Origin of the sequence: Flavobacterium oreochromis, assembly GCF_019565455.1 — a bacterium.
Taxonomy (GTDB): domain Bacteria; phylum Bacteroidota; class Bacteroidia; order Flavobacteriales; family Flavobacteriaceae; genus Flavobacterium; species Flavobacterium oreochromis.
Genome location: NZ_CP067377.1, coordinates 2,831,816 through 2,947,158, shown reverse-complemented (window position 1 = coordinate 2,947,158; position 115,343 = coordinate 2,831,816). Strand labels below are relative to the sequence as shown.

Genomic DNA, 115,343 nt, shown 5'->3' with positions numbered 1-115,343 from the left:
TTCCATTACAGCTTCACTCATAGTAGGATGTGGGTGTACTGCTTTTAAGATTTCATGACCTGTCGTTTCTAATTTGCGAGCTACAACTGCCTCTGCTATCATATCTGTTACTCCAGCTCCAATCATATGACAACCTAACCACTCACCATATTTAGCATCAAAAATCACTTTTACAAAACCATCTTTTGTACCTGATGCTGATGCTTTACCTGATGCTGAAAACGGGAATTTACCTACTTTAATTTCATACCCTTTTTCTTTAGCTGCCTTTTCTGTTAAACCAACTGAAGCTATCTCAGGCGTTGCATATGTACAACCTGGTATATTTCCATAATCTAAAGGTTCAACATGTAAACCTGCAATTTTTTCAACACAAATAATTCCTTCAGCAGAAGCAACGTGAGCTAAGGCTTGACCTGGTGTTATATCACCTATTGCATAATAACCTGGAATATTTGTTTGATAATAAGCATTTACTAATACTTTATCACGATCTGTAGCAATTCCAACATCTTCTAATCCTATTCCTTCTATATTTGTTTTAATTCCTACTGCAGAAAGTACAATATCAGCTTCTAAAATTTCTTCTCCTTTAGCAGTTTTAACAGTTGCTTTTACTCCTTCACCTGTTGTATCTACTTTTTCTACTGAAGCATTAGTCATAATATTAATTCCTGCTTTCTTTAAAGAACGTTCAAATTGTTTTGAAACATCCTCATCTTCAACTGGAACAATATTTGGCATAAATTCTACAATGGTAACCTCTGTTCCCATAGTGTTATAAAAATATGCGAACTCAACTCCAATAGCTCCTGAACCTACCACAATCATTTTCTTAGGTTGTTCTGATAATGTCATTGCTTGACGATATCCTATTACCTTTTTACCATCTTGCGGTAAGTTAGGTAACTCACGTGAACGAGCTCCTGTAGCAATAATAATATGATCAGCTATATATTCAGACACCTTACCTTCTTTATCTGTAACATCAACTTTTTTTCCAGGTTTAACCTTTCCAAAACCATCAATTACATCTATTTTATTTTTTTCATTAAGAACTGAACTCCTTTACTCATTCCTTCAGCTACACCTCTAGAACGGGTAACAACAGCACCAAAATCTTTATCTACATTATCCGCTTTTAAACCATAGTCAGAAGCGTGTTTTAGGTAATCAAAAACTTGAGCAGACTTTAACAAGGCTTTTGTTGGGATACATCCCCAGTTTAAACAAATACCTCCCAAGTTTTCTTTTTCAATAATAGCTACTTTAAAGCCTAATTGAGATGCACGAATAGCAGTAACGTAACCACCTGGTCCACTACCTAAAACTATAATATCGTATTTCATTTTATTTTGATTTTTCAAGTTTTTCAGAGCACGAAAATAAATATAATTTATGGTATAATAAAAAAATACATCAATTATGTTTAATGATTAAAAATACATTCATTAATACAATAGAATTTTAAAGAAATATTCCATTAAATTTATATAAGCAAAAAAATGCCCCCAAAATTTCACTTTTAGGAGCATTTTATACTTTGTAAGTATGAATTATTCTACAACTATTTGTTTAACTATAGAATCTTCATTTTGATTAATTTTTACTAAATAAATTCCTTTAGACAAATCATTAACAGAAACTATTCCCGAAGTAATTTCATTAATTTCACGTACTTTTTGACCTAAAGTAGTATATATTTCAATAGTATATTTTTGTGATAAATCTTCAAAAGTGATTTCAAAGTTTCCTTTTGTTGGATTTGGAAATAAATTAATTATTTTTTTATCGTGGCTTGATTTTACTACTCTATTTCCTAAACCAGAACAAGTATCTAAACTATATAAATCCCAATCATTTAACTTATTAAAAGTAACACTAGGAACAACCGCTGTAGATTTTCTTCTTATAGTTTCATCTACAGAAAAATCTGCTGTACCCCCATTAAATGTTCCAATAATATCCACTAATATACCATTTTTAAACAATCCAATAGCATCATTACCATTATATGCCATTTCACCTGCAGCAGTTGCTACATTTGCAGTTGCTGTAGAATAACATGATGATGCAATAGAACTATTAACAATTACATACTTACCATTACTAACTAAAATTCCTGACAAGGTTAAACCTGTACTCCAAGAACCAGCTCCATTCGTTTGTTTTTTTATAACATAAGCAGATAAATTAACAGAAGTCCCTGTTCTATTAGTAATTTCTAGAGCTTTATTATTTGAAGATCCTTCTAAATATTCTGAAAAATATAAATCAGTTACGGCACTTGTACTTCCAGCTGTAGTGATGGTTAAAACATTACTTGAATCTGATATATTTCCAGAAGCATCTTTTGCTTTTACGGTAAATGAATAAGTCGTTGAAGCAGTTAAACCTGTTATAGAAACTGTTGTACCTACTACAGAAGTCTTTAATATTGATCCTTGATATACATCATATCCTGCGACACCTAGATTATCTGTTGATCCTATCCATGATAAAGAACAACTTGTACTAGTTAAATTTGATGAAGTTAAACTAGTAGGTGCGGTAGGTGCGGCAGTATCTACAATAGGATCTGTAATAGAGACTGTATAATCTTCTACTTGTCCATAATCTAAAGTTTCACAAGATGTTGGCACTGCATTATAACGCATAGATACACGCATTTTTGTTGTACCTAGTGTAGCTGTTGCAGGCACTACAAATGTAGCTGTAACGGTTGTTGCAGAAGAAGGACTAATATTTGCCACTTGCTCTCCTGGATCCGTAAATACTCCATTTTTATTATAATCAATCCAAGCTGCATATCCTTCTGCATAAACCGTTGAAGACCATATTGGTTTAACTGATAAAGTATAAGTACTATTTTTAGAAACTAAAGCGGTTAACGTACTAAAATCTTCATAACCATTAGTTCCTATTGAATTATTATTAAGATTTGCTAATGTTACATTTCCAATTTTTTCATCCGTTGTGTTATTACTAGTAGAAACACAATAAATTGTTCCTAAAGGAGCCGGAGTAGTAACATTAACTATAGGACTTGATGAAGAGCTATTTCCTACCGCATCTCTTGCTTTTACTGCAAATGAATAAGTAGAAGATGCTGATAAACCAGTAATTGTAACAGAAGTTCCCGTAACAGAAGTTTTTAATGTAGAACCTTGGTATACATCATATGCTGTAACCCCCACATTATCAGTAGAAACTGCCCATGATAAAGTACAACCTGTAGTAGTAATATTTGAAGCACTTAAAGTATTAGGAGCTGAAGGAGCTGTTGTATCAGTTACGGTAGCTGTTGTAATACTCAAGGCTGAACTTGTAGCTGATAAATTACCTGCTGCATCTTTTGCTTTTACGGTAAATGAATAAGTGGTAGAAGCTATTAAACCAGTAATTGTAGCAGTAGTTCCTGTCACTGAAATTTTTAAAACTCCATCTTGATACACATTATAACTAGTAACTCCAACATTATCAGTAGAGGCTGTCCATGATAATGTAAAACCTGTTGATGTAATTCCTGTAGAAATTAAATTAGAAGGTAATGTAGGAGCTGTTGTATCTGCAACAGAACCTCCCCAGATAATATTTACATAATTAGGATTATCAATAAAAGGGTTTCTATTTCCTTGACGAGCATAAATGGCGTTATTTCTAGCAATTTCTCTAGAGCTAACAGGATCCTGTGCATGCCATTGTAATAACATATCTAAAAAAGGTTTTGTAAAAACCTGATTAGAGGTTCCGTTAAACATCTCATAAGTTGTATACCCTGCTACTGTATTTTCATAACGAGTAGCAAAATAAAAATACATACGAGCAATGTCTCCTTTAAATTCATTAATTGGTTCAAAAACGGTGCCTGTATATCCTGAAACAGCACTTGAACCTAATTTACCTCCATTTTTTGAAGTCCAACTAGCTACTGCTACCATTCCATGTGGATAATTAGATCGCATACCATTTACTTTACCATCAGTAGGTGGTATAAAATGAGCATCTGATACCATAGGTGCTACACTATTAAAAACGGATTGAGGAATCATATGTTCACGATTGTAACATCCTCCTTCTGTCGAATAAGTGCCGCATTGATTTGTTCCATACTGATATACATAGGGATCTACACCTAAAGGATTTTCAGAATAAACATCAATAATAGAATTATCATTTTCGTATTCCTTATCTCTATCAGAAGTTTGATAAGTAGTCCAAAGTCCTGAATAACCATTATCTGTATGACCTTTAATAATGTTATACAATTGAGTCTTTAAGCTATAACCAGAACCTGTAGCGGAACTGTAATAACCTGTGGGTGCTTGTGCATGACCTGCTAGGACACAAAAAGCGCTAATAAGGTAATTTTTGATTTCATTGGTTGTTTTTAAATTGTTTTTGGTATATAATAAATTAATTTATCCTAAAAATATAGATATAAAAAAAGTGGCATATAGCCACTTTTCATTATTGTACAATTATTTTCTTTATCACAGATTGAGCTCCTGTAGTTATTTTTGCTAAATAAAAACCTTTTTCAAGATTTTTTAATTCATATACTTCCCCTACTCTAGTTGGCTGTTCAATTTTTTGAACTAACTGTCCATTTACTGCATACAACTCAATTACATCTAGTTCAAGATTTGAATTAATTTTGATTAATTCTCCATTTGAAGGATTAGGAGACAATGCGATTGCAACTTGTACATCAAAGCTCACAGAAGCTAATTGATTTTCCCAAATCTTTGATACATATTCAGGATGATCTATATAAGGGTTTCTATTATTTTGCGCTTTATAAATAGCATTATTTCTTTCTATTTCAAATGCACTCACTGGGTCATTCTTGTGCCAACTAATAAGCATATCTAAAAAATTCTGCTTAATACCTGGAAACGTATTTCTATCAAAAACATCGAATGAAAAACTCGAAATTTTATCTTCATAACGAGTAACAAAGTAAAAATAAATTCGAGCTATATCACCTTTAAACTCATTAATAGGTTCAAAAACGGTACCTACATAACCTGGAATAGCACTAGATCCTAATTTACCTCCATTCTTTGTGACAGTTGAAGCAACAGATACATTTCCGTGAGGATGATTATCACGTAATCCATTGACTTTACCATCTGTTGGAGTGATATGATGTGCATCAGAAACCATTGGTGGCAATGAATTAAAAAAAGATTGTGGGATCATATGTTCACGATTATAACAAACACCTTCTCCTTTATAATTTCCGCATCTTTGTGCAGAACCTGAACTATAATTATAAGGATCTACTCCTGTCGGATTTTCTGAGTACATATCCATAATAGTACCATCATTCTCATAAAATCTATCAATATCCGATGTTTGATAAATAGTATACAGACCCGCATAACCATTGTCTGTATGATTTTTAATTATATTAAATAATTGAGTTTTTAGAGTTGCCTCTGTTCCTGTAGCAGAATCATAATAGCCTGCTGGAATTTGTGCTAAACCATAAAAAGAACTTATCAATATAATAAACCAGTAATTTTTTTTCATAGCTAGGAGATTAAAAAATTAAGATTTTCGTTCTAATAATGCCATATAAAACCCATCAAAACCTGTTTGATGTGCTAATATTTTATAATCTTCTACAAACGTAAAGTTTTTTCCATTTTCTGTTGCCAAAAATTTTTCAATTTGTTCTTGATTTTCAGATGGTAAAACAGAACAAGTTGCATAAACAAGTTTTCCTCCTGGTTTTACAATTTTTGAATAATTTTCTAAAACTTCTGCTTGTACTTTACGAATATTGTCAATAAACTCGGGCTGTAATTTCCATTTACTATCTGGATTACGTTTTAAAACACCTAAACCACTACAAGGGGCATCAATTAAAACACGATCAGCTGTACCGTGAAGTTTCTTGATTACTTTTGAACTCTCTATAACGCGAGTTTCAATATTATGAACACCATTACGACGTGCTCGTAATTTTAGTTGGTTTAATTTACTCTCATACAGGTCTAATGCAATTAACTGCCCTTTATTTTGCATAATTGATGCTAAATGAAGTGTTTTACCGCCAGCTCCTGCGCAAGTATCTACCACACGCATACCAGGTTTTACATCTAACAATGGGGCTACTAGTTGAGAGGAAGCATCTTGCACTTCAAATAAGCCTTCTTTAAAGGCTTGTGTTAAAAACACATTAGCACGCTCTTTTAAAATTAACGCATCAGACTGATCTTTTAAAAATTCCGTTTCTATATTTAAATCCATCAAAAGAGCACGTAACTTTTCTTTCGTTGTTTTTAAAGTATTTACTCTTAAAATAACTTTTGCTTGTTCATTTTGAGCTTTAATTTCTTTACTCCAAACATCTTCTCCTAATTCTTTAACACAAAGAGCATCCATCCAATCAGGAATAGACTCTTTTATAACACGTCTTTTAGATAATTCGTCAAAACGTCCTTTTATTTTACGTGCGGGCGTATCTTGTAACTGGGTCCAATCAGGTATAGGATAACCTCTTAATACTGCCCATGCAGCAAACATGCGCCATAAATTTTCACGATTATAAGGTTCTCTTACATCTGCAATCTCAGCATATAATCGTTTCCAACGTACAATTTCATAGATAGTTTCCGCCACAAACTTTCTATCAGCACTCCCCCAACGTTTATCTTTTTTAAGGGCTCTAGCTACTACTTTATCAGCATATTCTCCTTCATTAAAAATGGCATTTAAAGAGTCTATAGTGGTGTAAACAAGGTTTCTATGTAATCGCATATCATTATTTTTGAGGGCGCAAATATATAACAAAGTTATAAGCTTCTAAATACTCTATGTCATTTTATTTTTAAAAATTATAAAGAAATCATCTATTCATTGAAGACGGTACAAAATAAAAGATAAAAAGTCATTGCTTTATTTAAAATATATCTATCTCAATAAGCAATCGTGAAAATTATAAATCTCAATTAAACCTAAAAAGATCACATTCTTTTAATTAAAAATTAGAGTAAACTTAAATAATTTATCTTTTTAATCCCTTCTTATTCTAGATATAAAGAGATAAATTAAAGAAATGATTCTAAAAAATTAAGCATAATTTCTAAAAAAGAGTTTGTTAAAAAAAAGTTAAAAAAATTTTAAACATTTGATTAAAATAAACAATCATTTAGTTTTGCTCAAAATTCAATACAATATGGGAACACATCCATTCAATGATAAACAAATTGCCATACTAGAGGTAGTTGAAAAACTCTTTGCAGAGAAAGGCTTTGATGGAACATCTGTAAGAGATATTGCTAAAGCCGCAAATATTAATGTAGCAATGATTTCTTATTATTTTGGCTCTAAAGAAAAACTCTTAGAAGGAATCGTTTTATACCGATCAGCAGACTTAAATATTCAAATGGAAAATATTCGAAATAGTGAAATAAGTCCATTTGAAAAACTAGATAGTTTAGTTGAATTTTATGTTAGACTTATACATAATAACAAATCTATCTATCAAATTATAAATGTAGAATTCAGTAACCAAAAAGAAAAATTGATTTTGAATTAATAAATCAAGCGAAAGAAGGTAACTATATTGAATTAAATAGAGTAATAAGAGAAGGTCAAGAACAAGGGTTATTTAAAGAAGATGTAAATACTTATTTAGTAGCCCCTACTATATTAGGTACCTATTTCCATTTTTATAATAGTCGTTCTTTTTATGAGAAACTAATAGGTATAAAAGATGAAAATCAATGGGAAAGCTATATAAAAAATGAACTTACTCAACATATAAAACAAGTTATTAAATCATTAGTTAAAAAATGAACGCAAATAAATTTCTCCCATTATTAATGCTAGTAAATTATAGTTGGTATGCTCAAGAAAGGACTAACTTAAATTTAAAAGATGCCTTAATCCTTTTAGAAAAAAATAATAATGAAATTTTATTAGCTCAAACGAAAGCTGATACAAAAAAGTTAGAATGGCAACAAGCGAAAGATCATCAATATCCTGATATTAAAATAAGTGGTCAATACTTTTATATTAATGAACCAACAATTGACCTAAAATTAAGATTACCTTTTCATCCTTCAGGAAGTGCTACTAGTGTTAATCAGTTTATGATTGGACAAGCAAATGCTAGTTTGCCTATTTTTGCTGGTGGTAAGATACGTAATAGTATTCAAGCTACAGAAAATTTATATTTAGCAGAAAAAGCCAAGTCCTCTAATATAAAAGAAGATGTTTCATTAAAAGTAATTGAGTATTATGCTCAATTATACAGATCACTAAAATCTGTAGAATTAATAAGTGATAATATTAAAGGTGCCGAGCAACGTGTAAAGGATTTTACCAACATGGAACGAAATGGAATTATTGCTCGAAATGATCTATTAAAAGCACAATTACAGTTAGCTAAAATAAAATTAAGCTTACAAGAAGCTAACAAAAATGTAAACATCACAAATTACGCATTAACTACATTATTAAATTTACCAGAAGGACATCATATAGGTATTGATGAACATCAGTTTGATGGACAATCTCCTATTTCTAAAACCATAGTTGAACAAGATGCTTTGGAAAACAGAAAAGATTTAGAAATTTTAAGTTATTTACAAAAAGCGAATGAAAATAATGTAAAGGTGGCACAAAGTGGTTATTATCCTAAAATAGGTTTATCTGCTGGTTATATAGCTATGAGTTTACAAAATGTAATAGATGTCACAAATGCTATAAATGTAGGTGGTGGAATTTCATATGACTTAAGCTCGCTCTATAAAACATCAAAAGAAGTAAAAACAGCTAAAAATAAAGCAGAAGAAATAAAACTTACTCAGTCCTTATTAAAAGAAGGAATTAAAATTCAAACACAACAAAGTATAGAGAACTTTAACCTTGCTCAAAATCAAAACAAAGTATATCAACAAGCGATAGAACAAGCAACAGAAAATTATAGAATCGTAAAAGATAAGCATGACAATGGCTTAGCTACCGCAACAGAACTTATTGATGCAGATGTTGAGCAATTAAATGCTAAAATAAACTACGCTAATTCTAGAGCTAATGTTCTCTTAAAATATTATGAGATGCTAGCTACATCAGGGCAATTAACTACATCTTTCAATTTAACAAAATAATTTCGTCTTATGGAAACTGAAAAAAAAGCAATCAATAAAAAATTCGCAATCATATTAGGAGCACTAGTAATTGGTGGTGGAAGCTATGGTATTAGCAAATATTTACACGCTCAAACACATGAAGAAACAGACGATGCACAAGTAGAAAAGAAAATGACTCCTATTATCCCTAGAGTTACTGGCTATGTTTCAAAAGTATATGTTAAAGACAATGATATTGTAAAAAAGGAGATACTCTATTTGTTATTGATAATCGAGATTATTTAGTAAAAGTAGAAGAGGCTAAAGCCGCATTAATTGGAGCAGAAAGCACTTTTGAAGTAGCTAAAGCAGATGTAGGAAGTGCCAATGCTAGCGTTGCTGCATCTGATGCTAATGTTGCATCTGCATTAGGAACAATTGAAACAGCTAAAATTCGTTTAGAGCGTGCAACTAGCGATTATGAACGATATAACAATTTATATAAGAACCGTTCTATTACAAAACAACAATACGAGCAAGCATTAGCTACTAAATTAGAAGCTGAAAACCAAGTTAGAATCCTAACAAATCAACAAAAAGCGAGTAGCTATCAAAAAAATGTAGTAGCATCTAAGGCAATTGTTTCTAATAAACAAACACAAGTAGCATCTGCAAATATTAGTAGAGCTAAAGCTTTATTAAATGCTGCTGAATTAAACCTAGAATACACTGTAATAAGAGCTACTATTGATGGACAAGTTTCTAAAGTAAATATTCAACCAGGGCAATTAGTCAATCAAGGACAATCTTTATTTTATATAGTTAATACTGCTGAAACATGGGTAGTAGCTAATTTCAAAGAAACACAATTAGGAAAAATGAAAATTGGACAAGAAGTAATGATTAAAATCGATGCTTTTGGTGATCTTGAATTAAAAGGAAAGATAACTTCTTTTTCCCCTGCTACAGGTTCTCAATTTTCTATTCTTCCTCCAGATAATGCAACAGGAAATTTTGTAAAAACAGTTCAAAGAGTTCCTGTAAAAATTGAATTCACGAATGATAATGAAAAAGAAAAAATTGAATTACTACGTTCAGGAATGAATGCACATGTAGATGTACACTTAAAATAATTCAAAAAATGACGCAAGATACTACAAATGATCTAGTAGAATATGGCTTTAGAAGAGTTATGGTAACTATAGTTGCTATACTCTGTTCACTACTAGAAATAGTAGATACAACCATTGTAAATGTAGCTCTTAACGAAATGAAAGGTAGTTTAGGAGCTACTTTAAGTGATGTCTCATGGGTAATTACTGCTTATGCTATAGCTAACGTAATTATCATTCCTATGACCAATTGGCTCTCTCAACAATTTGGAAGAAAAAATTATTTTACCGCTTCAATCATTATTTTTACTATCACATCTTTTTTATGTGGTAATTCAACAAATATTTGGGAGCTTGTTTTTTTTAGATTTATCCAAGGCTTAGGTGGAGGGGCTTTATTAGTAACTGCTCAAACTATTATAACGGAAAGTTATCCTATCAAAAAAAGAGGTATGGCTCAGGCTATTTACGGATTAGGAGTTATTTTAGGACCTACTTTTGGACCTCCATTAGGAGGATATATAGTAGACCATTTTTCTTGGCCTTTTATTTTTTATATTAATATTCCTCTTGGAATTATTGCTACAGTATTAGCCATAATGTATGTAAAGAGTCCTAAATTTAGTGCAAAATTAAAAGCAAATCAAGTAGACTGGCTGGGAATTATCTATTTGTCCTTATTTGTGGGATCACTTCAGTATGTTTTAGAACACGGACAACAAGACGATTGGTTTAATAGTAATACTATTATTAATTTATGTATTATTTCTTTATTTGGCTTCATATTTTTTATTCATAGAGAATTAACTTACGAATTTCCAATTGTCAATCTAAAAGTATTAAAATATAATTCACTACAAATAGGAATTTTATTTTCTACCATTCTAGGATTTGGAGTATATACTACCATTTTCGTAATACCGGTATATACGCAATCTATTTTAAGATGGAATGCTACTCAATCTGGTTTGTTATTAATTCCTAGTTCATTAATGACGGCATTTGCAATGCCTTTTGTTGGTAAATTATTACAAAAAGAAGTTTCTATTAAATATTTATTAATAATTGGATTCTCTTGTTTTTCTATTTTTGCTTTTTGGCTATATAATATATTAACGCCAAGTACAGGCGAAGAACACTTTTGGTGGCCATTAATTTTAAGAGGTTTAGGTTTAGGTCTACTCTTTGTACCTGTAACGAGCTATTCTTTAAGCGAATTAACAGGAAAAGATATAGGAGATGGAGCTGCATTTACAGGTATGTTAAGACAGTTAGGTGGCTCTTTTGGTATAGCTATTGTTACTACTTTTATTTCTAGATGGGGACAAAAACATCGAGCTAATTTAGTAACACATCTAGACAAGACAAGTTTTCAAACTCAAAATCAAATAGCAATGTTACAAAAGAGTTTCATTGCAAAAGGTTATTCCTATAACGATGCCCTTAATAAAGCATATCAAGTTCTTGAATTAAAAGTTATAAAACAATCTAGCATATTAGCTTTTATGGATATTTTTATGTATTTAGGTATCCTTTTTGTAATTTGTATTCCTATCGTAATAGCCATAAAAACGCAAAAATCTAATATTAGTGCAGCAGACGCTATGCACTAGGAAATTATAAATTGATAAAAAATATAAAACGATAAATTTTCAATATAAATCAAACAGATTTTTTATTGAAGTATAATATCCTCATATATATAAATTATATTTGCAAAAATTAATCTAAAATGAACTTAGAAAATATTCCAAATATTAAACATTTAGAGAGCAACAATTTTTTTGTTCTTTCTGGGCCTTGTGCTATAGAAGGTGAAGAAATGGCTATGAAAATAGCTGAACGCTTAGTAAAGATTACAGATGAGCTTAAAATTCCTTATGTATTTAAAGGTTCATTTAAAAAAGCTAACCGTTCACGTGTAGATAGCTTCACAGGGATTGGAGATGAAAAAGCACTAAAAATTTTAGAAAAAGTAAGTAAAGAATTTAATGTTCCAACAATTACTGATATTCATACTAATGAAGACGCAGCAATGGCTGCAGAATTTGTAGATATTTTACAAATTCCAGCTTTTTTAGTTCGCCAAACAGATTTAGTAGTAGCCGCTGCACAAACACAAAAAACAGTTAATTTAAAAAAGGACAATTTATGAGTCCTGAAAGCATGAAACATGCTGTTCAAAAAGTGTTAGATTCTAATAATGAAAATGTAATGATTACTGATAGAGGAACTATGTTTGGATATCAGGATATGATTGTTGATTTTAGAGGCATACCTACTATGCGTCAAATGGCAACTACTGTATTAGATATTACTCATTCATTACAACAACCTAATCAATTAATGGGTGTTACAGGAGGTAGACCTGATATGATTGAAACCATTGCTAAAGCAGGAATAGCAGTTGGTGTTGATGGTATATTTATTGAAACACATTTCGACCCCGCTAATGCAAAAAGTGATGGAGCAAATATGTTACATCTTGATTATTTTGAAAATCTGATGAAAAAATTAGTAGCAATTAGACAAACAATTAATCAATTCTAGATTTCTATAAAAAGAAATCTACAACATAATTAAAAACTTATAAATTTATTTTTTAAAATTAAGTTTTTTACACAGATAATAAATCCGTTTTTGAATTTCAAACTCAAGAACGGATTTTTACTTTTAAGACAATAAATTAAAATTCTATTTTAGTTTTGAAAAAACAGTAGAATCAAGTGTAGTTTAAAAAGATGAGCCCGATAGCATATCGAGCTCATTAAAATATTTTAATCTGATTAATACCAATCTCTTATCTCACTAATTTTTTGTATTTAATTCTTGTTGGAACTAAATCACCAAGGCGTTTTTTACGGTTTTCTTCATAATCAGAGAAACCACCTTCAAAATAATAAACTTGTGAATCTCCTTCAAAAGCTAAGATGTGTGTACAAACACGGTCTAAAAACCAACGGTCGTGAGAAATAATTACTGCACAACCTGCAAAGTTTTCTAAACCTTCTTCTAAAGCACGAAGTGTGTTAACATCTAAATCATTCGTTGGCTCATCTAATAACAATACGTTTCCTTCTTCACGTAAAGTCATTGCTAAATGCAGACGGTTACGTTCTCCTCCTGATAAAGTAGCGACTTTTTTATTTTGTTCACTACCTGAAAAATTAAATTTAGATAAATATGCTCGTGAATTTACTTGACGACCTCCCATCATAATTAATTCTTGACCATCACAAAAATTTTCCCAAATAGATTTTTCTGGATCAATATTCTTATGTGTTTGATCAACATATGCTATCTTAACTGTATCTCCAATTTCAAATGATCCAGAATCTGCTTCTTGCTCTCCCATTATCATTCTAAAAATAGTTGACTTTCCTGCTCCGTTTGGTCCTATAATCCCTACAATACCTGCTTGTGGTAGTGTAAAATTTAAATTATCATATAACAATTTATCACCAAAAGCTTTAGCAACTCCTTTAGCTTCAATTACATTAGTTCCTAAACGTGGACCATTTGGAATGTATAATTCTAATTTTTCTTCTAATTGTTTAGAATCTTCATTTAGTAAACGATCATAGTTTTGAAGACGTGCTTTTTGTTTTGTTTGACGACCTTTAGCTCCTTGGCGAACCCAATCTAACTCACGTTCTAAAATTTTACGACGTTTAGATTCTGTTTTTTCTTCTTGTTCTAAACGTTTTGCTTTTTGATCTAACCACGAAGAATAGTTCCCTTTCCATGGAATACCTTCTCCTCTATCTAATTCAAGAATCCATCCTGCAACATTATCTAAGAAATAACGGTCGTGGGTTACTGCAATAATAGTTCCTTTATATTGTTGTAAATGTTGTTCTAACCAATGAACTGATTCTGCATCTAAATGGTTAGTAGGCTCATCTAATAATAATACGTCTGGCTCTTGTAATAACAAACGACATAAAGCAACACGACGACGCTCTCCTCCTGACAATACTTTTATTGGCGTATCTGCATCTGGACAACGAAGTGCATCCATTGCTACCTCTAGTTTGTTATCTAATTCCCAAGCACCACAAGCATCTATTTTATCTTGTAATTCTGCTTGGCGATCCATTAGTTTCTGCATTTTGTCTGCATCTTCATAAACTTCTGGCAAACCAAACTGATCATTTATAGTATTAAATTCTTCAAGTAATCTAACAGCTTCTGCTGCTCCTTCTCGAACAATTTCAATTACTGTTTTTTCTTCATCTAATTGAGGTTCTTGCTCTAAATAACCTACTGTATAACCTGGTGCAAAAACTACATCTCCTTGATGATTTTTATCAATCCCAGCTATAATTTTTAATAAAGAGGATTTACCTGAACCATTTAAACCTAAAATCCCAATTTTAGCTCCGTAGAAAAAACTTAAATAAATATCTTTTAATACTTGTTTATTAGTTGAAGAGTAAGTTTTACTTACCTTCGACATCGAAAATATTACTTTCTTATCGTCTGACATAATATAATTTAAAATTTTAGAATCTAGAATTCAAAACCAAAGACTGAAGACTAAAAACGTATGACTAATTACTAATTTAAACTCTCCCTTTTAAAGCATTAAAAACCCACGCATTGGCAAAAAAACCAATTCCTACCGCACTAAATCCCCATCCTGCTACATCTGCATAACGATAAATACCTAACCCTATCAAAATTATTCCCATAACAATCATTATAAATGTTGCCCATGCTAGAACTGTATTTTTATTCATTCCTACACTCATCTTAAACCAAATATTTTAGATTACTTTAAAGCTGCAAATATCGTAAATTTAGTTAAAAATTTTAACTAACATTTCTTTTAATAAATCTTCTTGTGAAAGATTACTTGCTCCTACCCCTTTACTTTTTAAATCTATATCTTTTAATGTTGCTACAATACCACTTACTTTTTTCATAGGATAATTTCGAGCTGCTAACTCATAATCTTTCACAAAAAATGGATTTACTTTTAATGCTGATGCTACATTTTTTGGATTTTTATCTTTTAATCCATGGTATTGAAGTAATTGTGAAAAGAAACTAAATACTAATCCTATCGTTAGAACAATTGGATTATCTTTAGGATTTTGGGCAAAATGATCTGCTATTTTATATGCTTGAAGCTGATTGCGTTCACCTATTGCTTTTCTTAATTCAAATGGATTAAAATCTTTACTAAAGCCTATATTTTCTTCAATAATTGCAGGAGTAATAACTTCTCCTTGTCTTAATATTATAGATAATTTATCTATTTCATTAGCAATTCTACTTAAATCTGTACCTAAAAAATCAACAAACATTTGTACTGCTTTAGGCTCTATTTGTAGTTTTTTACCTTGCAAAACCCTTGTTAACCAAGTCCCTACTTGATTTTCATATAACTTTTTACTTTCAAATACTAATCCTTTCTTCTCTAAAACTTTTGTTATCTTTTTTCGTTTATCCAAAGTTTTATATTTATAACAAAGTACTAAAACGGTAGTATCCTGTGGATTTTCGGCATATGTTTCTAACTTATCAATAGTACGTGATAATTCTTGAGCTTCTTTTACAATAACAACTTGTTTATCTGCCATCATAGGATAACGTTTTGCATTTCCTACAATTTCTTCTATTGTTACATCACGTCCATAAAGTATTGTTTGATTAAAGTCTCTTTCGTGTTCTTCTAAAATATTTTGCTCTATGTATTCTGAAAGCTTATCAATATAATAAGGTTCTTCACCCATTAAAAAATAAATAGGTTTAATTATTCCGGCCTTTATATCTTTTATAATTTTTAGTGCTTCATCCATTTTTTTAAGGTTTAAAGTTTACTGCTTAAAGTTTAGAAATGACTTGAAAGCTGAAACTAAAAAAACTATTTTTGGAAAATGATAAAATTAAATTTTCCTACCTATCAATTTCGGTTCAAAAATAGCGAAAATAAAGTATCTATTTTTGATGAAATCCGTAAAAAGTTTATTATTCTCACACCTGAAGAATGGGTTCGTCAAAATGTAGTACGTTTTTTATTAGAAGAAAAAAAATACCCAAAATCATGTATTAATGTTGAAAAATTAATTAAAATAAACGATTTAAGTAAACGTTATGATATTGCTGTTTTTCAACCTAATGGATCTATTTTTTTATTAATAGAATGCAAAGCTCCAGAAATAGAAATTACACAACAAACATTTGATCAAATAGCTCGTTATAACTTGGTATTAAATGCGCAACATTTAATGGTTACTAATGGTCTAAATCATTATTTTTGTTCAATGGATTTTGTAAATGAAAGATATATTTTTTTAAATAATTTACCTGAATATAGTTTTTAATTATACCGTATTTCATTAAAAAAACAGAAGAAAAAAATTTTTACGTTGTTTTTAATCACAATCAGCAACTTTTTATTTGATGGTATTTATCTGCATACCTCATATAGAATGTAATATTCCAAAATTAAAAATATTTGATGCTCTTTTTTGAGATTACTCTTAATATTGAGACTAAAAATTTACTGTTTGATTTTAATAAAAAAGACCATACTCTTTACTTATTCTAACAAATATCCCTATTGATTTTATTTTCCCTATATTATTTTTTTTGCTTACTTTCTAAAAGGAATAAGTTTATCAGAAATAAAACTGATATATCTGATTATTTCCTATCATTTCAGCTGTATTAGATTATATTGAAAATTTTTACATTATTTCACATGTTAAATATCTATACTTGTGTGTAAAAAATGGTGTAGCTTCTCTAATATTTTTACAATATTTAAGGAAATCTTTTATAGTATAACTTTTATTACACTTATTTTTGTACTCGTAAAATATATGTTTACATATTATAAATTTAAAAGATTTATTTAGTAAGTTCCCTAAATATGAAAAAAATAGCCGTAGTCATACTGAATTGGAATGGACAAAAATTACTACAACAATTTCTACCTTCAATTATTCAATATTCTTCAGAAGCAACTATATATGTTGCAGATAATGCTTCAAATGATAATTCAGTAGCATTCATTAAAAAAGAATTCCCTTCTGTAAAAATCATACAAAACGCAGGTAACTTTGGCTATGCAAAAGGGTATAATGAGGCTTTACAACATGTTGAAGAAGATATTTATGCCTTAGTTAATTCTGACATAGAAGTGACGGAAAATTGGCTAGAACCTATTAGGGTATTATTTGATAAAGAACCTACGGTTGCTATTGCTCAACCTAAAATATTAGATTATAAGAACAAAAAAATGTTTGAATACGCAGGAGCAGCGGGTGGTTTTATAGATCGTTACGGATTTCCTTTTTGTAGAGGTAGAATTTTTGACACTTTAGAGGAAGATAATGGACAATATAATGATATTATTGACATCTTTTGGGCAACAGGAGCTTGTTTTTTTATAAGAAAAGAAGTTTTTAGAGAATTAAATGGATTAGATCCAGATTTTTTTGCACATCAAGAAGAAATTGACTTATGTTGGCGTGCGTTCAACAAAGGATACAAGGCTAAATACTGTGGTTTTTCTGTTGTTTATCATGTTGGAGGTGCTACTTTAAAAACAGGTTCTCCACAAAAAACATTTTTGAATTTTAGAAATTCGCTATGGATGATGACCAAAAACCTCCCTACAGCAGAATTAATCCCCATTTTGTTTGTAAGAATGATATTAGATGGTATAGCAGGTATTAAATTCTTAACTGAATTGAAGCCAAAACATTTTTTAGCTGTCCTAAAATCACATTATTTTTTTACAGCAATTTATCTAAAAACTTAAAAAACAGAGATTTAAATCAAAAAGAAAATTATTACAAAATAAATTCTATTGTTTATCGTTATTTTATTAAAAATGGCAAAATTTTTGCTGATCTATACAAAAAATAAATTAAAATGAATAAAACATTTTTAACATTATCAATTTTAGGTCTTTTAACTACTTCATGTGTTTCAAAAAAGAAATATGCTGAATTAGAAGCTAAAAATAAAGAAACTCAAGACTTGTTAAATACTGCAACTATTAAATTAAATTCTTGTTTAGAAGAGAAATCAGGGCTAAATGCTAGTTTAACTGCTTTACAGAATGAAAATCAAAATTTAAGAAAAAATAATTCTGATTTAATTAATAGTTCAAAAGAAATGACTGTTTTAACTCAAAAAGGAGCTCAAAACATAGAAAAGGCATTAGAAACAATTAAAGAAAAAGATTTAAAAATCAATCGTTTACAAGATGCTCTAACTAAAAAAGATTCTGTAACATTAGCTCTTGTCACCAGTTTAAAACGTGAGGTAGGTATAGACGATCCAGACATCAATATAAATGTTGAAAAAGGTGTTGTCATGATTTCTATAGCTGATAATTTACTTTTCAAATCGGGCAGTTATGATGTAAGTGATAGAGCTAGAGGGGTATTAGCTAAGGTAGCTAAAGTAGTTAATAGCAAACCTGATTTTGAATGTATGGTAGAAGGACATACTGATAATTTACCTATTAAAAATACCGTTTTATTAGATAATTGGGATCTTTCAGTAAAAAGAGCTACTTCTATTGTTCGTGTATTAGAAAAAGATTTAGGAGTAAATCCTAAACAATTAATTCCAGCAGGTAGAAGTTTCCATATTCCTTTAGTTGATAATGATACTCCTGAAAATCGTTCTAAAAATAGAAGAACAAGAATTATTATCATGCCTAAAATTGATCAATTCTATGAAATGATTGAAAAGGAAATGAAAAATTTAAGTAAATAATGTTTAAATAGTAAACAACTATTTAAAAAAATTAAAATCTACAACCTTATGAGAGATCAAACCATAGTAAATTGATTTCTCATAAGGTTTAATACAATATCTACTCTTCATATTAAAGTAATTTTTTTCCTTTTTAGTAAAATATATTTTACTACTAACCTATCCAATTTTTAAATTCATTTACTCTTTCTCGAGCTACCACTATTTCTTCATCTTTATAAGTTGGTAATATTAATTTTAATCTTGAATTACTATATAATTGAATTTCTTTGATTGATTTTAAGGACACGATAAATTTTCTAGATATACGGTAAAAATCTTCTGGGTTAAGCTGTGTTTCTAATTGTTCTAAAGTACCTTCTATCAAATAATTACGGTTATCAAAAGTATGCAGATAAGTTCCTTTATCTTGACTATAAAAACATTCAACTTCTTGAATAGTTATTAATTTTAATTGTTGTCCTATTTTTACTGTAAAACGTTTTCTATATTCTTTTTCAATAGGATTTACTAGCATGCGTTTAATCATATCAAAATCTAATGATAAATTTTGAATAGTAGATGTTTGATATTTAAACTTTTTAACAGCGTTTTCTAAATCATCTTCATCAATAGGTTTTAATAAATAATCTATACTATTTAGTTTAAAGGCACGTAAGGCATATTCATCATAAGCTGTTGTAAAAATAACAGGGCTTTTAATGGGAATTGTTTCAAAAATTTCAAATGACAAACCATCTGATAATTGAATATCTAAAAAAATTAAATCGGGATGTGGATTATTTTGAAACCAGTATATTGCTTCTTCAACTGAATGTAATAAGTGATTTACAGCAAATCCTAGTTTTTCTACCTTACGTTGTAACAATCGTGCTGATGGCTTTTCGTCTTCAATAATAATAACATTCATTTGGATATTTTTTAAAAAGTAAGCTATGCTCATTAGCTCCATTTATTTTGATTTTTTTGTTCTTATTTAATTAATTGTTTAATTTTTTTTTATCTTCTTCCATAAATTGGCGTATTTTACGTTCTTCCCAATTTTTACTAATAAATGAAAAATCATATACTTTTAAACCATGAAAAAGTAAACCTATTCCCCAACCTAATGTTGGATAAAAAAACCATATATGATCTGATGAGTATTTAAAATTTATAAAAATGAAAAGGACATTTACACAGATAAAAGAAACCAGATGTGAATAGAAACCTTTTATTTTCTCAACTTTTATTTTTGCTTTTTGATAACGTTCATAATCATTCTGATTTTCCATTATTCCCAATGATTTTTAAATTGATTTTCTTTTTCTATTATTTCATTTATTTTGTTTCTTTCCCAATTTTCATTGAAAAATATATGAGCAAAGAATATTTTTAATGTTTTTATAAAAATTACAAATGCCCAACAAGAAATGACAAAGTGGTTTAACCATTTCAATGGAAAAAAACTAAAAGATAATCCAAAATAAGTTTTGAAAACATATAAGACTAATACTATTCCAAAAATTGATAAATGTGTATAATAGCTTTTAATCCTTCTTACTTTTTCGCGTATCATTTCAATATTCTCATTTTTTGTATTCGTTCTCATACTAATTCCATTTTTTATTTTCAGGATCTTCTCTTTTTAAAATTTCTTGGATTTTACGTTCTTCCCAATTTTTTCCGTAACCAAAAACTTCTATAGCTTTAAAAAACAATCCCATTCCCCAACCTATTGCAGGAAACCAGAACCAATTGAAATTGGAAGTTTTTGAATTAATGAATATTAAAACGGGGATTATACAGCAATAAGAAATCAAATTTCCATAAAACGATTTTAATTTTTCTACTTTTTCCTTAGCTTTAGTAAAAGCTAAATTTTCATTATAAATATCTTGTGTTTCCATGATTGCAACTTGTTTTGTTAAAATAGGAATATAAACTCTAAAAAAAATACTATTTTGTTGAATTAGAACTTTTCTAGAAGAAATTAATCCGTAACGATTAATAATATTTTGTAATCCTACTCCTTTACGTTCTTGTAATACTTCTTTTTTTTGTAAATTATTTTCAACTACTAAATAGTTATTTTCAATAAAAATTTTTATTTCCAAAGGTTTTTTTTCACTTACAATATTATGCTTGATTGTATTTTCTAAAAGTAACTGAAGTGAAAGCGGAACGACTTTAGCTTCTGCATTATTAAAATCTACTGGTAATTGAAAACTTAAACTATTTTCAAATCGCATTTTAAGCAAATTCATATAAGTTTTTGCAAAAGATAGTTCTTCTTCTACAGATACTAATTCTTTATCTTTTTGTTCTAATACATAACGATAAATTTTAGATAATGAGGTTGTAAATCGTTGTGCTTGCTCTGGATTTTCTTCAATTAAAGAACTTAATACGTTTAAACTATTAAATAAAAAATGAGGATCTATTTGATTTTTTAATGTTTCAAATTTAGCGGAAGCAGTTCCTGCAATTACTTTTTGTTCTGTTAGTTTATGTTCTTGATAATTTTTATAAAAATGAAAGAGATATAAACCTAAAGTAACAATTAAGGTAATAACCATAGATACTACATAATTAGAAGCTTTCTCATTTTTTATAAATTCTAAAAAAGTATCATCATCAATGACTAAACTCTCAAAAATTCTTAAAATAAAAATTACGAATAATGATACTATAAATGAAGCTATACTACCTAGAATAAGTCGTTTGGGAGCAAATCTGTTTTCTGTAAATAAACGATCAAAGAATACAAAGACGATACCATTAGCATAAAATAAAGTTAATCCATAAAGAAAAGCATAAAAGAAACTCCATTTTAAATAAGTCCAAGTTATAATTGCTCCATTAAGATAATTAATAAACAATAATACTAAACCAATAAAAAAACTAATTAGAATTGCACGCGGTGTTGTTGAAATCCATTTATTCATTTATATTCTTTATTTATTGTATCTATTCTATTATTTACAAGTAGCTGCAACTTGTTTAGCTCGTTCAAATCCCCATTTAGGATGAAAAGATGATTCTGGTTTAAAATTAGTAAAAAGTTCTAATGAACGATAAATTTCTGCACACAATGGTTTTGTATCTATCCCTGTCCATTTAGCACTTCCTAATTCAAATTCTGCTTTTCCAAAAACAGCTCTTGGATTATTAGGATTAATAGCTAATGCTTTTTGATATTCTGTCATAACTAAAGGAGAATATTTTATAGAATTATTTATAGGATCCTGAATTAAAGTTACAGTATAAATTAATGCTTGTAAAATATTGATTTCTTCACTTTTATTATTTTTTATTTTAGCAGATTCTAATGCTAATTGTGCCTTATCTATGAGAACTGTTACTTGTTCTTTATTTAGAGGGTTAAATGCTTCTGTACAATTAATGAGAGCTATATAATAATCTGGTAACCATTGTTTTTTTTCAGCTGATGCTATACGCTCAAAAATAGCTGAAGCTTCCATTATTTTTCCTTCTTTCCAATTAGCTAATGCTTTTCCCATACCTTGTTCAAATTTTCCTTCTTGAGCAAAAATTGTTGAACTAATTAGAATTGCTAAAAATGTTAAAAAACGTACCATAGTTGTTAAAGTTTTAAATGTTTCTAAATAATTTTATTTTCTATTTCAAAATTACTTCATCAATTACGCTAAAAAAATTCATGATGACTGAACTGTAATTTTTAATAGATGAATTGTATTTTATTAATAAAAGTCAAAAAATCACTATTTATATTATATAATTAAGTAAATCACAAATTATCCAATTGGTTCTTTTTTTATCCTTACTTAAAGTCCAAAAGAAACCAATAAAGAAAAAACGATCAGCTGGTTGACGAATAGTATCTCTTTGATAAATGCCATTTAAATCAGGATGTGAAGCGTATTGATAACCAAAAATATTGTCACGTCCTAAAACATTGGAAACTGAAAAATAAAGTATTTTTTGAGTGGTTAATAAATAAGCCCAACTAAGACTTAAATTGTTATAAGATTTAGTCCTTCCATTCATAAATTGAATTTCATTTGGATTATTATAAGATCTTCCTGTTGCAAAACTGTTTGTTATACTTACTTGTGATTTCCAATTTTCTATCCAATATTTTCCTACTAATGATAAGGTATGATTAGCTATAAAACTTGGAGTAACAGCATATGAATAATTTTTAAAATCACGTTTACTATCAATATAACTATAAGTCAACCAATATTCTACTTTCTTAAATGTACTATTATCTCTCCAAAAGAGGTCAAATCCTTTAGCATATCCATAGCCATCATTTGTAAAAATTGAATTATACAAAGGTTGTATTGTATTATACTTTATAAGATCCTGGTATTTTTTGAAATAAAATTCAGCTCGTAATGTTCTTTTATTAGCTGTATACAAATAATTTATAATATAATGTTGTGCTTTTTCAAAATTTAATGAGGTATTATATTTTAAATATTCTTGTTTAGGAGTTTGATGAAAATCACCATATGCTAATGAAAACTGACTATTATTAGAAACTTTATATGCTAATGAGACTCTTGGTTCTAATACTTTTTTGTTCAATAAGTCATTATACATAAAACGAGCTCCTAACTTTAGTGCAAAATCATTTGATAAGTATAAATCTGATTCTGCAAATAATGCTCCTATTTGACTTTTATAACCTAATATATATGAGGTTGTATTTTTAACGATATACTGTTCATCAAGATGAGTATAAAGATGATCGCCACCAAAAGATAAACTAAATAGATTCGAAAACTTTTTATCTATTTTTAATTTTAAATGAGTTGCTAATTCTTTCGTATTTAAATTATCTTGATTTAATTCTATTTCTACTTTATTTCTACCTAAGCTACCTCCTGCATTAAATGCCCATCCATTAGCAAATTTTATTTTATAAAAGGAATTAATATATAAATTATTATTTTGATTGTTAATTCTCTTAGAAATTAATGTTCCTGTTTGAATTTGATTTAAATCAAATGAGGAATAGTCTAGAGCTAGGTATAGTTTAAAAATTCCATTATTCATTTTTTGTCTAAAAACACTTTCACCTCCAAAAGTCTGGTAGGCTTTATTCCATTGAATTTTCTGAGGGACTAACCACTGATAGGGGCCTAAATTAATATAAGAGGTATTAAAACTAACTGAAGTTTTACTCCATTTTTTAGTTTGACCTATTGATGCTCCAACTGACATCATGCCTAAGTCTGTTTTTTTCTATTTCTGGTTCATTAATTGTATTCATTAATAAAATACTTGATAAAGCATCACCAAATTCAGCAGAGTAGCCTCCTGTAGAAAATGTCATTCCATTAAATAATAAAGGTGAAAATCGACTTCTAGTAGGTAAATTATTAGGTGTAACACCATAAGGTTGTGCCACTCTAATTCCATCTATATATGTTTGTGTTTCCTCACTTTCTCCTCCTCTGACTAACAAGCGCCCACTTTCTCCATTTATTTGTGCGCCTGGCATTGTTTGAAAAGCCCCCACAACATCACCTAATGCACCTGCTGTAGTTAATATATCTAATGGTTTTAATGCTGATGCTTTACTATTATCGCCTGCTTTTATTGTTCCAGCTGTAATCATAACAGCATCTAAGGCATTTACAGCTGTTTTTAACATGTAGATTTTCGTTTGATTCTTCTCTATTGTTATTAATTCTTTTAGTTGATCAAAACCTAACTGATTTATAATTAAATTATGTAATCCTTTTTCATTTGTTTCAAAATAAAAAGTTCCGTCTGACAAAGTAGTACTCCCATCATAAGTTCCTTCTATAAAAACATTAGCTCCTTTAATAGGATGTTGTTTTTTATCTACTACTTTTCCTTCTATTTTAATTTGAGAAAAGGAAAATATTGAATAAAAAATCATTAAAATCTTTAGTAAATTTTTCATTAGTCTATTTATTTTAATAGCTCAAATATGAAAAACTATAGTTTTGAAAAAAATAAATTAATACTCAACTGTAAATTTTAATACCTGAATTGTTATTATATATTTTGAATGAATGAAAAGAAGTAAAATCTAATTAATAAAATACTTTATTGCTATATATCGAAACCGTATATTTGTAACGCTACAGCGTTACAAACATTCTTATAATGTTTCTAATTAATCGTTTATCTTGGTACTAAATAAATTGAGTTATTTTAGAAATACTCACCTTTTAAATTATAATACTTTTTACTATGCCATTTAATTTTTTAAATAAAAAACTAATTTTAGGAAGGCATCATAAAAAGATAAGCCTCAACAGGATCCTATAAAAAAACGCATACTAAATATCATTTCAATATGGAATAATGACCATCAGGATGATAGTGGTATTGAAAAAATTGTTCGTCTATTATTATCTTCTTCTCAGTTACTTTTTCCAGGAATTTATATAAAACAACTGGCTCACAAGATAAATTTTGAATATGAAGATATTACAATAGATTTTTATGTATTAGCTAAGGTAATTTTTCCTCTTACTATATTAATAAATGGATACCAAAATAATTTTTTTATAATTAGTATAATGGTTTATCTTCTGTTAGAAACATTTTTTTATATCCCAACTTTAATATTTGCTTCTGATTTATTCTCAAGACCTCGTTCGTATAAACGATCTATGCTATTATTATTTTTAAATTATGCCGAAGTTGTTATTGGTTTTGGAGTATTATATGCTATGGGACATCAGATGAATAAACCTTTTAAACATTGGTTTGAACCTATCTATTTTAGTCTTATTACTTCTAATTCTATAGGATATGGTGATTTTCATCCTGTAACTTTGTTAGGAAAAGTATTAGTAAGTATACAATCTATGTTTTTCTTATCTTTTGTGGTCTTGTTTTTAAATTTCTTTTCTACTAAAATAAAAGTTAAAGGCTATTTTGATCACGAGGGAGAATTATAATTATATTTTTTCTTAAAAAAGTAAAACTCCGCTTCATGTTTAAAACGGAGTTTTTTTTTATATAAAATAAATAATCATTAAAAAGAAAGTAAAATAATATTCTATTCTACAATTAATTTATAACCTGATTTACATTATAACTTAACTTCTAAAGTTAAATAATATACTCGAGGTTCTGAGGGAATAATACCTGGTCCTGGATATCCTGTTGCTCTTTTAGTAAAATATTTATTATTTGTCAAGTTGTTAACACTCGCTTCTAATTTAAAACGATTGAATTTATATGAAGCAGATAAATCTAGTACATTATACGAAGGAATTCCTCCAAATATACCTGATAAATCATTTTGATCAGAAACTCTATTAGAAGCATCTGTAAACTGTGATGATACGTAAGTATATTGTGTGCTAATTAATAGATTTTTATACCCTAAGGTTACTCCTGATTTAAGGTTATATAAAGGAACAAATTCAACATGATTCCCTTTTATATTAGGAATATCAGATTTTATGTATTTAGATTTTGTAATAGATATGTTTGAAAATCCATCTATTTTAAAATTTAAGTTATCAGGTAAAATCATTTTTAAAAGATTGATATTAACTAATGATTCAAGACCATAAGTCATACCTGTTCCTATATTATCGCGTAAGCGTACATCTGGCTTTAACCCTTTTGGATCACGAGCACTATATTCACCAATTTTATTGTCATATAATAAACCAAATCCGTTAATATCATAACTTAGTATATTTCCTATTTTTCCTCGAATTCCTATATCTGAGCCATATCCTTTTTCATCTGTTATATCATCTGCTACTACTATACTTGGGCTGGCTGTTCTTATGTCATTAAAAGTTACTGAGCGATAATTTTGTGTTACATTAGCATATAATTCTACACCAAGTTTGGGTTTATAACTAAATCCTAAGCCGAGTAGTGCAAATTTTCTTTCAAAAACTCTATCTTCAAATTCTGTTTTATCAATATTTATATTTCCCGCTAAATCTCTATTAATTACTCTAAAAAAACCTACGGCTTGAGTTTTAATATATTCATATCTAAAACCTGGTGTAATTGAAAAATGATCGGTTAATTTAAAAATATTTTCACCAAATAATGAGATATTTAAATTTGGATAACTATAAGATGATTGATTTTGATAATATGGAAATTGTTCATCAGCAATAGCAAAATCTGCATCTGAAGTAGAACTTCCAGGACCTTGTACGCCTGAATTTTTAGATTGATAATATTTAGCTCCTATTAAAAAAGCATTACGTTTATTCCATAAGGTATATTTATTTAAATATCGTGCCTCAACTCCCCAATTTTTAAACTCTCCTATGATTAAGTCTCTTTCAGTATTAGGGGTATCTGGATTAGAAACTCTATTAGAACGGTATCCTAATGCTTTTCTATATGCGTCTAATCCGAATAATTGTAATGAAAAATCAGCATCATTATGAAATTTGTGTTTTAATCGTAAAGCAAATAGATTCCAATTTACAGAAAACCAGTTACGGGATCTATTACTTTGAAAAGGATCATTAGCAAACATTCCATTTGTAAGACCTCCAGGCTGTTTAGCTAAATAATTAAAATGTGTATAATCTAAATGCAATGACGTTCTATCAGATAACTTATAATTTAAATTACCGAAATAATTTTTTGATTCAAAATTTGAATTTGGTCTAAATCCATCTCCTTTTTTATAATTATAAAATGTATAATAACTCCATTTATCTTTTGTTCCACTTAAGCTAGTAAAATTAGCATATGTATTAAAAGAACCGGCTGTAAAACGAGAAATAGCTTCTAGAGGTTTAGCTGTTGGTTTTTTAATTTTAAAGTTTATCATTCCTCCAAATTGTGTACCATATTGAAGGGATGCAGCTCCTCTAATAACTTGAATTTCTTCTATTGCCTCTGTAGGAGTAGCATAATAACTTTCTGGATAACCTAAAACATCTGCACTAATATCATAATCATTCTGACGTGTATTAAAGTTAGCTGTTCGATTAGGGTCTAAACCACGGCCTCCTATTGAAAGTTGTAAACCACCATCAATACTTTCATTCATAGTAATACCTACAACTTGTGAAAAAATTTGGCGCGCATTATTCACTGCTTTATTAGCAGTTAAATTATTTAGTACGACTACTTCTGTTTTTTTTCCAGCATATATAGCGGTTTCTTCAACATCCTTTAAGGTTCTAATAGCACTTATTTTTTGACGTTGACTAACTATTTTTACCTCCGATAATCTTTTTAATTGTTCTATTTCTATAATCTGTAACTGTGCTGATGGTACTAATTTTTTTTCTATGATTTCGTAACCTTCTTTATAAAAAACTAAGTTTGTTGGATTATTATTTTTTATTATAAAATTTCCATTTAGATCAGAAAGATAGTTTAAACCTAAATTTTTATCTAAAATTTCAACTTGTGAAACTCCCACTCCATTAAAAACAACTTTTCCAATTATGGTATTTTGCGAAAACATTTTAGTTACTAGTAATAATAGTACTATAATTTTAAAATCCTTTAATTTCATCTTTAAATGGTAAAATCCATGTTTTATGTTTGAACGATTCATTTTCTGATCCTAAATCTACTGTAGGATCTATATAAGGTTGACTCAATCTTCCATTAAGAGCTACAAAACTTTCTACGTATATTTTAGGGTTTACAAATCCATTATCTTGGTAGTATTTTTTTAGAATATGTGCATATTCTAATATAAAATCCGGTTGAAATGACATTTGTTTTTCTTGAAAGGGTGTTAAAAAATTGTGATTATCTACTAATGCTACTTTTCCCGTTTGATCTACAATTTTAAATTGTGTATATCCTGCCTTTTCCATTAGCATTACACGCCAAGAAAAACGAAAACCTTCTTCTGTCCAAAATAATTCTTGAGGATATAACAAATATCTAAAAGGAAAAATTAATTGAAACAACATAAAAAGACTCAAAAAAATCACTGAAAATTTTGATGTAGTAGCTTTAGAATAAGATGTTGTTTCAAATCGAGAACGAGGAATATGTAATATTTCAATTGTTTTTTGAAGTATTTTTTTATGGAAATTTTGAGAAAAATAAATTAAAGTACTTATGATCATTACATAAGGAAAAACTCCTATGGGAAATAATATTTTTGTAAAAATATGAAATACTACTACTAATATAAATCCTATTATTCTAGTTCTTTTATTGAGTAACAAAAAGGGTATAGATAGATCGTAAATAGCACCTGCCCAACTCATACCATAATGCACCCAACTTTTAAGTAATAAAGTTCCTATAATTGGCAAACCTGAATTCATAGGAAGCCATGTTTTTAAAGGTTGTGCTTCTAATAACCAGTCTGAATTTAATTTTATTAATCCTGCATAAAAATAGACTATTCCTAACATTAATTTTAGAATATCAATATTCCATTGTGAGACGTGTGACCGTAATTTAAATTTATCTAAGTATACGTCAAGAGAATAATTACAATTTACAGGAAGGAAAATCAGAATAAAACTAATTATAGATATGAAGTAATAATGGTTTAAATATGTTGTTTTATCCATTAATTCTATATAAGTAAAACTAAGAAAGAAGGATATAGCTGCTATTTTATAACGATATCCTAAAGCGACAAAAAAGGCTGATAGTCCACAAATAAAAAAAATCAGATAAGTATAAATTCCTAAGGGTTTAATCCATTCAAAACCAAAATAGGTAAAATGATATTTTGGGGTTATGTATAATTTTTCTATCCATCCATAACTCCAAAAACGAATAATACTAAAAAGCATCATAAAACCAAACGCTATCCTGTAAAAAGCTAGCGTTTCGGAAAATGATGTTTTTTTAAAATATGATTTAATATTAATCCCCATCTGAATCAACATAACCTACTGCAATATTAAGGGCTGTCAACATATCTATCTTAAAATAAGATACATTAAGTTGCATAGCATCATAAGATTCTAACATCTTGTTATTATTTGTATTTATTTGATTCACAAAATTATTATCTAGAGCATTGTTTTTTACTTGTATTGAAGAAAACTGATCATTAATAATAGTACTTAATAATTTATTATTTCTTTGCACATTCAGATGATCTAAATAACTTTTTAATGAGGGACCTGTTTGATCACTAGAAAAATATTTCCCATTAAAGAAATCAGCACTTGCTTGCACAGCTTCATTTAATAAGATTTTAGAGATATCTTTCTTAAAGTATGCTTCTACTTTATTTGGTTGAATGCCATTGGAAAATTTACCCGCTGGATAACCTACTTTTCCTAATCGAATATGTTTTTCAAAATATTCTATATAGGCATTTACAGTTAAATTTACAGAACCTGAAGTAGTGTTGTTTGTATTGGATATATATGTATTTTTATATGTATTCCAATCATTTAATAGTGTATCTGCTGTATTTTTTAAATCAGTCACTAGATCTGTCAAGTAGGTTGTATATTTTTGAGCATCTGGACCTGTATAAAAGATTAAAATAGAATGATCTGTATCAGCTAAACCGTAAAGCATATAATCAAGAGCGGGATATCCTTGTCTATCAAATTGTGTTAATGAAGTAAGATTATATCCTTGTAGATTTATATTTTTATTAATTTCAATACTATTAATAGGATATGTATTAGTATGGCTAATAAAATATAGATCCTCTGCTTTTCCTATCTTAAACATAGCAACATGCTGGTAAGACTTATAAGAATTAAGCCAAGAAGTTCTGATTTTATTTAAATTATCAATTGTAGGGTTTTGTTTAAAAACATTTGCGTCTTCATAAAGTTTATTAACCTCTATTTGATAATTTTTATAAGCAGGAATAATAATGTTTTCGGCCCAATTCGTAAGCATGGCTTTTCTATCATAATTATCACCTATAGTAATTTGAGGCTCATCAATTTTTTTATCATCTGAACAACTTATCAGTAAGGATAAAAAAAGCGCAAAAAATATCTTTTTCATAATTTCTTTATAAATGCAAATATAACCAAGTACTAATATTTATTAATACTTGGTTATAATTTAGTTTATTATTTATATATTCTACTAATCAACTGTTTGTGCTTGTGCTACTGTAAAACCAAATCTATCCGCAATGTTTTTTGCTAATATTTCTAAATTATTTTTTGAATAATCAGTATCCCAAAAACCATTTTTACCAGCTAATAAAGTTTTAAGCATTGCTTCTACTTCTACTTTAGAAAAATAAGGGCTATTACTTGCTTGTTTATTACTATATCTTAAACATTTAATAAAACCATAAGCTTCTGATAATCCGTGAAAAGTTTTTGCTGCCCCTCCTGCTAAATTTTTCTTACCTTCCATTAGATAATACACCGCACGTACAGCTGCTACTTTTGCTAATTTTTCTTTAATTATAGCTATTTGAGCATCACGAGTAGCATAATCATTATTTACGATGGCTGCTCTACCTGTTCTGAAAGCTAAATTTATATCTGCTTTTATAGTATTAAAATCTTTATCTGCATTTACCTGATCTATATAACTATCCCAAAACTTAGCATTCTTACCATCCGCATCACGACCAGCTCCGTAAATATAGCCATAAGCTTCATCCCATGAATGTTCCATTTCAGTATAGTTTGTACCTGTTTTAAGTTTTTTAACTGTATTGTCTTGTTTATTTGTACCTGCATCTAATTTTTTTACACTTAAATAATGATTACAAATTTGATCAATAAAACAAGCCCCCCATCAAACCTTTAAGAACAACTTGAACAGGCTCTAATCCGTTAGCAGAATAATATCTTTTTTCAAAAATACCTGCCACTCCATTAGCTGCTACTCCAGTACCAGCATTTCCTATTGCTCTTAATTGGTCTTCAAAAAACATTCTTTCAGCAGCTTGCTCTGGACTGTTTGTTGAAAAATAATCTAATGAAGCAGCTGTTTTATCTTTTAATTGTTTTGTAACAGTTGTATTAAGTTCTGCATTTACAAATGGTGAATTTGTATTTTCATACATATTTAACAACTTGGCATTATCTACCGCAAGTCCATTAGCTCCTTGATTTTTTACATAATCTGCAATTTCCTGAAGCATTAAAATTCTAGACTTTTGACCACTAAGATCAATTGTAGTAACACCATTACGATTAAAAGTATAAGTAGCTGGCGTAACATATGATGTAGTATCTGTTATAACTTGCTCGTTCTGAGAACATGACGTAACTACTAAAGAAAATACGGGTAAAGAGGCTAATAGTAATTTATTGAAGTTCATTTTAATATTTTATTTAGATCATTTAAAAATAAGAGACTACAAATATAAAGACTGATTCTAAATAAAACAAAGTTTATTTAGATTATTTTTAAATAAATTTATGATCTAAATTAATGGTAAAAATTAAAAATTTTTAATGCTTCATTATAAGCACTTTCAAAACTCATAGCACTTAAATTATGATTTGTTCTTTGAGTTGTAAAATAAGATAACATTTTTTCAGTAGGCATATTTCCTGTCAATTTATTGGTAGCCATTGGACATCCTCCATATCCTTTTATAGCTCCATCAAATCGTCTACAACCTGCTTTATAAGCACTATCTACCTTTTCAAACCATTTATCAGGGGTGGTATGTAAATGGGCTCCAAATTCAATATTTGGGTATTTAGGAATAAGATTTGAAAATAAATATTCAATAACATCAGGAGTAGAAGAACCTATTGTATCAGATAAAGATAAGATTTTTACCCCCATAGAAGCTAATTTTTCAGTCCATTCTCCAACTATTTCTACATTCCAAGGATCTCCATAAGGGTTTCCAAATCCCATAGATATATAAGTAACAAGTTCTTTGTTTGATTGTTCTGCTATATTCATTATTTCTTGTAATGTAACTAATGCTTCAGCTATAGTTTTATGGGTATTACGCATTTGAAAATTTTCAGAAATAGAGAAAGGAAATCCTAAATAATTAATTTCTTTATATTGTGCCGCATTTTGAGCTCCTTGTGTATTAGCTACTATAGCTAATAATTTACTCTGCGTAGTAGACAAATCTAGTTTAGCCAAAACTTCAGCTGTGTCTTGCATTTGTGGAATTGCTTTAGCAGATACAAAACTTCCAAAATCAATCGTATCAAAACCAACGCGTAATAATGATTGTATATATTGTATCTTTTTATGAGTTGGTATAAAGTCTTTTATGCCTTGCATTGCATCACGAGGACATTCGATTAACTTAATTTTTTCGGCATTCATGAGAGTTTTTATCTAAAATTAGGCTTGTTCTAATATTTTTTTATTAATTCCTTTAATTAAAGCAGGTCCTTCGTATATAAAGCCTGTATATAATTGCACTAAGCTAGCTCCTGCATTTAACTTATCAATTGCATCCTTTACGGTATGAATACCTCCTACTCCAATGATAGGAAATGCTTTATTACTTTTTTCTGATAAAAAACGGATTACTTCTGTAGATCGTTCTGTTAAAGGTTTTCCTGAAAGGCCTCCTATTTCATTTTTATTTACTGATTGCAATCCATCTCTTGAAATTGTAGTATTAGTAGCTATAACTCCTGCAATTTTGGAATCTTTCACTATATCAATAATATCTAATAATTGCTCATTTGTTAAATCAGGTGCAATTTTTAATAAAATAGGTTTTACTTCACCTTGCATACCTTCTACTCCTACATATTTTTTAAAATTAAGTTCTTGAAGTGATTTTAACAAATTTGTTAAAGGTTCTTTATCTTGTAATTCACGTAAACCAGGTGTATTAGGAGAGCTTACATTTACTACAAAATAATCTACATAATCATATAGTGCTTCAAAACATATTTTGTAATCATCTACCGCATTTTCATTAGGCGTAATTTTATTTTTTCCAATATTACCTCCTATAAGTACTCCTTTATTTTTCTTTAAACGATGAACAGCAGCTTCTACCCCTCCATTGTTGAATCCCATACGATTAATAATAGCCGAATCTTCTAACAATCGGAATAATCTTTTTTTAGGATTTCCTTCTTGTGCTTTAGGTGTTAATGTACCTATTTCTATAAAGCCAAATCCGAAATCAGATAATTCGTTAAATAATTTAGCATCTTTATCAAAACCAGCTGCAAGTCCTACAGGATTCTTAAATTTTAATCCAAAAACTTCTCTTTCTAAACGCTTATCTTGTATTTGAAACTTCTTTTTTATTAAAAAGAAATTCCTGGTATTTTATTTAATAAACGAATTGTACTAAAAGTAAAATAATGTACTTCTTCTGGATCAAATTTAAAAAGTAACGGACGAATAAGTTGTTTATACATATAATTTGTTGTGTTGTGGTGCAAAAATAACAATTCAACAGCAGAATTTAAAATTGCTTTGTATTTTTGCTCTCATAATTTCTAACTTTTCTTATGAACATCAAATTAATAGCTATTGGTAAAACAGATAATAAAAACTTACAAACACTTATAGACGATTATATAAAACGTTTGTCTTTTTATGTAAAATTTGATTTAGAAATTATAGCTGATATAAAAAATGCTAAAAATCTATCTGAAGCACAACAGAAAGAAAAAGAAGGCGAATTAATTTTAAACAAACTAACCGCTACAGACCAACTAATTCTTTTAGATGAAAACGGAAAATCTTTTACTAGCGTAGGATTTGCAGAAGAGCTTCAAAAAAAGATGAATTCTGGAATTAAAACTTTAGTTTTTGTTATTGGAGGACCTTATGGTTTTAGTGATGCTGTTTACAATAAGGCAAATGGAAAAATATCTCTTTCTGCTATGACTTTTTCTCATCAAATGGTTCGTTTATTCTTTATAGAACAGATCTATAGAGGATTTACTATTTTACGTAATGAACCGTATCATCATCAATAATTTTTTATATAATACTAACTCTTTTTATATTGAAATGTATAAATTATTTCTTCATTAAAGGAATAGTATTTTATCATTTGAGTTGTAATACAGTTAAACTCTTTGTTTTTTTAACTACATTTCGTTTTCATCAGAAAAACAATTTTATATTTTATTTACTAAATAATCTGGTCATAAATCATCTATATAAAACATAGCTATTTCAGCAATATATTTCAGAATTATTTAAAAAGTATATCTTTGTTTTTTATATTATTTAAAATATTTACTAAGCATTTGTATTTCTATTAATTTTTCAAGTATAAATTACTATTGCTTTATTAAGAGAATACAACCTTTATACAGAGTTATAAAATTAGATGATATCAATTTTAATCCCAACATACAATTATAATATTGTTAATTTAGTTCTTGAATTAATTAATCAGTGTAATTATTGTACTGTTAGGTATGAAATAATTGTTATAGATGATGCTTCTAATAATAATCAAATACTTTTAGAAAATAATAAATTAAAAGATATACCTACTGTTCAATATATAAATTTAGAACAAAACATAGGACGAAGTGCTATTCGAAATAGATTAGCAAAAATTGCAAAATATGAAACTCTTCTATTTTTAGATGCAGACACTTTTCCAAGTAACTCTAATTTTATTAAAAATTATATCAAAGAATTAAACAAAAATAATTATATGATAATATACGGAGGTATAAAATATACAAATACTCCTCCTGATTATAATAAAAGACTACGATGGTTATTTGGTAAAAAAGAGAAGAGACAGATTTAAAAATTAGATTAAAAAGACCTTATAAACACACATTAACGTCTAATTTAATGATTAAAAGAGCTCTTTTTAATTTCATTTCATTTAATGAAACCATTAGAGAATACGGATTTGAAGATTTGGTCTTTATAAAAAACTGTAAAGATCATGGTTATAAAATTAATCATATTGAAAATCCTGTTTACCATTTGGGAATTGATAATTCTATCTTGTTTATCAAAAAGCATCATTCTTCTCTTAAAAATTTAAAATTTTTAATTGAACAAAAAATTATTTCCTATGAAGATACTTCAATTTCTAAATTATACTTACAATTGAGTTATTTAAAGCTGGATTATTTACTATACAATTTACATCTTCTGTATCATAAAATCTTAATTAAAATTTTAATTTCTAAAAAACCATCTTTGCATATATTTGATTTATATAGACTTGGTTATTTTTGTAAACTTTTTTATAGCGATACAGATCAAGATGTAAACAATTTAGATTAATTTTTTAAAAGTACATCATGGCTTGTTTTAGTTTTATTCTAAATTAAATAATTAAAGATATGCCTTTTTTTTCTGTCATAATTCCTTTGTACAATAAAGAATTGTATATAAAAAATACCCTTCAAAAGGTATTAGCTCAATCTTTTCAAGATTTTGAGATTATTATTATTAATGATGGAAGTACAGATAATAGTATAAAAATAGTTAACAGTATTATAGATTCTCGAATCAAATTATTTCACCAAGTCAATAAAGGTGTATCAAGTGCAAGAAACTATGGAATAAAAAAAGCATCAGGAACCTTAGTTGCTTTTTTAGATGCTGATGACATTTGGTTTGATAATCACTTAGCAGAACTATATCATCTTTACCAAAATACGCCTAATTGTGGATTATATTGTAGCCGCTATTATATGAGAATTAATTCTACAAAAGTAATCCCAATTGAATTTCCTGATCCTGTAAATAAGGTTTTTTGTGGAATTGTACCTGATTATTTTGAATCTAGTTTAATTCATAGAATCAGTCTTACTTCTGCTGTTTGCATCCCAAAAGAAATCTTTAATTTAGGATATCATTATAATATAAATGTTAACTGTGATCAAGATTTAGAACTTTTCACACAAATTGGTATACACTATCCTGTTGCTATCACTAATAAATATACTATTGAATATAATTTTAATATTGAAAATCAATTATCTAAAACATTAATAACCCAGAAGACATTATGCGATTTTAATCAATTTAAGATATATGAAAATTCTAATTCTTCTTTAAAAAAATTTTTAGATACTTACAGAAAAGAATATGGATTACATTTTAAAATAGCTGGTAATTCAATAAAGGCTTATGAATATTTTAATTCTATTGACTTAAATAATATGAATACGATGTATAAAATATTATTTAAACTCCCTAGGGTAATTTTAGTTTTATTATTAAACTTTAAAAGAAATTTGCGTAGAAAAGGTATTGACTTTAGTATTTACAACTCTTAAGAAAATCATCGTACTCTCTAATATAATCTGATTCATCAAATACGCCTGATGAAATTACTAAACATACAGCTCCTGATGAAAAATTATCTAATTCACGCCACATATAGGTTGGAATTAATAATCCTTTATCAGGCTTATTCAGTGTTACTATTTTTTTTTCTATTCCATTATCTAACAATACATCAAAACTACCAGAAATAGCAATTAATAATTCTAACTGCGCTTTATGTGCATGTCCTCCCCCTACTAGCATTGCTAGGCACATCAAAAAGATAATAAACTCTTTTTATTTCAAACGGAATAGTATTTCCTTCTATAACTCCTAGGTTTCCTCTGTAATCTTCTATTTTAGGAACTTGAATAATTTTAATATTCATGAAAATGTTTATATAATTGTAAATTTATTATTTATCAAAAATAAAAGAAATTTCTAGTTATTTTTATCAAAATTTGAAGATCCAAAAAAATGTATATAGGTGATATTGAAATACTCGTTTCTACAGTAAATCGTAAATCATTAGATTTTCTTTATAAAATGTTTCCTGATTTTCCAAAAAATGAGTATAAAATCCTTATTGTAAACCAATACTCTTCCGAAGATTTAAAATTAAATTCTGACTTTAAGAATATTCGTATTATCAATTCAAAGACTTTAGGCTCTTCAAAAAATAGAAATATAGCTTTAGAAAATGCTATTGGTAAAATAATTGTATTTGCAGATGATGATATTGTCTATCCAGAAAATTTTATTAAAATTTTAGTAAAAGCTTACTCAGAAAATAATACCGAAGTGATTTTTTTCAAAGCGAATAAAAACAGTACTACGAGTCTAAAAAAATATTCTACTAGAAAAATTTCAAACTTAGGAATACTAAAAATTCTATCTTTCGGGACTATAGAAATTACAATGAATCTTGAAAAAATAAAAGAACGTGGTAATTTTTTACTTTTTGATGAAAATTTTGGCATTAATGCTATTTATAAACTAGGCGAAGAACCCATTTTCTTGATGGATTTAAAGAATAAAGGGTGTCATTTTACTTTTATCCCTGAAATTTTAGTGTATCATGAAGAGGATAATAGTTATGATAAATTATCTATTAATGAAAAATATTTTTACTTTGGGGCTATTTATACAAGAATTTTTAAATACTGGTTTTATCTTTTCATAATCATCAAAATAGGATACGATCTAAAAGATAAAAAAATAAATGTTAGCAATATTTATAATTTACTAAATATTGCATTAAAGGGAAGAAAATCTTTTTTATCAAATTAAAGTCAATACTTAATCATGAAACAACCCCCTCTTGTTACTATTATATGTCTTTGTTATAATCATGCTCAGTATGTAGAAAAAACATTAAATTCTGTCATTAAACAATCCTATAAAAATATTGAATTACTTATAGCTGACGATGCTAGTGATGATAATTCAGTAGATGTAATTAGAAAATGGATAGAAAAATATCCAGATGTTTTCTTTATTGCGAATAAAGTTAACCTAGGAAATACTAAAACTTTTAACAACCTTTTTAAGCAAGCTAAAGGAGAATATATTATAGACTTAGCAGCTGATGATATTTTAAGTTTAGATTGTGTTGAAAAACAAATAAAAACTTTCTTAAATACAACGTACGAAAATTTAGGATTAGTTTATGGAAATTTAGAAATGATTGATGAAAAAGACAATCATTTAGGATATTATTATCCTATTAATAAATATAAGAAAGCAATTAATAAACCGCCTTCTGGTGATATTTATCTTTCACTTATAGGATGGAAAGAAAAAATGTGCTCTGTTTCTTCTATGATAAAAACTGATATTTTAAGGTCTTTGGGAGGCTATGATGAAACTCTTGCTTTTGAAGATTTAGACATTTGGGTACAAATGGCTAGAAAATATAATTTTGAATATATTGATGAAATTTTAGTTCAAAAAGAGAACTTCAAAACTCTATGTTTCAACATTTTTTCAAAAAAACAATGCTCTTTCAAAAGATTAAATGAATCAACTTACAAAATACTAAACAAAATATACAAGCTAAATAAAAATAGAACAGAAAATATATCTATGCTTAAAATGCTACATTTTGAAGTTGTATTGAATTTTAAAAATGGTAATTATAAACTTTGTTTTCTATTACTTATCCTAAAACTAAAAATTCATTTAAAAATAAATTTTAAAAAAGAAGCCGCCTGATTTATATAAAATAACATGCTACCAAATAGAACATTACTGATAATTTCAAGCAACCCTTTTTAGCTTTTTATCGTTTAAATTTATCTTATTAAATGAGGTACAAAATGAGAAGTATTATCTGTTATCAAAGATTTTGATTCTCTTATTCCGATACCAGCTGGTTCTTGTCCTATAACCCAACTTCCTATTAAAGGATAATTATCCTGAAAATTAGGTAATTCAGCTAATTCTTGATAAATAAAACCTTCTTCTCCATATTCGCCTTTTGTACTGGCTAATAATACTCCTTCTTTTACTATTTTTATATTAGCCCCTTCTCTAGATAAAATTGGTTTTTCACACCAAGAAGTTAAATCTTTAGGTGAATCAAAATAAGAAGCTAATAGGAATTCATGATTCGGATATAATTCCCACAAAATAGGAAGTAATGCTTTGTTTGATAAAATCATTTTCCAACTAGGCTCAATCCAAAACGTTTCATTTTTATCTAATATGATATTTTTCCCAAACTCTTCATTAACCATCCATTCGTAAGGATATAATTTAAAAATAGAGGCGATACTATTATCTTTATCATCTACAAAAATTTGATTATAGTTATCCCATCCTAATTTATCTATAGTAGTATAATGAGTATCTAATCCAGCTTGTATTGCACAGTCTTGTAAATAACGTACTGTAGTAATATCTTCTAATGAATCATGAATACTGACAAAATGTAATTTTGAACCTTTTAAATAGGGTTTTAGATATGCCCAATAATCAATTAGTTTTTCATGAATAGAATTAAATTGATCACAATATGGATAACATTCTTGTAACCAAAACCATTGTACAATGCTAGCTTCAAATAAGGATGTAGGTGTATCAGCATTAAACTCTAACAATTTTAGCTTGCCATTTTTATAACAAAAATCAAAACGTCCATAAATAGAAGGATCCTCATTTTCCCATGTCTTTTTATATGAGGTATAAACCAATTGGGAATATGGAATTTATGAAATAAATTATTTTCAATTACATATTCAACAGCGTGTAAGCACATTTCCCATAACTGAGTGGTAGCTTTTTCAATGTTTGTAATTTCATCTATAGAGAATTCATAAAACACTGATTCATCCCAATATTTTTCTCCTATAGAATGAAAATCAAAACCAACTTGTTCTACCTTAATTTTCCAATCAGTTCTTGGAATAATTGCTATTCTATTCATTCTAGTTTAGTTATATTTTAATAATTATATCAGTAATTATTTTAAAAATTTAGAGATAAATAGATTCATATAAATCTAAATTTAAAGTTTACTTTTTATGATGAGACATGAAAACTGGAATGACCAAAACCACCTCGACTTATACTTGATTTACTACTATTATATCCTGTATTTGAAGTAGAATGAATTGCATCTGAATAATAGCCTGTTCTTTTTGAATAATTATTGGTACCTTTTGAAGTACTATAAGGTCTAAAGGCATAATAAGATCCACCGTTATAATGATGATATTCCGTTTTAGTATAAGCAGCAGTTGTATCTGAACGTAAATAAACTTTTCTATCAGATCCTCCTCCTTCCCAATCTTCTTCTTTTTGCCACAGGCAGCTGTAATCGTTGCCACTAATACTAAATTAATAATACTTGTCTTTTTCATTTATTTTGCGGTAAAATATATTTCATATTCTTTTTTTCCCTTCATTTTTTCTCCATTCTCATCTTCTTCTTCATATTCTCCTAATGCTGATATTGTATCTTTATGAATTACTTCTTTAAGTAAGGTTCCTTTAATCCAAACCTTATGTTTAGTTATCACAAGATCTTTTTCATCAGTCATATGCTCTATGGTCATTTCTGTTTCAATAGATCCTTCTTTATCTACCTCATTGACTATATCTTCTTTATGATTATTACAATTAGACATGATAAAAGACAGTGAAGATATAGCAATTACTTTTTTATACATTTCAAAACTAATTAGATTATATGTTTACTTTATTAAAATTCTTGTATGAGTCTCAAAACAAAATATTTGTTACATCTTTTTTAAATCTTATAATTTTACGTTAAACAAATACTTTTATATTTATAAGAATAAAAATTGATTATCAGTTATATCATCTATAATTTTCTTTTATATTTTAGAAAAATATAAAAGAAATAAAAATTGGGATGTAAAAACACTTGCACTCTCAATTTCTAAAACAAAGTCTTTTTATTTTTATATTCTGAATCATCAAAGTTGATAGAAATAGTATTGATAACTTTAGAATTATTCTGTTATTAGTATTTAAGAGTAATTGTAAATCTTTGTTTTTCATTCAGAATATAGATTTCTAAACTTATTTAAAAATCAAAAGAGAGCTAAATGCTCCCTTTGATTTTATGTATAAATTCTATTTTTACTTTCTTTTCTTTTCTTCTTGTTGTCTTTGAGCTTGTTCCATAGCTTCTTGTAATTTTTGTTGGAACTTACCAGGTTTTTTAGGCTCTTTTTGTTTGTTTTCTTGTATTTGTGCATGAATTTTTGCATCATCTACTAAGAATTTTTTAATATAAAACATGAGTCCTAAAGTCATTAAGTTAGAAAATAAGTTATATAAACTTAAACCTGAACCATAATTATTAAAGAAGATTAGCATCATAATAGGCGAAATCCAAATCATCATCTTCATGATACCTGCCATATCTGGCATACCTTCTTGTGGCGGTGCAGACATAGCTTGATCTCCCGTTGTGTATTTCATATAAAAGAAAATAGCTATAGCTGCCAAAATAGGGAATAAACTAATATGATCTCCATATAAAGGGACATTAAATGGTAACTTAGCTATTAAGTCATATGATGATAAATCTTTAGCCCATAAAAAACCTTGTTGTCTTAATTGAATAGCTGATGGGAAGAACTGGAATGATGCGTACATGAAAGGTAACTGTATTAAAGCTGGAATACAACCTGCCATAGGATTTACACCTGCTTTATTATAGAGTTTCATTGTTTCCTGCTGCTTTTTCATTGGATCATTTGAAAACTTTTCATTTATTTCGTTCATCTCTGGACGTAATACTTTCATCTTAGCCTGTGATAAGAATGATTTATAAGTAAATGGAGACATAGTCAATTTAATCAATACTGTAAATAAGATAATTGCTATCCCATAAGGTAAAAAAGTACTCATTAATCCAAATAAAGGGACAAAGACAAACTTATTAATCCATCCGAAAATCCCCCAACCTAATGGAATAATTTCGTCTAAATTACGATCATAAGCATTTAAAATTTTATAATCTGAAGGTCCATAGTACCAATTCATTTTATAATCTAACTCGCCATTAGTATAAGCTAATGGTAATACTGCTCCAAATTTTTTAGTAAAAGTAGTATCTACCGCAGCATCCTTCACTAAATTTTGAGTTGATAATTTAGCTGTTTTAATAGGGGTTTTAGTTAATAAAATAGATGAAAAGAAATGTTGTTTAAAAGCTACATAAGTTAAATCAGAAATTTCTTCTTCTTCATCCGATTGATTTAAATAATTATCTTTTCCTGATTCGTGTTCGTATACTACTTCTGTATAACGATTTTCATAACTTACACTTTTTTCGTTACGATATGTTTTTAAATTCCAAATTAAACTTGCTGGAGTTGATGTATTAAACACAGTAGCTAAGCCTTTTGAGTGTACATCAAAATCTAACATATAATCATTTGGTTTTAAAACATACTTATATTCTAAGTAAGCATCCTGAGCTGTTTTTAAACGCATTGAAAGTACTTGATTAACTCCTTCTTTGGTTAAAACAGGTTCAAAAAACAAATCTTTTGTATTTAAACTTTTTCCATCTTTAGTTTGAAAAGCTAGATTAAGTTGTGCATTATTATTTTTTATTAATTGCACTAACGGTCCTTTTTCATCTATCGACTTAAAGTTTTTCAAAGTAGCATCTACTATATATCCTCCTTTATTAGCAATTTTTAAAATTACTAATTCGTTTTCCAAGGTTGTAACTTCTTCCTTAGCTGAAGGTAAAGTTGCTGAATAAGCAAAACTTCCTAATTTTGCTTTCAAAGCTGCTGTTACTTGAGTAGAATCACCCTTTATAGCAGCTAAATCTACTGTTTTAGCAAGTACTGCTTGTTTAGCTTTTACTACTTTTTCTTTTTTAGCTTTTTCAGCATCAATTTCGGCCTGAGTGGGTTGATTTTTATACATGATCCACATCATGATACCGAAAATTAACGTAAATCCGATAATCGAATTAAGGTCTAACTTTTTTTCTTCCATTTCCTTTTTAGTTCAGCGTTTAAAATTCAGAAAGTTTAATGCTTAAAAACCACTTAACACTAAACGTTTTACTTTAAACTAATTAATTTTATTTTTAACGGCAGCTTCCACAAACTTAACAAAAATAGGATGCGGATTAGCTACTGTACTTTTATACTCTGGATGGTACTGTACCCCTATAAAAAATGGGTGGTTTTCTAATTCTACTACCTCTACCAAACCTGTATCTGGATTAACTCCTGAAGCTTTTAAACCTGCGTTTTCCATAGCTTCTAAATAATCTCCATTAAATTCATATCTATGACGATGACGCTCTAAAATAGCTGATATTCCGTAAATAGAATGAGCTAAAGAGCCTTCTTTTAACTGACATTTCCATGCCCCTAAACGCATTGTTCCTCCTTTATCAGTTATACTCTTTTGTTCTTCCATTAAATTAATAACAGGAGCTGAAGTTCCTTTATTCATTTCTGTAGAATTAGCATCTTTTAGTCCTAATACGTTACGACCGTATTCTATAACAGCCATTTGCATACCTAAGCAAATCCCAAAGAATGGTATTTTATTTTCGCGAGCAAATCGAACAGTTTCTATTTTTCCTTCTATACCACGTTCACCAAATCCTGGTGCTACTAATATTCCGTCTAAACCTTTTAATTGAGTCTCTGCTGACTTAGCATCTAAATATTCTGAATGAATTGAAATAATATTAACTTTAGTTTCATTCTTCGCTCCTGCATGAATAAAAGCTTCTAAAATTGATTTGTATGAATCTTGTAATTCCACATACTTACCTACTAAACCAATATTTACCTGATGTTTAGGATTTTTTAAACGATGTAAAAACTCGTTCCATTGCTTTAAATCAGGTGTGTTTTTTTCTGGTAAACCTAATTTTTTTAAAGCTACACGGTCTAAACCTTCTTCTAACATTAAATTAGGCACATCGTAAATGGTAGAAGCGTCTATAGATTGAATTACAGCTTCTTTCTTAACATTACAGAATAATGCTAATTTTTGACGCATATCAGAAGTTAATTCATGTTCTGTTCTACAAACTAGTATATCTGCTTTTATTCCACTTTCCATTAATGTTTTAACAGAGTGTTGCGTAGGTTTTGTTTTTAATTCGCCTGCGGCTGATAAAAAGGGTACTAAAGTAAGATGTACTACTATACCATTATCATCTCCTAATTCCCATAATAATTGACGAACTGATTCTATATATGGCAATGATTCAATATCTCCTACTGTACCACCTATTTCTGTAATCACGATATCGTATTCACCACTTTTACCTAGTAGTTGCATACGTTCTTTAATCTCGTTTGTAATGTGTGGCACTACTTGTACTGTTTTGCCTAAAAACTCACCACGTCTTTCTTTTTCAATAACTGATAGATACACTCTACCTGTGGTAACATTGTTAGCCTGAGAGGTAGGAACATTTAAAAAACGCTCATAGTGGCCTAAATCTAGATCTGTTTCAGCTCCATCATCAGTTACATAACATTCGCCGTGTTCATAAGGATTTAAGGTACCTGGATCTACATTAATATAAGGATCAAATTTTTGAATAGTAGTTCTATACCCTCTTGCTTGCAATAATTTTGCTAATGAAGCTGCAATAATTCCTTTACCTAAAGAAGAAGTTACCCCTCCTGTAACAAAAATATACTTTGTTTGATTCATTGTGTTGTGTTGTTGTATTGTTGTTTAAAACCGCGCAAAAATACAATTATTTACAATGAAATTCCAATTTAGAAATCACAAAAAACAAATAAATTTCAAGATTCAACTTCAAGATTCAAAGGTTAATTTTGAAATATAAACTAAATTAGAGTTTTAAATTTGAATCCATAATTAAATTTTATAATAGTCATAATTTTCAAAAAGAACTCTTATATATCTAATATAAATATACTTTTAGATGTATATTCAAAAAACATAAAAGGTAATCAAAAACTAGAATATTTGAATTTTATATTTATTTTTTTGGAAAATTACGTTGGATATTACGTACTAAATCTTCTAATCCGTTAAGTTTTAATTCATATACTAATTCAAGTTGCTGACCTAAAATTCCTGTAGGAAAGCCTTTTTGTTTATACCATATTATATAATGTTCTGGTAGATCAATTAAATAACGTCCTTGATATTTACCAAAGGGCATTTTAGTATGGGCAAGTTTTATAAGAAGATCTTGGTTCATCTTTAAATATCTTTCATTTTTTTAAAACTATATTTTGAAAAATAATATAGTAAATTTATTAATAACACAAACCTGACTCCAATGCCCCATGTTCACAATGAATAATCCAATTACTGGTAAAAGACATTCAGATCCTTCTTTTGAAATACTAAGATTATGGTGTGGATCATGAAGAGAAGGAAAAAATACGTAAATAAAATTAACAACAATATGTTAACTTTTTGAGATTTTAAAATAAATAATTAAGTAGATTAATAATTGTAAAATAGGCAATATTTATACTAAATAAAAAGTACTTCATTTATTTAAATATTTTTATGTACTGAATATTGCCTATTAAAACTCTCTTATTGCCAATTAAAATGTACTTTCTTAATAATATCAGGATGTAAACTATAAAATACTGGACAAGTCATTGCGGTACGTTCTAATATTATTTTATTTTTTTCATCAGGGTTGATAGACATCGAAAAAGTAACTTGAATTTCAGTGATACGACGCGGATCAGTCCCCATGATTTTAGTCACTTCAGCAGTAGAACCTGAAAAATCAATATTCATTTCACTTGCTTTAATTGCCATAATGGTAAACATACAGGATGCTAACGCATTAGCTACTGTATCAGTTGGAGAGAAAGCTTCTCCTCTACCATGATTATCTACTGGTGCATCTGAAATAATTTCTGATCCTGAATTAATATGAATTGAAGACGTACGTAATTCGCCTAAATAAGTTATTTTAGAAGTTGCCATTAATTTGCTTGTTTAATTGTTAAATCTTTATCGTAATATAAAATATAAATTCCTTTGTTATAAAATCCTCCTTCTGGATTAGCTTGATAATCAAATCTACTCTCTGTTTGTTCTGTGCTATTTTCGTTAGCTATCTCAACAAAGCCTTTTTCTTGTGAGAGTCTTAATAATGTATCAAACGTTACATCAAATCCCCTGATTGCAAATGTATTAGGATTGATTTTATTTTTTCTTCTATATTGGTTTTCAAAATTCTGATATTCTTTTGATCCATTTACTCTATATTGAGAAGGATAGTGCATTTTTAACTTGGTTAATCGATTCATTTGAATTTCTTCAAAATCAAGTGCTTCATTTTCTCCTAGTATAACTAACTTTATATCATATTGTTTTTGTAGTGCTAAAAGATTAGTTGTAATAGATAATATCAAATTTGTTTTTTCTGTTTCCATTACAACATAATTTGTTCTTCCTGCAACTAATAATCCTTTTAAATTAGATACTTCTAAAACCCCTGAATCTGAAACATTTACAAATTTAACTTCTTTATAATTTTCTTGTATATATTGTTTTGCAGATTGTTTTTTAGGATCTACTATGGCTAATATGTTTCCATTTTTAGATCGCATAAAATCAAACATAGCTCTTTTTATATCATCAGGTAAAGGAGTAGCTTGGTAAAGGTTAGGGTATTTTTTATCATAATCTTTAGATAATGGTGAGATAACAGGTACCGTTTCTAAAATAGAAGCTAATTTTTCAACATTATTTTGATAAAAAGGTCCAATAACGGCATCGTATGATTTTAATTCATACTCGTTAACTAAAGCAGGTATATTAGAGGAAGAACGTGTTTCATCTGAATCTAAAATAGTTACATCTACTTTTGCTCCTAACTTATTAATAGAATCAATAGCCATTAATGCCCCTGAATAAAAATCGAGGGTCATGTTCAAAAATTTGTCCTTTTTTAATCTTGATTTTGTTGAATTAATTGTATCCTGATCTAGTTTCGCTATATTAAAAGGTAATAAAAGGGCTACTTTTTTAGATGTTGACATTGAAATGTTTGTTGAAAAATCAATGATTTCTTTTTTCATTTCTTTTCTTTTAGTAACAGTAGGAATTTTTAATATCATTCCTTCTTTTAAACCTTCTTTTAATTCTGGATTCAATGCTATTAATTCTTCTTTTGAACATCCAAATTGATTCGTTAAACCGTATAATGTTTCTTGTGGTTTAACTTCGTAACTCATTCCGATAGTTTTAAATGTTTCTGTTTTTTTTATCGGATTAAGCTCGCCTTCTTTTGATTTGCTTATTTCCTTTGTTTTACCTCCTTTAATGATTAAAACCTCTCCAATTATTAATTCTTTCCCTATAATATCAGGATTTTTATTTTCTAATTCATCTACAGTAATACCATACTGTTTAGCTATACCAAACTTAGTTTCTTTTGCTAAAACAGTATGTTCTAAGAGTAATTTTTGAGATGAATTTGTTTTTTTTGATACTATTTTAGGTTCTGATTTTACAGGTATTTTTATAATCTCATCCATCTTTAAACCATTTATAACAGAAGGATTATATTTTTCTATTTCGCTAAGAGTAACTTGGTATTTTTTTGCAATACTAAATAACGTTTCTCCTTCAGCTACTGTATGATTAATAATTTTAGGTTCTTCTTTTTTATATGCTTCTTTTTTATTTTTTGCAGCTATTACTAAGATTGTATTTTCTGCTATTTTTGTACGAGCATCAGGATTAAGACTATAAATTTCTGCAGGAGTTACACCATATTTTTGTGCAATCTGAGAAATATTTTCTCCTTTTATTACTTTGTGTTTAATCATAGCTACCTGAGCTGATACAAACTGCATACTTAAAATCAATAAACTCCCAAAAATTTTTTTCATGTGTGTAAATTATATTTATTACAAGTCTCTTTTATTTTTTACAATCAGTTTTCATTACAGACCTTAAACTGTAAACTTTATTTTATCAAAAAAACTTTCTATTATTAACCTAAATAATTGATAACAAAATCTTTTTACTCATTTTCAGATAAAAGTTTTTTAAACTACTTGCAAGGCCAAATTTAGAGTTCTTTTTTGATTTGAACAATGAACAATTTTTTAAATAAATCAGATCTTGGTTTTACCTTATATTCAAACAAAGCTTCCTCTAATGTTTGAAATTTATTAGTATATACATAATATCCAAAATTATTTATATTATAAAAAAATTTAGTTTGTCTTTCTCCTGAATAACTTAAACGAAGTGCAAATTCATCACGTTCTATTGATTCTGTAAAAGTATTTGCTACTAAATAATAACCTGTTTCTAATTCTGGAAGATTATTAATAACTTCTATTTTAGTAGACTCTTCATTTGTATTATCATTCAAAATTTTTCTTTTTTCTTCTAGTGTTACAATTTCTGAATTTTGTTCTTTTGGAATTTCTTTTTGAGCGCGCTCTAATTTTACTAATGCTAGTTTATCATCAAACTCTCTTGCCTCAGCACTATAAAAGGTTGCTTTAGCTATTTTTCGTTTTAAAACGATTTTTTTTCAGATTCTAAATCATTAATTTTTGATAATAAATTTTCTTTTCTTTCTTCTTTGATTGTCAAATCATGATCTAGCCTTTTCATCTGATTAAGTGTTATTTGATCTCTATCTGAAAGCTGTTCACGTACTTTTTTCTTATACTCTTGATTTTCTTGTTGATTTATTTTTTGAACTTTGTGCATAACTCCAACAATTATTCTACGATTTTCTACCAAATCTTGTTTTAATTGTTGTACTAAATTTGCTACCTCTTTTCTTCTTTGTTCTGATTCTTTTTGTAATCGTTTTGATTCTTCTAAAGATTCAATATCTTTTATTTTCAACTGTTTTAAATCATTTTCCATTGTAATAACCACAGAATCTAATTTTGCCATCAAAACTTCTTGTATTTTTTTATTAGCATCTAGTATTAACCGCAATCGTTCTACTGAACCATTTTTAGTCTCATCTATTGTATTTAAATTAATATTTAATTTATTTAACGTTATCATTTTTTTATTAAGCTCTTTTTGAACTTTTAAACGATCTTCTAAATCTTCAATTTTTACAGATTGAGCTTTTGATTTTTCAATAACTGCTTGTTTTTCTGCCAATGCAATCATGAGCTCTTCATTTTCATTTTTTGCTTTAACAATAGTCTTATTAATGGCTAATTTGTTTCCTATAGCTAACCCATTAATAATTTCTGGGTTTTGCATTTCTAATTGGTCAATCGTTATGCCATATTTTTTTGCAATTGAATATTTTGTTTCTTTCGGTTGTACTATATGAAAAATAGATTCTTCATTAATAATCCTTGCTCTGCCATCTATCGTCTTTTTCTTATTTGGAATTTCTATTTTTTGTCCTATTTGAAGCCCTTCTTTTAATAAAATTTCATTTTTTTCATCTAAATCTTTTACTGATACATTATATAAACGGGCAATACTAAATAATGTTTCTTGTGATTGTACTTCATGAAATTTGCCATCAAAAACTATTTTTTTTGATAAGGAATACCTTGTTGAGGAATATTTAAAATAACTCCTTCTTTAACAGTATTTTGCATAAGCAATGGGTTTGCTTCTTTTAATTCTTCTACTGAAAGTTGATACTGTTTTGCTATACTATAAAGTGTTTCTTTATTTAAAACTTGATGTTTTTCATAACGTACTGCATTTACATCATTTTTTTTTAGCATATAAGAAATAGACTGTACATTAGGAATCATTAGAATCGTATTTTCTTGAATTCCTTTTTCAGCTCCTGCATTTAATTTCAAAATATCTGAAACGGATACCTTATATTTCTGAGCTATTGCTTGTAGAGTTTCATTTTTTTGTATTAAATGTCTAAATATTTTTTCTTGTTGGGCATAATAAGATTGGGATAAAAAGAATAAACTAATAAGTAGGTGTTTGATCATAAGATTAGTAAGTTATTTTTTTGAGAACACCAATTTAAATAAAAATGCCGTGTATTTCTATTTTACACGGCATTTTTATTTAAGGTATTATTCCCACTCTATAGTTGCAGGTGGTTTTGAACTAATATCATAAACTACTCTATTAACACCTTTTACTTTATTAATAATTTCATTGGATATCTTCATCAAAAACTCATACGGTAAGTGAACCCAATCAGCAGTCATTCCATCAGTAGATTCTACTGCTCTAAGTGCTACTACCTTTTCATAAGTACGTTCATCTCCCATTACTCCTACACTATTTACTGGTAATAAGATTGCTCCTGCTTGCCATACTTTATCATATAAACCATGATCTTTAAGACCTTGTATAAAGATAGCATCTACATCTTGTAAAATTCTTACTTTTTCAGGTGTAATATCTCCTAAAATACGAATTGACAATCCTGGTCCTGGGAATGGATGGCGACCTAAAAGTTCTTCATCTATACCTAAACTTCTACCTACACGACGAACCTCATCTTTAAATAGCATACGTAAAGGTTCTACTACTTGAAGTTTCATAAAATCAGGCAATCCTCCTACATTATGATGTGACTTAATGGTTGCTGAAGGTCCTTTAACTGATACAGATTCAATAACATCTGGATAAATTGTACCTTGTGCTAACCATTTTACCTCTTCAATTTGGTTTGCTTCATCATCAAATACTTCTATAAATACACGACCTATAATTTTACGTTTAGTTTCTGGATCTTCAACTCCTGCTAACTCAGACAAGAAACGTTCTGAAGCATCTACTCCCTTTACATTTAGTCCCATTCCTTTGTATTGATTTAATACATTCTCAAACTCATTTTTACGTAATAAACCATTGTTAACGAAAATGCAGTATAAATTTTCTCCTATAGCTTTATTTAGCAAAACTGCTGCCACTGTAGAATCTACACCACCAGATAATCCTAATACTACTTTATCATTATTTATTTTAGCTTTCATTTCAGCTACTATATCTTCAACAAATGAGCTAGCTGTAAAATTTTGAGGCACCTGAGCTATCTTTACCAAGAAATTTTCGAGCATTTGTTTACCATCTTCACTATGATAAACTTCTGGATGAAATTGAATAGCATAAGTTGTTTCTCCTTCTATACGATAAGCGGCATTTTCAACATCTTTAGTAGAAGCCAAGCGAACCCCTTTTGTAGGTAGTTGTTTAATAGTATCACTATGACTCATCCATACTTGACTATTAATATTTACCTCTTCAAAAAAAACTTCATCATCTTTTATAAAAGATAAATTAGCTCTACCATATTCTCTAATGTTAGAAGGAGCCACTTCTCCTCCATTAAAATGAGCTAAATACTGTGCTCCATAACAAACTGCTAACAAAGGCATCTTACCTCTTATTTGAGACAAATCAGGATGAGGAGCATCTTCCGCTCTAACGGAAAAAGGACTACCTGATAAGATTACAGCCTTATAGCTGCTTAAGTCTGATGGAACATGGTTAAAAGGAAAAATTTCGCAGAAAATATTTAACTCGCGAACGCGGCGTGCAATAAGCTGTGTGTATTGCGACCCGAAATCTAAAATAAGTACATTGTGTTGCATGTACAAAATTAAACAAATTCTGAATAAATGAAAATTTTAATTATATGAAGATTTCCACAACGAAGTAAAAGTATGTTAAGCCTATTTTTAATCCTTAAAAAATGATTGTTATTTTTTCTCATCTATAAAAAAACCTCACATCTCTTTTCAAATATAACTAAAATAGCTTATCAGAACATACGGAAAACTGTATTTTTAATAATATAAACATCCAAGGAATATCTCGTAATCAGTTACATCTATCCTGTTTAGAAGATAAAATTTCGCCTGACAATACAGTACGTTTTATAAAGGCTTTTGTTGAGTATATAGACCTTATAAAAACAGGTTTTACCTCCATTATTTTAAAAAGAGAAGATCATCCAGCTTCAACACTCAAGTATTTCTTAAAATCTATTTATACCGTTATTTAAACAACATACGTAGCGCTAGAAAACGAAAAAGAGAGTATATTCCCAATATCAAAATGCAGTGGGTTTTCTCTACAAGAAGCGGTTGATAACAAACATAATTTAGTAGTAGCTACTCATACTATTAACAGAAACGACAAAAATACACTTTCAACCATAGCTTCAGAAGTCAAAGAAAATTTAAAAATAGAAGCATTTACCGTTTTAGTCTACAAAGCCTATCACACAGAAAGAGAAATAACAACATGAGCAAATAACAATATCAAACGCACGATAAATATTCTTGGAGCACTCAATTTAATAACTAAATTCAAGACATAGAACTCATCTCACAATAGAAAGACTTGTTTTTGATCAAAACGACTTATTTAAACTCGTTTTTAACGTTTGTGTTTTTTTGGACAACTCAAATAAGTTTAAAGTAATCAAGGCTTAGAGCTCAAATAAATTAGTTTTAGGAACTCAATTGATTTTAAAAGGGAAGTTTTTCACAGCCTGACGGTTTGGGACTTGGCGATGTAGTAGAAATCGAAGCACAAATAATCAGTTTTGCACAAAAGTTCAAACGAAGAATTATTGTTCAATTTAACACTGAACCCGCCATTTTTATAAGAGGCTATCCAAAAAGTCCGCAATCTTGTCATTTGACTTCGTCCAGTCGCTTTGCTCTAGTTGACCAAAGAGAGACCCGAGAGCTCCGATCAAACAGGCGAAGCAAATCACATAGTACTGATTATGAGACTCCTCCTTCCATCAGAGTAACAAACTGTGTGTTGATTTTTTACTTTTAGGACAGCCTCTTCATTCTTGGTTATTCAAGTCCAACGAAACCTTAGCTGTTAGCTGCTAGCATATTTTTCAAGTTGTTCTTTTAAATTGTTTTTTATATTATCTTCCCATTCAATTTTCAAAATACTCAATTTTATTGCGTCAATAATTTTTCCGTCGGCATCTTTACTAAATTGTCTTAATATTCCTTCAACTTTACATCCAATACTTTTCATTGCGTTTATACTTCTTTCGTTTTTACTATTTGCTCCGAAACCTACTCTTATCATTTTTAGTTTATCAAAGGCAAACTCTAAAAGAAGATATTTACAATTTTTGTTTAATCCAGTTCCTTGAAATTTTTTTCCATACCAAGTAAACCCAATATCAAGACGTTTAAATTCGTTAGAAATTTCGTAAAGTCTTGTCATTCCTGCATATTGGTTAGTTCTTTTGTCAAAAACAATAAAGGTGTATTGATTTTTGTCTTTGAATAGCTTCATTGCTGTTTCAAAGTAGCTGTCAAAATTATCTTTACCATTTCCCCCATTAATATTAAACTTCCAAATTTCAGGTTCATTAATTGCAAAGTTTATTAGTTTTTCTTTGTCCGAAATTTCCAAAGGCCTTAATAAAACACAGTCGTTTTCTAAAATATATTTTTCTGTAAAATCAAAATTCATAATTGTCAATGTTATGCGTTTTTTATGAATGCTTACAGCCAACATGAATCTGTAAAAAAACTCACAGCACCAGTCAAATATAGTTAAAAAATAAACCTCTCTAAAATATCTTTTAAAGAGGTCTTTTTTTGTTTTTTGAGAATTATTTTCTAAAAAATCAGGAGTTATGCAACAGTTACCAATGTTAACCGTTCAGCTTTATTTTTCAACTGCTATATGTATCAATAATCTTAATTTTTTATTTAGCTGATTTAAGATTTCCGAATGTTACAGACAATAGTAAAAAACCAATACCTATACCAATTAGTGCACCCTTTGTAAAATCAGTTAGTTCTATAAAACGGTTTAAGATTTGTGATGTTGCAATTACAAAAATTCCAGTTATCATTAAGATAAGAACATTTTTCTTTAAATTTCTTTCCATTTTTTTAAATTTTTATAATTATTAATTCAAGTTGTTCCTTATGTAGTTATAAAAAAGCAAAGGTTAAGTAAATTCGTTTTACGAACCAATAACTTAAACCAATGCTTTACAAAGACAAAATTATATCATTTTTTTATTTAATCGATGATATTTTTAAAGGATTTAAACATTCAGAAGACATTCCATTGAAAGGAGTGCTTTAGCTCAAATTATTTCATTAAAACAAGGGAAAAACCTCCTCTTTTTAAGAACCTTACTTATGACTTCAAAAACTCAATTCTAAACAACATAAATTTTCAAATTTCATCTAAAAAAACAAACCTCTCCAAAATTGCTTTTAAAGAGGTCATTTTTTATGTTTTTTGAGAATTATTTTTTAAAAATTAGGAGTTGCGCAACAGCTACCATTGTTATAAACAGGTTATAGTATATTCGCAACTATAATTAGAATCAAAACAACAATTGTTAATACACAAAGTATAATTTTCTGTTGTTTAGCTTTCTTTATATAACCTTCTTTTTAAAATCCCAAGTAAATAACACTTCCATTAAAACTTCATCAAGGGAAAATATAAAATCTAATAAGTCCCATTTTTCTTTTGCTTTACGTAAATTTTCAATTTTATTTTCTTTATTGGCTATATATTTTTTTTGTTTATTTTTTTGCTGAATAGTTTCCTTACTCACATTACGATTTACTAACTCATTCTGAGCCAACATAACTGCTCGCTTATTCCATTTTTTTGGTTCACAGACTATATCAAGTAACTGCTTTATACTTCTTTCCTTTATTGGCGGTTTAAATTCGTCTGTCATTCAACTTTCAATTTAGGAAAATTCTTTTATTAACTTACTGCTAACTTTAATATAGAGGACCCTTGAAAATTTAAAATCTACTATTTTCTATCCTGCAAAGCAAAAACATTTTTTAACAAATCACTAGTTCTTGAATTTAAATTAGTTCGAATATCTTTTTCTTCAACAGCTATCATTTTAAAAACCCCATCAAGTGCCTTATTCGTTACATAATCTGTTATATCAGGATTAACTTTAGACACAAAAGGAATAGCATTATAACGATCTATGATTGTTTTCCACAAAGCATCTGCTCCTACTTTACCAATAGATTTTTGAACTACAGGATTAAATTTTAAGTAAAGAGGTTTTCTGGTTCCCGTTTGTAAAAAGTCTGTTGCAGCATCTTCCTGACCTAATAAAATATTTTTTGCATCTGTTATCGTTATATTCTTAATTGCATTTACAAAAATAGGAGTCGATTCTTTTACAGCATCCTCAGCAGCTCTGTTCAATGCTTTTACCCCATCATCCGCTAAATTTCCCATTCCTACTTTTCGTAACATACTATCTACTTTTTGTAGTTCATCAGGTAGTACTATTTTAACTAATTGATTACCATAAAAACCATCAACAGCCGTAAGTTTAGAAACTTGATTTGTAACTCCTTTATTCAATGCCTCCTTTAATCCTCCTGCAATATCTAAAGTATTTTTTTTTGTTGAATTAGTAATTACAGATTCTGTTGTTTTTTTTATAAAATCTTTTAATTGAGCTTGACTCATAGTAGGAATCAAAAATGCTAGGATAACTATTCTTTTCATTTTTATTAAAATTGTATTTATCAAAATTACACAAATTATGTGCCTAATTTTTTTTTATTTGTTTCATTTTTTTTCATCCTTTTTTTTAGCGTAAAATCAGTAAATTGCACCCGATAATTAAAAATCAAAATGGAACAAACACAACCGTATCAACCCAAAAATAAAGTAAGAATTGTAACAGCTGCGTCATTATTTGACGGACATGATGCCGCGATTAATATTATGCGACGAATTATCCAAGCTACCGGAGTAGAGGTAATTCACTTAGGACACGATAGAAGTGTTGAAGAAGTTGTAAATACTGCTATTCAAGAAGATGCCAATGCCATTGCGATGACTTCGTACCAAGGAGGTCACAACGAATATTTTAAATATATGTATGATTTGCTAAAAGAAAAAGGAGCAGGTCATATCAAAATTTTTGGTGGAGGCGGTGGTGTAATTCTTCCTTCTGAAATTGAAGAGTTACACGCTTACGGAATCACTAAAATTTACTCCCCAGACGACGGAAGAGCTTTAGGATTACAAGGTATGATTAATGAATTGGTCAAACTAGCAGAACCAGCCCCCCCGCCCCCGAAGGGGGAGCCAATGAGATAAACGATAAATTGGCTGAAAAAGATGTAAATACCATATCAAGACTTATAACATTAGCAGAAAACGAACCCGATACTTTTCACAAAGTATTTCAGGCACCCCCTTCGGGGGCGGGGGGGCTTTTCCCGTACTTGGTATTACAGGTACTGGAGGTGCCGGTAAATCGTCTTTAGTTGACGAATTAGTGCGTCGTTTTTTAATCGATTTTCCAGAAAAAACTATTGGTTTAATTTCAGTTGACCCTTCAAAACGTAAAACGGGAGGGGGCTTTATTAGGCGACCGTATTCGTATGAATGCGATCAATAATCCTCGTGTATATATGCGTTCGTTAGCAACACGTCAATCGAATTTGGCTTTGTCTAAATATGTAGCCGAAGCGATTCAAGTATTGAAAGCGGCTAAATACGATTTGATTATTCTGGAAACTTCAGGTATTGGTCAATCGGATACTGAAATTCTAGATCACTCTGATGTGTCGTTGTATGTAATGACACCTGAGTTTGGAGCGGCTACCCAATTGGAAAAAATCGATATGTTAGATTTTGCCGATTTAGTAGCATTGAATAAATTCGACAAACGTGGTGCTTTAGATGCGATTCGCGATGTGAAAAAACAATACCAACGCAACCATAATTTATGGGATGTAGAGGCAGATACGATGCCTGTTTTTGGAACGATTGCTTCGCAATTTAACGATCCAGGAATGAATACTTTGTATAAGTCAATTATGGATAAAATTGTCGAAAAAACAGGTGCCAACCTAAAATCGACTTTTGAAATTACGCGAGAAATGAGCGAGAAAATCTTCGTGATTCCGCCGCATAGAACTCGTTACTTATCTGAAATTGCCGAAAATAATCGTAAATATGACGAAACCGCTTTATCACAAGTAGAAGTAGCACAAAAGTTATACGGTATTTTCAAAACTATCGAATCGGTGAATGGGAATCTGCCACAAATCGATAAAGCAGGAATCATCGAGTCTTCGTTGAAAATAAATGAAGGCAACAAAGATTTCTTAGGTTTGTTAATCAAAGAATTCGACCGTGTAAAAATGAATTTAGACCCATACAACTGGGAAATTATTCAAACGTGGGACGAAAAAGTAAATAAATACAGAAACCCAATTTACGCTTTCAAAGTGCGTGATAAGGTTATCGAAATAAAAACACATAGCGAATCACTTTCGCATACCCAAATTCCTAAAGTAGCGCTTCCAAAATACCAAGCGTGGGGCGATATTTTAAAATGGAACTTACAAGAAAACGTACCTGGAGAATTCCCATTTGCGTCAGGATTATATCCATTTAAACGTGAAGGCGAAGATCCTACGCGTATGTTCGCAGGAGAAGGTGGTCCTGAAAGAACCAACCGCCGTTTCCATTATGTATCGCTTGGCATGCCAGCTAAACGTTTATCAACGGCGTTCGACTCGGTAACGTTATACGGAAACGATCCAGATCATCGACCTGATATTTACGGTAAAATTGGTAATGCAGGGGTTTCGATATGTTGTTTAGACGATGCGAAAAAATTATACTCAGGTTTCGATTTAAGTCATCCTGCGACTTCGGTATCGATGACAATTAACGGACCTGCACCTATGTTGTTAGGCTTCTTTATGAATGCAGCGATTGACCAAAACTGCGAAAAATACATCAAAGAAAATGGTCTAGAGGCTGAAGTAGAACAAAAGAAAAAAGAATTATACGATGCCAAAGGTTTAGTAAGACCAAGTTACAACGGCGAACTACCAGAAGGTAACGACGGATTAGGGTTGATGCTTTTAGGACTAACCGGTGACCAAGTATTACCAGCCGATGTCTATCAGGATATTAAAGTAAAAACCTTAGCACAAGTACGTGGTACGGTTCAAGCCGATATTTTAAAAGAAGACCAAGCCCAAAATACCTGTATTTTCTCGACGGAGTTTGCCTTACGTTTAATGGGTGACGTACAAGAATACTTCATCACGCAAAACGTTCGTAATTTTTACTCGGTTTCGATTTCAGGATACCATATTGCAGAGGCAGGAGCGAACCCTATTACGCAGTTGGCGTTTACCTTAGCGAACGGATTTACGTATGTAGAATACTACTTAAGTAGAGGGATGAATATCAACGATTTTGGTCCAAACTTATCGTTCTTCTTCTCTAATGGTATCGATCCAGAATATGCTGTAATAGGACGAGTAGCACGTAAAATTTGGGCAAAAGCACTTAAAAATAAATACGGTGCCAACGAAAGAGCGCAGATGTTGAAATACCATATTCAAACCTCTGGGCGTTCGTTACACGCACAAGAAATCGATTTCAACGATATTCGTACGACCTTACAAGCGTTATATGCGATTTACGACAACTGTAACTCATTACATACCAATGCGTATGACGAAGCGATTACCACGCCAACAGAAGAATCAGTACGTCGTGCAATGGCAATCCAGTTGATTATAAATAAAGAATTAGGATTAGCGAAAAACGAAAACCCAATCCAAGGTTCGTTTATCATTGAAGAATTAACCGATTTAGTAGAAGAAGCGGTATTAGCAGAGTTCGATCGAATCACGGAAAGAGGTGGGGTATTAGGTGCAATGGAAACAATGTACCAACGCTCTAAAATCCAAGAAGAATCGTTGTACTACGAAACCTTAAAGCATACAGGTGAATTCCCAATTATAGGGGTAAATACCTTCTTAAGTTCTAAAGGTTCGCCAACGGTAATTCCAGCCGAAGTAATTCGTGCGACCGAAGAGGAAAAACAATTCCAAATCCAAACACTAGAAAATCTGCATAAAGCCAATGATGCCAAAGTAAAAGAACAACTAGCCATCATTCAAGAAACAGCGATCCAAAACCAAAACATTTTCGAAAAGTTAATGGATGCGGCTAAGGTTTGTTCGTTAGGACAAATTACAAGTGCGTTGTTTGAGGTTGGTGGGCAGTATAGAAGAAATATGTAAGCAGAGAGCCAAAATCTTTTTCAAAGATTTTGTGCGAATCGCTTATGCTGAGCTTGTCGAAGCATCTCAGCGAACCGAAATCTTTTTCAAAGATTTCGTGTGAGTCACTTACACTGAGCTTTTCGAAGTGTTTATTATAAATAAAAGTATTATAAAAAAAAGCCTCACGATGTGAGGCTTTTTTTTATAAATTAATCTTCTTTCCTTTAGGATATTTGATCTGGTAGGATAATCGTTTCTTTATAAGACCTTTTGAAAGGATATTTACTTTCCAGAACAGTATTCCAGTATCTTCCTTGTAATCGGCATTGTCAACATTCGCCTTTTCAACTTTTATTTCCTTGTTCTGACTCACCGGAACGCGGTCATAAATTTTTACATCTGCATCAATAGCTTTGTTGTTGCGTAATGTGATTTCATAATTACGGTCTACAATTCTTGTGGTGCCTAATAAGGATTTGTCTTTTAAATTGTTGATTTGTTTTCGTTCTATTACCAAATTGTTGTCTATTCCCATAGAAATTACCAATTCTTCATCCGTCTGGTAAGGATTGATGTAGGTGGTACCTGCATAACTTCCTTCAGTATAAATGCTGGCATCTCCAGGTAGTAAATCGTATTTGGTCCACTCTTTTATTTTGGCGGTCAGGAATACATTTTCACTTAAAAGGGGAGCTGAATAATATTCGAATTCTGCCGGAATGCTAAAATTATCGATTTCAATAACAGAAGGAGCTTCGTCAGATGGAATAGAATAATTCTTTTTAATTTTAAATAATACTGAATTTATTGCTATTTCTTTCTCATCTCCTGTTGCTGTTAGAATTTCTTCTGGTATTTCCTCTTCTTTGTCTGTTTCTCTTTTTTTGCTTTTTGTCCCATAACCCACAACAACGACTTCCTGTAATTGGGCCGAACTATCTTCTAAAACTACATTCATGGTATTACTGTAAATTGGAAGAGTTACTTCTTCCATTCCTAAAAAAGAATATACCAGTTCTTTCCCGTTCTCAACTTTTAGTTGGTAGGTTCCGTCAAATCCAGTTTGTACACCTCTTGTGGTTCCTTTGATTACAACATTTACACCCGGAAGAGGACCTGATTTATCAGTAACTATTCCAGAAACTGTTTTTACTAGAGGGTTGTAATTAAATTTCTGATTTTTAAATGCAGATGTTTGTCTGTTGTCATAGTAATTGATGAAATTAAGATAATGACTGTCAACTTTAGGTTTTTCGTTATTAACCGTTGGGTTTGCTGTTGAAAGTGTTAGTTTAACGTCATTCCAGTTTTCGCCTGTGGTTTGGTATACTTGTGCTTTGTAGGCAAATTGTAAAGCGTCTTTGGTATTTTTAGCTTTAATTTCATAAGAAGGATTCCATCCAGCATTCGATACGTTGTATTTTATGTTGAGATTAAGTAAGATGTCTTCGTTAGGATTGTTGAATTTTAAAATAATCTCTCCTTTCTGTTCTTTTTCTTCACCACTTATTTTGTTCATTTCTAAATGCATTGCAGATAGTTCATTTTTCAAGTTTTCTATTTTTTTGGTAATGTCGAAAATTTCCATTTTAATAACTGGTACTCTTTCTCTGTAATGGTTGCTGTGAACCAGTATTTTTTCTAAAGTAACCGATTGCTGTGAACTGCTTAATGTCTTGTTTTGAGCTAAAATAGTTTCTTCTTCCTGCAGCCCTTTTATTTTACTGTCAAGAAAAGCAACTTCTCTTAGTTTAGCATCTATTTCGCTCTGGAGTTTGCTCATTTTCTCTGAAGTAACTTTTTTAGGATAAAATAAGGTCTCATAACCAAAAGAAAGAATGGAAACATCTTTTAAGCCACTGATTTGAATAGTGTTTTGATTGATATATGGTGATAAATCAATAATTCGAACTTGTGAATTTCCTTTTGGGATGGTAACAGAAGATTCAGCATAAACTTGTGCTCCTGAAGTGTAAACGGTTACTTCTTTGGTAGTTGCTTTAATTTTTATCTCATTAGCAAATAAGGATAATGAGCAAAACAATAATAAAAAATGTTTCATAGAAAAAAGGAATGAACTTTTGTTTTTTAAAGCGGGAAGATACTATGATTTTCTGAATTCAAATTATTATACTTTGAATATTATTAGAAGAAAAGTACATTTTAAAGTTATAGTGCTAGGTTTTTTGACACTATCCTACAAAGTGTGTAAGTTAAAAAGTTTAGGCTTGGATTTTATAATCTGAGCCTTTTTTCAAATATAAGATTAAATTGGTTTAAAACAATACCCCAATTTTGTATTGGCATCGACCATTTTTTAGTTGCTTCTTTTAAGGCAAGGTAAACCGATTTTATTACCGCCTCATCTGTTGGAAACGACATTTTGTTTTTGGTGTACTTGCGAATTTTCCCATTAAGATTTTCAATTAAATTTGTGGTATAAATAATTTTGCGGATTTCTAACGGGAAGTCAAAAAAGATGGTTAATTCGTCCCAATTTTCCCTCCAAGATTTGATAGCATATCCATATTTAGATTCCCATTTTTGAGCAAAATCTTCTAGAGCTAACTCGGCGGCTTGTTTTGTTGGTGCTGTATAGACTAGTTTCATGTCGGTTGTAAATTGCTTTTTATCTTTCCATACGACATATCTACAAGCATTTCTTATTTGGTGAACCACACAAATCTGTGTTTGTGATTCAGGAAAAACAGAACGTATGGTTTGAGTAAATCCGTTTAAATTATCGGTAGCCGTTATTAAAATATCTTCCACTCCGCGGGCTTTTAAATCGGTTAAAACACTCATCCAGAAGCTTGAACTTTCATTCTTACCTAACCACATACCAAGAACTTCTTTTCGTCCTTCATGATTAAGTCCTACTGCTAAATAGATAGTTTTATTGATTACTTTTGAGTTTTCACGAACTTTGAAAACAATTCCATCCATCCAAACAATTAAGTAAACTTCATCTAATGGTCTGTTTTGCCAGGTTACTATCTCACTTGCTACTGCATTAGTAATTCTTGAAATGGTAGAAGTTGAAATGTCAAAATTATACATTTCTTTGATTTGCTCTTCAATATCACTAACACTCATTCCTTTAGCATAAAATGAAATGATAACATTCTCTAAACCATCAATAATATTATGTCTTTTAGGGACTAAAACAGGTTCAAAACTACCTTCTCTATCTCTTGGGACTTTAATTTGATCTTCTCCAAAGGAAGTCTTAATCTTCTTGGTTCCATGACCATTACGATAATTGCCGTCAGAGGTTTTTTGATGTTTTTCGGTATCTAAGTGAGCATCTAGTTCGGCATTGAGCATGTGTTCTACTGCTCGTTTATGCATTTGCTTAAAAAAGGAAGATAAATCTTCTCCATTTTTAAAGGATTTAAAAAAATCCTTGTTGTTTAATAAGTCTTCTTTGTCTATCATAACTATGTAAATATATAAAACGTTAAAAAGTTATTTCCGAAAAATTTTAGCTCTTTTAAGCGAGCTAATTTTTCAGAATAACTTTTTAACTTACACAGTTTGTGTTATACTGCCGGTTTTTTACTCAGCTTAGCAAAAGTTCCTGACTTTGAGTTACCAAAAGTAAAATAGTTTGTTCAATATAAAGATATTCCTCAGCTAGCGCGAGCTTCCAGCCATAAGTGTTCGAAACCCTATTTTGGTTTGAAAATATCCTCAACTTGATTTGGGTTTCCACCGCATTTTTCCACAATATCTTTGATGATTAATACTTCTAACTCGTTAGCAAATTTTAGTTTTGGTATTTTGTACCCTTTTAGATTGTTTAGTTTTTTATAAACTGTCAAAAGGATCGCCATTATCAAAGTCATATACATAACAACCTTTATTCCGTTTAGATTCCTAGAAATCAAATGACTAAAGTTTAAGTTTTGTTTTATAAATTTAAAAAACACTTCAATCTCCCATCGCTTTTTGTAAATATCGACAATCTCTTTAGAAGTCAGGTCATTACTATTACTTAAAAAATAGAATATTTCATTACTTTCCTTTTCTCTTGCAATGATTAACCTTAAAAATGAAGTTGTTTTTTTATTTCGTTTATCAAACAATATGACCTTCAAATCTCTTTCAATATATAATCTTTCTGTTTCGTTTTGAACTATTTTAAATTCCTCAACTATATCAAATCGAGTATAATTATTAAGACGAGTAACAAAAATAAAATTCTGGTTATTAAAACTTTCAAATGCACTTCTTGCCTGAAGTCCGCGGTCAAAGACCAATATATTTTCTGGACTTAGGGGACATTCATTTATCAAATCTTTTAAAGCAAAATCTTCAGAAACGAAAGCTTGTTCTGTAAATATCTTTGAGTGTATAGGAACATTCGAAAAAGCCATACTAAATTTCACAAATCTTTTATCTCCTTGTTTGTTAATCTGCATTCCTTCTTCAAATAATTTAGAAGAAATACTGACTAAAGTAGAGTCGAAAGCAATGATGTTGTGCTTTTTATTAAGATATTTATTTTGAAATTGTTTCAAGCAACTTTTGAAAATTGCTTCGAAATAACACGGATTTATAGTAACTAATCGGTCTCTTATCGAATTGTATTTTACTCCGTCAAAACTATTGTTTGCAATACTTTTAAATGCTAATGAATGATAAAATTCCTCCATAACCCTCAGGCTATTATTTTTTACATTTAGCATTGAAAAAAGTAAAAGTTGAAACATCGTTTGCCCATTGAGCTTTTTAACTTGGTAATCAACCTTGTACTTTAATGATAATCTTTCTAATTCCTCTTTTGGAATATAATTTAACACTTCCGAAACTTGCATAGTTTCTTGTAAAATTATAAAATTTAAGGTTTCGAACACTTATCGCTAGAAGCTCGCCCTAGCAAGGGAAATCAACGAGTTTTCAATATCTTATTTATCCTTACTTAACTCTAGTTTTTGATTTTCTTTTTGCTATTTTCGAGGGACAAATCTGTGAGTAACCCTTTCAGCAGTCAGAGACTCTGAAAGCGGTTAAAGCAGTTGCAGACTTTGAAAGGTTACCGCAGCTAGACTTGTAAAGCGCTTATAACCTAGAGAATTTTTTTATCAAACTATCGTTATCAACTAGAAAAATGATTATACGCTAAAAGCTATTCCGCCTAATCAAAAAGTATTAGACCTAATTAAGTTAGCACTAAACCTAATTAAATAATTAATAAACCAAATTAAATAAGTAATAAGCCTGATTTAATTAGTATTAAACCAAATCTAATTACTATTAAGCCTAATTAAATTAGTTATTACCAATGCCTTTTTTTACATCATAATTCTCTTTCAAGCGTCTCATTAATAATCGTACCCCTAGGTTGAAGTGTTAAGACAAATTCGCCAAATTGTTTTCTTTTTTCGGGATTGGAACCTTTAAAGGGGGGTATTTCGGGATCGTTTTCTCCCTGAAAAGGTTGAATTCTTGCGCGGTGTGACAGTAACTCTTGTAAGGTGATGTTCGATGGCTTTTAGCTTTCCACTCTGGAAATCAATCGAACAATCGAGTAGTCCAATTTATTTTGCCTTTTTCGACATACTTCGCAATAAGAAATTAGGTTATGAAAATACAATTAAAAACGCATATATTCCAACAAAAAAGAGTATTGAAATTAATATTCCAACACTCTTAAATTTTACATTTCTAATACTATGCCACATAAAATTAGATCTTAAGCAAAAATAGTTAAATCTATCCACTTTTACATTTCTCTAAAGATTGTGTGCATTAATCTTTTTTATCATTAATACTTTCTTCTAGAGAGATCATTGTTTCTGTTCTGTATACTCCATCTATATCATCAATCATATAGATTACTTCTTTAGCATGTTTTGTATCTTTTGCTCTAATTTTACAAAAGATATTAAACTTACCTGTAGTTACGTGTGCAACTGTGACAAAAGGTATTTCATTAATTCTTTCTAAAACAAACTTAGTTTGCGATGTATTATTTAAAAATACTCCAACATAGGCAATAAATGAATAACCTAATTTTTCATAGTCCAACGTTAGTGAGGATCCTTGAATAATACCTGCATCTTCTAATTTTTTAACACGTACATGGACAGTTCCTGCTGAAATTAAAAGTTTTTTTGCAATGTCTGTAAATGGTATTCTCGTATTATCAATTAACATATCAAGAATCTGATGATCAACCTCATCTAATTTAAACTTACTCATATAATTATTTCTTTGTTTGTGTTTTATTTTTTTAGTTTTTGTTTAAAAATATCTCTAAAATATTACTTTTTACGTAGACCATTCACAAAAATATTGTTAATGTTTACAGAAAAGTTAGTATTTTTTTCTAATTTGGGATAGTTCCCAAATTCATCTTGATAAAGTCCGCCTTCTAAGTCATAAACTTGATGCGCGAAACTTCTTTCTAGATCTCCAATTTTTACGATCTCTGCTTCAAAATGGACCTTTTCTTGAAAAAGGACTTCTTTATAGTGGGATGCAAATTTAGTAATAATATCTAAAGAATCCTCTTTTAACCTAACATTTTTATAAATAAAGTCATAAAAATTGATTTTATTTTGCGGAATATTCAAATATTCATTTAAATTCACATCGTCTTCTTTTTGAGAAATGATATGTTGTAATGCTCTGATGTACGAAATAAAAACATACTTTCTAGTTTCTTCTCTTTCATAATCATTTTGAAAATGGCCTGCTTCAAATAAAATAGTAGGAACACCTGACGACTGAAAATAATCTCCTATGCAATTTAAATTAAAAGCATCATCAAATCTACCAATTTGATTAGGTATATATTTTTGTAATTCCTCATTTATTGCCAAAATAACACTTACAGCTCGTAATCTACATTCATTATATTCACAAGCTTCGTTAAAGGAAGGGGCTAAGAAAGAAACCGTTGCTGGCATACCTGAATCTCCAACGCCAAAAATAGTACGTTGATCATGTAAATTAAAGCAAAAATCAGGTTTAAATTCTTCAAATACTTTTCGTAAAATTTGTGATTCTGGTTGAGTTAATTGTACTGAATCCCTGTTTAAATCTACTTGATTAGCATTTACTCTTGTATAAACAGCAGCTCCATCAGGATTAACTATAGGAATAATAAAAAGAGTACATGACGTTGCTATTTTTTTAGCTAATAAATTATCTGTATCTAAAAAATTGAAAAAAATCAAACAAGGCTTTTGTAGTAGTCGATTCATTTCCATGCATTTGTGACCACATAAATATTTTTGTAGGTCCTGTTCCAAACTTAACAGAATAAACAGAACGTCCTTGAACTGATTGACCTAAAACTGCTTTTTGAAAATTTAAACTTAATTTTTCTAATATTTTTTCTAAATGTACGTTTGTTAGATAACGTCCAGAAATACTTTTTTCTTTATAATCTAAATAGTCTTTCATTTGTTTGATCAAATTAATTAAAAATTGATTAAAATAATTACGTAGTTTCCCCTTGAAAAAAGCTTATTTTTTTAAAACATTAATATCTTAAAAAAAACTTTTCCCTTTATTAATAAAAAGGCAATGTAAAAATCAAATTAACAAAGTTGGGTAGCTGTAATTTCTTTCGTATATAATTTTGAAATGAAATACTACTTGGTAAAACTATATTCGGGTACTTTACCTATTACCCCATTAAAATAGCTTTCTAAAATAGCGAAATCTTTTTGTTGATCTCCTGAAGGAACTATTTTAGGAAAAGCAATAACTTGTTTATTTTTCCAATCAAAACCAATTGGAACAATTGGAACATTTGCTTTTAAAGCTATATAATAAAATCCTGTTCTCCATTCTGATACTTTCTTTCTTGTACCTTCGGGTGAAATAGATAATCTAAACTCTTCTTTTTGAGAAAAAATTTTAGCTATTGCATCCACTTTATTTTCATTTTTAAAACGATTTAAAGGCTCTCCTCCTACCCATTTAAAATAATAACCAAAAGGAAAAGAAAAAAGTTCTTTTTAGCAACAAAGTTAATATTAATACCTAATGAACCTCTAGTTAATAAACCTATATAAAAATCATGCCAACTAGTATGAGGTACTACAGGCATCACACTTTTTTTTATATCAATCATACAGGACTGGTAGTCTCCTACTATTTTCCATCCCATTAATTTAAAAAATATAAAACTATATAATCTTTTTTTCATTTGTTTGAGGCTTCATATCTATTTCATACAAAAGTAATTCAATTTTTTTATCCTGTACTAAAAAGTCATTTTAAAAACATAAAAAACGACTTTTCAAGTACTTTTATCTTAATCTTTTACTAGGAATAATTAATATTATTATATGTATAACAGACTTTGTTTAAAAAAATATTTTAACTTTTTGTTTTTTATTTAACTTCTAAAAAGGTTTTTAATTTAGACTTGCTCTAAATATTTTTGAGTTATAAAATCAATATCTTTAATTGATTTACGAGCCCAATCTATCCTTTTTTCTAAAAACTCAGCATCTGATAAATGCCATTGTAGATTAGAATGACGTAATCGATTTGTTAAACTTTGTATAATAATAGCAGCTGATACAGATATATTTAAACTTTCTGTAAATCCAACCATTGGAATTTTCAAAAATCCATCTGCCTTTTTATAACTTCTTCTGAAATTCCTACTCTTTCTGTACCAAAATAAATTGCTGATGGTTTAGATATATCAAAATCTTCTAAGACATTATCTTTTTCATGTGGGGTAGTTGCTATAATTTGATATCCTCTTGCTCTCAAATCATTCATACAATCTTGATTATTAGAAAAACGCTTGATATCTACCCATTTTTCTGCTCCAAGGGCAATTTCTTTATCAATTCTTTTTCCAAAACGTTGTTCTACAACATTTAATTCTTGAATACCAAAAACTTCACAACTTCTCATAACAGCACTGGTATTATGTAATTGATAAACGTCTTCACAAACTACAGTAAAATGTTTAGTTCTATTTGCTAAAATCTTCTTAAAGCCTTCCTTTCTATTTTCTGTTATAAATGTTTCTAAATATTCTAAATATTTTTCATCCTGAAATAAAGATTGCATTGTAAATGTTTTTAATTATCTTGGCAAAAATAATTAAAAGTTATGGTTGTTTTATGAATTACCTTTAATCATAACTATGCCTATTTTAATAATCCTAAAATTACCCATATAAATGAAAAAAAAACTAGTTATTTTAACAGGAGCTGGCATGAGTGCTGAAAGTGGTATTAGCACCTTTCGAGATTCTAATGGATTATGGGAAAACCATGATATCATGGAAGTAGCTTCACCTGAAGGATGGCAAAAAAACCCCGCTTTAGTTTTAGATTTTTACAATAAGCGAAGGGCTCAATTAAAGGAAGTAAATCCAAACAAAGGACATGAAATAATAGCAGAACTAGAAAAAGAGTTTGACGTAGAAATTATAACACAAAATGTAGACAATTTACATGAACGAGCTGGAAGCTCAAAAATCATACATTTACATGGTGAATTAACCAAAGTAAGAAGTACTAAAAATAGTGATTATATAATTAACTGGACAGAAGATTTACACTTAGGCGATTTAGCTCCAGACGGATCACAACTAAGACCTCATATTGTCTGGTTTGGTGAAGCTGTTCCTGGTATAAACCAAGCAATTCCTATACTAGAAAAAGCTGATATTTTAATTATTATTGGAACTTCTTTACAAGTTTATCCAGCAGCTGGACTGATGCATTATACACAAACAAATACGCCTATTTACTATATAGATCCAAAACCAGCTAGTGTCAAAAATTTACAAAATACTATTGAAATAATTCCTTTAAGTGCAAGTGAAGGAATGAAAAAATTGTTAGAAAGAGGGTTATAAATCCCTCTTTCTAACAATTTTACAAACTAACGATTTCATTTTTGGCAAATTCAAACTCTTTTATAATTTCATTTATTATTTCTTGAACTGGCTTTATATCTCTTATTAATCCGGCAATCTGACCAATTTCTAACTCACCTTCTTCCAAATCTCCTTCAAACATACCTCGTTTTGCTCTTGCACGTCCTAGCAATGCTTTTAACTCATCAACTGATGGAGATTTTGTATACAACTCTTGAAGATCATTATAAAACTTATTTTTAATTAAACGTACAGGTGCTAATTCTTTCAAAGTAAGTTGTGTTCCTCCTTCTTCTGTAGTAACTATTGTTTGTTTAAAATTTTCATGAGCAGAACTCTCTACTGAAGCTACAAATCGTGACCCCATTTGTACTCCATCTGCTCCTAAAATCATCGTTGCCAACATACCTCGCCCTGTAGCAATTCCTCCTGCTGCTATTAGTGGAATGCTAATCTGTTCTTTAACCATAGGAATTAAAGTAAGAGTAGTTGACTCTTCACGTCCGTTATGTCCTCCTGCTTCAAAACCTTCTGCCACTATAGCGTCTACTCCTGCTTCTTGTGCTTTTAAAGCAAATTTTGTACTACTTACAACGTGTACAACAATAATTCCTTTTTCTTTCAAGAAAGAAGTCCACGTCTTAGGATTTCCTGCTGAAGTAAAAACTATTTTTACACCTTCTTCTACTATTATTTGCATTATCTCTTCTATATTCGGATAAAGCATAGGTACATTTACCCCGAAAGGTTTATCTGTAGACTGCTTACATTTTTGAATATGCTCACGAAGAACATCTGGGTACATAGAACCTGCTCCTATCAATCCTAAACCACCAGCATTGCTTACAGCACTAGCTAATTTATAACCTGAATTCCAAATCATTCCTCCTTGAATAATTGGATATTTAATTCCAAATAGTGATGTTATTTTATTCAAAATATTTAATTTTTAATTAATTTCCTTTGTACTTTTTTATAGAATTTAGTATTATAACATGGTAAATACCCTGATTTAAATGACTTAAATTTATTTTCTATATTATATTATTTATCAAAACGTTATTAAGAACGAATTACCCTAAATCAGTAGAAATTTTTAGTTCTGAATTAATAGCATCTAAAAATATTTCACAAGTAATACTATCCGTTGTTGAATTTAGTTCTATTTTTAATTTTTCTGATTCAAATTAAATTATCTTCAACACATTATCAAACATATCACAATTAAAAAAAGAAGTTCCCATCGCCATAAGATCTGACTTAATATGATTATCAGCTGTAGTCCCTATTCTAGTATAACTTGATAAGATACGAGAGGAATCAAGTACTCTTACAGTAACCGTATTTTTTGCATCTGCTGGTGTACTTATATGAGATTCTAACATCAAGCTTCTTTTACCTATTGAAATCACACACCTAGTTCCTTTTAAAAAAGTAGTATCTACTGCTCTACTAGCAACAGATGTTTTACTATTCATATGTGCACATTCATAACTATGATTTGGGGTATCAGAATCAAAATTGTCTAAGAAAAAATTAATAACATCTACTCCTAAACGATCAGCTTCTTCTGTTACTTCTACCCAATTAGATGACCCAATTACTTTTCTATAACAACATCTGAAGTAATTTTTATCAAATTAGTAGTATTAGCTCCTATAATAGATAATACACTTGTATCATCTAAATGAGCTATATAAAAATAATTAGAATCAGTTACAAAGTCATAGCCTCTTAGAATTAAATTTAGGTAACGTAAATTTGCAAAGGAAGCTGTAGTATTTACACTAGGAAAACCAGCATCAAAGATTGCCATGATTTTTCCAGCATCTGTATAATTTTGTTGATGTAAGATATGTCCTTTTAACATCTGAATTTGAGTTTCAGAATTACCATAATTACATGCCTTTTTTGATGTATTCATGGCTAACTTTCCTTCTAACAAAACTGTTTTATTTTGAGAATTTAATTTAGTATTTAAAACATGGTTAATATACTGAACATAATCTACAAAAGAGAGATTTGATAAAGCAGCCATATCAACTTGTGTTCCTCTTACATGTAAATAATTTAACCATTTTGATTTAACTAAAACAATGATCCTAGGAGGCATTGTTATTTGATTTACATAGGGCTTATCTATAGATACATCTTGAACGATTCCTTGTACGTGTGGTTTATCTAGGGAACGCTGTGTTAATTCTGAAAGTGGATCAGATAGAAAAGCAGGAGCATTTGGTTTATCTTTTAAAAAAAAACATGCTTCTTCTTCTTGAGCAAAGAAAAAATTTGAAATAAACAAAAAAACTAAAATTTTTTCTATCATGATCTTTGTGTACTTTTAATTTCAAATATACACAAAAAAGTTTTTGCAAATTAAGCTATTACTCCTGAACCAATAAGCTCTTCTCCTATATGCCAAGAGACAAATTGCCCTTGAGTTATAGCTGACATAGGCTCTTCAAATTCTACATACATACCTGATTCAAATTGATGTAAGGTTGCATTTTTAAGTTCTTGACGATAACGAATACGTGCTTTTACTTGCATCTTATGACCTACATTTAAAGCTAAATCAGTACGAATCCAATGAATTTCATCTTTAGCTACAAATAAGGCTTTTTTAAATAAGCCTGGATGAGTATTCCCTTGACCTGTATAAATAGCATTATGTTCTATATCAGTAGCTATTATAAATAAAGGATTTTTAGTTCCTCCTATATTGAGTCCTTTTCGTTGACCAATTGTATAATAATGGGCTCCTTGGTGTTTTCCTAGTAGTTTTCCCATTTCAGGTGTATATTTTATATTAGAAGCCTCAAATTGCAACCGTTCTTCTTCTGTAGCGAATTGAGGTTTAGGCAAGCTATAAATTTCGTTTGTAGCAGGAATTTCATAGACAGAACCTTCTTTTGGTTGTAACTGTTGTTGTAAAAATTCAGGTAAACGAACTTTTCCAATAAAACACAATCCTTGAGAATCTTTTTTTCTGCTGTAATTAATTCCATTTTAGCAGCAATTTCTCTTACTTGTGGTTTTGTTAATTCTCCAATAGGAAATAATGCTTTTGACAATTGTTCTTGAGATAGTTGACATAAAAAATAAGATTGATCTTTATTTCCATCTATACCTGCTAATAATTGATAAATAGGTTGTTCTTTTACTTGAATTTCTGATTTACGACAATAATGTCCAGTAGCTACATAATCAGCTCCTAAAGACATGGCTATTTTAAGGAAAACATCAAATTTAATTTCTCGATTACACAATACGTCAGGATTAGGTGTACGTCCTTTCTCATATTCTGCAAACATATAATCTACAATTTTTTCTTTGTACTGTTCACTTAGATCAACTGTTTGAAAAGGAATTCCTAATTTTTGCGCTACTAACAAAGCATCATTACTGTCTTCTAGCCAAGGACATTCGTTAGAAATCGTTACAGAATCATCATGCCAGTTTTTCATAAACAGTCCAATTACATCATAGCCTTGCTCTTTTAATAAATAAGCAGCCACACTTGAATCTACTCCACCTGATAAACCTACGACAACTCTTTTCATTTGTTTTTTATTTTTAGCCTGCAAAGTTAATTATTTCTTTTTAATCAATGAAGGCTTCTTGTAACCGTTAATTGTATCCGTATTTATTTCTTTAATTAAATTTTTATTAGAATCAAAATATTTCCAAAGGCCTTTTTCTTACCTTCTTTGTATTGTCCTTGAATCAAGACTACTCCATTGTCTTCAAAGACTTTATAATCACCGTGCATAAAACCTTGTAAAAATAGAGCTTCTTCTTTTAGAGTACCTCCTTTAGAATATATTTTAGAAATTCCATTCTTAACGCCGTTTTTATACATTACTTCTTCTGCTAACACACCATCAGTAAAAAATACTTTTTTATTACCTTCTACTCTGTCGTCTATGTAATTTTCAATACACATTACCGCATTTAGACCTTTATGATAATACTTCCATATACCTTGACGTAGTTTATTAACAACTTTTCCTTCGCTTACTTTTAATCCATTTTCATCAAAAAAAATAGTATAAGCACCTCCTTTTCCATCAAATTCACGTGTGGCTTTTAAACTTTTTTTATCATTATCAGCAAAATATTTAAAAACTCCTATTTCTACACCGTTTTTAAAATTACCTTCGTAACGTATTCTATTCGATCCTTGGTAATATCCTTTCCAAAAACCAATACGCTCTCCTTTGTCGTTAGTTTGATTTTCTAAATCTTTTTTTATTTGGGAAAAAACACTAGCTGAACTTAAATAAAGAACAATAAATAACTTATAAATTTTCATCTTTTTACTTTAAAAATAAAACTCAAAATTATTGGTTTTATTTCGTAAACAAAAAAATAAAACCAATTTTAATCTAAAAAGATATGCTTCTTTTTACATTTTTTTAGGTAAGAATATAAATAATGTATTTACTAAAATAAAAAGGTATAATACCTTAATTTTTTTTTAAGATATTATACCAAGAGTTATGGAGAGTGGATAAAAATTAAGACAATAATTGAAGTATAGCTTCTCCTACTCCTTTAGCTGAAGCTGGATTTTGACCTGTAACAACTCTTTGATCTACAGTGATATGTTTTTCCCATAAACCAGATTTTTCAAAAATAGCACCTCTTTCAACTAATTTAGTTTCAAGCATATAAGGAACTACATTTTCTAATTTTATAGAAATTTCTTCATCGTTTGTAAATGAGTTTATTTTTTTACCATCTACTAAATATTTACCATTGCTTAGCTTAATATTTACTAATCCAGAAGGACCGTGACATATACCTCCTACGATACCGTTATTTTCGTAAATTTTTGCTGCTATTTCTGCTAATTCAACATTATCTGCAAAATCCCACATGGTTCCATGACCTCCAATGTAAACAATAACAGAATAATCATTTACATTAACTTCTGATGGTTTTAAAGTATTATGTACTTTGTGGTTATAAGTTACATCATTCCAAAATCTAGCATTAATAGGATCTTCAAGATCAAACCCTTCAACAGGAGCAATTCCTCCTTTAGGGCTCACAAAGTCTACTTCATAACCAGCATCTACTAGAACTTCCCAACAATGACTTACTTCTGATAAATAATAACCTGTTGCTTCTCCTGTGCTACCTTTAACATTGTGACTTGTTAAAACAAATAAAATTTTTGTATTCATAGTTTATATAATTTATTTTTTATTATTTAAGACTTTCAAAATAATAATGAACATTATTTTTATTAAAATATTCTTTAGGTGTCATTCCTATAAATTCTTTAAAGTCTTTATTAAAATGACTCTGATCATAATAACCAAATTCAAGAGAATCTATCAAGTTCCCTTCTGAGAGATGAATTGATTTAATTGTTTTTTCAAGACGTACAAGCTTTTGAAAAACTTTAGGACTAACACCAAAACTTTCTTTAAAATTTCGCTCAAATGTTCGTTTTGAAAAACTTGAATAATCTGATAAATCAGTTATTCTTATATCTCTATATTCTTCATAAATTTTTTGATTAAAATAATCCCAGTTAACTATTTCTTGTTTTTTAAAATTAAACAACAACTGAATTAGAAAACTTTCAATCAATTTTATTTTACCTGATATCGCTTCTTCATCTAAAAATATTTTTTGAAATTCTTTAAAATCATTTCCCCAAATATCTTCAGCGGTAACAAATTGATTCGTTATTTCATAATATGGTATAGTCGAAAAATGTCTAAACATTCCTGATTTAAATCGAACTGCTATAAATTCTCCTTTTGGCACACTTTTTTTACCTAATATTTGTCTTGGACAAATAAGGTATGAGTCTCCTAACTCAGGTTTTAAATCAAAAATATTATCACCAAAATGAAAAAAAGATCTAAACCTGTACCAGGTAAAAAAAAAAGGAAAAGGATCTTTATTATGATATGTATTATCATCATAAAAATATCTATCTATATAAGGTTGTAATTCAATGGAAGGTTTTATTGACCATTTAGCCATATATACATTTTCAATTTATTTATTATCAAAATAAGATTTCACAATAGGTTCTTGTCTTAACATTGGAGTTAATTTTCTTATAAATTCTTTATAATAATCTGTATTTAAATGAAATTCAAAAGCTTCTGAATCTAAAAATTCTTCAACAAAAATAAAACTAGATTGATCATTATACTCATTATATAAAGTATATGAAATATTACCTTTTTCTTTTTTTGTATTTTCTATCATTATTTTAGCCATTTCTAAAAAAAGTGATATGTATTGATTCTCAACTTTTATCTTAACCGTTACATTTTTACTCATATCCGCTATTTATTAATTTAATTTTAAAAACTATTATAAATCTAGACTTATTTTCTGAGACAAAATTATTTCTTTTCTATGATTAAAAATTGTAAAAAAGCGACATGAAAAAGAAAAAATAATATGCGCGCATATTATTTTTTTCGTATATTTGAATTTTAGAATCCAAATGAAAGATAAAACAATAGATTATTTGCTTAGAACTACTTGGCAAGCCGTTTCTAGAATGTATAACGAAGAAGCTGCTAAATATGGGGGTTCTATGGCAATTGGTTTTGCTCTTTTAAGTATAGATAAAGAAGAAGGAACTCCTTCTACCAGTGTAAGTGCTCGTATGGGAATGGAAGCAACCAGTCTTACCAGAACCTTAAAATCATTAGAAGAAAAAGGTCTAATTGAAAGGAAGCCAAACCCTAAAGATGGAAGAGGTGTTCTCATTTATCTTACTAAAGAAGGCAGATTAAAAAGAGAGCTATCTAAACAAACCGTTCTTAAATTTAATGAAACAATTAAAGAGCACATTAATGACGAAAAACTAGTGCACTTTATTGAAGTTTCAGAAACTATAAATGAATTAATACAAGATAAAAAAATATTCAATCAACCAGAGTAATTAGAAAATGAAGAGAACAATTAAAAAAGTTGCTGTAGTTGGTTCAGGGATTATGGGTTCAGGAATTGCCTGCCATTTTGCTAATATTGGAGTAGAAGTCTTACTACTTGATATTGTACCTCGTGAACTTACAGAAGCAGAACAAAAAAAAGGTTTAACACTAGAAAGTAAAGTGGTAAGAAACCGAATTGTAAATGATAGTTTAACAAACGCGTTAAAATCTAAACCTTCACCAATTTATCACCCGAAATTTGCTGATCGTATCACAACAGGAAATTTAACAGATGATATCTCAAAAATTAAAGATGTAGATTGGGTTATTGAAGTAGTTGTTGAAAGATTAGACATTAAAAAATCAGTTTTTGAACAAATTGATACATTCAGAAAACCAGGAACTCTTGTTACTTCTAATACTTCTGGTATTCCTATCAATTTCATGAACGAAGGACGCAGTGAAGACTTCCAAAAACATTTCTGCGGAACACATTTTTTCAACCCTGCACGTTATTTAAAATTATTTGAAATTATTCCAGGTCCTAAAACTTCTCAAGAAGTATTGGATTTCTTAAATAATTATGGTGAACAATTCTTAGGAAAAACTTCTGTAGTAGCTAAAGATACACCAGCATTCATTGGTAACCGTATTGGTATCTTCGGAATCATGAGCTTATTCCATCAAGTAAAAGAAATGGGATTAACTATTGAAGAAGTTGATAAATTAACAGGACCGGTAATCGGTCGTCCTAAATCAGCTACTTTCCGTACAGTTGACGTAGTAGGATTAGATACTTTAGTACACGTTGCTAATGGTATTTATGAGAATTGCCCTAATGACGAAGCCCACCATTTATTTAAATTACCTGATTTCATCAATACTATGATGGAAAATAAATGGTTAGGAAGCAAAACAAAACAAGGTTTTTACAAAAAGAAGGTAAAGATATTCTATCATTAGACTTAAATACATTAGAATACCGTACAAATAAAAAAGCGTCATTTACAACACTTGAAATGACTAAAACAATCGAAAAACCTATCGATAGATTCAAAGTATTAGTAAAAGGAACAGACAAAGCAGGTGAATTTTACCGTAAAAACTTCTCTGCAATGTTTGCTTATGTATCTAACAGAGTTCCTGAAATTACTGATGATTTCTACAAAATTGACGATGCTATGAAAGCCGGTTTTGGATGGGAAAATGGTCCATTTGAAATTTGGGATGCTATTGGTGTTGAAAAAGGTATCGAAATGATGCAAACAGAAGGCTATACTCCTGCTTCTTGGGTAACGGATATGTTAGCTGCTGGTAGCACTTCATTCTATACAGTAAAAGAGGGGGCTACAAATTACTACAATACAACTTCTAAATCTCAAGTAAAAGTTCCTGGTCAGGATGCCTTTATTATCTTAAACAATATTAGAGAATCTAAAAAAGTTTGGGGTAATGCAGATAGTACTATCCACCATTTAGGTGATGGTATTTTAAATTTAGAATTCCATTCAAAAATGAATTCTATAGGCGGTGGCGTATTACAAGGTATCAACAAAGCTATCGATTTAGCTGAAAAAGAATACAACGGGTTAGTAATTGGTAACCAAGGAACTAATTTCTCAGTAGGAGCTAACATCGGTATGATCTTTATGATGGCTGTTGAGCAAGAATACGATGAATTAAACTTAGCAATCAAAATGTTCCAAGACACGATGATGCGTGCTCGTTATTCTTCCATTCCAGTTGTAGTAGCTCCTCACGGAATGACTTTAGGTGGTGGTTGCGAGCTTTCAATGCACGCTGACAAAGTAGTTGCTGCTGCTGAAACGTACATCGGTTTAGTTGAATTTGGTGTAGGTGTTATCCCTGGTGGAGGTGGCTCTAAAGAAATGGCTTTACGTGCTGCTGATACGTTCCGTAAAAATGACGTTGAATTAAACGTTTTACAAGAATACTTCTTAACCATTGGTATGGCAAAAGTAGCGACTTCTGCGTATGAAGCCTTTGATTTAGGTATTTTACAAAAAGGTAAAGACGTAGTAGTAGTTAACAAAGACCGTCAAATTGCAGAAGCTAAAAAACACGCTTTATTAATGGCTGAAGCTGGATATACACAACCTGTACGTCGTAAAGACATCAAAGTTTTAGGTAAACAAGCTTTAGGTATGTTCTTAGTTGGTACTGACCAAATGGTAGCTGGACAATATATTTCTGAACACGACCAAAAAATCGCAAATAAATTAGCTTACGTAATGGCTGGTGGAGATTTATCAGAACCAACTTTAGTAACTGAGCAATATTTATTAGACCTTGAAAGAGAAGCTTTCTTATCTCTTTGTACAGAAAGAAAAACATTGGAGCGTATCCAATTTATGTTAACTAAAGGAAAACCGTTACGTAACTAAATTGTATAAAGTATATTGCAAAATTGTATAAAGCTATGAATTACTTTAAAGAATTAAAAGTTTGGCAAAAAGCCATTGATTTAGTAACTGAAACTTATCTTAAAACTCAAAAATTTCCGAAAGAAGAAGTATATGGATTAACTTCTCAAATGAGAAGATGCGCCATTTCAATTCCTTCAAACATTGCAGAAGGATGTGGAAGAAGAACGGAAAAAGATTTCAATAATTTTCTTGGAATTGCTTTAGGATCATCTTTCGAATTTGAAACGCAATTAATAATATGTAAAAATTTGAATTTCATACAAATTGAAGACTTTAAATTCTTAGAATCTGAAATTCAGCATATACAAAACATGATTATAAAATTGCAATCTTCCTTAAAGGTTTAATAGCAAATTACATTATACAATTTACAGTTTTACATTATACAAAAACAACAAGACAATGAAAACAGCATATATAGTAAAAGGATATAGAACAGCAGTAGGTAAAGCACCTAAGGGACTGTTCCGTTTTAAAAGACCTGATGAACTGGCAGCAGAAACCATCGATTATATGATGGCACAGTTACCAGGTTTTGACAAAACAAGAATTGATGACGTGATGGTAGGTAACGCAATGCCAGAGGCTGAGCAAGGTCTTAACGTAGGTCGTTTAATTTCATTAATGGGATTAAAAGTAACTGACGTTCCTGGTGTAACTGTAAACCGTTACTGTGCATCTGGTTTAGAAACTATTGGTATGGCAACCGCTAAAATCCAATCAGGAATGGCACATTGTATCATTGCTGGTGGTGCAGAAAGTATGAGCTATATCCCAATGGGCGGTTACAAACCAACTCCTGATTATAAAGTAGCAGCGGCTGGTAATGAAGATTACTACTGGGGAATGGGTTTAACTGCTGAAGCTGTTGCAAAACAATTCAACATTTCTCGTGCTGATCAAGATGAGTTTGCTTATCAATCGCACATGAAAGCTCTAAAAGCACAAGCAGAAGGAAAATTTGATAATCAAATTGCTCCTATTACGGTTGACCAAACATTTATCAATGAAGCGGGTAAAAAAGAAACAAAATCATACGTAGTAACTAAAGATGAAGGACCACGTGCAGGAACTTCTGTAGAAGCATTAGCAGGACTAAGACCTGTATTTGCTGCAGATGGATCCGTTACAGCTGGTAACTCTTCACAAATGAGTGATGGTGCTGCTTTCGTATTGATCATGAGCGAAGAAATGGTAAAAGAATTAAACCTTGAACCAATCGCACGTTTAGTAAACTTTGCATCAGCAGGTGTAGAACCAAGAATTATGGGGATTGGTCCTGTAAAAGCAATTCCAAAAGCAGTTCAACAAGCAGGTTTAAAAATTTCTGATATCGAATTATTCGAATTAAATGAAGCTTTTGCTGCACAATCATTAGCTGTAATTCGTGAATTAGATCTTAACCCTGAAATCATCAACATAAATGGAGGAGCTATTGCATTAGGTCACCCTCTAGGTTGTACAGGAGCTAAACTTTCAGTTCAGCTATTTGACGAAATGAAACGTCGTGGTAACAAATACGGAATGGTAACGATGTGTGTAGGTACTGGACAAGGAACTGCGGGTATATTTGAAGTGTTATAAGCCTCCTCCAGCCCCTCCAAAGGAGGGGAGCAAATAGAAACGTTCATTAAAATTGTATAACATAAACTTTTTCAATTCACTTTAGAAATCAAAAAGTATTTAAAACCCTACTTACCCCCTAGTAGGAGTTCCCCCTTCGGGGGTTAGGGGGCAGACTTATGGAAGATATTACAAGAGGAGGTCAATTCCTTGTTAAAGAAACAAAATGTGAAAACGTTTTTACTCCAGAAGATTTTTCTGAGGAGCAAATCATGATGCGTGATTCTATAAAAGAATTCGTTGATAAAGAATTATGGGCTCAAAAACCAAGATTTGAGAAAAAAGACTACGCTTATACTGAAGAAGTTATGCGTAAAGCAGGTGAACTTGGTTTCCTAGGCGTAGCAGTTCCTGAAGCTTACGGAGGTTTAGGAATGGGATTTGTATCTACTATGCTAACTTGTGATTACATTTCTGGAGCAACTGGATCTTTCTCAACTGCTTTTGGTGCACACACCGGTATTGGTACTATGCCAATTACTTTATATGGTACAGAAGAACAACGTTTAAAATATGTACCTAAATTAGCTTCAGGCGAATGGTTTGGTGCTTACTGTTTAACAGAGCCCGGAGCAGGATCAGATGCTAATTCAGGAAAAACAAAAGCGGAATTAGCTGCTGATGGCAAAACATACAAAATCAATGGACAAAAAATGTGGATCTCTAATGCAGGTTTCTGTAATTTAATGATCGTTTTTGCTCGTATTGAAGATGATAAAAATATCACTGGTTTTATTGTTGAGTATGATCCAGCAAATCCTAACGGAATTACTTTAGGTGAAGAAGAGCACAAATTAGGTATTCGTTCTTCTTCTACTCGTCAAGTTTTCTTCAACGATACAGTCGTACCAGTTGAAAATATGTTAGCAGGTCGTGGAGAAGGATTTAAAATTGCTATGAATGCTTTAAACGTAGGTCGTATTAAATTAGCAGCTGCTTGTTTAGATGCACAACGTCGTACGATTACAGAAGCAGTAAAATATGCAAATGAAAGAATCCAATTTAAAACACCTATCGCTAACTTTGGTGCTATTCAAGCTAAATTAGCGAATATGGCTACTAATGCTTATATTGATGAAGCAGCTTCTTACCGCGCTGCTAAAGATATTGAAACGAGAATTCAATTACGTGAAGCAGAAGGCAAATCACACCAAGAAGCTGAATTAAAAGGAGTGGAAGAATTTGCTATTGAATGTTCTATCCTAAAAGTAGCTGTTTCTGAAGACGTACAAAGCTGTACTGACGAAGGAATCCAAATTTTTGGTGGTATGGGATTCTCTGAAGAAACTCCTATGGAATCAGCTTGGAGAGATGCTCGTATTGCACGTATCTACGAAGGAACAAACGAAATCAACCGTATGTTATCAGTAGGTATGTTAATCAAAAAAGCGATGAAAGGTCAAGTGGATTTATTAGGACCTGCAATGAAAGTTGCTGAAGAATTAATGGGTATTCCTGATTTCAATATTCCTGATTACACAGAATTATTTGCTGAAGAAAAAGAATTAATCGGCAAATTGAAAAAAGCATTTTTAATGGTAGCAGGATCTGCTGTACAAAAATTTGGTCCAGATTTAGAGAAGCACCAACAATTACTAATGGCTGCTTCAGATATGTTAATTGAAATTTACATGGCTGAATCAGGAATTTTACGTACAGAAAAATTAGCTAAAGCTAAAGGTGCTGAAAATATAAAAGAACAAATTGCAATGGCGCAATTATACTTATATCAAGCTGTAGACATCGTTTCTCAAAAAGGAAAAGAAGGAATTGTTTCTTTTGCTGAAGGAGATGAGCAACGTATGATGTTAATGGGATTACGCCGTTTTACAAAATATACCAATATGCCAAATGTAGTAGCATTACGCGAAACAATTACTGCAAAAATGATTGCAGAAAATGGATATTGCTATTAAGCCTTTAAATTTTAATTAGTTTGGTTAAAAAGGTCACTAAATTTATATAGTGGCCTTTTTTTATTAAACTTTTCTCTATATTTAACAAAAACAAGCTAAAGTAACACATTAATTCTTAATTTATTTATTATGAAATTATTAGGCATCGGATCTAGAATAAATCATCCTCAATACGGTAAGGGAGTTATTACCAATGTATCTTCTAAAGACTATTGGGTTACATTTATTGATAGTGGACTCGAAACCATTTCAATAGATAGTACTTTTGATATTATTGAAGAAACCACCAACGAAGTAGATACAATTAGTTTTTATGATGTTGAGCAAAGTCTATTATCTATTTTAAAAAAATGGAATGGATTAGGTGAGCCCGTTGCTATAGGTGATAAGTGGAAAGGTGGTACTATGAAATTAATTCCTAATCAGGCTGGATTACAAGGAAAAGATATTCCTATTGATACCTTTTTCCATAAAATTGTTATGCTACGAGATCGTCTTCGTGTAATGGAGCAAAAAATTAATGCTAGTAAATTAGAAGAAATTGAAAAAATTGAATTACAACAATATATAACACGTATTTATGGTACATTAACTACATTTAATGTATTATTCAAATCGCAAAAGGATCAATTTATAGGTGAAAAATCTAAATAGCTTTTTGTTTAACTTATATTTATATAAATTTTAACTATCATTAACAGTAAAATGATTGTTTCTATATTTTAAATTTGCAATATGATACCTTTCTATTTTCTACAATAGGAAATCATTCTAAAAGTATTAAATAAAATACTTTTAATCTTTAATCATAAACATCTTTAAAATAATGAAAAAAACAATTGCATTTAGTCTTTTCATGTTGGCAATATATGGTAGCTGTCAAAGTTCACATATTACTAAAAATGAAATAAAAGTTGAACTTACTTCAAAAAGTGATAGTAAAGTAACTGGTACCGCTATATTTTCAGAAAAAAATGGTATCATCACAATGGTAGCAAATATGAATGGATTAACTCCTGGAGAACATGCTATTCATTTACATGAAAAAGCAGATTGTTCTGCTCCTGATGGTACTTCAACAGGCGGACACTGGAACCCTACTTTTAAAAAACATGGTAAATGGGGTCAAGCTGAATACCATAGAGGTGATATAGGAAACTTTACTGCTGATGCAAATGGCAATGCAGTGGTGAATTTTGCTACTGACGAGTGGTGTATTGGTTGCGGTGATCCTGCCAGAGATATAACAGGTAAAGGTTTAATCATCCATAAAGGTGTTGATGATTTTACAACACAACCAACCGGTAATGCTGGAGGTCGAATTGCTTGTGCTGGTATCTTAAAATAATTTTCTTAATTCTTGGCAGTTTTAAAAACTGTCAAGAATTAAAACAAAAATAATTTCTCCTTTTTTACACCTTCTTATACTTCCCTATTTTATTTGAAATAATTACAATCTAGGATCTTTAGCAATAAAATACTTTTAAATTATCTGTAATAATAAATTAAAAATACATTTAATAGTAAAAAAGTATTAGATCTATGATACTACTACTTTAAAAAAATAAAGCCTTCATTTTTTAAATTGAATAAAATAAAATAAACACAAAATTTTGTTAATCCCTCTACTTTTCTAACACAATTGCTTAATTTTAACATTCAATCTCAGATATATGTATGAAGAATTAAAATATTGGTATTTAAGAGATCATAAACTTTTCAGAACCTTAAGTATGTCACAACTTAAGCAGTTATGTATCATCGTTGGCTTTAAAAAAGCTAAAAAAGGTGAAATTATTTATTTCTCTGATTCTGAAACACCTCGTGTTTTTTTATTAAAAAAAGGAAGTATAAAAATTGTAGCTATAGATCAAGAAGGTAATGAAACCATAAAGGATATTATACAAAAAGGAGATCTTTTTGGAGAATTAACCTTAGAACCTGATAAAACATCTAATGAATTAGCAATAGCACTTACAGAAGAAGTATCAATATGTAGTTTTTTATTATCTGATTTTGAAAATTTAATGCTCAAACATCCTGATTTAGCACTAAGTTACATGAAGTTTGTAGGTCTCAAACTAAAAAGAATTAAAAACAATTATTCAAATCTTATGTCTAAAGACGCTAAAACCCGTCTTAAAACATTTTTACTAGATTGGTCTGAAAAAGAAGGAAAAAAAGAAGGAGATAATATAACGTTAGAGAATTATTTAACTCAAACTGATATCGCTCAAATTATTTGTACATCTAGACCTACAGCTACTAAATTATTAATAGAATTAGAAGAAGAAGGTCTTATTTTATATACCCGTAAAGAAATTATTATTCCCAATATTAATCTTTTACAATAAATTTTAGCCTTTTGTAAACTACCTTACAAAATACATTTTTCAACCCTCTTAATTTTACACTATAACAATAAAATAAAGAGAATTATGAAAAATGTATTTTTTTATTTACTACTTTTTCCTTTAACGCTTTTAGGCCAAAAGAATATAGCAACTTCTGCTACAGAAATTAGTCCAATTTTAATTGGCGAGACTCTTCCTAATGCAAAAATTCAAAAAACAGACAGTAGTTTTGTTTCTACACATACTGTTATAAACAAAAAGAAAACGGTATTAATTGTATATCGTGGCGGATGGTGTCCTTATTGTAATGTACATTTAGGTAATATTGGAGCAGTAGAAAATGATATTGTTAAATTAGGGTATCAAATAATTGCTATCAGTCCTGATTCACCTGAATCTTTAATGAAAACTTCTGAAAAAGACAAGCTTAAATATACTCTTTATTCTGATAGCAAAGGAGATTTATTAACAGCTATGGGAATTACTTATGAAGCCCCTCTAAATTATAAATCTGTAATTAGTAAAGGATCTAACATGGTAAATAAAAATTTCTTACCTGTATCCTCATTGTTCGTAATAAATGAAGATAATAAAGTAATTTTTGAATATATAGCTCCTGACTATAAACATCGAATTTCTGAAAAATTATTATTAAACGTATTAAAAAATTTATAATTTAAAAAACGAAACATGAGACTACCTATCACAATTGCCACATTATTAATTAGTTTTTCTTTTTTAGGACAGACTAATACTTCCTTAAAATCTAATAAACAGGAAAAAATTAAATTAGAAAAATTAACAATTGAAAAGTATAATCAATTATTATCACAAGATCCTATAAGTATTGTTGATTTTAATGCAAAATGGTGTGGTCCTTGCAAAAAATTAGCTCCTATTTTAGAAAAAGTTTCAAAAGAAAAAAAATAAAACTTATTAAAATAGATACTGACAAAAATCCAGAATTAGCTCAAAAATTAAATGTTGAAGGGCTTCCTACTTTACACTATTATAAAAATGGAAAGTTAGTTTGGGAAAACTTAGGATTTATAACGGAAGAAGAACTTATCAAAAAATTAAATTAATCTATCATGAGAAATACATTTCCAATTCTTGCATTAAAAACTTTTTTTATTAGTTTCTTCATTTTATCCTGTGAAAAAAATAATGACACTAGTACAGAAAATATTATGTACGAAGAAACTGTAGCTGTTGCCAATAGAAATTCTTCTTCTATTAGTTTTTTTGATGCTAACACAAATTCTATAATCAGTACTCTAAAAATTCCTAATTCAGAACCTATGTACGTAGTTTTTGTACCTACTAAAGATAAATTATACGTAGGAGATAGAAAAAACAAACAGGTTCATATCATAAACCCTAGCACAAAAAAAAATAGAAAATTCTATATCCGTAGGAAATGGCGTTTTTCATATGTGGGCTGACGAATTAGGGAAACGACTTTGGGTTAATAATGATATAGATAACACTATTTCTGTTATTGATTTAAGCTCAAATTCAATTATTAAAACAATAAATGTGGATATGAAACCGCATGATGTTTTTTTAACAAAAGATGGAACTAAGGCTTATATATCCGTTATTAATTCGAATCAATCAGTGCCCGATAAAGTATATCTATATTCTACTAATAATTATGAAAAACTGAAAGAAGTAAATGTGGGTAAAGATCCTCATTTATTCCATTTATCTAATTATAATAAGTTAATTGTACCATGTCAGTCAGGAGAAGTATATAATATAGATGGAGAAAAATTAGAAATCATTTCTCAAAAATTATATCCTGGTGCTCATGGATTATACCCTAGTCCTAATTTAGAAACTATTTTTATTACAAACATTACTGGTGGTCAGATATATTCTCTTAAAACAAATGATCTAACACAAAATGAGTCTCCTATTTCAAGTAGTAAACCCATTCCGCATAATATAGTTTTAAATAAAGAAGGTACTAAAATTTTTGCAACTCATTCTGGACCAAACAATACGAGTGTATCAGTATATAAAATAAGTCAAAACAAACTAATACATGAACAAGATATAACAGTAGAAAATAACCCTTTTGGTCTGACTTATTACAAAAGAAATAAACAATAAAATTTATTATTTTAATTCCTATATAATTAATAAGTTACGATTAAACATTAGACAATACGTTATTTTAATTAAATATTTATACAAAGATGCCTGAAAAGTATATAGAATAGTTTAAAATTTTGATTCAATCAAAAAAACTTTGTTCAAATTTCAGATTATTATTTTTCTTATTATTCATAAGCAAATTATTTGAACATATTTACTTTTCGGGCAATCTTAAATATTTTTAAAATGTCGAAATAAAGAAAATAAATTTTAAGAATAAAACAAAAACCTATCGTAACTTAATTTTTTCAATAATGGACTCTTCTAAAATACATTTCATATTAAAATTAATTTTAGCGATTATATTACTTCAAACTCTATTTTTCAAATTTACAGCTAACCCTGAATCCATTTATATATTTAAAAAACTTAATATAGAACCTTTTGGTAGAATTTTCACTGGGATCATAGAATTGATTAGCTCTGTTTTATTATTTTTCAATAGAACTCGATTTTATGCTTCTCTACTAATTTTAGGTACTATGACTATTGCTTTATTGTCTCATTTATCTATTCTAGGGCTTGAAATTATAGATGACGGAGGAACCCTTTACATATTAGCGTGTATTTCTTTTACAATAAGTAGTTATTTATCACTTCTATATAAAAATGATTTTATTAAAAATTTCAATCAATTTAAAAATACATTCTTATGAATTTTACCTCTATTAAAAATACACTTTTAGAACTAAAAGACATTATTATACAATTAAATGATCACGATTTTATAACTCCTAATTTTTGTTTAAGCAATGCCACAATAGGAGAACATACTCGTCATATTATTGAATTATATCAAGCCCTTATAAAAGGATATAACAATGGGATAATTAACTATGACAATAGAGAACGTGACAAAACCATCCAAACCATTAGAATACAAGCAATAAATGCTATTAATAAAATTATTAATGAGGTTGAAAAAGAAAATAAAAACTGGTAATGGAACATTGTATTTCTGGAATTCCAACTTTTTTAGAAACCAATTATTTCAGAGAAGTACTTTATAATTTAGAGCATTGCATCCATCATCAAGCCTTAATAAAAGTTGCTTTATTAGATTTTAATCATGTTCAAATTTCAGAAACATTTGGTGTTGCACCATCTACTATTGAATTCCGTAAATTATGTGTACAGTAAGTTATATTTTTAGTAACCAAACCATCATTATTACTTCTAATAGAGATGAAAAAATAGCTCGCCCTAAAGCATTGATTCCTAAATCTTATATGGGTGAACGTAAAAAAATGTTTTTCCCTAAAGATTCTAAAGCAGGAGGTACTTGGTATATACTAGATGACAAAGGAAATATAATTGTTTTATTAAACGGTGCAATAGAAAAACATATTTCTGAAGAAAATTACCGAAAAAGTCGCGGTTTAATCCTATTAGAAATATTTGATAGTTGTGATTGTCTAGACAAATGGTTAACCATTAATCTTACCGATATAGAACCTTTTACACTAATAGCATATATCAATAAACAACTTTATCAATTACGCTGGAATGGTATCACAAAAGACACACAAAAGTTAGATCATGAAGGTAAATATATATGGTCATCATCTACCTTATATTCTCCTAATATTAGAAAAAAAAGAGAGTCTCTATTTAATATTTTTATCAAAAGTAAAGATATAATTAATGCAAAAGATATAGTTCATTTTCATGAATATACAAATCAAGAAGATAAGGAAAATGGACTAATCATAAACCGGAATAATACTCTAATTACTCAAAGTATTACCCAAACAATAATTAACCAAAATAAAATGGTTTTTAGCCACAAGGATTTAATTACCGCTCAAACTTACGAAAACACTTTTTTAATGTTATAATGAAACTTTTTATACACAAATTAACACATTGGGAATATTGGCCATTTCAAGTACTCTACATCCCTATTTACTTTTTATGGATATATTATGCTTTACGTTCTAGATCCTTATTCTTCTTTAATGCTGTTAATCCAACAATTAAAAATGGAGGCTTTTTTAATGAAAGTAAAAATGAAATTTATAAACTAATCCCTCAAAAATACTATCCTAAAACTCATTTAATAAATCATAAAGAATCAATAGACAATCTTAATAATCATACCCTTTCTTTTCCTTTTATAGTAAAACCTGATATAGGTTTACGTGGAAGTGCTGTAAAGCGAATTTATTCCCTTGATGAATTAAAACACTACCATAAAAATGTTCAGTTTAATTACTTAATTCAAGAATTAATTCCTTTTTCTAATGAAATTGGGATATTTTACGTTCGTTTTCCTAATGAAAAACAAGGTCGTATTACAGGAATTGTATCTAAAGAATTTATGATCATTAAAGGGGATGGAAAAAACAGTATTGAAAAACTCATCAAACAAGATCCTAGATATGAATTACAATTAAATACCTTAAAAAAAGAATTAGGTTCCAAAATACAAGATATTTTACCCAAAGGAGAAGTTTATAACCTTGTACCTTTCGGTAATCATTGTAGAGGTACTAAATTCCTAGACATAAGTCATAAAATTTCTGAAAAACTGACCAAAGTAATTGACACTATGTGTCAGCAAATAGATGGATTTTATTATGGCCGTATGGACCTAATGTATAATACTTGGGACGAATTAGAAAACGGAAAAAACTTTATGATCGTAGAACTAAATGGTTCAGCAAGTGAGCCTACTCATATTTACGACCCTAATCATTCTATCTTTTTTGCTTGGAAAGAAATTGCCCGTCATATTACATATATGTATCAAATTAGTCAAGAAAATCATACAAAAGGGATCGCTTATTTAAACTATAAAGAAGGGATGAGTGAATACCGTAAACATCAAGAACATTTTTATAGACTAACACAAGTCTAAATACATTTAATATTTAAAAATTTCACGTATTGAAAACCAATCATCAAAACAACAAAATGTATCAAAAACTCAAAAATATCACAATTGGTTTTGCCATTAGTTTTGTAGGCTCAATACCACTTGGTTATTTAAATATAATAGGTTTAGAATATTTTAAAAAAAACAACCTAACTCCTACTCTATTTTACTTACTAGGCATAGTAATGATCGAGAGTTTAATTATTTATTATACCGCTAAAAGTATTTCTAAAATCAAATTAAATCCTAAATTAAAAATTAAAATTTCATTATTTAGTATTCTATTTCTGCTACTTCTTTCCTATTTAGCTAAACAACCAAGTACTCCACAAGCCTCTAATCAATACACTTCTATCATTACATATTTAATAAACTATCCTTTTATTACAGGAATAGTATTAAGTACTTTAAATTTCACCCAAATTCCGTTTTGGTTCAGCTGGAATTTATATCTAATAAATGAAAACTATATAAGTTCCCAACAAAAAAATTTGATTTTGTATACTTTTGGTGCTTCAGTAGGTACCTTTACAGGTATGTTTACTCTCATCGTATGCTTAAACAAAACTATAAATTACAAACTATTCCCTTTTCAAAATTATATTCCCATAATATTCATTTCTCTAGCTATCTGGCAAAGTTTAATTTTAATACGAAATATAAAAACTATTAAAAATTAAAGTTTTTATTAATATATACCTCTTACTTATTTGATATAAAAAGAATTATAACGAATGATTTAAATAAAAAAATTAAGCTATTATTTTAAAATTTATTTACTAAAACACAACTTTATTACCCCAGCTTTAGCCTCTTTTAGCATTTTATACTGTTTATATACTTTAAAAAGTCATTCTAAATGATTTTTTAAATCCTTAATAACATTTTTTAAAATAATCAATTAATTGATTATTAAAAGAATTATAAGACTCATTTAAACTAAAAATATAAATCTCTTTTTTATTGTATTAGAAGCAATAAAATACTATTACTCATATAAAAAGTCAAGAAAATGAAATTTTATACATCCTTATTTTGAAATTATATTTATTTACCTTTGTACAAATTCGTTTTGTTTAGAATGATACAAGATATTCATACTTTAGACCCTAAAAAAATATACTCATAAAAGGAGCGCAAATTCATAATTTAAAAAATTTAGATGTTGCAATCCCAAGAAATAAATTAGTAGTTATTACAGGATTATCAGGTTCTGGTAAATCTAGCTTAGCATTTGATACGTTGTATGCAGAAGGACAACGTAGGTATGTTGAAAGTCTCTCAAGTTATGCTCGACAGTTTTTAGGCAGACTTGATAAACCAAAAGTAGATTACATAAAAGGAATTGCTCCAGCTGTAGCAATAGAACAAAAAGTAAACACGACGAATGCAAGATCTACTGTAGGCACTTCTACCGAAATTTATGATTACCTAAAACTACTATTTGCGCGGATTGGAAAAACTTACTCACCTATTTCTGGTTTAGAAGTAAAAAAAAATACTGTAACAGACGTAATACAATATGTTGAAAAATTAGAAGAAGGAAGTCGCTACCTTCTTCTAGCACCTATATATCTAGAAGAAGGAAGAACTTTAGAAAATAAACTAAAAGTTCTTCTACAACAAGGTTTTAGTAGAATATTAATTAATAATGAGACTATTCGTTTAGACGAATTTACAGATTCGGAAGATATTAATAAAAAAGAATTTTATACAGGCAAAGATATTTTACTAATTATTGACCGTTTAGTAATTAGACATGAAGAAGATTTTTATAATAGATTAGCCGATGCCGTTCAAACTGCTTTTTATGAAGGTAAAGGTTTTTGTTACTTACAAGAATTCAATAATTCAGAAAAAATAACATTTAGTGCTAATTTTGAATTAGATGGACTTTCTTTTTTAGAACCCAATATTCACTTGTTCAGTTTTAATAATCCCTATGGAGCTTGTCCTACTTGTGAAGGATATGGTAATATAATAGGCATAGATCATGATTTAGTGATCCCTAATACAGCATTATCTGTATATGAAAACTGTATTGCCCCTTGGAAAGGAGAAAGTATGAGCTGGTATCGTGATCAATTAGTAAATAATTCACATAAATTCAGTTTTCCTATTCACAAACCTTACTTTGAACTAGAAGAATCACAAAAACAATTAATTTGGGAAGGAAATCAATATTTTGAAGGACTCAACACCTTTTTTAAAGAATTAGAAGAAAAAAACTACAAAATTCAAAATCGTGTATTATTATCACGTTATAGAGGTAAAACAAAGTGTACAACTTGCAAAGGAAAACGATTAAGACCAGAAGCCAGTTATGTAAAAATAGAACGCAAAACATTACCGGAACTTGTAGATTTACCCATTCGAAAATTAATTCCTTTCTTTAAAGAATTAAAATTATCTGAATACGACGCAAAAGTAGCAAAACGATTGCTTATAGAAATTAACAACCGTTTAGCTTTTTTAGAAAATGTAGGTTTAGATTATTTAACTCTCAACCGGAATTCTGCCACTCTTTCTGGTGGTGAATCACAACGCATTAACCTAGCTACATCATTAGGAAGCAGTCTTGTAGGATCTATGTATATATTAGACGAGCCGAGTATAGGATTACATCCTAAAGATACTGAAAAACTAACAAGAGTGTTAGAATCATTACGTGATTTAGGTAATACTGTAATCGTCGTAGAGCATGATGAAGATATCATGAAGTCAGCTGATATGATTATAGATATTGGTCCTGAAGCAGGTACTTATGGTGGTAATTTAGTAGCACAAGGTACTTATGAAGAAATTTTACAATCAAATTCTCTTACCTCGCAATATTTAAATGGAAAACAAACAATAGATACCCCTCAAAAAAGAAGAAAATTCAAAAATCATATAGACATTATTGGTGCTCGAGAAAATAATTTACAAAATTTAGACGTTACTATACCTCTTGATGTGTTAACAATTATTACTGGTGTATCAGGTTCAGGAAAAAGTACATTAGTCAAAAAAATACTTTATCCCGCATTACAAAAACAATTAGAAGGAGTTAGTGAAAAACCAGGAGAATTTACTGAAATATCAGGAAACTATTCCCATATTAAACATGTAGAATATGTAGATCAAAATCCTATAGGCCGTAGTTCTCGTTCTAACCCTGTTACCTATATAAAGGCATACGACGATATTCGTGACCTATTTGCTAAAGAAAAAGTTTCTAAACTAAGAGGATACCAACCTAAACACTTCTCTTTTAACGTAGAGGGAGGAAGATGTGAAAGTTGTAAAGGAGAGGGAACAATAAATGTAGAAATGGTTTTCATGGCAGATGTTTCATTACCTTGTGAAACATGTAATGGAAAACGCTTTAAAAAAGAAATTTTAGAAGTTCAATTTGAAGGAAAAAATATAGATGACATTCTTAAATTAACTATAGATGATGCTTTAGATTTCTTTAAAGCTAAAAATCAGAACAAAATAGTACTAAAATTACAACCCTTACAAGATGTTGGATTAGGCTATGTACAATTAGGACAATCTTCCTCAACATTATCTGGAGGTGAAGCACAACGTATTAAACTTGCGTCTTTTTTTAGTTAAAGGAGCTACAAAAGACAAAGCTCTTTTTATTTTTGATGAACCCACAACAGGCCTACATTTTCATGATATAAAAAAGCTATTAAAATCATTTGATGCCCTAATAGAAAAAGGCCATTCTATATTAGTCATTGAGCACAATCTAGATATGATTAAATGTGCAGATTACATTATAGATCTAGGTCCTGAAGGAGGTGAAAATGGTGGGCAATTATTAGCTTTTGGTACACCAGAGCAAGTAGCAAAAAATAAAAAATCAATTACTGGAATTTATTTAAAAAATAAATTATGAATTGGCACACTATTTGTCTAATGATAAATTAAGAATTTAATTCATATTTAGTTTAATACTAATATAATAAATTAATTAGGTTGGTTTGTATTATAAGCTTCACTTTTGGTGAAGCTTATTTATTTTATAAACCCTTTTTTAATGAAATAAGATTTTTTTCTTAACTTTTAATTCATCACTCTCAAATAAAACAAAATAAACTCCTTTTGAAAAATTAGTAATATCAATTTTTTCTAATGACTCAGGCTGATAAATTTTTTTTTCAACCACCTTTACTCCTCTTATATCATACAATTGAATTTTAAATTTTTTAAGATTCATTCCTTCTGTATGTATTTGTAATATATTTTCAGAAATATTTGGATAAAATAAAATTGTATTCGTTTCTTCTAATGAATCTAAAGCAAGAATTGTTTCAGCTGCTGAAAAATGCAATAATCCCCCCAAAGCTGCTTGTGCTACTTTATAATTATAAACAGGATCCATATTAACCAATAAATCGGTTTGCGTATGTTTATGTGATGTTTCATTCGTTTCAAAAAAACCTGTTATAACTTCATTATTTAACTCAAACGGAATATAATCAGAAGCATATGCGTAAGACAATACTGCTTTTAACGGTGAGTATAATTCTACACACCTCATCAATTCATGAGTATAAGTATCCGAAAGAACATTGTTAGCTAAAGGAGTATTATTTTGATCTCTCTCACAAGTAATTTTATCATTTACTAAATCAGATACCCCTCCTACCTCATCTAAATTAAACACTAAACGAATATTCATTTTAGGAACAGTAGCATTTACAACTGAACTCAAATAATGCTGACTCCCTTTTAGATTATCTTCTTCCCCACTAAAATTAATAAATTTAATTGAGTATTCTGTATTTATATCTTTTATCAGTCGTGCCATTTCTAAAATAGAAACTACACCACTCCCATTATCATTCGTCCCCCTACCATTTATACTATCATAATGACCACAAACAACAATATAAGTATTAGGATAAGTAGTTCCTGTTTTAGTTACAACTAAATTTTTACATGTAGTACCTGAATAAGTATAACTATCTGTTACTATTTGTGTATCTGTATAACCATAAGATTTGTACTTATTAACAAGCCATTGATAAGTATTTTCTAATGCTTGAGTACCTCTATATTTTACCCCTAAACTTTCAAATTCAGTCAAATAACTAGTTATATTATCTTGTGACACTTGCCCGACTACATCCGCATATCTTTGCACAAAAGTCTGACTTACAAAAGATTGAACAAAAGTCAAAAGAAATAAAAAGATGATTTTTTTCATATGCTTTTTTTATTTTTAATATTTAAATGGCCTACTTTTTCCTATAAATTCTACTCATAATAATTTGAAAACAATTTTTAACATAATTTTACAAACTATTCTTTCAACCAGTAAATATATATTAAAAACAACACAAAAAGGGTTAAAAAATATTGATAATTCATATTTTTAAATATAAATTAATAATTCCTCAATACTTACTATTTCCAAGAATCATATAGAACAAAAAAATAACTTTCGTTTATTTACATAACCTAATAATTTAAATTTCTTTATTTATATTGCAATAAAACTAAAATTTTGAAACAACACTTTCTTATATTCATTTGGTTATTTACACTTAATAATGTAAATCGTACATATAGTCAACAATCTTTAGATTGCAAAGTAGTATTAGAACCTCACTCCCAAAAATTAGTTGTTCATCAAAAAATTATTTACAAAAATCAATATCCATATCCTATCAATAAGCTAATATTCAATGATTGGAATCATAGTTACTCTAATAGGCAAACACCTCTTGGAAAAAAATTATCTGATCAATTTGTTCGAAATTTTCATCTATCAAACAAAAATGAAAGAGGAGAGACATTTCTAAACTCAATAAAAGTTAATAATACTATAGTTTCTCCTTTAAGAATCCCTGATAAAATTGATCTATTTTCAATTGATATTCCCAGTTTAAAGCCAAATGATTTTGTAGAAATACAATTAGATTATGAACTTAAAATACCTAATAGTAAATTCACTAGATGGGGAGTTAATAAAGATGATTTTTATTTAAAAGATTGTTTTTTACTAGTTAATAGACAAATAAATAGTAATACTGCGGTCTTATATAGTAACGAAAATACAGAGGATGCTACCTACGAATCAATTGATGAAATGATTTTTTCATTTGAACTACCTAATCAATACAAAATTAGCTCTAACCTAGACCCAATAGATTCTAAAACATTTAAAAGTAAAAATTTAAAAGAATACCAATTTATTATAGAAAAGGATAAAACTTTTGAAACTATTTCTAATGATAATATGACTATTGTCACAAATTTAGATAGTAAAAACATTAATGACATCCAAAAATTCCTTGTTATTGATAGAATTATCAACTACTTTCAAAAACATTTAGGCAAATCTAAAACAAACAAGTTCCTAATATCACAGGTAGATTATGACCGAAATCCTTTTTACGGACTCAATCAATTACCTAATATTTTAAGTCCTTTTCCTAATAGCTTTTTATATGAATTAAAATTTTTAAAAATTTACTCACAAAACTTTTTAAAATCAAATTTAAATATAGATTGGAGAAAAGATCATTATTTATTAGATGCTATTCAACTCTATTATTTAATCAATTATATTGAAGAGTACTACCCTAATATAAATTTAGCAGGAACTCTAAACCGATTTAAAATTCTAAGAGGTTATGAATTAATAAGTGCGAAATTCAACGAACAATATTATCATGCCTATCTTATGATGGCTAGAAAAACATTAGATCAAGCCCTTAATACGCCTAAAAATAACTTAAGCAAGTTCAATGAACAAATCGCACTTAAATACAAAGCAGGCTTAATTTTTAAATACCTTGAAAACTATTTAGAAGACCAATCCTTAGAAAAAAGCATTCAAGAATTTATAACAATTAATCATCAACAATTTTGTACTAGTACTGATTTTGAAAAAATTTTAAAAAAGAATGCACAAAAAAATATAGATTGGTTTTTTAATGAATTAATTCCATCTAAAGAATTTGTTGATTATCATTTTGGAAAAATTAAAAACAATAACAATCAAATTGAATTAGAAATTAAAAAAAATCAAAATTCTAATATTCCTTTTACTTTAAGCGGTTATAAAAATAAAGAAAAGATTTTTCAAAAATGGATTATTCCCAATTTTGAAAAAGATACTACCTTAATTTTTAACAGAAAAGAACTAGATCAATTTATCATTAATGAAAATATTTTTTTCCCCGAATTAAATAAAAAAAACAATTATAAAACCACTCCTTTTTTTAAAACGAACCGACCATTTCGTTTTACTTTTTTTAGAGATTTAGAAGACTCTAAACGAAATCAAATCTTTTACTATCCTAACATAGATTATAATGTTTATGATGGTGTATTACTTTCTTTAATATTTAATAATGAAAGTTTTATAGCGCGCCCTTTTAATTATGAAATAAGTCCTAGTTATTCATTTAATGCCCAATCATTTACAGGAAGTGGATTTGTAGGGTATTCACTCAATAAACCTTCTAATCATAATTTTCAAACTCGTTTTACTTTATCCAGTTCCTATTACCATTATATCCAAAATGCTTCTTATTTCAGAATTATTCCTGCGCTTACATTTCGTTTTCGAAATTTAGATATTACAAAGAACGAATATAAAAGCCTTTCTTTCAGACATGTTTTCGTGAATAAAGAATTCAGTCCTTTATCAAAAGACACTTTATCTCCATTAAGATACTCCGTTTTTAATGCGCGTTATTCTTTTGGAAATAATGAAACTGCCAAAGGATATTATGTTTCAAATCAGATACAAATAGGTAATGAATTTGCGAAATATATTAGTGAAATAAGCTATAGAAAACTTTTTGAAAACAATTATCAAATTGGATTCCGTTTTTACGGTGGTTTATTCCTATATAAAAACACAAATTCTTCCTATTATGATTTTGGTCTAGACCGTCCAAAAGATTACCTCTTTGATTACTCTTTTTATGGAAGAAGTGAAAAATCTGGCTTTTTCAGTCAACAAATCATTATAGCTGAAGGTGGATTTAAATCAAAATTCAACAATCCCTACGCTAATCAATGGCTTACAGCACTTAATATAACTTCTTCATTATGGAAATGGATTCAATTATATGGAGATATTGGCTTATACAAAAACAAATACCATGATCCTAACTTTGTCTATGATACTGGAATTCACTTTAATATTGTCCCTGATTACTTTGAAATATACTGTCCTATCTATTCTAAAAATGGATGGGAAATAGGTCAAAAAAATTATACAGAAAAAATACGCTTTCAATTTACAATTAATCCCAAAACACTTTTAGGTATTTTCAACAGAAAATGGTTTTAAATCAAAAAAACCTTTTTTAATTAAACATATCTAACCAAAAACAATATTTATTTAAAAAATAAATAATTAAAAAGATTATATCGAATTAAAAATACGAATAATTAAATTTTATTTTTTCAAAATAAAGCACAACATAACAGCTTTTTAATTAAATTTGCGTACTTACATTTAAGAAAATGGCACAAGTAGAAGAAAAAAAAGAATTAACTTTTGAAGATTTTAAAACAGAAGTTTTAAATGATTACAAAATTGCACGCATTAGTCGCGAGTGTAGTTTACTAGGTCGTAAAGAAGTTTTAACAGGAAAAGCAAAATTTGGTATTTTTGGAGATGGAAAAGAAGTTCCTCAACTTGCTTTAGCAAAAGCGTTCCAAAATGGTGATTTTCGTTCAGGTTATTATCGTGACCAAACTTTTATGATGGCCATAGGTGCTTTAACTATTGAGCAATTCTTTGCAGGTCTTTACGGACATACTGATTTAGCATTTGATCCTATGAGTGCTGGTCGTCAAATGGGAGGTCACTTTGCCACACATTCATTAGATGAAAATGGCAATTGGAATGACTTAACCAAGCAAAAAAACTCAAGTGCTGATATTTCGCCTACAGCAGGACAAATGCCTCGCTTATTAGGATTAGCACAAGCATCTAAAATATTTAGAAATGTAGAAGGAATAAATACTACTAATTTTTCTGTAAAAGGAAATGAAGTAGCTTGGGGAACTATAGGAAATGCCTCTACATCAGAAGGATTATTCTTTGAAACAATTAATGCTGCTGGTGTTTTACAAGTTCCTATGGTAATGAGTGTATGGGATGATGAATACGGAATTTCAGTACATGCTCGTTATCAGACTACAAAAGAAAATATTTCTGAAATCCTAAAAGGTTTCCAAAGAGATGAAGAAAATAACGGTTTCGAAATACTTAACGTAAAGGGATGGGACTATCCTGCTCTAGTAGAAACTTATCAACAAGCCTCTAGAATAGCTAGAGAAGAGCATGTTCCTGTTTTAATTCATGTTAATGAATTAACACAACCACAAGGGCACTCTACCTCTGGATCACATGAACGTTACAAATCAGCTGAACGTTTAGCTTGGGAAACAGAATTTGACTGCTTATCTCAAATGCGCAAATGGCTATTAGAAAATAGTTTAGCTACAACAGAAGAATTAGACGAAATTGACACGCAAGCCAAAAAGATGTTTTAGAAGGTAAAAAAACAGCTTGGGCTAATTTTTCAAATCCTATAAAATCTGAAAGAGATGAACTGATAACTATTTTACAATCTGTTGCCTCTGAATCAGCAAATAAGGTATTCATAGAAAAATATGCTAATGATTTAATCTCTATTAAAGAACCTATTCGTAAAGACATTATAACTACCGCTCGTAAAGTAGTCAGAATGCTTATTCAAGAAAATAGTAAATCAACTTTAGCAAATTGGATTGCACAATACATAGATAAGATTCAACCTAAATTTAGCTCTCATTTGTTTTCTCAATCAGAAAATAATATATACGCTATTAATGAAGTAAAACCTACTTATAATGAAAACTCTGAAGAGGTAGATGCTCGTTTAATTATAAGAGACAATTTTGATGCTATTTTTGCAAAATATCCACAAACTTTAATTTTTGGTGAAGACTCAGGAAATATTGGAGACGTAAACCAAGGCTTAGAAGGAATGCAAGAAAAATATGGTGAAATGCGTGTAAGCGATGCAGGTATAAGAGAAGCTACCATCTTAGGACAAGGAATTGGTATGGCTATGAGAGGCTTAAGACCTATAGCTGAAATACAGTATTTAGACTACTTACTATACGCTATCCAAATTATGAGTGATGATCTTGCAACATTACAATATCGTACAGCAGGCCGTCAGAAATCACCTTTAATCATCAGAACTCGCGGACATCGTTTAGAAGGTATTTGGCATTCAGGATCACCAATGGGAATGATCATAAATGCAATTCGTGGAATTCATGTATTAGTTCCTCGTAATATGACTAAAGCAGCTGGTTTTTACAATACTCTATTAGAAACTGATGAACCTGCATTAGTAGTAGAGTGTCTAAATGGATACCGATTAAAAGAAAAAATGCCTACTAATATAGGTGAATTTAAAACTCCTATAGGTATTACTGAAACACTAAAAGAAGGAAAGGACATAACAATTGTTTCATACGGTTCCACTTTACGTTTAGTAGAACAAGCAGCAAAAGAATTACTTGAAATGGGTATTGATGTTGAAATTATTGATATACAATCATTACTTCCTTTTGACATTAATCATGATATTGTGAAGTCTGTAGCTAAAACAAACCGTTTACTAATTGTTGACGAAGATGTTCCTGGTGGTGCAGCTGCTTATATTTTACAACAAATTGTAGAAGAACAGAAAGCCTATAAACATCTAGATAGTCAGCCTGAAACACTTACTGCTAGAGCACACCGCCCAGCATATGGAACTGATGGAGATTATTTTTCAAAACCTTCTGTTGAGGATATTTTTGAAAAAGTGTATGAAATTATGCACGAATCTAATCCTAGCAAATTCCCTAGTTTATATTAAAATACGAATATTTTAATTAAAGACTGTCCCAAAAAAGGAATGTTTGTCACTCCAACCAAAGAGGGAGCTCCATAATGAATATTATGTGGTTTCACTTATTCAAGCATACCCCACAGGTCTTTTTTGATCATAATTGTAAAGGTTAACCAAACCTATCCATTTGTTAACCTTTACAAAAATGACAAGATTACAAACTTTTGAGACAGCTCTTTCATTAAGAACTGCTATTAAATCAGCTAGTAGTTTATTTTATAAATAAAAAACTGCTTTTTCTCATCATTCTAAAGTTTACTATAATAAAATAATAAAACAATTGAAATCTTTTATACCTAAGAAGAAGCACTACCTACAATAAAAGTAAAATAATGTTTGATATAAAAAAAGAACTATCTTGATTAACAAATTAAACTCAAATTAAGCTTTAAAAATTCATTATAGATAAAATGACTTTGAATCTAAAAAAGCACTCATTTTTTAGATTCAATATAATAAGACTACCGCTGCTGCAAAAATTTCCGTGTATTCTTCTCCTTAGATCTTCATCACAAAGCTTTTCATTTTTTTTTAATCAATTAGTCTAATTAAAACACTAGAAAATTACCGTCTTTATAATAACTTTTTTTAGTTAGAGTTTATCTATTTTTAAATAAGTCCATAAAAATGGTTGTATATAGTGCCAATAGTTTCCTCCTAATTCTAATCCTACTATATGTGTCATATTAGGTTGGGCTACTGTTATACATAAATTTCCTGAATTATTAATTAACTCTTGAGTAGAAATAACATTCTTAGTCCATGTTGCCCCTGTAGATGAATCATTTTCTTTTGCGTGAAATAATAAAATAGGTGAATCAAATCTATCATAATGTAAGGTAGTTTGCATGCTTGCTGGATCATCATTAATTAGAGTTGCTCCTGTAGAAATAGAACCTTCCGTTTTACTAGAAATACCAGGATGATCATTTATTCCTATTACTGCATCATATTCTATTGCATTAGTTAAAGATAATCCTCCTCCAGCAGAACCTCCAAAAACAATAGTACGAGTTGTATCTATATAATATATATCGCTATTTTTCTTTAAAAACCGTATACCATTTTGAATATCTTCTAAAGCACATTGAACAGTATATAATCTTAATTCAGGGGTTTGATTTCCTCCATTTTGTGTTAATCGATAATTTAAAGAAGCACAAATATAACCTGCTCTGGAATAAGTATACGCTTCATTTTCCCAAGCCTTTTTATCCCCAGATTCATACCCTCCTCCATGAATCATTATTAATAAAGGCTGCTTTTTACTTGGATTTGCATTTGGGGGTAAATAAAGATCCATTTTTGCAGAAAGTAAAGGCTGATTTATTTCAAACTGTTTAGTTTTTTCAGATGTATATTGTAAATTTTGAAAATTAGGCCTTGTAGTATAAGTAATTTCATTTACTACAATATCAGTCTCTTTATATACCATACTTCCATATAAACCTGTAGGCATCGGATCTAGAATTGGTTCATTAGAATCTTCTTTTAGACAACTTCCTAATAGTATAAAAATATTGATATAAAACAAAATATTGATCTTTTTCATAAATATAATCTTAAATAAAAATTAGACTTATAAAAAAGTAAAAAGTTTAATCCTAATTATGTATTAGGAATCTACGATACATATATTTAAAATATTTTTTGTTTTTATAATTCAAAATAACTAAAATCTTACATCTTCACTCTAATAAAAAGAGTTTTCTAAAAATTAAAAGGGTCTTTTATCAGTAATTTTAGATAATAAAAAGCATGTATTTATATAGTTTTAAAATTTTGAAAACCACAGACAAAAGAATACCTTAAAAGTCCGCAATCTTACCGCTTCATCTATTGTTATACTCGTTCTTCTATGAAAATCACAAATTTTATCTGGATTTTACTTTTAGCTACCTTCTTTTTATTTACAATTTAATTACTTTTCCTGATCCCGTAATTACGCTTGTAATAGAAGTTACATTATTATTACTTTGGTAATAAATATTTCCACTACCTAAAATAGTAGCATTTAAAATATCGGAAATTGCTAATTTTATGTTTCCACTTCCTGATATATCACAAATAGCCATTTGAGACTGTGTTTTCAAGACATCTACACTTCCTGATCCATTAATTGATATATTTAGAGATTTTGTTACTGATGGAACTTCATTAGTTATATTACCACTACCTGAAATTGCTATATTCGTTATGTCATTAAATTGACTTTTAAAATTAATATTTCCAGCCCCTAGAATATTTATTGCTTTTAAGGTTTGTTCAGGAAGATAAATAATCACTTTAGCCTTTGAATTATTTAAAATAATATTCTGAGGCTCTGTTTTAATAATTAATTTTGAACCTATATTTTCTAGTTTTGTATATTGAACTAAATTAGAATAGTCTGAAATACTTGCTTTATATTCCGTTCCTCTTATAAGTTCAACATTACAATTTTTTTCTAATACTATTTCTTCAAATTGAGCTAATAAAACCTCTTTTGATACAATAGAACCTGATCCTACTAAGGCATTAGAATCATTTATTTCTGTTATTGTAGTTTCTTTTGAACAAGCAACAGATATAAGGATGATTGCGGTAAAAATAATTAAGGTTAATTTTTTAAAATACATTTTACTTTTTTTAAAACAATATTATTTTGAGTTAATCTTTTTAATTACGTTATATAGCTGTAATTATCTTGTAAAGATACTAATAATTAGATTATATGAAAATTAGGAATCATTTCCAATCCCATTTGAAAATAAAAATAATTCTTCTTTTAGATTTATTCTTGGCTTTCTTGATATTCATAACCCATTAAATTTATTACTTTTTTTATTTCTTTTTATCTAAAATTTTATGTATAATAAAAACGTATTCATCTGACTCTGTATTAATAAATCCTATTTGTAATCCTTTTTTTATTAATGCTTTTTCAAAATCTTGAAAAACATGATGAAAAGATACTGAAACGTTTTCTTCATAACTTTTTTCATCAGGTAATTCTATTACTAAATTAAAATTTTGTTTTAAAGATAATTCCAGAACCCATTTTAAATCTTCAATTGCCGCTTTCCAATCTAATCTTAAAATAAAAGAAATTTGATTTTGATCTAAAAAATTCAATAAACAATTAAGTGTTGCATAATACGATTTATTCTGATCATACTTTTTAAGTTGCTCTATAAAAAGAATAATTTGTTCCTTTTTAGGATTTAAGGGAGCACATAACTCTATCAAATTTTTATACGCTTTTTTTTGATTTTGATCTAATAAAGGCTGTTCCTCTTCTATTTTCCGCTGTACTATTTCTTTTTTTTCCTTATTGTCTATATTAAATTGTTTATTATATGTTGTTTCAATGATTTTTTTAGTTCTAAAAGACTATTTTCTAATTTTAAAATGATTTTTTTTTCTGTTACTTCACCATGTAAATCAGGAATTTGAAACCATTTTACCTCTTTTCCTCCCTTACATTTACGAATTTCTATTTTGTCTCCTATTTTTGCAATAAAATAAAATTCAGAAGGAAAATTATAATCATTCTTATCACAAAAAATAATTGCTTTTGGCAAATAAAAATTACCTTCATTTGCTTTATAATCTATGCCATCACGAGAAATTTGTATCATTTTAAAAATCTCTTTAGTTGATTTTAAAAATCTAAAAAATGATTTTTTTGAAGTAGGTAGTATTTCAAAATTCGAATAGCTCGTATTTTCAAAAATATAATCAAATAATTCAGAATTAATTATATTATTTTTAAAAGCATTACCACTGAGTTTTTCTTGATAATAATATATTCTTGCCATAATTATTTGATTTCTTATTTTTTACAACTTGAATTATCCTGCCATTAATAGCCTTATAAATTTAAGTTTATTATTCTTAAATTCAAATTTCCAATTATACATGTACTCTCCTTCTGAATGATAATCAGTAAATTCATCAAAATCTTTAATAATTTTTGAATGACTCATGTAATTATAATACAAGTTAATTTCTTTGTTTTCTATAAAAAGTTCATAAATAATTTTAACAAAGCCATTATCCGTCATTACACTATTTAATCCATTATTTCTGTAATAATTTATATCATCAAAATTTATTTTATTTAAAACTTCTTTTAATCTTTTAGGTTCTTCATCATTTCCCTCTAAATTTTCATAATAAAAATTAAATTCTGTTTTGAGTTCTTCTTTCTTGTTATTTAAAATTTGGGCTTTAAAAATTTTAAGTTGATTTACTAATTCTTGTCGATCCGCTTGTAGCTCTTTTATTTTGTCTTTGAAAAATTTAATATTTTTCTTTTCTACTTCAGTAAACGATATGTTTTTATTATCGCTTTTTGATTTATACCAAGATTTATTTTCAAAGAAATTTTGAAATCTATCATTTTCAAATTGATAACCATTTCTAGCAAAGATTTCATTTATTAAAAGTCTGATTTCATCAATACTAAGTTCTTCTATCTGATCATTTTTAATTATTTTATTTGAGCAAATTGAACAATCTTGTATAGTTTGTCCAAATGAATAATCAAAGATTATAATCAATAGCAATGTATATATTACTTTCATATTCTGTAAAAACTTTTTTTGGGAAATTTATGATAAAATATTGAATATAAAATGATCATGATAAATTATTAGTATTACCTTCTTGATAAACTACAAATAAATGATAAAAAATGGGATTCTATTTTAAATTAACTAGGAACCTATTTATAATTTTGTATGGTTTTGTTGTAATCTTTATCCGAAACAAAATCTGATCAAAGGGAGTTTTTCTTTTACTAATTCAGATTGGTTTCAGGAAAAGGAATGGCATCATGCATATTATTAGAAGACCAAAAGGTACCATAACCCAATTTTGTTGATTGCTTTAAATTCCCATTAGTATCAGTAAATAAAAAAGTTTCTTCTCCTCAGTTTATAAGACATCTGATAATTGCGACACAATGAAGTTCCAGCTTGATTTATTTTCCAAGGCATTCCTTTACTAGTTCTATCTTCTATCTCTTCATCCACCATCATCCTATCAAACCATCTAAACCTATTATGTTTCCAAACTTTTAATTCTCCTTCATTTTTTGGATCATCTATATAAGCTTGTATATATCAATTTTCATCAAAAACGTTCCGAAATTTGACAAATAGTAAGAGTATTATTGCCGTTAAACATGTAAATAATGAATTTAAAAGTAAAACCAAAATAATAGAAGGTTGACTATAATTAATTGCAAAAGCAAAAAAAGTTGATAAAAATAAAAGATATAAGATGAAAAAGAAATACTTGAGTTTTAATTTTATTTTTAGATAGGAGAAAAACGATAATATTAAAAACAATATGTTTATTAGTAGGTATAAACTATCATTGAATTCATTTGTTCTTTTTGTAAAAGAATCATATATAATTGATTTAATTAACGTATCCATCCAAAAAAATAAAAATTGAATAGGAAATAAAATCAGGAAAATTAAAATAATTATTAATTCTGTTTTTTGATTTTTGACACTATCCTACAAAGTGTGTAAGTTAAAAAGTTTAGGCTTGGATTTTATAATCTGAGCCTTTTTTCAAATATAAGATTAAATTGGTTTAAAACAATACCCCAATTTTGTATTGGCATCGACCATTTTTTAGTTGCTTCTTTTAAGGCAAGGTAAACCGATTTTATTACCGCCTCATCTGTTGGAAACGACATTTTGTTTTTGGTGTACTTGCGAATTTTCCCATTAAGATTTTCAATTAAATTTGTGGTATAAATAATTTTGCGGATTTCTAACGGGAAGTCAAAAAGATGGTTAATTCGTCCCAATTTTCCCTCCAAGATTTGATAGCATATCCATATTTAGATTCCCATTTTTGAGCAAAATCTTCTAGAGCTAACTCGGCGGCTTGTTTTGTTGGTGCTGTATAGACTAGTTTCATGTCGGTTGTAAATTGCTTTTTATCTTTCCATACGACATATCTACAAGCATTTCTTATTTGGTGAACCACACAAATCTGTGTTTGTGATTCAGGAAAAACAGAACGTATGGTTTGAGTAAATCCGTTTAAATTATCGGTAGCCGTTATTAAAATATCTTCCACTCCGCGGGCTTTTAAATCGGTTAAAACACTCATCCAGAAGCTTGAACTTTCATTCTTACCTAACCACATACCAAGAACTTCTTTTCGTCCTTCATGATTAAGTCCTACTGCTAAATAGATAGTTTTATTGATTACTTTTGAGTTTTCACGAACTTTGAAAACAATTCCATCCATCCAAACAATTAAGTAAACTTCATCTAATGGTCTGTTTTGCCAGGTTACTATCTCACTTGCTACTGCATTAGTAATTCTTGAAATGGTAGAAGTTGAAATGTCAAAATTATACATTTCTTTGATTTGCTCTTCAATATCACTAACACTCATTCCTTTAGCATAAAATGAAATGATAACATTCTCTAAACCATCAATAATATTATGTCTTTTAGGGACTAAAACAGGTTCAAAACTACCTTCTCTATCTCTTGGGACTTTAATTTGATCTTCTCCAAAGGAAGTCTTAATCTTCTTGGTTCCATGACCATTACGATAATTGCCGTCAGAGGTTTTTTGATGTTTTTCGGTATCTAAGTGAGCATCTAGTTCGGCATTGAGCATGTGTTCTACTGCTCGTTTATGCATTTGCTTAAAAAAGGAAGATAAATCTTCTCCATTTTTAAAGGATTTAAAAAAATCCTTGTTGTTTAATAAGTCTTCTTTGTCTATCATAACTATGTAAATATATAAAACGTTAAAAAGTTATTTCCGAAAAATTTTAGCTCTTTTAAGCGAGCTAATTTTTCAGAATAACTTTTTAACTTACACAGTTTGTGTTATACTGCCTGATTTTTTATAAAATTACGCATATTATTTAAGTTTTATATATCCATTATAGTTGTTCATGAAATGTTCTTTCGTAATAGGTCGTTTTAAATTTCTATAGCCCTCGTTAAATATATCGTTCCCAGACTTGTCTTTAATTTTAACATTATCATCAAATGGATTAGTCCCCCAACTATAAACTCTAAAATCTAGCATATATTCGATTTTTCCTTTATTGTTTAACATTTGTATTTCTGTAATTTTACTTTCTAGAACAACCCAATGCAAGTCTGCTCCTTTTATGTCCCAAACATCATCAATTAAATCTGAATCAATCATTAAAATAAGTTTATATCCTGCCCTGAATTGATTATTAATATCTTTAATTTTTGTTTCAATATCAAAAGATGTATAGATAAGAGGCGCAATAGGATTATAAATTCCTTTAGACGAAACACTCTTATAACCTAATAAATTTTCACTTAAATAAATCATAAAATTAGGCCAATTAATAGCTTGAAACTCTTCATTACCTCCTTTATAATCTGGGTGGTCTGTATTTCTAGTTCCAGCCATTGTAATGTAATCAATCAAAGGCATACCTCCTGTGTTTAAAGGATGTCCTTTTGTATTAATTTGCTTGTCGGTGATCTCTTTACTTGGTTTTGCGGTATAACTATTAAAAGTTGCTATTCCTGTTCTAAATAATCCACATACAAATTTTATATAATCATTCGGTTTTTTCTTGGCAAATAAATTGAATACCCAGATTATATCTTCTATGAAGTCTTAAAGTTCAATTTCTTTTCCTGTTTTTTTATTACCATCTAATTTATAAGATAATAAACAAGGATTGCTACTTCCATTAGTTGTTTCAACTTCTAAAAATTTAATATCAGAAATGATGTGAGTTTTTTTGTTGATTTCTAAAAATAAACTGTCAATTCTAGTTACATTAAATGTTTTTTTAAAATTAACAATTATATTTTCACTGCCTTCATTTATCCTTCTGGTAATTACTTCGCCTAAAATGATTTTACTATCTTTTTAAGATAAACTTTATATTCATTGGATTGTGAATAAATTCTTGTTGTCAAATAAAATAAATTATTGATATCAATTGTTTGTTTTTCACAATTGTGTGAATTTTTACAACTAATTAAAATAAAGATGCAGATAATGCTATTTTTTAAATTTAATATACCTATAAAAATTTGCACTTACAAATTGCATTCAAAATAGATCTTTAATTTTCAAATCCTTTTAATGTTATCGAGCCAGTTAGTATCCCATTTTTTTCACAATTTATTTTTTCAGCATGATTGTTGCATCCTGATAAAATAAATAAGTATGACAATAGTAAATTAATTTTATTTTTCATAAACATATCCATAATAATTTGTGCTAAATACTTCAGGCTTTACAATGACATTTCTCTATTTTTCCAAATGAAAATTTTAAAAAAATTCTTTTTCTATATTAATTCATTGGTTTTATAAAAATTAGCTATGAATTAAATGAGTAGTAAAAAATAAATGAAATACCTTTATAATTTAATTAATATGTTGCCATAATTAATTAAATCACCATTTAATTTATATTCTTTGAGATAACAACCATATAATTTCGTTCCCCACATTGTTCTTTTTCAAGAAATATTTCTTCATATTTCACATCTTCAATGCGATATTTATATTTTCCATTTATAGTAATTAGAAAACCATCCTTAACTAATTGAGATGTAATTTCATTTATTTCTAACTTTTCGATATTCTTCTCAGCTTTTTTTAGTTTAGGGTTGCTATATTTAACTTCGCTAGTTACTCCATTTAGATCAGAAAAAGAAATATAATCTATAGGTATATGATTTGTGTTTTGAAAATAAATTTCATTGACATTTTCAGAATCACAATCACTTTTCTTTTGACATCCAAAAACAAAAAAAATAAGTACAACTGCTAATTTATTTACCATAGACATAACCGTAAAAATTAGTTAAAAATATCTTAGAAGTAAATCTTAAAACGTATTTCTAATTATGAATTTTAGCTCTTTTTTTAAAAAATTATTGTAAATAATTATTTCATTTCCTTTTATTATTGAATCATTTACTTTATAATCAATTAATACACATTCATATCCTACAGATCCAAAATTTCCAAATCTTTCAATTGGTTTTATATTAATATCCGTTACCAAAAAATTTATAGTGTCATTAATAATAATTTTAAAATCATTATTATTAATGCCTTCATATATATCAGAGTTAACATTAATAATTATCTCGTCGCCCCCAATAGAATCTATTTTAGTTATATCAAATTTATATTTAGTAGTATCATTTATGTTTTGAAAAAAATGTTATCAATCTTAAATTTTTCAAATCCTTTTAATGTTATCGAGCCAGTTGGTATGCCATTTGTTTCACAATTTATTTTTTCAGTATGATTATTGCATCCTGATAAAATAAATAAGTATGACAACAGTAAAATAATTTTATTTCCCATAAACATATCCATAATAATTTGTGCTAAATACTTCAGGCTCTATGATAACGTCTCTCAATTCCCCCAAGTAAATATCTTAAAATCAAATTCGTCTGCATTAATTGTTCCTCCAATAATTTCTTCAAAAACAACCCAATGTTCTATTGTGCTAAAAAATCCAGATTTTACTCCCATTTCTTTCCTTAATTTTCCGGTGTCTGTTTTTTTCATTTTTATTTGTAGTTTGCCATTTACTTTTTCAGTTACATAATTAATCATTTTCGTATTTATTAACATTACAACACTATAACCTTGATTTTTTAATTCCTCCATTTTAGCTATTTCTCTTGCGCTACAATCTTCTCCATCCCAAGGTAGAGTTCCTTTGTTAAAAGCAAGATTAGAATTGTCAACTACATTTGTATATCCTAAAATTCCTTTCATCAGCTTTACTATCTCATTAGGGAGAGTTGCTCCATCTAACCCAAAATCATCTTCACCATCATAGTCTCTCAAAGCATTTTCTTGATTTCTAATACTTGAAAATGAAATCCAATCACAATACGGCATTATTCCTTGATAATCGGAAGGATATAATTTATTGACTAATGGATTCATTTCTAATAAATGTTTACTGCTTTTCTCTACATCTACAATATAGTTTTTAAATTTAAAATATCCTGTTCTGTGTAGTTCTTTTACAAATTTTTCATAAAGATCAAAATTTTGTTTAGCGAGAAGGTAGTTTATTGCAGCCATACCACAAAGAGGAGTGTTTTTTTGATTTGCAAGATATGGCATCGATTTTCTTAAGGCTATCTCATTGTTCAATATCATTCTATCAAACCATCTAAACCTATTATGTTTCCAAACTTTTAATTCTCCTTCACTTTTTGGATCATCTATATAAGCTTGTATATAGACAAATCTGCCACACATATCCTCTTCATTCATTGTGATTTTTACGATATTACCAGTAACTTTTAAGGGTACATCTATCCATTTGTTTTTGAATATTTAGGACTATGGTATCGTAATTGCCACTTGGTAAGTTGTTTGCTAAATGGGGTTTCATTTTCATATTGTTTTACTTGAAAGGTGTATTCTTTGCCAAATATCATTCCTAGCTGCGTTCCTCCAGATTTGTCATTTTTGGAGCCAAGGTCTAACGTAGTTACAAGTTCTATTTCTTTTACTTTACCTTGTTTTTTTCAACCACAGGTGCGTCTTTAGGTTTACAATAGGATAATCCTTTGTTGTTGCCTATAAAATTTGCAGAGCGCAACGCATTAAAATTCATATTTTGTGCAAACATAGTATAATCCTCTTTGCAATCTTCATTTATTGCTCCGCCTGCAATTTCGACATAATTTCCTCCTTTGTCTCCCATAATTAGTGGTTTTTAGTTTTATCGCCACTATTAATAGCTACTTCTTCTTTTGCATGCTTGTTAATGTTAGCTTCGCTAGAAACAGTGATGTCTTTTACAGCTTGTTTCGTTATAGCATTACCTGAAGAATTAATGTTTTCTTGAGCAATTTTTTTAATATTTTTTGCTAAAAGACTAAAATCACCAGCTGCAAATTGCGTCATCATTGCCCCTGCACTAATAGCATGATCTACCCCAGCTGTTTCTGTTATACTGGCTCCCGCACCTTGATTTATATTCATACCTGCGGTCATCGTAATGTTTTCTCCCGCTGTAAAGGTTATATTTTTAGGCGCATTTACATTGATATTCCCTTGCCCGTCCATTGTCCAGGTATTGCCGCTTGGGTCTTCTATAAAAACGGAACCTTGGGCATCGTTTAGGATTATTTTTGTGCCAGATCGGGTATGAATGACTTTTAGATCATTTCCTGGGGTATGGTACCCGCTGGTTTCGCTTCCGTTGTAATGAGTCCCTAATACAAACGGTTTTTCGGCATTGCCGTTTTCAAATCCTACAAGGACTTCTTCGCCTATTTCAGGGATGAAATGAAAGCCTTTGCCAGCTCCTGAGTGGGGTTGTATCAAACGAATCCACGGGGTTTTTGATTCTTTTTTTCTTGCCAAGGAAATTGTACGCGTACTCTACCCATTCCCATAGGGTCGTTGTTATCTACTACGCGTGCGGTTTGTTCTTCGCAGTTAGGATGGATGTTGTCGTCAAAATAAGGTGGGGTCCACATATCAGGGATTCCTACAAATTCGTTGTAATAATCCTTTCCGTTATGAAAATGATTGATTTCTATGATGCGGTAGGTTTCCATGGGTCTGTCGTTAATGTCAATCAGCTTGGTTAGATCGCCTTGTTTAAGTTCGGGATCTTTGCTTTTGCCTTTTACGATCATCAGGTTTTCTCTGTGTTCTTTTTGTTTTCGTACGGCCTCTTGTAGTTCTCTGTCTGTTTTATTATTAATACCCGTTGAGTTATAGTGTTTATTGGGTTTTTTATGGAATACGTCTTTTGAGGCGTTTATTGCGGTTACTTGGTAGGGGTTGAATTTGTTTTGTAATTGAGCTGAGGCGCTATCTCTTTGTAGGGTGCTGCCTGATTCTACATCGTAGGAGGTGTAGGTAAATTGCTGGGGTTTTACAGATATTTCAAAGGATGCGTGTACTAGGTCTGCGCCTTCTTCTAGTTGGATGATTTTAGGGCCTACTTTGTTGCCTAATACTAGGCTTTGTCCGTTGTAATAGAGGTATTCGCCATAGCGTATGGCCAGTTGTTTTAAAAATTGGTAATCTGTTTGATTGTATTGTACGGTGTAGGGCAACACGTGTTGGGTGTTGTTATTTTGGGTAATGAGGTTGAGTGTCTTGGGGTAATCTGTTGCTATTTGTTGGGCTATTTCTCCTAGGGTTTTGTTTTCAAAGCTTTGGGATTCAAGGCCTTGTTCTAGCATGATCGTTGGGGCGTGTCCTGTTATGTAGAGTCTGCCGTAACCGTCTTTTTTTAAGAGGTTTAGGTGGGTTATAATTCCTGTAAAGGTTTGTTTTATTTCCCCAAATCGGTGTAGGTGGATCTGTAGGGTTTTGCCTAGATAGCTTTTAGAATTTTCCATGATGTACGCCTCTTCGTTGTCTAGAGAATCAGCACGGGTATCTAGGGTAAAGCTGTCGTGGTCGTTAGTCTTTTGATGGAATGCTAGGTTAAAATGGGATTTTTCTAAAAAGTCTTTGCCTTCTATACTTAGGGTGCAGTACACTAAAAAATCAGATTTGTCTGTTAGGTAGTCTTTAAAGGTGCGTAATTTAGCGTATTTGGCTAGGTCATCTGGGTGGTTGAGCCTTCCATAATCACTGTTGTAATTTTCCATAGTTAGTTAGCTTGTTTAGTTCTTGTTTTTTTATTTAAAAACAGTGTTTATTATAACACAACGCATTGTTTTATTTTACAGCAACTTAAAAATACAATATTTTGTATTAAAACCAAGATTGGTTAATGGCTTTGTTTGGAGGTTTAATAAAATTAATTCAAAACGTTAAACCTCGCATATAAGTGTTGGGAATTTATTATTGTTAAAAGGGCTTTGAATCGAAAAAAAAACACTCCATTTTTTGTCTTCAATGGAGTAAAACTAGAACTACGGGAAAAATTGCGGTTCATATTCCTCTTTTGTTCTGCATTGCAAAGTCTATTGTCTAATTTGGGTTCAGTCTATTGATGGGGCAATGTTTTTGTATGCTTACTGAATTTTTTTGTGTGGAAATTTTTTTCACAAAAAAAACTACACAAAGTTGTGTGGAAAAAATATTTTAAAAAAAATCCACACAACTTTGTAGATACTCCAAATAGAGGCTGTCCTAAAAGTAAAAAATCAACACACAGTTTGTCTCTCCAACGGAAGGAGGAGTTTCATAATCAGTATTATGTGATTTGGCCTGTTCGAGCGGAACTCTCGGGGCTCTCTTTGATCGAGTAGAGCAAAGCGACTGGACGAAGTCAAATGACAAGATTGCGGACTTTTAGGACAAACTCTTGTATATCATTAATTTTTTAGTTCGAAATTCCCATAGTGAGTAGATGGAATGCAATCGGTTCTGTTCAACAATGGTTTACTTCACTGAGTTTCTATTTTGTTTTGGTGTTCAGTGATTACAATTCATTATTGGCTCTTCGAGCCCAACGAAACCTTAGCTGTTAACGGTAATGTTTTTCTTTTTCGGATAACATATACTTAGTTATTATTAGATAGCTAATTAAAAAACCTAAAGCTCTTGTATACCAAGTTAGAGAAATTTCAATAATTCTATCTTTTCTGTCATAATTCCATATATATATGTCATAATTTTTTATTCCGACAAATATTGTAACAGCTAACAATATTAAAACCCAAATTGGCACAATAAATTTTTTAAATATAGTTCTTATATTATTTTGAATCAAAAAATAAATAACTGAAGAGAAAAATAAAGAAGTTAGTAATTCTCTAGTAAAAATAAAAAAGAACCTTTCGCAAAGTTTTCGGTTAATATATGACCGAGACCTTTTCGGTAAGATTCTCCAAAATAATTGAAGTTATGAACTAAATAAATTTCAGTCAATTTGTACGAAATTATTAATCCTAATACGCTGACAATAATTTTAAATGTCTTTGATTTAATAATTTCCATATTAATTGCGTTTTTTAACATTACAGCTAACGGTTGGCGACTTGGCGATGTAGCGGTTAAAAATACCTTAACTTCCGGTTTATTACTAAACTAAAAAGATAAGCAAAAACTTTAAATTAAGCCCAAAACCCGCTATATTGCCAAACCGCGGTTATGCACAGTGCTGTATTCGTTTTCGTATAAAAATTCCAATTGTCCCATTGAAATTTGTCTATTTTGTTTTTTATCGTTGATGTATTCAGTAATACAGTTTGCAACAAATTCGCTAAGTTTTACAGGAACAGCATTCCCTATAATTTGCTCAAGGTTTGTCTTTGTACCATTGAAAACAAAGCTTTCGGGAAAAGTCTGAATAAGGCTTCTTTCTTTTGTTGTCAATGGTCTTAAATCTTCTGTAATTTCAACTGGGTCTCCTTCGTGTTTTGTGTAACCTTTAGGAATAGGTCGGTTTACGCCACGGATAGTCGGACTTGGTTCGTAGATACTAAAAATACCACGTCTTGCATAACTTCTTGGGTGTCTATAATAATATTCAATACCCAATGATTTACCAAAATAATCGAATAGGGTTGTTGGTTTTGCAGATTGTTTTTTTGTAAAATATGGATTTAAAAAATTGTCTTGAGAATGTTTGTGTCCAACCAAAAAGAAACGCTTTCTTGATTGAGGAACACCACAAAAACTGGCATCCAAAACTTGATAAGAAATTCCGTAACCTGCTTTCTTGAAAATTTTTAATGCTTCTTTTAAAATACCACTTTTTGTAATTCTTTCTACATTTTCCATTACAAACCATTCTGGATTTGTTTCGGA

91 protein-coding genes and 18 pseudogenes (2 of these 109 running past the window's edge) are annotated in these 115,343 nt (G+C 29.2%); 39 read left to right on the top strand and 70 right to left on the bottom strand.

The window, feature by feature from the left end; translation table 11 throughout:
* The 4 genes and pseudogenes from lpdA to JJC03_RS14010 all read right to left on the bottom strand — a co-directional run.
* Positions 1 to 1,349, bottom strand: a pseudogene (gene lpdA / locus JJC03_RS14025) (dihydrolipoyl dehydrogenase); it reaches 39 nt to the left of the window's first position.
* Positions 1,350 to 1,556: 207 nt separating this feature from the next.
* Positions 1,557 to 4,268, bottom strand: coding sequence for an endonuclease (locus tag JJC03_RS14020; RefSeq protein WP_235873511.1), 2,712 nt, complete (start codon positions 4,266 to 4,268; stop codon positions 1,557 to 1,559).
* A gap of 202 nt (positions 4,269 to 4,470) precedes the next feature.
* Positions 4,471 to 5,538 (bottom strand): endonuclease, encoded by a 1,068-nt coding sequence (locus JJC03_RS14015; RefSeq protein WP_088400142.1) that lies wholly within the window; start codon positions 5,536 to 5,538, stop codon positions 4,471 to 4,473.
* An 18-nt stretch (positions 5,539 to 5,556) separates the two neighbouring features.
* The gene (locus tag JJC03_RS14010; RefSeq protein ID WP_088400140.1) at positions 5,557 to 6,771 is read right to left on the bottom strand and encodes an RsmB/NOP family class I SAM-dependent RNA methyltransferase; all 1,215 of its coding nucleotides are present in this window, start codon (positions 6,769 to 6,771) and stop codon (positions 5,557 to 5,559) included.
* Between the two features lie 370 nt (positions 6,772 to 7,141).
* On the opposite strand from JJC03_RS14010, the gene JJC03_RS18935 reads away from it, so the two are divergent.
* The 5 genes and pseudogenes from JJC03_RS18935 (at position 7,142) to kdsA (ending at position 12,751) form a co-directional block, all read left to right on the top strand.
* Entirely contained in the window at positions 7,142 to 7,552 is a 411-nt protein-coding gene (locus tag JJC03_RS18935) for a TetR/AcrR family transcriptional regulator (RefSeq protein WP_309597671.1), read from the top strand.
* A 256-nt stretch (positions 7,553 to 7,808) separates the two neighbouring features.
* Positions 7,809 to 9,128, top strand: coding sequence for a TolC family protein (locus tag JJC03_RS14000; protein WP_235873510.1), 1,320 nt, complete (start codon positions 7,809 to 7,811; stop codon positions 9,126 to 9,128).
* Between the two features lie 9 nt (positions 9,129 to 9,137).
* Positions 9,138 to 10,222, top strand: a pseudogene (locus JJC03_RS13995) (HlyD family secretion protein).
* Between the two features lie 8 nt (positions 10,223 to 10,230).
* Positions 10,231 to 11,814, top strand: a complete 1,584-nt coding sequence (locus JJC03_RS13990) for a DHA2 family efflux MFS transporter permease subunit (protein WP_088400132.1) — start codon at positions 10,231 to 10,233, stop codon at positions 11,812 to 11,814.
* A 119-nt stretch (positions 11,815 to 11,933) separates the two neighbouring features.
* Positions 11,934 to 12,751, top strand: a pseudogene (gene kdsA / locus JJC03_RS13985) (3-deoxy-8-phosphooctulonate synthase).
* Positions 12,752 to 13,001: 250 nt separating this feature from the next.
* Here kdsA and ettA read toward each other — a convergent pair.
* The 3 genes from ettA to holA form a co-directional block, all read right to left on the bottom strand.
* Positions 13,002 to 14,690 (bottom strand): energy-dependent translational throttle protein EttA, encoded by a 1,689-nt coding sequence (gene ettA / locus JJC03_RS13980; protein WP_088400128.1) that lies wholly within the window; start codon positions 14,688 to 14,690, stop codon positions 13,002 to 13,004.
* A gap of 76 nt (positions 14,691 to 14,766) precedes the next feature.
* The gene (locus JJC03_RS13975; RefSeq protein ID WP_041253169.1) at positions 14,767 to 14,955 is read right to left on the bottom strand and encodes a CAL67264 family membrane protein; all 189 of its coding nucleotides are present in this window, start codon (positions 14,953 to 14,955) and stop codon (positions 14,767 to 14,769) included.
* Positions 14,956 to 15,003: 48 nt separating this feature from the next.
* Positions 15,004 to 16,008, bottom strand: a complete 1,005-nt coding sequence (gene holA / locus JJC03_RS13970) for a DNA polymerase III subunit delta (protein ID WP_088400126.1) — start codon at positions 16,006 to 16,008, stop codon at positions 15,004 to 15,006.
* A gap of 78 nt (positions 16,009 to 16,086) precedes the next feature.
* Here holA and JJC03_RS13965 point away from each other — a divergent pair, with 78 nt between their 5' ends.
* From JJC03_RS13965 to JJC03_RS13955, 3 genes and pseudogenes are all read left to right on the top strand, one after another.
* The gene (locus JJC03_RS13965) at positions 16,087 to 16,533 is read left to right on the top strand and encodes a type I restriction enzyme HsdR N-terminal domain-containing protein (RefSeq protein WP_235873509.1); all 447 of its coding nucleotides are present in this window, start codon (positions 16,087 to 16,089) and stop codon (positions 16,531 to 16,533) included.
* A gap of 551 nt (positions 16,534 to 17,084) precedes the next feature.
* Positions 17,085 to 18,085, top strand: a pseudogene (locus tag JJC03_RS13960) (glycosyltransferase family 2 protein).
* A 6-nt stretch (positions 18,086 to 18,091) separates the two neighbouring features.
* Positions 18,092 to 18,946, top strand: a complete 855-nt coding sequence (locus JJC03_RS13955; RefSeq protein WP_088400120.1) for an OmpA/MotB family protein — start codon at positions 18,092 to 18,094, stop codon at positions 18,944 to 18,946.
* Between the two features lie 154 nt (positions 18,947 to 19,100).
* Here the strand turns inward: JJC03_RS13955 and JJC03_RS13950 are convergent, their stop codons facing one another.
* From JJC03_RS13950 to JJC03_RS18925, 7 genes are all read right to left on the bottom strand, one after another.
* Entirely contained in the window at positions 19,101 to 19,856 is a 756-nt protein-coding gene (locus tag JJC03_RS13950; protein WP_088400118.1) for a LytR/AlgR family response regulator transcription factor, read from the bottom strand.
* A gap of 70 nt (positions 19,857 to 19,926) precedes the next feature.
* Positions 19,927 to 20,220, bottom strand: coding sequence for a 2TM domain-containing protein (locus JJC03_RS13945; RefSeq protein WP_235873508.1), 294 nt, complete (start codon positions 20,218 to 20,220; stop codon positions 19,927 to 19,929).
* Positions 20,220 to 20,537 (bottom strand): 2TM domain-containing protein, encoded by a 318-nt coding sequence (locus JJC03_RS13940; protein ID WP_088400114.1) that lies wholly within the window; start codon positions 20,535 to 20,537, stop codon positions 20,220 to 20,222. Before JJC03_RS13940 ends, JJC03_RS13945 begins: the two co-directional genes overlap by 1 nt.
* Before the next feature lies 1 nt (position 20,538).
* Positions 20,539 to 21,873: a histidine kinase gene (locus tag JJC03_RS13935; protein ID WP_088445156.1), complete on the bottom strand. Its 1,335-nt coding sequence runs from the start codon at positions 21,871 to 21,873 to the stop codon at positions 20,539 to 20,541.
* Between the two features lie 30 nt (positions 21,874 to 21,903).
* Positions 21,904 to 22,527 (bottom strand): hypothetical protein, encoded by a 624-nt coding sequence (locus tag JJC03_RS13930; protein ID WP_235873507.1) that lies wholly within the window; start codon positions 22,525 to 22,527, stop codon positions 21,904 to 21,906.
* A gap of 148 nt (positions 22,528 to 22,675) precedes the next feature.
* A complete protein-coding gene (locus JJC03_RS18930; RefSeq protein WP_309597670.1) occupies positions 22,676 to 24,145 on the bottom strand; it encodes a TonB-dependent receptor plug domain-containing protein in 1,470 nt (489 codons plus the stop codon).
* A complete protein-coding gene (locus tag JJC03_RS18925) occupies positions 24,111 to 24,851 on the bottom strand; it encodes a carboxypeptidase-like regulatory domain-containing protein (protein WP_309597669.1) in 741 nt (246 codons plus the stop codon). Before JJC03_RS18925 ends, JJC03_RS18930 begins: the two co-directional genes overlap by 35 nt.
* 625 nt (positions 24,852 to 25,476) lie before the next feature.
* On the opposite strand from JJC03_RS18925, the gene JJC03_RS18200 reads away from it, so the two are divergent.
* Positions 25,477 to 25,860 carry a potassium channel family protein gene (locus JJC03_RS18200; RefSeq protein ID WP_258931933.1) on the top strand — a complete coding sequence of 128 codons (384 nt, stop codon included), beginning with the start codon at positions 25,477 to 25,479 and terminating at the stop codon, positions 25,858 to 25,860.
* A 134-nt stretch (positions 25,861 to 25,994) separates the two neighbouring features.
* On the opposite strand, the gene JJC03_RS13915 is transcribed toward JJC03_RS18200, so the two are convergent.
* From JJC03_RS13915 to JJC03_RS13890, 7 genes and pseudogenes are all read right to left on the bottom strand, one after another.
* Positions 25,995 to 28,418, bottom strand: coding sequence for a TonB-dependent receptor family protein (locus JJC03_RS13915; protein ID WP_088400711.1), 2,424 nt, complete (start codon positions 28,416 to 28,418; stop codon positions 25,995 to 25,997).
* Positions 28,399 to 29,754, bottom strand: coding sequence for an HTTM domain-containing protein (locus JJC03_RS13910; RefSeq protein WP_235873506.1), 1,356 nt, complete (start codon positions 29,752 to 29,754; stop codon positions 28,399 to 28,401). Before JJC03_RS13910 ends, JJC03_RS13915 begins: the two co-directional genes overlap by 20 nt.
* Positions 29,744 to 30,856, bottom strand: a complete 1,113-nt coding sequence (locus tag JJC03_RS13905) for an imelysin family protein (protein ID WP_235873505.1) — start codon at positions 30,854 to 30,856, stop codon at positions 29,744 to 29,746. The genes JJC03_RS13910 and JJC03_RS13905 overlap by 11 nt, the downstream gene beginning before the upstream one ends.
* Positions 30,857 to 30,940: 84 nt before the next feature.
* On the bottom strand, positions 30,941 to 31,585 hold the full coding sequence (locus JJC03_RS18195) for a DUF4856 domain-containing protein (RefSeq protein WP_258932628.1): 645 nt from the start codon (positions 31,583 to 31,585) through the stop codon (positions 30,941 to 30,943).
* Between the two features lie 4 nt (positions 31,586 to 31,589).
* Positions 31,590 to 32,138, bottom strand: a complete 549-nt coding sequence (locus JJC03_RS18190; protein WP_258931932.1) for a DUF4856 domain-containing protein — start codon at positions 32,136 to 32,138, stop codon at positions 31,590 to 31,592.
* 110 nt (positions 32,139 to 32,248) lie between these two features.
* On the bottom strand, positions 32,249 to 33,118 hold the full coding sequence (locus JJC03_RS13895) for a hydroxymethylglutaryl-CoA lyase-like TIM-barrel protein (RefSeq protein WP_235873504.1): 870 nt from the start codon (positions 33,116 to 33,118) through the stop codon (positions 32,249 to 32,251).
* Between the two features lie 18 nt (positions 33,119 to 33,136).
* Positions 33,137 to 34,179: pseudogene (locus JJC03_RS13890) on the bottom strand (quinone-dependent dihydroorotate dehydrogenase).
* A 93-nt stretch (positions 34,180 to 34,272) separates the two neighbouring features.
* Between JJC03_RS13890 and rlmH the strand changes: the two are divergent.
* The 4 genes from rlmH to JJC03_RS13870 all read left to right on the top strand — a co-directional run bounded on the left by rlmH (position 34,273) and on the right by JJC03_RS13870 (position 37,032).
* Positions 34,273 to 34,746 (top strand): 23S rRNA (pseudouridine(1915)-N(3))-methyltransferase RlmH, encoded by a 474-nt coding sequence (gene rlmH, locus JJC03_RS13885; protein WP_088400691.1) that lies wholly within the window; start codon positions 34,273 to 34,275, stop codon positions 34,744 to 34,746.
* A gap of 359 nt (positions 34,747 to 35,105) precedes the next feature.
* Positions 35,106 to 35,540 carry a glycosyltransferase family 2 protein gene (locus tag JJC03_RS13880; protein ID WP_235873503.1) on the top strand — a complete coding sequence of 145 codons (435 nt, stop codon included), beginning with the start codon at positions 35,106 to 35,108 and terminating at the stop codon, positions 35,538 to 35,540.
* A 47-nt stretch (positions 35,541 to 35,587) separates the two neighbouring features.
* Positions 35,588 to 36,031 (top strand): hypothetical protein, encoded by a 444-nt coding sequence (locus tag JJC03_RS13875; RefSeq protein WP_235873502.1) that lies wholly within the window; start codon positions 35,588 to 35,590, stop codon positions 36,029 to 36,031.
* A 59-nt stretch (positions 36,032 to 36,090) separates the two neighbouring features.
* On the top strand, positions 36,091 to 37,032 hold the full coding sequence (locus JJC03_RS13870) for a glycosyltransferase family 2 protein (RefSeq protein ID WP_088400687.1): 942 nt from the start codon (positions 36,091 to 36,093) through the stop codon (positions 37,030 to 37,032).
* Here JJC03_RS13870 and JJC03_RS13865 read toward each other — a convergent pair.
* Positions 37,013 to 37,409, bottom strand: a pseudogene (locus JJC03_RS13865) (sugar 3,4-ketoisomerase). The gene JJC03_RS13870 and the pseudogene JJC03_RS13865 sit on opposite strands and share 20 nt — an antisense overlap.
* A gap of 89 nt (positions 37,410 to 37,498) precedes the next feature.
* Between JJC03_RS13865 and JJC03_RS13860 the strand changes: the two are divergent.
* Together JJC03_RS13860 and JJC03_RS13855 are read left to right on the top strand one after the other, a co-directional pair.
* Positions 37,499 to 38,311, top strand: a complete 813-nt coding sequence (locus tag JJC03_RS13860) for a glycosyltransferase family 2 protein (RefSeq protein WP_088400683.1) — start codon at positions 37,499 to 37,501, stop codon at positions 38,309 to 38,311.
* 15 nt (positions 38,312 to 38,326) lie between these two features.
* Entirely contained in the window at positions 38,327 to 39,235 is a 909-nt protein-coding gene (locus tag JJC03_RS13855) for a glycosyltransferase family 2 protein (protein ID WP_235873501.1), read from the top strand.
* An 80-nt stretch (positions 39,236 to 39,315) separates the two neighbouring features.
* Here the strand turns inward: JJC03_RS13855 and JJC03_RS13850 are convergent.
* The 12 genes and pseudogenes from JJC03_RS13850 to guaA form a co-directional block, all read right to left on the bottom strand.
* Positions 39,316 to 40,448 (bottom strand): annotated as a pseudogene (locus JJC03_RS13850) (glutathionylspermidine synthase family protein).
* A 139-nt stretch (positions 40,449 to 40,587) separates the two neighbouring features.
* Entirely contained in the window at positions 40,588 to 40,884 is a 297-nt protein-coding gene (locus JJC03_RS13845) for a hypothetical protein (protein WP_235873500.1), read from the bottom strand.
* The gene (locus JJC03_RS13840; RefSeq protein ID WP_235873499.1) at positions 40,885 to 41,151 is read right to left on the bottom strand and encodes a hypothetical protein; all 267 of its coding nucleotides are present in this window, start codon (positions 41,149 to 41,151) and stop codon (positions 40,885 to 40,887) included.
* 478 nt (positions 41,152 to 41,629) lie between these two features.
* Complete coding sequence (gene yidC / locus JJC03_RS13835; protein ID WP_103715342.1) at positions 41,630 to 43,513, bottom strand: membrane protein insertase YidC; 1,884 nt, start codon at positions 43,511 to 43,513, stop codon at positions 41,630 to 41,632.
* Between the two features lie 78 nt (positions 43,514 to 43,591).
* Positions 43,592 to 45,205, bottom strand: a complete 1,614-nt coding sequence (gene pyrG, locus JJC03_RS13830; protein WP_088398604.1) for a CTP synthase — start codon at positions 45,203 to 45,205, stop codon at positions 43,592 to 43,594.
* 295 nt (positions 45,206 to 45,500) lie between these two features.
* Positions 45,501 to 45,725 (bottom strand): DUF3820 family protein, encoded by a 225-nt coding sequence (locus JJC03_RS13825; RefSeq protein ID WP_088398603.1) that lies wholly within the window; start codon positions 45,723 to 45,725, stop codon positions 45,501 to 45,503.
* 347 nt (positions 45,726 to 46,072) lie between these two features.
* A complete protein-coding gene (locus JJC03_RS13820) occupies positions 46,073 to 46,477 on the bottom strand; it encodes an OsmC family protein (RefSeq protein ID WP_088398602.1) in 405 nt (134 codons plus the stop codon).
* Positions 46,477 to 48,393, bottom strand: coding sequence for a PBP1 and LysM peptidoglycan-binding domain-containing protein (locus JJC03_RS13815; RefSeq protein ID WP_235873498.1), 1,917 nt, complete (start codon positions 48,391 to 48,393; stop codon positions 46,477 to 46,479). The genes JJC03_RS13820 and JJC03_RS13815 overlap by 1 nt, the downstream gene beginning before the upstream one ends.
* A gap of 182 nt (positions 48,394 to 48,575) precedes the next feature.
* Positions 48,576 to 48,884, bottom strand: a complete 309-nt coding sequence (locus JJC03_RS18185; RefSeq protein ID WP_258931930.1) for a hypothetical protein — start codon at positions 48,882 to 48,884, stop codon at positions 48,576 to 48,578.
* 149 nt (positions 48,885 to 49,033) lie between these two features.
* A complete protein-coding gene (locus JJC03_RS18180; protein ID WP_258931929.1) occupies positions 49,034 to 49,747 on the bottom strand; it encodes a hypothetical protein in 714 nt (237 codons plus the stop codon).
* A gap of 278 nt (positions 49,748 to 50,025) precedes the next feature.
* Entirely contained in the window at positions 50,026 to 50,454 is a 429-nt protein-coding gene (locus JJC03_RS18170; RefSeq protein ID WP_258931927.1) for a LysM peptidoglycan-binding domain-containing protein, read from the bottom strand.
* Positions 50,455 to 50,541: 87 nt separating this feature from the next.
* Positions 50,542 to 52,071, bottom strand: coding sequence for a glutamine-hydrolyzing GMP synthase (guaA, locus tag JJC03_RS13805; RefSeq protein WP_088398599.1), 1,530 nt, complete (start codon positions 52,069 to 52,071; stop codon positions 50,542 to 50,544).
* Between the two features lie 385 nt (positions 52,072 to 52,456).
* Here guaA and JJC03_RS19495 point away from each other — a divergent pair.
* Positions 52,457 to 52,570: pseudogene (locus JJC03_RS19495) on the top strand (hypothetical protein); the annotation flags it as partial.
* Between the two features lie 750 nt (positions 52,571 to 53,320).
* Here the strand turns inward: JJC03_RS19495 and JJC03_RS13800 are convergent.
* The 4 genes from JJC03_RS13800 to JJC03_RS13785 all read right to left on the bottom strand — a co-directional run bounded on the left by JJC03_RS13800 (position 53,321) and on the right by JJC03_RS13785 (position 55,975).
* On the bottom strand, positions 53,321 to 53,932 hold the full coding sequence (locus JJC03_RS13800; protein WP_235873497.1) for a GNAT family N-acetyltransferase: 612 nt from the start codon (positions 53,930 to 53,932) through the stop codon (positions 53,321 to 53,323).
* Positions 53,933 to 54,170: 238 nt separating this feature from the next.
* Positions 54,171 to 54,356, bottom strand: a complete 186-nt coding sequence (locus JJC03_RS13795; protein ID WP_088398598.1) for a hypothetical protein — start codon at positions 54,354 to 54,356, stop codon at positions 54,171 to 54,173.
* Between the two features lie 504 nt (positions 54,357 to 54,860).
* Positions 54,861 to 55,172 carry a hypothetical protein gene (locus tag JJC03_RS13790; RefSeq protein WP_235873496.1) on the bottom strand — a complete coding sequence of 104 codons (312 nt, stop codon included), beginning with the start codon at positions 55,170 to 55,172 and terminating at the stop codon, positions 54,861 to 54,863.
* Between the two features lie 80 nt (positions 55,173 to 55,252).
* Positions 55,253 to 55,975: a DUF4197 domain-containing protein gene (locus tag JJC03_RS13785; protein ID WP_088398597.1), complete on the bottom strand. Its 723-nt coding sequence runs from the start codon at positions 55,973 to 55,975 to the stop codon at positions 55,253 to 55,255.
* A 129-nt stretch (positions 55,976 to 56,104) separates the two neighbouring features.
* On the opposite strand from JJC03_RS13785, the pseudogene JJC03_RS13780 reads away from it, so the two are divergent.
* Positions 56,105 to 59,535: pseudogene (locus tag JJC03_RS13780) on the top strand (methylmalonyl-CoA mutase family protein).
* A 184-nt stretch (positions 59,536 to 59,719) separates the two neighbouring features.
* On the opposite strand, the gene JJC03_RS13775 reads toward JJC03_RS13780, so the two are convergent.
* The 8 genes and pseudogenes from JJC03_RS13775 to JJC03_RS13745 all read right to left on the bottom strand — a co-directional run bounded on the left by JJC03_RS13775 (position 59,720) and on the right by JJC03_RS13745 (position 68,568).
* Positions 59,720 to 61,579 carry a DUF4139 domain-containing protein gene (locus JJC03_RS13775; protein ID WP_235873495.1) on the bottom strand — a complete coding sequence of 620 codons (1,860 nt, stop codon included), beginning with the start codon at positions 61,577 to 61,579 and terminating at the stop codon, positions 59,720 to 59,722.
* 173 nt (positions 61,580 to 61,752) lie between these two features.
* Entirely contained in the window at positions 61,753 to 62,955 is a 1,203-nt protein-coding gene (locus tag JJC03_RS13770) for an IS256 family transposase (protein WP_088401338.1), read from the bottom strand.
* Between the two features lie 233 nt (positions 62,956 to 63,188).
* The gene (locus JJC03_RS13765; RefSeq protein ID WP_235873494.1) at positions 63,189 to 64,337 is read right to left on the bottom strand and encodes an IS4 family transposase; all 1,149 of its coding nucleotides are present in this window, start codon (positions 64,335 to 64,337) and stop codon (positions 63,189 to 63,191) included.
* Positions 64,338 to 65,245: 908 nt separating this feature from the next.
* A pseudogene (locus JJC03_RS13760) lies at positions 65,246 to 65,724 on the bottom strand (Lrp/AsnC family transcriptional regulator).
* A 62-nt stretch (positions 65,725 to 65,786) separates the two neighbouring features.
* Positions 65,787 to 66,704: a M14 family metallopeptidase gene (locus tag JJC03_RS13755; protein WP_309597668.1), complete on the bottom strand. Its 918-nt coding sequence runs from the start codon at positions 66,702 to 66,704 to the stop codon at positions 65,787 to 65,789.
* Positions 66,673 to 66,933 carry a M14 family zinc carboxypeptidase gene (locus JJC03_RS18920; RefSeq protein ID WP_309597667.1) on the bottom strand — a complete coding sequence of 87 codons (261 nt, stop codon included), beginning with the start codon at positions 66,931 to 66,933 and terminating at the stop codon, positions 66,673 to 66,675. Before JJC03_RS18920 ends, JJC03_RS13755 begins: the two co-directional genes overlap by 32 nt.
* Before the next feature lie 191 nt (positions 66,934 to 67,124).
* Positions 67,125 to 67,684, bottom strand: a pseudogene (locus tag JJC03_RS13750) (1-acyl-sn-glycerol-3-phosphate acyltransferase).
* Positions 67,685 to 67,900: 216 nt separating this feature from the next.
* Positions 67,901 to 68,568: pseudogene (locus JJC03_RS13745) on the bottom strand (TrmH family RNA methyltransferase).
* A 112-nt stretch (positions 68,569 to 68,680) separates the two neighbouring features.
* On the opposite strand from JJC03_RS13745, the gene JJC03_RS13740 reads away from it, so the two are divergent.
* Positions 68,681 to 69,364, top strand: coding sequence for an SIR2 family NAD-dependent protein deacylase (locus JJC03_RS13740; RefSeq protein WP_088398588.1), 684 nt, complete (start codon positions 68,681 to 68,683; stop codon positions 69,362 to 69,364).
* A 19-nt stretch (positions 69,365 to 69,383) separates the two neighbouring features.
* On the opposite strand, the gene JJC03_RS13735 is transcribed toward JJC03_RS13740, so the two are convergent.
* The 9 genes and pseudogenes from JJC03_RS13735 to JJC03_RS13700 all read right to left on the bottom strand — a co-directional run bounded on the left by JJC03_RS13735 (position 69,384) and on the right by JJC03_RS13700 (position 75,697).
* On the bottom strand, positions 69,384 to 70,322 hold the full coding sequence (locus JJC03_RS13735; protein WP_088398587.1) for an NAD(P)H-dependent flavin oxidoreductase: 939 nt from the start codon (positions 70,320 to 70,322) through the stop codon (positions 69,384 to 69,386).
* A 250-nt stretch (positions 70,323 to 70,572) separates the two neighbouring features.
* Positions 70,573 to 70,863 (bottom strand): S8 family serine peptidase, encoded by a 291-nt coding sequence (locus tag JJC03_RS13730; protein WP_235873493.1) that lies wholly within the window; start codon positions 70,861 to 70,863, stop codon positions 70,573 to 70,575.
* Between the two features lie 122 nt (positions 70,864 to 70,985).
* A complete protein-coding gene (locus tag JJC03_RS13725; RefSeq protein WP_235873492.1) occupies positions 70,986 to 71,711 on the bottom strand; it encodes a S8/S53 family peptidase in 726 nt (241 codons plus the stop codon).
* A gap of 50 nt (positions 71,712 to 71,761) precedes the next feature.
* Positions 71,762 to 72,187 (bottom strand): annotated as a pseudogene (locus tag JJC03_RS18165) (tRNA methyl transferase PRC-barrel domain-containing protein); the annotation flags it as partial.
* Positions 72,188 to 72,189: 2 nt separating this feature from the next.
* Positions 72,190 to 72,948: a tRNA 2-thiouridine(34) synthase MnmA gene (gene mnmA, locus JJC03_RS18160; RefSeq protein WP_258931922.1), complete on the bottom strand. Its 759-nt coding sequence runs from the start codon at positions 72,946 to 72,948 to the stop codon at positions 72,190 to 72,192.
* Positions 72,949 to 73,043: 95 nt separating this feature from the next.
* Positions 73,044 to 73,700: a toxin-antitoxin system YwqK family antitoxin gene (locus JJC03_RS13715; protein WP_258931920.1), complete on the bottom strand. Its 657-nt coding sequence runs from the start codon at positions 73,698 to 73,700 to the stop codon at positions 73,044 to 73,046.
* 205 nt (positions 73,701 to 73,905) lie between these two features.
* The gene (locus tag JJC03_RS13710; protein WP_088398583.1) at positions 73,906 to 74,577 is read right to left on the bottom strand and encodes a type 1 glutamine amidotransferase domain-containing protein; all 672 of its coding nucleotides are present in this window, start codon (positions 74,575 to 74,577) and stop codon (positions 73,906 to 73,908) included.
* A gap of 22 nt (positions 74,578 to 74,599) precedes the next feature.
* Entirely contained in the window at positions 74,600 to 75,391 is a 792-nt protein-coding gene (locus JJC03_RS13705; RefSeq protein ID WP_235873491.1) for a helix-turn-helix domain-containing protein, read from the bottom strand.
* A 15-nt stretch (positions 75,392 to 75,406) separates the two neighbouring features.
* A complete protein-coding gene (locus JJC03_RS13700) occupies positions 75,407 to 75,697 on the bottom strand; it encodes a putative quinol monooxygenase (RefSeq protein WP_088398581.1) in 291 nt (96 codons plus the stop codon).
* A gap of 169 nt (positions 75,698 to 75,866) precedes the next feature.
* Between JJC03_RS13700 and JJC03_RS13695 the strand changes: the two genes are divergently transcribed.
* From JJC03_RS13695 to uvrA, 19 genes and pseudogenes are all read left to right on the top strand, one after another.
* Complete coding sequence (locus tag JJC03_RS13695) at positions 75,867 to 76,310, top strand: MarR family winged helix-turn-helix transcriptional regulator (RefSeq protein WP_088398606.1); 444 nt, start codon at positions 75,867 to 75,869, stop codon at positions 76,308 to 76,310.
* A 7-nt stretch (positions 76,311 to 76,317) separates the two neighbouring features.
* Positions 76,318 to 78,707, top strand: a pseudogene (locus tag JJC03_RS13690) (3-hydroxyacyl-CoA dehydrogenase/enoyl-CoA hydratase family protein).
* A gap of 35 nt (positions 78,708 to 78,742) precedes the next feature.
* A complete protein-coding gene (locus JJC03_RS13685) occupies positions 78,743 to 79,096 on the top strand; it encodes a four helix bundle protein (RefSeq protein ID WP_088398579.1) in 354 nt (117 codons plus the stop codon).
* 55 nt (positions 79,097 to 79,151) lie between these two features.
* Positions 79,152 to 80,333, top strand: coding sequence for an acetyl-CoA C-acyltransferase (locus JJC03_RS13680; protein ID WP_235873490.1), 1,182 nt, complete (start codon positions 79,152 to 79,154; stop codon positions 80,331 to 80,333).
* Positions 80,334 to 80,491: 158 nt separating this feature from the next.
* Positions 80,492 to 82,288: an acyl-CoA dehydrogenase FadE gene (locus JJC03_RS13675; RefSeq protein WP_088398577.1), complete on the top strand. Its 1,797-nt coding sequence runs from the start codon at positions 80,492 to 80,494 to the stop codon at positions 82,286 to 82,288.
* A 129-nt stretch (positions 82,289 to 82,417) separates the two neighbouring features.
* The gene (locus JJC03_RS13670) at positions 82,418 to 82,942 is read left to right on the top strand and encodes a DUF8685 domain-containing protein (protein ID WP_088445063.1); all 525 of its coding nucleotides are present in this window, start codon (positions 82,418 to 82,420) and stop codon (positions 82,940 to 82,942) included.
* Between the two features lie 172 nt (positions 82,943 to 83,114).
* Positions 83,115 to 83,636: a superoxide dismutase family protein gene (locus tag JJC03_RS13665; RefSeq protein WP_088398575.1), complete on the top strand. Its 522-nt coding sequence runs from the start codon at positions 83,115 to 83,117 to the stop codon at positions 83,634 to 83,636.
* A gap of 325 nt (positions 83,637 to 83,961) precedes the next feature.
* On the top strand, positions 83,962 to 84,642 hold the full coding sequence (locus JJC03_RS13660) for a Crp/Fnr family transcriptional regulator (RefSeq protein WP_088398574.1): 681 nt from the start codon (positions 83,962 to 83,964) through the stop codon (positions 84,640 to 84,642).
* Positions 84,643 to 84,726: 84 nt separating this feature from the next.
* Positions 84,727 to 85,317, top strand: a complete 591-nt coding sequence (locus tag JJC03_RS13655; RefSeq protein WP_088398573.1) for a redoxin domain-containing protein — start codon at positions 84,727 to 84,729, stop codon at positions 85,315 to 85,317.
* Between the two features lie 15 nt (positions 85,318 to 85,332).
* A pseudogene (locus JJC03_RS19275) lies at positions 85,333 to 85,727 on the top strand (thioredoxin family protein).
* 6 nt (positions 85,728 to 85,733) lie between these two features.
* Positions 85,734 to 86,087, top strand: coding sequence for a YncE family protein (locus JJC03_RS18155; RefSeq protein WP_258931919.1), 354 nt, complete (start codon positions 85,734 to 85,736; stop codon positions 86,085 to 86,087).
* On the top strand, positions 86,077 to 86,760 hold the full coding sequence (locus JJC03_RS13640) for a YncE family protein (protein ID WP_258931918.1): 684 nt from the start codon (positions 86,077 to 86,079) through the stop codon (positions 86,758 to 86,760). The genes JJC03_RS18155 and JJC03_RS13640 overlap by 11 nt, the downstream gene beginning before the upstream one ends.
* Before the next feature lie 299 nt (positions 86,761 to 87,059).
* Complete coding sequence (locus JJC03_RS13635; protein ID WP_235873487.1) at positions 87,060 to 87,461, top strand: DoxX family protein; 402 nt, start codon at positions 87,060 to 87,062, stop codon at positions 87,459 to 87,461.
* Positions 87,458 to 87,748 (top strand): hypothetical protein, encoded by a 291-nt coding sequence (locus tag JJC03_RS18150; RefSeq protein ID WP_258931916.1) that lies wholly within the window; start codon positions 87,458 to 87,460, stop codon positions 87,746 to 87,748. The genes JJC03_RS13635 and JJC03_RS18150 overlap by 4 nt, the downstream gene beginning before the upstream one ends.
* On the top strand, positions 87,748 to 87,945 hold the full coding sequence (locus tag JJC03_RS18145) for a hypothetical protein (RefSeq protein WP_258931915.1): 198 nt from the start codon (positions 87,748 to 87,750) through the stop codon (positions 87,943 to 87,945). The genes JJC03_RS18150 and JJC03_RS18145 overlap by 1 nt, the downstream gene beginning before the upstream one ends.
* Positions 87,933 to 88,643: an NRDE family protein gene (locus JJC03_RS13625; protein ID WP_088398568.1), complete on the top strand. Its 711-nt coding sequence runs from the start codon at positions 87,933 to 87,935 to the stop codon at positions 88,641 to 88,643. The genes JJC03_RS18145 and JJC03_RS13625 overlap by 13 nt, the downstream gene beginning before the upstream one ends.
* Positions 88,643 to 89,665: an ATP-grasp domain-containing protein gene (locus JJC03_RS13620; protein WP_088398567.1), complete on the top strand. Its 1,023-nt coding sequence runs from the start codon at positions 88,643 to 88,645 to the stop codon at positions 89,663 to 89,665. The genes JJC03_RS13625 and JJC03_RS13620 overlap by 1 nt, the downstream gene beginning before the upstream one ends.
* Positions 89,666 to 89,694: 29 nt before the next feature.
* Positions 89,695 to 90,363 carry a hypothetical protein gene (locus JJC03_RS13615; RefSeq protein ID WP_123895799.1) on the top strand — a complete coding sequence of 223 codons (669 nt, stop codon included), beginning with the start codon at positions 89,695 to 89,697 and terminating at the stop codon, positions 90,361 to 90,363.
* A 401-nt stretch (positions 90,364 to 90,764) separates the two neighbouring features.
* Positions 90,765 to 93,572 (top strand): annotated as a pseudogene (gene uvrA, locus JJC03_RS13610) (excinuclease ABC subunit UvrA).
* 138 nt (positions 93,573 to 93,710) lie between these two features.
* Here the strand turns inward: uvrA and JJC03_RS13605 are convergent.
* Positions 93,711 to 94,886, bottom strand: a complete 1,176-nt coding sequence (locus JJC03_RS13605) for a M28 family peptidase (RefSeq protein ID WP_235873486.1) — start codon at positions 94,884 to 94,886, stop codon at positions 93,711 to 93,713.
* A gap of 300 nt (positions 94,887 to 95,186) precedes the next feature.
* Here JJC03_RS13605 and JJC03_RS13600 point away from each other — a divergent pair, with 300 nt between their 5' ends.
* Both JJC03_RS13600 and JJC03_RS13595 read left to right on the top strand, forming a co-directional pair.
* On the top strand, positions 95,187 to 97,991 hold the full coding sequence (locus tag JJC03_RS13600) for an aminopeptidase (protein ID WP_235873485.1): 2,805 nt from the start codon (positions 95,187 to 95,189) through the stop codon (positions 97,989 to 97,991).
* A 176-nt stretch (positions 97,992 to 98,167) separates the two neighbouring features.
* A pseudogene (locus tag JJC03_RS13595) lies at positions 98,168 to 100,569 on the top strand (alpha-ketoacid dehydrogenase subunit alpha/beta).
* A 625-nt stretch (positions 100,570 to 101,194) separates the two neighbouring features.
* On the opposite strand, the gene JJC03_RS13590 reads toward JJC03_RS13595, so the two are convergent.
* The 14 genes and pseudogenes from JJC03_RS13590 to JJC03_RS13540 all read right to left on the bottom strand — a co-directional run.
* Entirely contained in the window at positions 101,195 to 102,154 is a 960-nt protein-coding gene (locus tag JJC03_RS13590) for an alpha/beta hydrolase (protein ID WP_235873484.1), read from the bottom strand.
* A 358-nt stretch (positions 102,155 to 102,512) separates the two neighbouring features.
* On the bottom strand, positions 102,513 to 103,220 hold the full coding sequence (locus JJC03_RS13585) for a GIN domain-containing protein (protein ID WP_235873483.1): 708 nt from the start codon (positions 103,218 to 103,220) through the stop codon (positions 102,513 to 102,515).
* A 205-nt stretch (positions 103,221 to 103,425) separates the two neighbouring features.
* Positions 103,426 to 103,830 (bottom strand): DUF6630 family protein, encoded by a 405-nt coding sequence (locus JJC03_RS18140; protein ID WP_258931914.1) that lies wholly within the window; start codon positions 103,828 to 103,830, stop codon positions 103,426 to 103,428.
* Positions 103,831 to 103,919: 89 nt separating this feature from the next.
* Entirely contained in the window at positions 103,920 to 104,402 is a 483-nt protein-coding gene (locus JJC03_RS18135; protein WP_258931913.1) for a hypothetical protein, read from the bottom strand.
* A 33-nt stretch (positions 104,403 to 104,435) separates the two neighbouring features.
* Positions 104,436 to 105,170, bottom strand: coding sequence for a YARHG domain-containing protein (locus tag JJC03_RS13575; protein ID WP_235873482.1), 735 nt, complete (start codon positions 105,168 to 105,170; stop codon positions 104,436 to 104,438).
* Positions 105,171 to 106,150: 980 nt separating this feature from the next.
* A pseudogene (locus JJC03_RS13570) lies at positions 106,151 to 107,352 on the bottom strand (IS256 family transposase).
* Between the two features lie 138 nt (positions 107,353 to 107,490).
* Positions 107,491 to 108,045 carry a hypothetical protein gene (locus JJC03_RS13565; RefSeq protein ID WP_235873481.1) on the bottom strand — a complete coding sequence of 185 codons (555 nt, stop codon included), beginning with the start codon at positions 108,043 to 108,045 and terminating at the stop codon, positions 107,491 to 107,493.
* 990 nt (positions 108,046 to 109,035) lie between these two features.
* Positions 109,036 to 109,419 (bottom strand): hypothetical protein, encoded by a 384-nt coding sequence (locus JJC03_RS13560; protein WP_235873480.1) that lies wholly within the window; start codon positions 109,417 to 109,419, stop codon positions 109,036 to 109,038.
* A gap of 587 nt (positions 109,420 to 110,006) precedes the next feature.
* On the bottom strand, positions 110,007 to 110,885 hold the full coding sequence (locus JJC03_RS13555) for a hypothetical protein (RefSeq protein WP_235873479.1): 879 nt from the start codon (positions 110,883 to 110,885) through the stop codon (positions 110,007 to 110,009).
* Between the two features lie 41 nt (positions 110,886 to 110,926).
* Positions 110,927 to 111,052: a hypothetical protein gene (locus tag JJC03_RS18130; protein WP_258931911.1), complete on the bottom strand. Its 126-nt coding sequence runs from the start codon at positions 111,050 to 111,052 to the stop codon at positions 110,927 to 110,929.
* A gap of 71 nt (positions 111,053 to 111,123) precedes the next feature.
* Positions 111,124 to 111,321 carry a hypothetical protein gene (locus JJC03_RS13550; protein ID WP_235873478.1) on the bottom strand — a complete coding sequence of 66 codons (198 nt, stop codon included), beginning with the start codon at positions 111,319 to 111,321 and terminating at the stop codon, positions 111,124 to 111,126.
* Positions 111,322 to 111,323: 2 nt separating this feature from the next.
* Positions 111,324 to 111,947 carry a phage baseplate assembly protein V gene (locus tag JJC03_RS18125; protein WP_258931910.1) on the bottom strand — a complete coding sequence of 208 codons (624 nt, stop codon included), beginning with the start codon at positions 111,945 to 111,947 and terminating at the stop codon, positions 111,324 to 111,326.
* Positions 111,944 to 113,233, bottom strand: a complete 1,290-nt coding sequence (locus JJC03_RS13545; protein ID WP_258931909.1) for a contractile injection system protein, VgrG/Pvc8 family — start codon at positions 113,231 to 113,233, stop codon at positions 111,944 to 111,946. Before JJC03_RS13545 ends, JJC03_RS18125 begins: the two co-directional genes overlap by 4 nt.
* Positions 113,234 to 114,662: 1,429 nt before the next feature.
* Positions 114,663 to 115,343: the 3' portion of a DNA cytosine methyltransferase gene (locus JJC03_RS13540; protein ID WP_088400665.1), read on the bottom strand. Its footprint extends 300 nt past the window's final position; 681 of the gene's 981 nt are visible here — the last part of the coding sequence; its start codon lies off the right edge, out of view — the gene reads right to left on this strand; its stop codon occupies positions 114,663 to 114,665.

Bases quoted from the DNA above. Each gene is read 5' to 3' on its own strand.
- JJC03_RS14015 (WP_088400142.1), bottom strand. From the start codon at position 5,538: ATGAAAAAAAATTACTGGTTTATTATATTGATAAGTTCTTTTTATGGT.
- JJC03_RS14010 (WP_088400140.1), bottom strand. From the start codon at position 6,771: ATGCGATTACATAGAAACCTTGTTTACACCACTATAGACTCTTTAAAT.
- JJC03_RS14000 (WP_235873510.1), top strand. From the start codon at position 7,809: ATGAACGCAAATAAATTTCTCCCATTATTAATGCTAGTAAATTATAGT.
- JJC03_RS13990 (WP_088400132.1), top strand. From the start codon at position 10,231: ATGACGCAAGATACTACAAATGATCTAGTAGAATATGGCTTTAGAAGA.
- ettA (WP_088400128.1), bottom strand. From the start codon at position 14,690: ATGTCAGACGATAAGAAAGTAATATTTTCGATGTCGAAGGTAAGTAAA.
- JJC03_RS13975 (WP_041253169.1), bottom strand. From the start codon at position 14,955: ATGAGTGTAGGAATGAATAAAAATACAGTTCTAGCATGGGCAACATTT.
- holA (WP_088400126.1), bottom strand. From the start codon at position 16,008: ATGGATGAAGCACTAAAAATTATAAAAGATATAAAGGCCGGAATAATT.
- JJC03_RS13965 (WP_235873509.1), top strand. From the start codon at position 16,087: ATGATAAAATTAAATTTTCCTACCTATCAATTTCGGTTCAAAAATAGC.
- JJC03_RS13955 (WP_088400120.1), top strand. From the start codon at position 18,092: ATGAATAAAACATTTTTAACATTATCAATTTTAGGTCTTTTAACTACT.
- JJC03_RS13950 (WP_088400118.1), bottom strand. From the start codon at position 19,856: ATGAATGTTATTATTATTGAAGACGAAAAGCCATCAGCACGATTGTTA.
- JJC03_RS13945 (WP_235873508.1), bottom strand. From the start codon at position 20,220: ATGGAAAATCAGAATGATTATGAACGTTATCAAAAAGCAAAAATAAAA.
- JJC03_RS13940 (WP_088400114.1), bottom strand. From the start codon at position 20,537: ATGAGAACGAATACAAAAAATGAGAATATTGAAATGATACGCGAAAAA.
- JJC03_RS13935 (WP_088445156.1), bottom strand. From the start codon at position 21,873: ATGAATAAATGGATTTCAACAACACCGCGTGCAATTCTAATTAGTTTT.
- JJC03_RS13930 (WP_235873507.1), bottom strand. From the start codon at position 22,527: ATGGTACGTTTTTTAACATTTTTAGCAATTCTAATTAGTTCAACAATT.
- JJC03_RS18930 (WP_309597670.1), bottom strand. From the start codon at position 24,145: ATGATGTCAGTTGGAGCATCAATAGGTCAAACTAAAAAATGGAGTAAA.
- JJC03_RS18925 (WP_309597669.1), bottom strand. From the start codon at position 24,851: ATGAAAAATTTACTAAAGATTTTAATGATTTTTTATTCAATATTTTCC.
- JJC03_RS18200 (WP_258931933.1), top strand. From the start codon at position 25,477: ATGGTTTATCTTCTGTTAGAAACATTTTTTTATATCCCAACTTTAATA.
- JJC03_RS13915 (WP_088400711.1), bottom strand. From the start codon at position 28,418: ATGAAATTAAAGGATTTTAAAATTATAGTACTATTATTACTAGTAACT.
- JJC03_RS13910 (WP_235873506.1), bottom strand. From the start codon at position 29,754: ATGGGGATTAATATTAAATCATATTTTAAAAAAACATCATTTTCCGAA.
- JJC03_RS13905 (WP_235873505.1), bottom strand. From the start codon at position 30,856: ATGAAAAAGATATTTTTTGCGCTTTTTTTATCCTTACTGATAAGTTGT.
- JJC03_RS18190 (WP_258931932.1), bottom strand. From the start codon at position 32,138: ATGAACTTCAATAAATTACTATTAGCCTCTTTACCCGTATTTTCTTTA.
- JJC03_RS13895 (WP_235873504.1), bottom strand. From the start codon at position 33,118: ATGAATGCCGAAAAAATTAAGTTAATCGAATGTCCTCGTGATGCAATG.
- rlmH (WP_088400691.1), top strand. From the start codon at position 34,273: ATGAACATCAAATTAATAGCTATTGGTAAAACAGATAATAAAAACTTA.
- JJC03_RS13880 (WP_235873503.1), top strand. From the start codon at position 35,106: ATGATATCAATTTTAATCCCAACATACAATTATAATATTGTTAATTTA.
- JJC03_RS13875 (WP_235873502.1), top strand. From the start codon at position 35,588: ATGATTAAAAGAGCTCTTTTTAATTTCATTTCATTTAATGAAACCATT.
- JJC03_RS13870 (WP_088400687.1), top strand. From the start codon at position 36,091: ATGCCTTTTTTTTCTGTCATAATTCCTTTGTACAATAAAGAATTGTAT.
- JJC03_RS13860 (WP_088400683.1), top strand. From the start codon at position 37,499: ATGTATATAGGTGATATTGAAATACTCGTTTCTACAGTAAATCGTAAA.
- JJC03_RS13855 (WP_235873501.1), top strand. From the start codon at position 38,327: ATGAAACAACCCCCTCTTGTTACTATTATATGTCTTTGTTATAATCAT.
- JJC03_RS13845 (WP_235873500.1), bottom strand. From the start codon at position 40,884: ATGAAAAAGACAAGTATTATTAATTTAGTATTAGTGGCAACGATTACA.
- JJC03_RS13840 (WP_235873499.1), bottom strand. From the start codon at position 41,151: ATGTCTAATTGTAATAATCATAAAGAAGATATAGTCAATGAGGTAGAT.
- yidC (WP_103715342.1), bottom strand. From the start codon at position 43,513: ATGGAAGAAAAAAAGTTAGACCTTAATTCGATTATCGGATTTACGTTA.
- pyrG (WP_088398604.1), bottom strand. From the start codon at position 45,205: ATGAATCAAACAAAGTATATTTTTGTTACAGGAGGGGTAACTTCTTCT.
- JJC03_RS13825 (WP_088398603.1), bottom strand. From the start codon at position 45,725: ATGAACCAAGATCTTCTTATAAAACTTGCCCATACTAAAATGCCCTTT.
- JJC03_RS13820 (WP_088398602.1), bottom strand. From the start codon at position 46,477: ATGGCAACTTCTAAAATAACTTATTTAGGCGAATTACGTACGTCTTCA.
- JJC03_RS13815 (WP_235873498.1), bottom strand. From the start codon at position 48,393: ATGAAAAAAATTTTTGGGAGTTTATTGATTTTAAGTATGCAGTTTGTA.
- JJC03_RS18180 (WP_258931929.1), bottom strand. From the start codon at position 49,747: ATGCAAAACCCAGAAATTATTAATGGGTTAGCTATAGGAAACAAATTA.
- JJC03_RS18170 (WP_258931927.1), bottom strand. From the start codon at position 50,454: ATGATCAAACACCTACTTATTAGTTTATTCTTTTTATCCCAATCTTAT.
- guaA (WP_088398599.1), bottom strand. From the start codon at position 52,071: ATGCAACACAATGTACTTATTTTAGATTTCGGGTCGCAATACACACAG.
- JJC03_RS13800 (WP_235873497.1), bottom strand. From the start codon at position 53,932: ATGAATTTTGATTTTACAGAAAAATATATTTTAGAAAACGACTGTGTT.
- JJC03_RS13795 (WP_088398598.1), bottom strand. From the start codon at position 54,356: ATGGAAAGAAATTTAAAGAAAAATGTTCTTATCTTAATGATAACTGGA.
- JJC03_RS13790 (WP_235873496.1), bottom strand. From the start codon at position 55,172: ATGACAGACGAATTTAAACCGCCAATAAAGGAAAGAAGTATAAAGCAG.
- JJC03_RS13785 (WP_088398597.1), bottom strand. From the start codon at position 55,975: ATGAAAAGAATAGTTATCCTAGCATTTTTGATTCCTACTATGAGTCAA.
- JJC03_RS13775 (WP_235873495.1), bottom strand. From the start codon at position 61,579: ATGAAACATTTTTTATTATTGTTTTGCTCATTATCCTTATTTGCTAAT.
- JJC03_RS13770 (WP_088401338.1), bottom strand. From the start codon at position 62,955: ATGATAGACAAAGAAGACTTATTAAACAACAAGGATTTTTTTAAATCC.
- JJC03_RS13765 (WP_235873494.1), bottom strand. From the start codon at position 64,337: ATGCAAGTTTCGGAAGTGTTAAATTATATTCCAAAAGAGGAATTAGAA.
- JJC03_RS18920 (WP_309597667.1), bottom strand. From the start codon at position 66,933: ATGAAAGACTATTTAGATTATAAAGAAAAAAGTATTTCTGGACGTTAT.
- JJC03_RS13740 (WP_088398588.1), top strand. From the start codon at position 68,681: ATGAAAAAAAAACTAGTTATTTTAACAGGAGCTGGCATGAGTGCTGAA.
- JJC03_RS13730 (WP_235873493.1), bottom strand. From the start codon at position 70,863: ATGAATAGTAAAACATCTGTTGCTAGTAGAGCAGTAGATACTACTTTT.
- JJC03_RS13725 (WP_235873492.1), bottom strand. From the start codon at position 71,711: ATGATAGAAAAAATTTTAGTTTTTTTGTTTATTTCAAATTTTTTCTTT.
- mnmA (WP_258931922.1), bottom strand. From the start codon at position 72,948: ATGAAAAGAGTTGTCGTAGGTTTATCAGGTGGAGTAGATTCAAGTGTG.
- JJC03_RS13715 (WP_258931920.1), bottom strand. From the start codon at position 73,700: ATGAAAATTTATAAGTTATTTATTGTTCTTTATTTAAGTTCAGCTAGT.
- JJC03_RS13710 (WP_088398583.1), bottom strand. From the start codon at position 74,577: ATGAATACAAAAATTTTATTTGTTTTAACAAGTCACAATGTTAAAGGT.
- JJC03_RS13705 (WP_235873491.1), bottom strand. From the start codon at position 75,391: ATGGCTAAATGGTCAATAAAACCTTCCATTGAATTACAACCTTATATA.
- JJC03_RS13700 (WP_088398581.1), bottom strand. From the start codon at position 75,697: ATGAGTAAAAATGTAACGGTTAAGATAAAAGTTGAGAATCAATACATA.
- JJC03_RS13695 (WP_088398606.1), top strand. From the start codon at position 75,867: ATGAAAGATAAAACAATAGATTATTTGCTTAGAACTACTTGGCAAGCC.
- JJC03_RS13685 (WP_088398579.1), top strand. From the start codon at position 78,743: ATGAATTACTTTAAAGAATTAAAAGTTTGGCAAAAAGCCATTGATTTA.
- JJC03_RS13680 (WP_235873490.1), top strand. From the start codon at position 79,152: ATGAAAACAGCATATATAGTAAAAGGATATAGAACAGCAGTAGGTAAA.
- JJC03_RS13675 (WP_088398577.1), top strand. From the start codon at position 80,492: ATGGAAGATATTACAAGAGGAGGTCAATTCCTTGTTAAAGAAACAAAA.
- JJC03_RS13670 (WP_088445063.1), top strand. From the start codon at position 82,418: ATGAAATTATTAGGCATCGGATCTAGAATAAATCATCCTCAATACGGT.
- JJC03_RS13665 (WP_088398575.1), top strand. From the start codon at position 83,115: ATGAAAAAAACAATTGCATTTAGTCTTTTCATGTTGGCAATATATGGT.
- JJC03_RS13660 (WP_088398574.1), top strand. From the start codon at position 83,962: ATGTATGAAGAATTAAAATATTGGTATTTAAGAGATCATAAACTTTTC.
- JJC03_RS13655 (WP_088398573.1), top strand. From the start codon at position 84,727: ATGAAAAATGTATTTTTTTATTTACTACTTTTTCCTTTAACGCTTTTA.
- JJC03_RS18155 (WP_258931919.1), top strand. From the start codon at position 85,734: ATGAGAAATACATTTCCAATTCTTGCATTAAAAACTTTTTTTATTAGT.
- JJC03_RS13640 (WP_258931918.1), top strand. From the start codon at position 86,077: ATGTGGGCTGACGAATTAGGGAAACGACTTTGGGTTAATAATGATATA.
- JJC03_RS13635 (WP_235873487.1), top strand. From the start codon at position 87,060: ATGGACTCTTCTAAAATACATTTCATATTAAAATTAATTTTAGCGATT.
- JJC03_RS18150 (WP_258931916.1), top strand. From the start codon at position 87,458: ATGAATTTTACCTCTATTAAAAATACACTTTTAGAACTAAAAGACATT.
- JJC03_RS18145 (WP_258931915.1), top strand. From the start codon at position 87,748: ATGGAACATTGTATTTCTGGAATTCCAACTTTTTTAGAAACCAATTAT.
- JJC03_RS13625 (WP_088398568.1), top strand. From the start codon at position 87,933: ATGTGTACAGTAAGTTATATTTTTAGTAACCAAACCATCATTATTACT.
- JJC03_RS13620 (WP_088398567.1), top strand. From the start codon at position 88,643: ATGAAACTTTTTATACACAAATTAACACATTGGGAATATTGGCCATTT.
- JJC03_RS13605 (WP_235873486.1), bottom strand. From the start codon at position 94,886: ATGAAAAAAATCATCTTTTTATTTCTTTTGACTTTTGTTCAATCTTTT.
- JJC03_RS13590 (WP_235873484.1), bottom strand. From the start codon at position 102,154: ATGAAAAAGATCAATATTTTGTTTTATATCAATATTTTTATACTATTA.
- JJC03_RS13585 (WP_235873483.1), bottom strand. From the start codon at position 103,220: ATGTATTTTAAAAAATTAACCTTAATTATTTTTACCGCAATCATCCTT.
- JJC03_RS18135 (WP_258931913.1), bottom strand. From the start codon at position 104,402: ATGGCAAGAATATATTATTATCAAGAAAAACTCAGTGGTAATGCTTTT.
- JJC03_RS13575 (WP_235873482.1), bottom strand. From the start codon at position 105,170: ATGAAAGTAATATATACATTGCTATTGATTATAATCTTTGATTATTCA.
- JJC03_RS13565 (WP_235873481.1), bottom strand. From the start codon at position 108,045: ATGCCTTTGATTGATTACATTACAATGGCTGGAACTAGAAATACAGAC.
- JJC03_RS13560 (WP_235873480.1), bottom strand. From the start codon at position 109,419: ATGGTAAATAAATTAGCAGTTGTACTTATTTTTTTTGTTTTTGGATGT.
- JJC03_RS13555 (WP_235873479.1), bottom strand. From the start codon at position 110,885: ATGAATGAAGAGGATATGTGTGGCAGATTTGTCTATATACAAGCTTAT.
- JJC03_RS18130 (WP_258931911.1), bottom strand. From the start codon at position 111,052: ATGATATTTGGCAAAGAATACACCTTTCAAGTAAAACAATATGAAAAT.
- JJC03_RS13550 (WP_235873478.1), bottom strand. From the start codon at position 111,321: ATGGGAGACAAAGGAGGAAATTATGTCGAAATTGCAGGCGGAGCAATA.
- JJC03_RS13545 (WP_258931909.1), bottom strand. From the start codon at position 113,233: ATGGAAAATTACAACAGTGATTATGGAAGGCTCAACCACCCAGATGAC.